Consider the following 85,800-nt stretch of genomic DNA (forward strand, 5'->3'; position numbering starts at 1 on the left):
TACGCGCCGTGCGCTACTACGAGCAGCAGGGGCTGCTCGTGCCGCGGCGCAGCCCGTCCGGCCAGCGCCTCTACCGGCAGGATGCCGTCGCCCTGGTCCGTTTCTTCCAGCAGATGTTCGCCGCCGGCCTGACCAGCCGAAGGATCGCGGAACTCCTTCCGTGCTGGGACTCCGGGCACACCGACGCCGAGCAACGAGCCATGCTGCGCGCCGAGCGGGACCGCATCCAGGCCAGGGTCGATGACTTGCAGGCCGCCCTGGACCGCCTCGACCAGGTCATCGCGATCACGGACACGCACCCGTAGGCGCGGATGCGGGCGCCGGCCCGGCCGGTGGGGCGGGCCGAGCGTCGTCCGAGCCGGCAGCCACGCGGGACCGCCGGCTAGCGACGGTGGCGATCCTCCCCCTTCGGGTGTGACACGGCCGCGTAGAGCATGGCCACCGCGAGGCACAGAGTCATGCACGTGGTGAACGAGGTGGCGCCCCAGACCCAGACCTCGGCGGTCTTTCCGCCGAGCCCTTTCCGTATGAAGCCGGCCACCAGACCGACGACCGCGGACAGCAGGAAGCAGACGACCACAGACCAGGCGAACTGAATACGAGTCACGGCACCTGACCCATTTCGGGTAGGGCAGTCTGATTCACGCGTGATGCGGCCGGAGCACACCGGACGGGGCGCCAGGGAACCAGACCGCGGGCACTCAACGGTCAGCAGAGGCCAGGGCCTCGCAAGGGCCGGGAACCTCCCTGAGCGGTCGCACGGCGACAGCTCGTGTACGCCGGCTCCGCGCCGGCGCTGTTCCGGTTGCAGCGTCCTCCGACCCGCAGGAGCGGGCTTCTTCTTCATCGGTGTCGGTGGCGGCTGACTCGGCTCGCGAGTGAAGCCTTGCCACCACCGTTACCCGCTGTCGGGAGGCGTATGCCCGGCGGCACTCTCCTTCAGGAGGATCGGCGCCGCGGCCGGCGTACGAGCCACCGCCAGGGCGGGCGGTGCCGGCGGATCTCCCGGCGCACCTGGCCGGCCTTCTCCGGCGCGCCCGTCTCCTCGTGGAACCGCGCCAGGTGTTCGAGGACGCGGATCACGGCCTTGCGGTACGAGCCGGGGTCTGCGGCCTCCGTCATCAGGTCCTCGTACACCCCGACCGCACGGCGCAACCGGTCCTCGACCCCCGAGTCCCGCCCCATCGCCCGCCGTCGGAGGGCAAGTTCGACGAGCGCCTTCGCGTAGTCGGGGAGGTCCCTGTCCCAGCCGTCGTCCTCGGCCAGCCGCTGACCGGCGGCGTCCCGAGGGCTGCCGTGTGGCTCGGCGAAGGGGGTGAAGTGTGCTGGCGCGTGGTCGATGGGCAGGTCGGGGCGCCAGGCGGTGAGGATCTGGGCGCTGCACTCGAACAGGCCCGGCGGCAGCGCGTCCAGCGGCCACCACTTCCAGTCCCCGACCCGCTCGCCCGGCTGGTCGGCGGGCTCGCCGCGCCAGCGCGTGACGAGCGCACCGAACGTGATGCGGACGACGCCGTCAGCCCGGTCCAGGAGCATGCCCAGCAGCCGCACGTCGGCCGGGTCCGCGTGCAGGCCGGTCTCCTCGGCCAGTTCGCGCACGACCGCCTCCTCCAACGACTCACCCGGCTCCACCGTGCCGCCGGGCAGTTCCACGGTTCCCCGCCGGTGGCGGCCGAGCAGGAGGCCGCGCGGTCCCACCAGCACCGCGCCGACCCCGGCCGCCGCGTGTGCGACGGGCGGCCGGGACGTACGGGGACGAGAGGTGACCCGGGCCGGCCGTTGGACCTGGAAGAGCCGGTACGAGGCGTGGTTGCCCTCCTCGGGTGCGTCCAGCGCGGTGACCTCCTCGACGCGCAACCCGTTCCGCTCGAGCAGGCCCGTCCAGAGATCCGTGGTGAGGACCCACATGTGTACGGTCAGTTCGCCGCCGCCGCCGGCCAGGCGCAGGATCTCCGGGCGGTACCGCACCTTCGAGGAAGGACCGTCCCCCGACGAGTTGGTGTGCAGCACGGTGAAACACAGCCGTCCACCGGGCCTGAGGGCAGCGGCCAGGGCGGGCAGCAGCCGGTGTGGGTCGATGAAGTGGACGGCGGACAGGGAGTAGATCACGTCGTACGGCTCCGCGGCGCGCAGATACCCGACGGCGTCGGCCTGGACCAGCCGCAGGCCCGGCAGGTCGCCGTAGCGTGCCCGTGCCCGCTCGATCTGAGTGGCGGAGAGGTCGACGGCGTCCACGACGGCGTGATGGGTACGGGCGAGGTGCGCGGCGTGCCGCCCCGGGCCGCAGCCCAGGTCGAGCACGCGCAGGCCCGCCAGGACGCCGAGGACGGCATCCCCCGGCCCCGTACCCGCCGGGCCCCAGGCGATCTCGTCCACCTCGGGCACGGGCGTGGCCCGGTCGAGGTGGTGCGCCCCGTAGGTGTGCCACATCGCGGCGTTGGCCTGCTCGGCATCGGCCGTACCAGGTGCGTCGGGTGCCGTCATCGTGTCCCCCCCCTCGGGCTCGCCGCCGAGCCGCCTCGTCACATCGTCCCGCTCGTCACCAGAGGGTGTCCCGTCCGGTTCGCGCCGGGCACCGCTGAACCCCATCGTCGAGCAGAGCGGAGCCGGGCGGCGAGTTGTCCGTGAACGCCCCCGGAATTGTCCGTGATCGGTAACGGACGCATCCCGCCGCCACCGTCTCCCGTCCTGCCATGTGGTCCCCATGGGACCGGGGAACGGCGAGGAACTACGCGAAGGCGGGGCGGACATGGCGCGGCACGGTGGCGGACGGGCCTGGTACGGCAAGGTGGTCGGGTCGGCGCTCGGGGTGACCGTGCTCGCCGTCGGCGCCTCGGTGTGGACCGCGCAGGCCGACCCCGTGGGCGGCGCGACACCGAGGGCGACCGCGACGGCCACGCCGGGCGGTGACGTCGAGCCGGTCGACGTGACCATCGCGCACGCCTCGGACAAGGGAGCGCGCGGCGTCAACATCACCATCGACGACGGTCCGGACCCCGCCTGGACCCCCCAGGTGCTCGACCTCCTGCGCGACCACGGGGTGAAGGCCACCTTCTGCGTGACGGGTACCCAGGCCCAGGCCCACCCGGACCTCGTGAAGGCCGTGGTCGCGGCCGGGCACCGGCTGTGCGACCACACGGTGTCGCACGACACCGCCATGGACAAGAAGTCCGAGGCGTACCAGACCAAGGAGATCCTCGACGCCGAGCGCATGATCACCGAGGCGTCCGGGGGAGTACGCCCGATGTACTACCGGGCCCCCGGCGGCGCCTTCACCCCCCACAGCCGCACACTGGCCGCCTCCCGGGGCATGCGACCCCTCGGCTGGAACGTGGACACCAAGGACTTCGAACGGCCGGGCGCCGACGCCATCGTCGCCACCGTCCAGCGGGAGCTGCACAACGGACCGACGATCCTCTTCCACGACGCGGGAGGCGACCGCGACCAGACCGTCGAAGCCCTGCGCCGGGTCCTGCCGTGGCTCAAGGAGCAGGGGTACTCCTTCGGCTTCCCGGTGCGCTGAGCCGCGCGACTCAGTAGTTGCGCCACTCGTCCAGGACGTAGTCGAGCACGGCGGGGTCCATCAGAGTGCTGGCCCGTACGTCGGTGCGGCGGCGGTCGACGGGGAACACGGTCGCGGCCCTGAGGACCGCGTCGTCCAGGTACCGCAACTTCGGTACGTCCGCGGCGAGTGTCAGCGGCGGGGGTTCGGCGCCCCGGCCGGCCAGGACGAACCCCCAGTTGCCGAAACTCGGCACGTCGACCTGGAACTTCGTCGTCGCGTAGCCCGCCGTCTCGATCGTCTTCGCGATCGACCAGTACGTCTTCGGGGCGAAGAACGGCGATCCGCTCTGCACCATCACCTTGCCCTGCGGCCCCAGGACCCGGCCGAGCAGATGGTAGAACTCCACCGAGTACAGCTTGGCCAGCGACGCCGAGTCCGGATCGGGGAAGTCGATGATCACCGCGTCGTACCGCTGCCCGGCCTCGCGCAGCCAGTTGAAGGCGTCGGCGTTCACCACCTCCACCCGGGGGTCGTCCAGCGCGCCCCCGTTGAGCGTGCGCAGCGGTTCGTAGGTCCGCGCCAAGCGGGTCATGGCCGGGTCCAGTTCGACCAGGGTGACGTGCCGGACGTCCTCGTAGCGGAGCACCTCCCGCAGCGCGAGCCCGTCGCCGCCCCCCATGACCAGCACGTTCGAGCGCCGGCCGGACAGCGCGGGGTGGACGAGGGACTCGTGGTAGCGGTACTCGTCGACGGAGCTGAACTGCAGATCGCCGTTGAGGAACAGCCGGATGTCGGGGTTCCCGGTGAAGGCGGTGGCCCGGGTGATCACGATGTCCTGGTAGGGGGTGGTCTCGGCGTGCACGATGGGGTCCCCGTACATGTGCTGACGCGCGGTGACCTCCAGGTCGTCGGCGAGCACGTACGTCCCCCCGAGTACCGCGAGCACGGCGGCCACCCCCGCCAGCAGGCCGGCCCGCACCGTGCGGCGGAGCTCGCGGCGGAAGATGAACACCACGACGATGACGCCGGCGACCGCGTTGACCACGCCGACCACCAGCGCGCCCTTCAACTGGCCGAAGGTCGGCAGCAGGAGCAGCGGGAAGCACAGGCCGCCGACGAGGGCACCGATGTAGTCGACGGCGAACATGTCGGCGACGGCGCTGCTGGCCTCCTGCCGGCGGATCCGCTGCAGGAGGGTCATCAGCAGCGGGATCTCGGCGCCGATCAGCAGGCCGACCACCAGGGACACCACGATCATCGCGGGCATGTAGAGCTGCAGCCAGGCGAAGGCGGCGTACAGCACCAGGACGGACAGGCCGCCGACCAGTGCCAGGACACCTTCCAGTACCGCGAACGCGACGACCGCGCGGCGGCGCAGCGGCTTGGCGGCCAGTGAGCCCAGGCCCATGGCGAACACCATCACGGAGATGACCACGGAGGTCTGCAGCACCGAGTTGCCGATGAGGTAGCTGCCCAGCGCGGTCAGCGCCAGTTCGTAGACGAGGCCGCAGGCGGCGCAGAGGAAGACGGCGAGCAGCAGAAGGAACCGCGCCCCCCGGGGTGGCCGGCTTTCCGGGGGGCGGGCGGGAGCAGCCGCGGTGTCGCGGTCGTCCAGAGTGGTGGAGCTCATGGGGGGGGTTCCTAGGAGAGGGCCGCGCCGACCATGAAGGCGGTGCCCAGGTACATGCCGGCCTGGACCCAGGCGGCGGGGTGCGGGCGGTCGCCCTCGTCCTCCAGCGCGACGGCGCCCATCTGACCCGGTGTGAGCATGCCGACCACGATGCCGACCAGCGTCATCACCAGCACGCCGGCCAGGCCGTAGAGGAGTGTGCTCAGCAGACCCTGGCCCAGGCCCCGTTCCGACTCGCTCGCCCGGATGGCCTCCATGATGACCAGGCCCACCGCGACGGACTGGCTGCCCAGCAGCACGGCCGCCCCGCGGTTGCGGTCCCGCCACACCACGTGGAAGAGCTTGCCGGGTGTGACGAGGTCGAGGGCGACGAAGCCGACGGCCATCACGGCGAGGCCCACGACTCCGTAGAGCAGTGCCTGGCCGGCCGACTCGAAGATCTCGGTCACTGGGGTGCCTTTCTGGAGAGCGTTGGGGTGGGGAGGTGGTGCCACGCTGAGCGCGCCGGTGTCACTTGCCTTCGCCGGGGCCGCCACCGCGATAGCTCTGGCTGTTCGGGTTGGGCCAGTTCACGAGGTGCTGCTGGTGCCGCCGGTACCCGTTGCGGTAGTCCTCGATCTCGATCATGCTGCCGCCCCGGTACGGCGAGACGGTCACCATGTCGTCGCCGTAGCGCAGGAAACGCTTGCCGCCGCCGGAGGACCGGTCGAGGGCCTTGCGGTGGTCGTGGATCGCGTCGGCGACCCGGGCCGGGGAGCTGTTCTTGTCGAGCCACCGGGACCCGCGGGAATCGGTGTACGTGTCGCGGATCCAGGAGCGCGGGACGCCGTCGTCCCCGTCCCCGTCGCTCGAGCAGGCCGAGAGCAGCACCGTGACCAGCGCGGCGGCCACCGCTCCGCGGACGAATCGGACACTGTTCATCGGGCCTCCAGCGTGGTGTGCGTCGATACGATCTGCCCGTCCTGCGGGTAGGTGTGCCAAGTGCGCCAGGACAGTCGGGTGGGCAAGGCTTTGCCGGACGCCTCGACGGCTTCGTCGGACGCCTCGACGACCACCGCCGTCACGGCCTCCGGCGAACCCGGGAAGACTCCGCACAGGCTGTGCTCCGCGTCGGCCGCCCGGCCGAGGACGTCCGCCACCTGTGCGCTGAACTCGAACGGGTCCAGGCGCGCCGTGGTGGCGCTGAAGTCGTAGGTGCAGTCGCCCTGTTGCCGGGTGAGCCTGGGCGGCAGGCCCCGGGCGGCACCCGGCAGGCACGCCACCGTCTCCCGCACGGGCCCGACGAAGACCTGGTGCGAGGCGCCGAGCAGCCTCATGCGTACGCGCACTCCCCCCACCAGCACCTCTCGTTCGGCGAGCGCCGGCCGTTCGGTCAGGTCCAGTGAGAAACAGAGCTGGTCCGCGGCCGTGTCCAGGTAGGGCGCTTGCAGAGAGAGCAGAGACAAAGCGTGCACGCGGCCCCCCGGTCCGATATTGCTACGAGCGGCGCTGAGTATGGCACGAGTCCCGAGGGCCTGAAGGGGCTGGGGTGCTCTCGCGGGTACGCGCCCACTTGTCGTAGGCCGCGTTCCGTGCCAATCCGGACAGGGGGGCGGGTTCGAGGGTCAGCGCCAGGCCTGTCGTTCCCTGCGACGCGGGTCGGTGACCTGTGTCCACTCGGCGTCGATGCGCATGGTGGCCCTGCGTCCGGTGTCGTACGGGTCCCAGCCGGGGCTGCCCGTCGTGGCGAAACGGACCCAGGTCGCGTGCACGTGGGCGGCGAGACCCGCGGGAGGCTCGTCCGGGCCGAGCAGGGCGGTGCGGCCGAGCAGTTGGGGGAGGTGCGCGAGATCGAACACGAAGGGCAGCTCCATCGCGTGGGTGGCGCCCAGCTCACCGTCCAGAGCCCGGGAGCGCCAGGCGAACTCGTAGGCGTAGGTGGCGGAACGGTGATGTGAGGCGTGCGCCTCGGCCAGGGCCCAGCTGCCCGCGCCGAACAGCGCGTCGCCCATGAGGGCGGAGCGCAGCTCGCCGAAGGACGCCTCGGGGCGTGCCGTGCGGTAGGTCTCGACGAGACGTGCCGGATCCGGGTGCGAGCGCGCCGCCACGTCGTCGACGTCCTCGGCGGTCGAGGTGGAGTACGCGTCCACGGGCACCAGGTAGAGGTTCCCCTCCTCGGTGTTGGTCCCGATGAGCAGGTCGACGCCGGTGCCGACGCCGAGGCCGGCGGCGACGGCTGCGGCGGGCTGGGTGTCGAGGACCAGGCTGAAGGGACTGAGGCCGATGAGCGGGTCGTGGTGGGTCTCGGTCCGCAGGTCGATGCCCGCGAGCCGGGAGGCGGCCTCGACCAGACGGTCGTCGGAGATCTCCGCGAAGGCGTCGACGTGGGGCTCGACGCCCAGCCACGCGGCCGCCGCCCGGGTGACGCGGGCGGCCTGCTCGGTGGTGAACGCGCCGAGTCCGCTGCCGCTCTGGACGATCGCCCGGCGGAAGAGGCCCGAGGCCTGCGGGGTGGCGAGGACGCCGCCGACGATGGTCGCCCCGGCCGACTGGCCGAAGAGGGTGACCTGGTGCGGGTCACCGCCGAAGGCGGCGATGTTCTCCTTCACCCAGCGCAGCGCGGCGACGACGTCGAGCAGACCGCGGTTGGCGGGCGCGCCGGGCAGGTCGAGGAAGCCGGCGACGCCCAGGCGGTAGTTGAGGGTGACCAGGACGACGCCGTCGCGGGCGAAGGCGGAGCCGTCGTAGAGGGCGGACCGCGTCGATCCGGCGACGAAGCCGCCGCCGTGCACGAACACCATGACGGGCAGGCCGCCGTCGGTGGCGGCGGGCGCGAAGACGTTGACGGTGAGGTAGTCGGCACCGGGGATCCAGCCGGTGCCGAAGTACGGAGACATGTCGATACCGCCGAGCTTGCGCTCGGACTGTGGCGCGGTGGGACCCGGCTCGGTGGCGTCCCGTACACCGTCCCACGGCTCGTGCGGCCGCGGCGGGGCGAACCGGCCGGCGCCGTGGGGTGCGGCGGCGTAGGGGATGTTCAGGAAGGCGCTGGTGCCGGCCTGGCGCAGGCCGCGGATCGCTCCCTGGGCCGTGGTCACGATGGGGTCCGGGCGGTGGTTCACGGTGATGCCTTTCGGGAGGTCTCAGGCCTGCTCGGTGTACGGGGTGAAGGGAGCCCAGCCCTTGACGGCGAACTTGTCTCCCTCCCGCACCACTTCGGCGGCACCGTGGCCGCCCAGGTGCGCGGGGATCACGAGCGCGTTGTTGTCGGCGGCCCAGCCGAGCACCTTGCGGCGGGTGGCGCGGGCGCCCGCGGGGTCCTCGCAGAAGCAGCTGTTGGCATCCGGTTCGAGGATCTGCACCGGGCTGTGCAGCATGTCGCCGACGAACACGGCGCGGTCCGTTCCGGAGGCGAGGGTCAGTACGGAGGAGCCGGGGGTGTGTCCGGGAGCGGCGTCCAGGCGCAGGCCGGCGTCGATCTGGTGGCTGTTCTCCCACAGCAGCGTCTGACCGGCCCGGTGCACCGGGGCCACGCTGTCCTCGAAGACGTTCTGGTTGCCGCGGCCGAGCCGCGGCTTGTGCCCGTTCTCCGGGTTCCAGAAGTCGAAGTCGTCCTTCGGCAGCAGATAGGTGGCGTTGGGGAACGTGGGCACCCATCGCCGGCCGTCGAGGTAGGTGTTCCAGCCGACGTGGTCGACGTGGAGATGAGTGTTGATCACGATGTCCACGTCCTCGGGCTCGACTCCGGCCCGGGCGAGCTGGGACAGGAAGTCCGTCCGGAGGTGGCTCCAGACCGGCGAGTACGGGCGCTCCTTGTGGTTGCCCACACCGGTGTCGACGAGGATGGTCCTGCCCTCGCTGCGCAGCAGCCAGGTCTGGATCGCGGAATGCACGTGGCCGGTCCCGGAATCCAGGAAATGCGGGGACAGCCAGGAGCGTTCGTCGTCCCACACATCCCGCGGGATGTCCGGGAAGAAAGTGTCGGGCGTCATGTCGACGGAGCCGAAGAATTCCCATACCCGTGTGACGCTGACGTCGCCGAGTGTGATCTGGTCCATGAGGCACCTTCGTGCGTTCGGGAGAATTTCCTGAACCGTACGAACGCCCCCGGCGGCCCGGGTATCCGTCACCTGACTGCACCTGTGCGCACAGCCCGGGCGCGGGGCGCGGGGCGCGGACGCTTGTAGCCTGGGCGGGCAAGGCAGGGCGGCTCCGTTCGTGAGCCAGGACGCGTGGAGACCCCGTGGACGAGCACAGCGGCGACCTCGCGGTCACGAGACCGGAGCCGGAGCCGGGGGAGCCGCTCGTCGGCCGGGACGCGGAGCTGGAACGCCTCTCGCGCACGGTGGAGTCGGCGTCGGCCGGTCCGGTGCTGATGCTCGTCGGCGGCATGGGCATCGGCAAGAGCGCGCTGCTGGACCGTGCGGTGCGCCGGGCCGGGGCGAGCGGTGCGCGCGTCCTGCGCGCCGAGGGCAGCGAGACGGAGTCGAAGCTGACGTTCTCCGCCCTGCACCAGTTGCTGCGGCCGCTGCGGACGGAGGTGGACGCACTGCCGCCGAGGCAGCGCACCGCGATCCAGGACGCCTTCGGCACCGGAGCGGCCACGCCCCGGCAGGCGGGCGAACCCGATCTGCTGCTGGTCGGGGTCGCCGTGCTGAGCCTGCTCTCCGCCCTGGGCGACCGACAGCCGGTACTCGTGGTGCTCGACGACGCGCAGTGGTTCGACCGTGCCTCCCTGGACACACTGTCCTTCGTCGCCAGGCGGCTGGAAGGCGAACCGGTCACGATGCTGATCGCGGCCCGTGACGGTGACCACCTCCCGGGATTCGACCGGCACGTGCCCACGCTCACCCTCGAACCGCTCGGCGACGCCGCGGCGGCCCGGCTGCTGGACCTCCAGCCCGCGACTCCCACCGGCCACACCAGGACACGCGTCCTCGACCAGGCGGGCGGCAACCCCCTGGCACTGGTGGAACTCGCCAGGGCGGCCACCGCCCACGGCGCGGCCACAAGGACGCCGTCCGCGGGGCCGCTCCCTCTTCCCGCTCGGCTGGAGCGGATCTTCGCCGCTCGCCTCGACGGCCTCCCCGCCGACACGACGCGGTCCCTGCTGCTCCTGGCCGCCATGGACAGCGTCGACGTCCCGATCGCCGTATCGGCCGGGCTGCCGAACGCCGAGGGCGACCCCTGGCTGCCGGCCGAGCGGGCCGGGCTGGTCGTACGGACCGGCCGGGACCCGCGGTTCCGGCACCCACTGGTCCGGTCGGCCGTCTATCACGCCGCGCCCACGCGAGCGCGCCGCGAGGCGCATCTCGTGCTCTCCGAGCTGCTGCGGGACGAGCCGGACCGGCGTGCCTGGCATCTGGCCGCCGCCTGCCCGGGCCCGGACGCGGCGGTGTCGGCGGAACTGCGGCGGACCGCTGACCGGGCCCGGGCAGGCGGCGGCCACGCGGCGGCGGCCATGGCCCTGCAGCGCGCGGCGGAACTCGCACCGCGGCGCGAGGACAGTGCCCGGCTGCTGGTCGACGCCGCTTCAGCGGCCGTGCTCACCGGCGACCTCCGCTGGGTCGAGGAACTGACCGCCGCCGCCCGCGCGCGCACCGACGACCCGTCGCTGCTGGCGTCCGCCGCCGTGCGGGCCGGCCGGCTGGCGACCCTGACCGTGCGCCACACCACGGTCTTCTCCCGGCTGACCGACGCCGCCGAAGCATGGGCGGCCTCGCAGCCCGCCACCGCGCTGGACCTCCTGACCGGCGCCGCCGTGGTGCGCTTCTACTCCGGAGAGCACACCCATCGCCGCCGCATCGAGAAGATCCTGGAGCGCCTTCCCGAGGACGCCACGACCGCGGGCCTGCGCACCTGGGTGAGGGCCGTGTCGGACCCCTTCGGCGACAGGGACACCTTCCTCTCCCTGCTCCCGCGGGCGGCCGCCGAGGCGAAAGCCCGGCCGGAGCGGCTCACCGCCGTCGGGATCATGGCGTGGCTGCTGGACGAAACCCCGCAGGCCGTCCGCACCTTCGACGAGGCCTTCGACCGCTGGCAGGCACAAGGGACGCTGCCGGAAGGGCTGAGCGGCGCGGTGGCCTGGGCCTACGTGGAACGCGGACGGTGGGACCTGGCCCGGGAGGCCTGCGCCCGCACCACCGCGGTCGCCCGGACGGCCGGCCTCGACCATGCCGTGGCCTGTGCGGCCACCGTGGACGCCACGGTGCTGGCCTACCAGGGTGACACGGCGGCGGCCCGCGCCCGGGCCGACGAGGCGCTCGCCCTGATCGACCCGCTGGAAAGCCGCTCGGTCGTGGTCTACGCCCGCCGGGCGCTCGGCGCCGCGGCGGCAGCGGAAGGAGAGTACGAGACCGCCTACGACCACCTTCGGGCCGTTTTCCGGGGAGACGGGGCGCCCGTGCACTACCACGCCTCCTATCCGGCCCTCGCCGATCTGGCCGCCGCCGCCGTGCGCTGCGGCCGCCGCGAGGACGCGGCCGGGATCGTCGAGCGTGCCGCACACACCCTCGCTGACCGCGCCTCACCTCGCCTGGGCGCACTCATCAGCCGGGCCCGTGGCCTGCTGGCGGATCCCGAGGACGCGGAACCGCACTTCCGGGCGGCCCTCGCCGACCCGAGGCTCGAGCACTGGCCCTTCGAACGCGCGCAGACCCTGCTCGACCTCGCCGAGTGGCTGCGGCGCCGTCGGCGCATCGCTCAGGCGCGGGCGCCACTCACCGAGGTCCTGGAGACCTTCCGCCGTCTGGGCGCGCACCCGTGGATCGAACGGGCCCGGGCCGAAGCGCGCGCCGCCGGCCTCGACGTCACGGCCACGGCCCCCGACGCGCTCGCCGAACTCTCCCCGCAACAACAGCAGATCATCAGGCTCGCCGCCCGCGGGCTGACCAACCGCGAGATCGGCGAGAAGCTCTTCCTCTCCCCGCGCACGGTCAGCTCGCACCTCTACCGCAGCTTCCCCAAGCTCGGCGTCACCGCCCGCGCCCAGCTGCGTGACCTCATCGGCAGCGCCGTCGCGTAGGCCGGCCACCGGGAACGAGGACGCCCGGAGCCCAAGTGCCAGCACAAGGGGCCGGACACGGCTGTTACAAGAGGCCACTTGTGCCAGGAATGCGCAACTTCGACACGGCTCGTTGAGGCGGTTACCGTCCCCTGCTCCGTACGCAAGCCACCGAACCGGGTCCACGCCGGGTGGCTCCGACCAGGGAGAGACGCATGCCCCATCTCGCGCTGTACACATTCGGCGTCCTGAAGTCACCTCTCGCCGATCCCGCGCCCCTCACGCGCGCGTTCTACGACGTGGGTGAGACCGTCTACCGGCAGATCGGCCGGCATCCCGGACACCTCGCGCACGCCGAAGCGGCGGACGGTGACCGGGGCGCGCTCTTCGACGCGGACTGGGGCGCCTGGGGGGAGTTCGCCGTGCCGACCTGGTACGGCAAGGGCCGGACGCCGGAAACCACCGCCCTGGCCGCGTCCCTCTCCCTGTGGACCGACCTGCGCTCCGCCTTCGACGCCGTCCACACCGGCCCGCACCGCGGGGCACTGAGCAGGCGCTACGACTGGTTCGAGAGGACAGGCCGGCCGAACCACGTGTTCTGGTGGGTCTGCGACGGCGTGACGCCCACCTGGCGGGAGGGGGTCGCCAGGCTGGAGCACCTCGACGACCACGGCTCCGCCCCGCACGCCTTCACCTTCCGCGACTCCTTCGCCCCGGAAGTTACCTGTGCGTTCCGCACGTCGGAGACATGACAGCGGTGACTGTCCCGGACGTGGTGGTGCGTGACAGCGTCTTCCTCGGCACCGACCGGCGAAGGGAGCAGTCGTGAACAAGGGCTACGCCGTCTACTGCGACGCGGACCCGCACTTCTACGACGCGCCGCATCGCACCGCCCCCGGGAGCGCGACGGCGGGCACCCGGTACGCGGCGGCCACGCTGCCCGTGCCGGAGGGCTGGCAGCGTGCCGAGAGCGGCGACTGGCTCGCCCTGCGCCCCGTGGACGCCGTCCTGCCGGCGCAGGGGTGGAAGATCCACGTCTCCGCCGGTCTGGACAACGCCGAGTCGGTCCTGGAGCGGGTGAGAGCGTACTGCCTCGCACACGGCGTCGCCTTCAAGTTCGTCCCGAGCCGTTACCTGCTGCACCAGCGCAACGCCAAGTACGCCGACCGGGCGGGCAGCGGCAAGTTCATCACCGTGTACCCGGCGGACGAGGAGCAGTTCGAGCGCCTCGCGGGTGAACTGACCGCCCTGCTGGACGGCGAACCGGGACCGCACATCCTGAGCGACCTCCGGCTCGGTGACGGACCGGTGCACGTACGCTACGGCAGCTTCACCCGCCGCAACTGCTACGACGCCGACGGCGAACTGCGGCCGGCCATCGCCGACCCCGACGGCGTCCTCGTCCCCGACTTCCGGGGCCCGGTGTTCCGGGTGCCGGAGTGGGTGAGCGTGCCGGCGTTCCTGCGGCCCCATCTCGACGCGCGGGCGACGGTCACGCTGGCCGGTATCCCGTACACCGTCGAGCAGGCGCTCCACTTCTCCAACGGCGGGGGCGTCTACCGGGCCCGCGACACCCGCAGCGGAGAGACGGTGGTCCTGAAGGAGGCCCGCCCGTACGCCGGTCTGGCGGCCGACGGGGCCGACGCGGTGACCCGGCTGCGGCGCGAACAGCGGGCTCTGGAGCGGCTGGCGGGGCTGCCCTGCACGCCCGAGGTGCGGGACGCCTTCACGGTGGGGGAGCACCACTTCCTGGTCCTGGAGCACCTCGACGGCAAGCCCCTCAACACCTTCTTCGCCCGGCGCCACCCGCTCATCGAGGCCGACCCCGGCGACCGGCGGCTCGCCGAGTACACCGAGTGGGCACTCGACGTGCACGCCCAGGTCGAGCGGGCGGTCGCCGACGTCCACGGGCGGGGTGTGGTCTTCAACGACTTGCACCTGTTCAACATCATGATCCGTGAGGACGGACGGGTGGCCCTGCTGGACTTCGAGGCCGCCCATCACGTCGACGAACCGGGCCGGCAGACCGTCGCCCACCCCGCGTTCGTGGCGCCGCCCGGCCGGCGGGGTCCGGCCGTGGACCGGTACGCGCTGGCCTGTCTGCGCCTGGCCCTCTTCCTGCCGCTGACCAGTCTGCTGGCGCTGGACCGGCGCAAGGCGGAGCACCTCGCCGACGTGGTGGCCCGGCAGTTCCCGGTCCCGCGGGCCTTCCTGGACGCGGCGGTCGCCGAGATCACCGGCGTACCGGAGACGGCCGGCGTACCGGAGACGACCGGTGGACCGGAGACGGCCGACGCGCCCGGGACGGCCGACGCGCCCCGGATCGCTGACGCACCTGCGCACGCGCCGGCCGCATCCCGCCGCGGGCACCGCTTCGTGCCCGTCGAGCCGGGCGACTGGCCGCGCAGCCGCGCGTCGATGGCCGCGGCCATCCGCGCGTCGGCGACGCCTTCCCGCGACGACCGGCTCTTCCCGGGCGACATCGCCCAGTTCGCGACCGCGGGCGGCGGCCTGACGTTCGGGCACGGCGCGGCCGGCGTGCTGTACGCCCTCGCCGAGAGCGGTGCCGGGCGGGACGAGGACGCGGAGAACTGGCTGCTGGAGCGGACGAAACAGCCGCCGTCGGGGATGCCGCTGGGCTTCCACGACGGGATCGCCGGCACCGCATGGGTCCTGGACCACCTCGGCCACCGGGCGCAGGCCCTCGACCTGACCCGGCTGCTCCTGGAGCACCCTCTGGAGGAGCTGGGCCCGGACCTGCACGGCGGCACGGCGGGCGTGGGCCTGGCACTGGACTCCCTGGCCGCCTCCACCGGCGACCCGGCCCTGCGCGCCGCCGCCCTGCGGTGTGCCGAACTGAGCGCCCGGGGCCTGTCGGCCGACACCCGCCCGGCCCGCGCCGGTCTGCTGCACGGTGCCACGGGCAGCGCCCTGCTCTTCCTGCGCCTGTACGAATCCACCGGCGACACCGGCCTCCTGGACCTGGCCGCCACCGCGCTGCGCCAGGACCTCGCACGCTGCGTCCGCGGCGCGGGCGGCGCCCTCCAGGTGGACGAGGGCTGGCGCACGATGCCGTACCTGGGAGCCGGCAGCGTCGGCATCGGCATGGTGCTCGACGACTACCTGGCGCACCGCGCCGACGAGCGGTTCGAGCAGGCGAGGGCCGAGATCGTGCGCGCGGCGCAGGCCATGTTCTACGCCCAGCCCGGCCTGTACCGGGGCGTCGCCGGCATGGTCCTGTACCTCGGCCGGACGACCACCCCGGGACCCGGCACCGGTCCCGAGGCCGTCCGGCGCCAAGTCGACGCGCTGACCTGGCACGCCATGTCCTACCGCGGCGAACTCGCCTTCCCCGGCGAGCAGATGATGCGCCTGTCGATGGACCTGTCCACCGGCACGGCCGGCTGCCTGCTGGCCCTCGCGTCCGTATGCGGCGACCGGCCCGCCGGCCTGCCGTTCCTCCCCCCGCCGCGGCCCGAGCCGCGGCCCACGAGCCGGTCCCGTCCGGGGCCGTGAGTAAAGACACCCGTTGTCGTACGAAGGGATGAGCACATGAACCTGTTCGACCTGCAGTCCATGGAGACCCCGAAGGAAGAGGCGATGGGGGACGTCGAGACGGGCAGCCGCGCCAGCCTGCTGCTCTGCGGCGACAGCAGCCTCAGCGTCACGACCTGTAACTGACGCGCGAGGAGGCCCGCCGCGGGGGACCGCGGCGGGCCGCCCCGTTTCTTCCGGTACCAGCGGCCCCGGCCCCGCCGCGGGCGGCACGCACACGAGGGGAGGCGCTGGTGGGTACGACCCCGGCCCGGCGACCGCGGCGGGAACGGGCGCGGTCCGACTCCACCCGCGCGGATCCCGGGCGCCTGCCCGAACTGCTGGTCCTGCTCTGCTCGGTGGCGGCCGCGGCGGTCACCGTCGCGCAGCCCCTGGTCCTCGGCCGCGCCCTCGATCTGCTCCTGAGCGACGGCTCCGCCGGTCCCTGGCTGACGGCGAGCGTGGCGCTGCTCGTCGGCGAGGTGCTCCTGGACGGTCTGACCGCGCTGCTCGCCGGTCGTTGCACCGCCGACTGGACGGCGTCGATCCGCTCCCGGGCCCTCACCGGCCTGCTGCGCGCCGCACCGGACCGGACCCGCTCGTACTCCCCAGGGGACGTCGCGACGCGGCTGACGCTCAACGCCTCCGACGCCGGGGGCGCCCCGGCCGCGAGGGCCTCACTGGCGGCCTCGCTGATCACCCCGGCCGGCGCGCTCGTCGCGCTGGCCTTCATCGACGTGTGGGTCGCCGGGTGTGTGCTGGCCGGTCTGCCCGCCCTGGTCCTGGTGCTGCGCACGTTCGCCCGTGACACCGGAACGTCGGTCCGCGCCTACCAGCGGGTGCAGTCGGACATCGCCGGCCGCCTGCTGGAGACCCTGCGGGGCGCGGAGACCATCGCCGCCGCCGGGACGGCCGCCCGGGAACGAGAGCGGGTGCTCCGCCCACTGACCGAACTCACCGCGCTCGGCCGCCGCATGTGGGTCCTGCACGGGCGGGCGCTGGCCATCGGCGGTGTGCTCGTCCCGCTGCTGACGGTGGCCGCCCTGGCCGTCGGCGGGCTCCGGCTCGGGGCGGGCGCGCTGAGCGTCGGCGAACTGCTGGCGGTGAGCCGGTACGCGCAGCTGACCGCGGGCTTCGGCAGCGCGGCCACACTGCTCGGAGCGCTCGTCCGGGGCCGGTCGGCCAGGGAGCGCACCGCGACACTGGAACGGCTGCCCGCCCTGCCCTACGGAACCCGGACCCTGCCCCCGGACGGGCCGGGCACCCTGGAACTGCGCGGGGTGCGCGTGCTGCGGGAGGGGACGGAGGTCCTGCGGGCGGAGGACGTCGTCGTGCCGGGCGGGACGACCGCCGCGGTCGTGGGCCGCAGCGGCGCCGGCAAGTCCGTACTGGCCGCCGTGGCGGGCCGGTTGATCGACCCGGACGAGGGGCGGGTGCTGCTGGACGGCACACCCCTGGACTCCCTGACCCGTGCGGGCCTGCGCACCGAGGTCGGCTTCGCCTTCGCGCGTCCGGTCCTGGCGGAGGGCACGGTGGCGGACGCGGTCGCGGCCGGGGCGCGCGTGGCGGCGCCGCGCCGGGTGCGGGAAGCCGTCCGCGTCGCGGGTGCCGACGCCTTCGTACGGCGCCTTCCGCAGACGTACGACACCCCGCTCGACGACGTCGCCCTCTCCGGCGGCGAACACCAGCGGCTGGGACTGGCCCGGGCCTTCGCCCACGCCGGGCGGCTGCTCGTGATGGACGACGCGACCTCCAGCCTCGACACGGCCACGGAGCACGCCGTGGACCGGGCGATGCGCCGCTCGCTCAGGAACGCCACCCGCCTCGTCGTGGCCCACCGCCCGTCGGTCGCGGCACGGGCGGATCTGGTGATCTGGCTGGAGGAGGGGCGGGTCCGAGCGGTGGGACCCCATCAGCGGCTGTGGGAACAGGAGCCGTACCGGGCGGTGTTCGCCACCGGCGCGGGATCCCGCGCCGGATCCGGGGGCGGGGCGACGAACGGCGGTACGGGGACCGGCGGCACGGAGACCGGCGGCGGCAGCGGGCGGCTCCGCGGCGGGGGCGGCGGTGACGTCCACCGCGATCGGTCGGACGGCCGTGACGGCCGTGACGGCCCTCGCGGGGATCGCGCTCCCTCCCTCCCCGGCGAGGTGCGGCCATGACCCTCCTGGCCGGCCGCGCGACACGGCCCCGGCCCGGGCCCGGGGACGGCACGCTGCGCCGGGTCGGACCGCACGCCCGGCGATTCCTCACCCGACGCAAGGCCGTCCTCGCCCGGCTCGGGGCGTGGTCGGTGGCGGAGTCGGCGCAGACCTTCCTGATCGGGTACGGCGTCGCCCAGGCCGTCGACCGGGGATTCCTCGCCGGCGACACGGCCGAAGGGCTCGGCTGGCTCACGGTGGCCGCCGTCGCCGTACTGCTCGGGGCGCCGGTGATCAAGGGTGTCTTCGCCCAACTCGCCGGGCTGACCGAGCCGTTGCGGGACAGCCTCGTACGGCGGGCGGTCGACCAGTCGATGACGGGCGCGCTGGCCCGCCCCGGCGGCCGGGACCGCGCCGCGGTCTCACGCCTGACCAACCAGGTCGAGATCGTGCGGGACAGCTTCGCCGGGCTCGTGCTCACCCTGCGCTCGTTCGTGTTCACCGCCGCCGGTGCGCTGGCGGGCCTGTTCTCGCTGGACCCGGCGTTGCTGGTGGTGGTCGGGCCCCCCCTCGCCGGGGGCCTGGCCCTGTTCCTGCTCACGCTGCGGCCCATGGCCGGGGCACAGCGGAGAGCCCTCACCGCCGACGAGGCGCTGGGCGATCACGCGGCGCGGACCCGGGAGGAACTGCGCGACATCACCGCGTGCGGCACGGAGCCGGAGACGGCCAGGCGAGGGGAACGGCTCGTCGCGGACGCCGCCGCCACCTCGCGCGCCCTCGCGCGCTGGGCGGCGGTGCGCACCCTGGCCCTCGGCGTCGCGGGGCACCTGCCGGTCCTGCTCCTGCTGGTGAGCGTGCCGTGGCTGCGCGCCGAGGGAGTGACGACGGGTGCCCTGCTGGGCGCCTTCACCTACCTCGCCCAGGCCCTGCTGCCCGCGCTGCACACCCTCATGACGGCGATCGGCGCCGCGGGGACCCGGCTGCTGGTGGTCCTGGACCGCTTCCTGGCGGCGGAGCCGTCCTCGGCCCCCCAGGCCACGTCCCCGCCCGCCCCCGCCGTCGGCGCCGGGCCGGGACCGAAGCCGCCGCCGGGTCCGCCGCCCGCCCTCGCACTTCGAGCGGTGACGCTCTCCTACGGGGCACGGGCCGAGCCGGTGCTCGACGCGCTCGACCTGCGGGTCGAGGACGGCGAGCACCTGGCCGTCGTAGGCCCCAGCGGCATCGGCAAGTCGACCCTCACCCGGCTCGTCGCCGGGACGCTGGCACCGAGCGACGGGACCGTGGAGGTGGCCGGTACCCCGGTCACCGGCCGCGGCCCGGCCGAACTGTCCGCGCTGCGCGTCCTGCTGCCGCAACAGGCGTACGTCTTCACCGGCACCGTGCGCGACAACCTCACCTACCTGCGGCCCGAGGCCTCCACGGTCCAGGTCGGGGCCGCCGTACGCGCACTTGGCGCCGACCGTCTGCTGGCGCGTCTGGGCGGGCTCGACGCGCAACTGCGGCCGGACGACCTCTCCCAGGGCGAGCGTCAGCTCATCGTGCTGGTCCGGGCCCACCTGTCGCCGGCGCCGCTGCTCCTGCTGGACGAGGCGACCTGCCATCTCGACGCGGCGGCCGAGGCGCGGGCCGAGAAGGCGCTCGCCCGGCGTCCGGGGACGCTGCTCGTCGTGGCCCACCGCATGTCGTCCGCGCTCCGCGCCGACCGGATCCTGGTGCTGGACGGGGTCGGCGCGGCGTGCGGCACCCACGCCGAACTCCTCGACCGTTCACCGCTCTACCGGGATCTGGTGGGTCACTGGGGCGAGACCCACGGGTGACCTCACATCCAGCCGGCGTTCTGGACGATGCGGATCGCGTCCACCCGGTTGCGCGCGCCGACCTTCCGGATCGCGCTGGCCATGTAGTTGCGGACGGTCCCCCGGGACAGGTGCAGCACGCCGGCGATCTCGGCGATGGACGCTCCCTGCGCCGCGTGCGAGACGACACTCAGCTCCCGGGCCGTCAGGGGCGTCCGTGAGGCGTCCATCAGAGCGACGGCGAGTCTCTCGTCCAGGAACCGCTCCCCTTTGGCGGCGGCGTGCACGGCGGCGATCAGCCGCTGGGACGGGGCGTCCTTGCCGACGAAACCGAGCGCCCCGGCCTCGAACGCCCGGCGCAGCACGCCCGGCCGGTCCGGGGCCGTGAGAACGACCAGCCGAGCGTCCCGGCAGCACTCCAGGAACGGGGCCCGGCAGACCTCTCCCGGCCCCTTGAGACAGTTCCCGTCCACCACGCACACGTCCGCCGGTAAGTCGTCCCGGTCGATGCCCTCGCCCCGGGACGACGTGGACGACACGTCGAACCCGTCGGCGGACTGCAGCAGGTGCACCAATGCCGAACGCAACAGCAGGGCATCGTGCACCACGAGAACACGGACCATGTGCAACCCCCAAGGTCTCCCGGCCGTCCTCGCGGACCACCGGGCTCGTCCCCCATTTCCCTCAGCCGTGTGCCCAAAGGACCCTGCGGAAAAGCCCGGACGGGTTCCGGCGGGGGAGGAACCGACCTCAATGCGCCGTTCTCAGCGGCACCGGAAGCCGGAACGACGACGAGCGGTCGGCCGGAACACGCCCCCGTCCGACAGGAACCGCCGGTGACGAAACGGGACGAGTAGGTGGTGCGGCGACGCGCGATCCGTCGCCGCCCAGGACGGCGCAGGCCGAAAACACCCCAAGTGAAGGTGACCCGAACAACCCGCCTCCCTGTGGGTGACTCTTGCGGCGGGCTGGACCGGTCGCGTCGCCGCCGACGAGTCCGCAGAAGGCCGGTGTGGCGAGCGCGCGGGGTCCGTCGGGGGAGGCCCGGACGACGGGTCTCCCGCCCCGCCGACGCTATCGGTGCGCTCGGAACCAGCTCGCCGCGACGATGGTGAGCCGCGGGCAAAGTCTCACCGGCCATGAGCAGCCACCCCGTGAACCACGCCGTCATCGAACGTGCCACCCAGCACATCTACGCGGTTCCTGAAGCCTCCGGCGCAGAGGGCGAGGAGAAGGACACGATCAGATCAGTTCCCCGTCCCGGGCGACCACCCGGCCGCCGTGCACGACCATGTCGCGCCGGGGCATGTCGACCACGACCTGGGGAAGGCACTCGGCACGCACCAGCACGAAGTCCGCCGGTGATCCCGGTGTCAGGTCGGCGCGGGCCAGGCCCATGACGTCGGCGCCCCCGTGCGCCCCCACCGTGTAGCAGGAGGCCAGTTCCTCGTCGAGCCGCACGTCCGTGATCCAGCCCAGCAGGTGGGCCCGGTGCAGCATGTCGGCGTTCCCGAACGGGCTCCACGCGTCGCGCACGCCGTCCGAGCCCAGCCCCACCCGGACGCCGTGCTCGCGCAGCACGGCCACCGGGAGCACCAGCGACTCGTTCGGCGCGACCGTCGTCAGGGCGATGTCCAGCTCGGCCAGCTCCCGCGCCATGGACCGCAGGGCGCCCTCGGCGAGGAACGGCAGGCAGAAGACGTGGCTGACCGTCACCCGGCCGCGCAGGGACAGGGCCCGGGTCCGCTCGATGATGCCGCGCAGCACCCGGGTGCCCTTCTCGTCACGGTCGTGCAGGTGGATGTCCACGCCGACGCCGTACCGGTCGGCCAGGTCGAAGACCAGGTCGAGCTGCTCCTCCGGCGCCCCGTCGAAGCTGATCGGGTCGATGCCGCCGATCAGGTCGACCAGGCCCTGGCGCGCCGCGGACGTCAGGAGTTCGGCCGTGCCGGGCGCGCGCACGACACCGTGCTGCGGGAAGGCCACGATCTGCACGTCCAGCGCTCCGGCGAGGCGGTCGCGCGCCTCGGCCACCCCTTCGACGCCGGCCAGACCGTAGGCGGGTGCCACGTCCGCGTGGGCGCGCATGGCGCGGGTCCCGCGGGTGACGGCGTGCCGCATCAGGCCGTACGCCCGCTCGCCCACCGGGCGCCGCTGGGTGCGGTACAGCTCGACGTCCTGCGCGCAGTAGTCGGCGATGCCGCTCGCGGGCTCGCGCGTCACCCACCGGCCGCCCCAACTGGTCTTGTCGGGGTGGATGTGCGCGTCCACCAGAGCCGGCAGCGCCATCCGGCCGTCGGCGTCCACGACGGAGGCGCCACGGGGCGCGGGCCGGTCGGAGATCCGCCCGTCCACGACGGTCAGGTCCACCGTCTGCCGGGCGTCGGGCAGCCGTACGTCGCGGAACACGACGGCCTCGCGCGGGTGAGGGCCGGCCCCGGGACCGGGTGCCGCCTGGGCCGCCGCCGGCGTGAAGGCGGCGGCGCCACCGAGCGAGGCGGCACCCGCGAGGACGTTGCGACGGGAGAGGGGTGGGGGTGTCATGCCGGGCTCCTGAGGGGTGTCGGGGGGGCGTGTGGAGCGGGGGAGCGGCGGTCAGAGGGGCACGCCCGCGCGCACCACCCGCGCGGGGGCCGAGAGCAGCGAAAGGTCGGCCAGCGGGTCGCCGTCGAGCAGGATCAGGTCGCCCGCGTGGCCCGGGGTGAGGCGGCCCGCGGTGCCCTCCAGACCGAGCAGTCGCGCGGCCCCGGTGGTGGCGGTGCGCAGGGCGTCGAGCGGGGACAGACCGGCCGCGTGCATCAACTCGACCTCGGCGCCGACAGGGTCGACCGTGCCGCCGGAGGAGTCGGTGCCGGCCGCCAGCGGCACGCCCAGGTCGTGCGCCGCCCGTACCGCCCGCTTCAGGATCGGCAGGTAGGTCCTGCCGCGTTCGGCCAGGACCGGGTCCTCGGAGGCGGCGAGTCCCGAGACGGCCGTCAGGGTCGGCGTGAACCACGTGCCCCGGCGGCGCATCTCGTGCAGGGTGCGCTCACCGACGAACACCCCGTGCTCCAGGGACCTGACGCCCGCCGTGACCGCGTCGTGGCAGCCCTTCTCGCTGTAGCTGTGGCACAGCACGCCCTTCCCTCCGCGGCGTGCGGCGGCCACCACCTCGCTGAGCTGGGCATGCGAGTAGACCTGGGCCAGCGGGTCCTGGTCGGGCAGCCCGGCCCGCTCGTTGACCCGTGTCTTGATGACGTCGGCGCCCCGCGTCAGGTTGGTCCGCACGACGTGGCGCAGGGCGTCGGCGGAGCGGACCCCGTCCTTCAGGGCGGCCAGCGAGGTCAGCTCCGGGTCGGCGAGGAGCGTGTCGCCCAGATCGGGGGTGACGAAGACGCCGGCCGCCCGCAGCCGGGGTGCCAGGCCGGGGGACCGGCGGGCCAACTCCCGTACGGCGATGTCCTGGTAGAAGTTCGTGGACCCGCTGCGGGCACTGGTGGCGCCCTTGGCGACGGCGTCACGTGCCTCGGCCGCGGTGTTGAGGTGGATGTGCGCGTCGATCAGGCCGGGCAGCACCCAGCGGCCGTGGGCGTCCAGGCGGGGGACGCCGGCCGGGACGCCGGTCCGGCTGCGGGGACCGGCGGCGCGCACCCTGCCGTCGCGGATCACGACGACGGCGTCCTCGGTGACGTCACCGGTGGCCGGGTCGAGGAGCGTGCCACCCTCGACGACCAGGTCGGCGGTGCGCGCCGGCCGCCGCCCGGCCGTCGGGATCGCCTGCGCGGGAGAGGCCGCCGTGAGGGCGGCCGCCGTGCCCGCGAGGGCGGCGGACGCGGCGAGCACACCGCGACGGGTCAGCCGGCTGGACGGAGGCTCGGAGGGCTCGACGCACATGACGGACTCCTGGGACGGGGGAACGGTGGCGGAACGGAAGACCCGCCTGGCGAGAATTTGTATACCAAAGGAGAGGCGCGCGACAAGGAGTGGCGCACACCGGGGTAATCGCCGGTGTGCCATCGCGACGAAAACCGGAATAACGGCCGGAATAGAGGGTGATGCCCCAGTTCCCGCACTCGGCATCAGGCTCCGTCGGCCGGGCTGCTAAACACCCTCGGTATACAAAGTGTCTCCCTGGGGGGTGGTGTCCCCGAACAGGGAACGCAGCGCCACCGCGCGGCTGTCGCGCACGTGCAGCAGGGTGCCGGCCGCTGCCGCCTCCTCGTCGCCCGCGGCGATGTGGCGGAAGATCTCCGCGTGCTGGTGGCGCATGTGGGCGGACTCCGCGCGCATGCCGAAGAGCAACTGCAGCTGCCAGCCGAGCTGCTCCATGGTCCGGGCCAACAGCGGATTGCCGGCCAGCGCCACGATGCGGTCGTGGAACTCCGTGTGCGCCGCCACCTCGCGGGCGCCCTCGTCCTCGCCGGCGGCCTCCTCGGCGCGGGCCAGCGAGGCGCGCAACGCCTCGAGCTCCGACAGCTCCGGCATCCCCGCCTGCGTGCCGTCCGCCGCCGCGACCCGCCGGGCCGCCAACCGCGACGCCTGGACGGCCAACGGCTCCCACACCTCGTACAGGTACCGGACGTCCGAGCGCTCCAGGCTGCGCACCCGCACCCCGCTGTGCGGCGACAGTTCGAGCAGGCCTTCCGCCACCAGCGCCCGCAGCGCCTCGCGCACCGGCACCCGGGACATGCTCAGTTCCTCGGCGACCTCCCGCTCCACCAGCCGTGACCCCATGGGGTACCGCCGGTCCACGATGCGCCGGCGCACCGCCTCCCGGGCCTGCGCGCTCAGCGACGCCCGGGGCTGCTCCCCCTGTGCCGTGCCCGCTGCCATGTCCGTCCGCCCCTCGCCCTCGTGTCCGCAGCGAGGATACGTCCCGGACCGCACGCCCACCGCGATACGCCCCCGTCCTCAGCTGTAGGGCCCCCACCGGCGTTGCAGGGTGTCGTACGTGTACCGGGGCAGGCCCTCGATGCCGCTGGTGCGGAACGGGCGGCCTTCGTCGTCGATGCGTACGGTGCCCTTTTGGCCCTGGGAGGACCAGTCCAGCTCCAGGTACCAGCGGCAGTCGCACGAGCTGGTCCCGGCCGTGACCAGCAGCACCTCGGGGTCCTTCGCCGAGACGCGGTAGGGCATGCGCACGGCCGGGATCGGCGTGCCGGAGTCGCTCCCGGCGACCGCGCGGGCGAGGGGGCGGTCCTTGTCCAGGTCCACGGCGAAGTACCGGGGCGTGATCGAGCCGCCGCAGCCCTGGTCCATGGCGTAGGCGTTGCCCTCGGCCGGTGCCGTACGCCCGACCACGCGCACGCGCAGCGCCTCCAGCACGACGGCCGTGTCGCTGCGCCCCTGCACCGACAGCTGTACGAGCGTCTCGCCGCCGTGCACCGCGCTCTGCGTCGCCGCCCAGGGCGCCGCGTCCTGCGGGGCAGGGGGAGGGGGTACCTGGCCGGGTGGCTTGGCGATGACGTAGTCGTGGCCGCACCCCAGCTTCCAGGCCTGGGAGTTGACGGACCAGGTGAGCGGCAGCCCGGCGGGCTGTTCACGGCGGGTCGGGGCGGGTGTCGCGCGGGGCGGGTGAGAGGTGCCCGGTTTCTCCTTCGGGGGCGCGGAGCCCGAGGGCCGTTCGGAGGCGGTGGAGTCGCTCGGGCCGGGCGAGGCGCTCCGTCGCTCGGGCGCCCCGGCCTCCGCCCTGCCGGAGGCCGTACCGGACGCCGTCGGACCGGTGTCCCGGGCAGCACCGTCGGCGGGCGCCCGCCGCCCGTCCGGCAGCGCGGACAGAGCCCCGAGCGTCGCGAGCACGGCACAGACGGAGGCCAGCCCGGCCACGAGACGTCTACGGCGGTACCACGCGCGGCGCGCGGGTGGAAGCGGCGGCGTCGGTGCGGGCGCGGGCGGTGGCGCGCTCCGCGCCGCCCCCGCCGTACGCGGCCGGTGGCGGGCCGCCACTGCCTGGAGCCAGCGGCGGTGGAGTTCCAGACGTTGCTCCGCGGTCGCCCCGCACAGGGCCGCGAAGCGTTCCACGGGGGCGAAGTCGAGCGGCACCGCCTCGCCCGCGCAGTAGCGGTGCAGCGTCGAGGTGTTCATGCCCAGCCGGCGGGCCAGCGAGCCGTAGCTGCGGTCCGTGCCTTCCTTCAGCGCCCGCAGCAGCGCCGCGAACCCGGCCACCTCGTCGATGCCGTCGCCGTCGTCCTGTGCCGACACGGGTCCCCCGTCCTCGTACGACCCCACCCGGCCCGGGACGGTGTCCCAGGCACCCATGTACCTGCACGTCAGACGGCCTGGGATGGTTCCACCGGGTCCGATGGGCCGTCGGCTGTTGCGCCCGGCTGCCGTGACCACGGATGCTCTTGGTGCCGCACCGACCAGGCCGGGCCGACCAGCCGGCCGCGCCGCGGCAGCCACGTCCACGCACGCATCCACGGGGGAACACCCATGCCCATGCGCCACCGCACGAGCGCACTCACCGCACTCACCGTCGCCGCCCTCGCGGCGGGCTCGGTCCTCACGGCACCGGCCGCCGGCGCCGCCCCGAAGGCCGCCGCGCCCACGTTCCTGTCGGCGTCCCAGCTGCCACCGCACCCGACGTCGTCGTGGACCGCCGGGCCGGTCACCGACGGGTTCCCGGAGTCACTCGGCCTCTGCGTGAGCACGGAGGGCGTGCCCTCCTACGCCTACCGGCACCGGGAGTTCCGGACCGACCTGGACACGAGCGCCGTCCAGTTGACCGTCGTGACGGGCACGGCCGCCCAGGCCAAGGCCCTGGCGAAGCACTACGACGACCTGATCCGCACCTGCGCCGACCGCGTCGAGGAGTCCTCGCCCGACGTCGAGGCCGAGGGCCGGGACTACGGCAGGCTGCCGGTCGAGGAGGGCGCCCGCGTCCGGGGCCTGCACACCGAGACGTCCTGGGGCGCCACCGACATCGCCCTGCTGTCCGTCGGGCGGGACGGCAGGACCGTCACCGTCGTGCGGTGGGGGCAGATGGGCGACTTCGACGACGCGCCCGTGGCCGCCTTCAGGAAGACCACGACCACGGCCGTCGACAAGCTGTACTGACCGGGCGGCCGGGCGAACCGGGCGGAAAGAGCTGGGGCCGTCCTCCCGCCTCGGGGGTCGGGAGGACGGCCCCGTATTGGCGGGAGGACGGCCCCGTATGTCGTGCGCGGCCGTCCCGGCGGCGCCGTCCGGGAACGCGGGCGTCCTACGGCAGCGCGGGCCGCTCTACGGGCCGTCGGCGATCTTTTCCGCGATGCGTCCGAGGGCCTCGAGTTCCGCGGGGTCCAGCCGGTCGACGAGGTGCCGTCGCACGGAGGCGACATGGGTCGGGGCGGCTTCCCGGAGCGCGTCCCACCCCGTCGCGGTGAGGACCAGGAAGCAGCCTCTCCCGTCGGCCGGGTCCGGTGCGCGCCGGATGAGTCCGCGCACCTCCATGCGGGTGGCATGGCGGGACAGACGGCTTCGCGACCACCCCATCTTGGCGGCCTGATCGCGCAGCGTGCTGGTGCCGTCGGTGCGCTCGGACAGGGTGCTGAGCACCTCGTAGTCCGGCTCGGACAACCCGTGTGCGGCCAGGTCCTGCGCGGTGCGGGTCTGCACCGCGGTCACCATGCGGAGGTACGCCCGCCAGGCGCGCTCCTCGTCGGCCGCGAGCCAACGGACCGGAGGGTCCGTCTCCTTGGGATCCGTCTCTTTCGTTGACATGTAATCAATCTACCGGCTACTTTCGTTTCCATGACAACGAAACGGCTTCGCATCGTCGTACTGGTCTGCAGCACACGTCCCGGCGCCCTCGGCCCCGCCGTCGGCCGGTGGCTGACCGAGACGCTCGCGACGAGCGCCGGCCTGCTCGGCGCGGACCTCGTGCCTGTGGCCGTCGGTGATCTGGGCCTGCCCTTCCTGGACGAGGAGGAGCACCCGTCGACCGGCGTCCACGAGCACGAGCACACCCGCCGCTGGAGCCGGATCGTCGACGGCGCGGACGGCTTCGTCTTCGTGACGCCCGAGTACAACTACGGAATGCCCGCGACCCTGAAGAACGCGCTCGACTACCTGGGCCCGGAATGGGCCTGGAAGCCGGCCGGCTTCGTCAGCTACGGACACACCTCGGCCGGCACCCGCGCGGTCCAGCACGCCAAGCAGGTCGTGACCACCCTGCGCCTCGTCCCCCTGGGAGCGACCGTGGCGATAGGATCGCCGACGCGATGCGGGAGGAGCGTTTCGCCCCCGCGGCGCGTCATGCCGCCGCGGCCGAAGGGCTGCTGTCGGAACTGGTATGGGTCTCACGGGCCCTGGCCCCACTGCGTGAACACGGGCACGAGGACACCGTGGCGGGCCCGCTCCCCGGCTCGTACGCGCGGCGTCTGGGCCCGGACGACGCCCCCGAGGTGACGGTGCTGCAGCGCTGCTGCTGGATGGAGGAGGCGCTCGCCAACGACACCCTGGCGATCCCGGCGCTCCACGAGTCCCTGGACGAGGTGCGCGCCTGGCTGGCCGCCTGGCATACGACGGGACTGTGGCGGGACGGGCGGCTGCTCGGAATCGTCCGCACGCGTCGCGACGGCGCCGACCTGCACGTCGGGCGGCTCGCCGTCGCCCCCGACCTGCGGGGCCGGGGTGTGGGCCGGTGGCTGCTGGACCAGGCCGAGTCCGCCGGGAGGGGCTGCCGGCGTTTCGTCCTGTCCACCGGTGCCGCGAGCCACCGCAACCTCACCCTCTACCGCCGGCAGGGCTACGCCCCGCTTCCCGACGCGTCGGGCGACGGTGTGGTGAACCTGGCGAAAGCCGTCCCCGCCTGAGCGCCGGCCGATCAGGTGCGTGGGCCGGCGCCGTGCAGCAGGGTGTCGATGATGCGGGTGGCGAGGGCGTCCGGGTCGGCGTCGTCCGCGTTGCCGTGCAGGGACTCCCCGATGAGCGCGTAGTAGACCCGGCGCACCCAGTCGAGGTCGGCCGCCTCGTCGATGAGCTTGTCGTCCTGGGCCCGCTTCAGTACGGCGAGGCAACTGCGGCCGATGTCCTGGTGGAGGAGGGCCGCCTCGCCGTCCGGGTCGGCCGGCAGCTCCAGGGCGAACGCCCAGGCGCTCTTGACCTGCAGCACGTTGGCCGTGATCCGGTGCATCGCCACCAGCGGCGGCGCGGTGTCCGGCCTGCCGTCGTCGACCGCCCGGGCGAGCTGGCGGGCGGCGGAGGACGCCAACGCCTCGATCAGCGCCTGCCGGTTGGCGAACCGCCGGTGGATGGTCGTGCGGGCCACGCCCGCGGCTGCCGCGATCTGCTCCATGGAAGCGCCGGGATCTTCGGCGAGCACCCGCTCGGCCGCTTCCAGGATGGCGCGCACGCTGCGTTCCGCGTCCGCCCGCAGTGATCGTCCCGTCGTCTCACCCATGACGCCTCCTGCTGGTCCGATTGTCCGAGGAGATCATACGTCCGTGACGCGCTGATCCATCTAAATGCATCATCACTGTTGCGATTAAGGAGGTTGTTGATACATAGTCATCCCAGTTGCTCTCGACTCAAGGAGAAGCTCGTGAACAGCACCGCCCTCATCACCGGAGCGTCGTCCGGCCTCGGCGCGGAGTTCGCCGCACAGCTCGCCGCCCAGGGGCACGACGTGATCCTGGTGGCGCGCACCGGCGACCGGCTCGCCGCCCTCGCCGAGCGCCTGATCACCGCACACGGCGTCCAGGCACACGTGCTGGTCCAGGACCTCGCCGTGCCGGACGCGGCCCGCCGCATCGCCGACCGGCTGACCGCCCGGGGTCTGAGCGTCGACCTGCTGGTCAACAACGCCGGCTTCGGCACCTGCGGCCGCTTCGAGGAGATACCCGGGGCCCGCGACCACGACCAGCTGATGGTCAACGTCGTCGCACTCGTCGACCTCACCCACGAACTCCTGCCCGGCATGCTGGAACGCGGCCGGGGCTCGGTCGTCAACGTCGCGTCCAACGCCGCCTTCCAGCCCTCCCCGTACTTCGCCGTCTACGGTGCGGCCAAGGCCTTCGTGCTGAACTTCGGCCTCGCCCTGCGCCAGGAGTACCGCCGACGTGGCATCCGCGTGCTCACTCTGTGCCCCGGCCCGGTCGAGACCGCCTTCTTCGACACCATCGGCACCCGCCGGGCGGCTGTCACCGGCTCCATGACCACCCCGGAGCCGGTGGTGCGCGCGGCGCTGCGCGCGCTGGAGCGTGACCGCGGCTACGTCGCCCCCGGACTCGGCAACGCTCTGGGCGCACACCTGACACCCCGTCGCCCCCGGACCCTGGTGGCGGCCGTCGCCGAACGCGTCACCCGCAAGGTCCTGGCCGCCTCGCCGGCCCCCTCCTCGTCGCCGGAGCACGTCGCATGAGAGCCGCAGCCCCCGTCGGCGCCGCCTCGGCGCCGACCGCGCGGGCCTCTTCGCCGGCCTCGTGCCGGTGGGCGCACTGCTCACCGCCGTGGCACTCGGTCTCGGCCGGCCGGGCCCCCGGCCGGCCGGGTCCGTCAGGCGTCGTCGGCGACCATCAAAGACCGCCGGGGCGGGGGCGTTCCGCGCTTTTTCACTCGATCGCGTAGAACAAACGACCATATGACTGCGAGGCCCCTGGCCGCTGGTTAGCGTGCGTGTTCGGTCGGCCCGCCTGGGCCGGTCCGGGGTGAGGCGGGACCAGGGGAGGTTCTCGGGGATGACGGACGAGTCTTCGGTTCAGGGCGGCGGACCGTCGCGGCGCAGGCTGCTCGCCTCGGCCGTCGCCGCGGCCGGCGGGGCCTGGCTGTTGCGCGGAGTGGTCCGGCCGGGCAGCGCCTACGCCGGCGTGCCGTCGCCGCCCGGCTTCCCGCCCGGGCTCGACGTCTACCGGCGCGTCTATGAGAACTGGTCCGGTGAGATCCGTGCCGACCAGTTGTGGACGTGCGCACCCCGCACCCCGCAGGACCTGCTCGACGTCGTGAACTGGGCCTACGGTGCCGGCTGGACGGTACGGGCGCAGGGCATGCGGCACGGCTGGGCTCCGCTCACGGTGGCCGACGACACCCCCGCCGCGACGCGGGTCGTACTGATGGACACCACCGCCCACCTCACCGGGATGTCGCTGGACCGGCGGGACGCCGACGGCTCGGCCCTGGTCCGGGTCCAGGCAGGGGCCCTGCTGGAGCGGCTCCTCGCGTTCGCCGGCACGCACGGATACGGGGTCGTCGCCGCGCCGGCACCCGGGGAACTGTCGGTCGGCGGCGCGCTGGCCATCGGCGCGCACGGCACGGCCGTCCCCGCCACCGGCGAGCACCCGTCACCCGGCCACGGGTACGGCTCGCTGAGCAACCTGGTCACCGAGCTGACCGTGGTCGTCTGGGACGACGACGCCGGGCGGTACGTCCTGCGGACGGTCGGGCGGGCCGAGCCCGACTGCGACGCGCTCCTCACCCACCTCGGCCGCTCGCTCGTCACCGAGGCCGTGCTGCGCATGGGCACCGACCACAACCTGCGCTGCCGGTCCTTCCTGCACATCCCCGCCACCGAACTGTTCGCCGCCCCCGGCGCCCCGGCCGGCACCAGGACCCTGGCCGGCTTCGTCGACAGGACCGGCCGGGCGGAGGCGATCTGGTTCGCGTTCACGGACAAGCCCTGGCTGAAGGTCTGGAGCGTCACCCCCGACCGGCCGTTCGCCTCCCGGGCGGTCGACGGGCCGTACAACTACCCGTTCTCCGACTCGCTTCCCGAGCCGGTGGCCCGGCTAGCCGGGACGCTCGTCTCGGGAGCCTGGGCGAGCGCCCCGCTCTTCGGGCAGGTCCAGTACCTGCTGGCCAAGGTCGCCCTGACCGGTGACATCACCGACGTCCTGCTGTCGGGAACCCTCGTGCGGGACGTACTGACCGGCGACGTGCTCACCCACCTGCTGGCCGGCGGGCTGCGCTCGGACCTGTGGGGAGCCTCCCGCAACCTGCTGGAGTACGTGCGGCCCACGACACTGCGCGAGACGGCCAACGGCTACGCCGTCCTCACCCGCCGGGCCGATCTGCAGTGGGTGGTCAGCCGGTTCGCCGACTTCTACCGCGAGCTGCTCGCCGAGTACGCGGCACGCGGCGAGTACCCGGTCAACGGGCAGGTGGAGATCCGGGTGACCGGACTGGAGGATCCGTCCGTGTGCGGCGTCCCCGGCGCCCGGCCACCGCTGCTGTCCGCCCTGCGGCCGCGCCCGGACCGGCCGGAGGCCGACACCGCCGTGTGGATCGACATCCTCTCCTTGCCGACGACACCCGCTCTGCACCGCTTCTACCGGGAGATCGAGCAGTTCCTCCTGGCCCTGGACGGGGACCGGGCGACCGTACGGGTGGAGTGGTCGAAGGGCTGGGGCTACACCGACACCGCCGCGTGGTCCGACCCGGACGTCCTCACGCGGGCCGTTCCCGCCGCCCTGCGCGCCGGGGGCGGACCGGGCTGGGACGAGGCGGTCGCGATCCTGGACCGGCTCGATCCCCATCACGTGGTCTCCAGCCCCTTCCTCGACGCGCTGCTGCGCTGAACAGGCGGGTGGGGCGGGAGAGAGCGCGACGACATCGCCGTCGGGCACACCGGTGCGGTGGGCAACGGACCGACACCGTCGCCCACCGCACGACATCGCCGGTTCAGCTGTACGGGATCACGACCACGGACTTGTCCGTGCTCGTCTGGAGCTGTGTGGCGCCGTTGCCGATGGCGCTCCAGACCTCGAGGCGTACGGTGCCGCCCCTGAGGTCGCCCAGGGTGCCCGTGGACGCCTTGAGGCCGCGCGCCTGCGTGTACTCCTCCCAGCCGTTGACCGGGTCGGTGGCGAAGTAGTTGTAGGTCTCGGTCCGGTCGAAGGAGCCGTCGCCGGTGAGGTCGTAGCTGATCCGGGCCTGTTGTCCGAGGCCGACCGCGGTGCCGGCGTCCACCTGGAGCCGGAAGGCGGTCCCCGCCCCCGGGGTGAGCGTGCCGCTGACGCCGCGGACCTCGTAGACGAGGGGCCGGTACGGGGTGCCGTCGTGGTTGGCGCCGCCTCCGGAGGGGATCGTGTCGCTGCCCGGCGTGCCGCCGGTCGCCGTGGTCAGGACGCCACCGCCGCGGAGCTGGAAGGTGTTCCCGGCCGGCGGGTCGGGGTCGGGATCCCCGGAACCGCTCCCGGTGCCGCTCGCGGTGGAACGAGCCGGTACGGAGAGGCTCTTGCCGTCCGAGAAGGTGACGGTTCGAGCCGACGATCCGTGGTTGTGGGCGACGTACGTGCGGGTCGTCCCCTTGGTGAAGACGGCGGAGGTGGGGATGTCACCGGTCACGGTGGCGTCCGGGGCACCGACGGCGTCGAGGGTGTTGATCCAGTGGTAGGTGTGCGCCTTGGACTCCCCCTGCTCCGGGGTGTAGCCGGCGTTGCCCGCGTCCCACTTGGCCTTGGCGGCGGCCGGGTCGGCGAAGGACTCGAACTCCCAGAGGATGTCGCGCCATTCGACGGCCGGACCGCCGTTCTCCCGTTCCATCTCGGCGATGTTGCGCCGGACGGCGGCCTTCTCGCCGCCCAGGTGGAGGGATCCGCCGGTCACGGGCAGGACGTTGATGCCGTGGATCTCCTCGGGGTTGGCGGTCCACCACGTGGCGTAGGCGGCGCCGCTTCCCCACACCATCCCGGCCGTGCCGTGACCGAAGGACGAGGGGAACACCTGCTCGTCGGCGTCGAACCAGTACTGGGCGATCGACTCCGACTCGGTGGTCAGCAGGTAGGTGCCGAGGTCACGCAGTGAGGTGTCGCCCGTGGCGGAGCCCCACAGGACGAGGGCCGCGCTGAGGTTGGTGGACTCGGAGGAGGACTCCTGGTTGTTGCCGGCGGCGAAACCCTGGTGGCCGGAGGCCCAGCTGTGGCCCGCGTAGACGTCGAAGCCGCGCAGGAAGGGGAAGGCGCCGTCGGTGCGGCTGGGGTTGGCGGCGTCCCGCACCAGGGTCTTGACCATGCCGCCCCAGGCGGAGTCGGCGGCCCATGCCTGGTCGTACTGGGCGACGATCGCCGCCGCGTAGACGTAGTAGCTGTAGTGGAAGTGGTGGTCGTTGAGTTCGGTGTCGCTGCCGTAGGAGGCCGGGTAACCCGTGAGGGTCTTCCAGTCCCTGTCGTAGCTGAACTCGTTCGCGCCGCCCGCCGTGAACCACTCCTGGAGCTTGCCCTTGAGCAGCCCGAGCAGCCGGTCGCGGGTGCCGGTCTCACCTGCCTGCTCGGCCAGCGGGACGAGTTGGGCGAGACGGCCGAGGGCCTTTCCGGTCCAGTAGGTGTCCGAGGCGCCGGAGAAGGGGTCGGCCGCGTTCACCACCTCGTTCAGGTATCCGCGCAGCCGGGCGGTGTCCACGCCGTTCGACTTGGGCAGCGCGGGCAGCACCGCGGACGCCTTCTGGCTGGTGGTGAAGGAGGCCGATTCGCGGACCTTCATGGTGCCGCGCGGTGAGACGTAGGTGTAGGAGGTCAGGGGATCCGTGGTGTTCAGCCACTGGTGGCGGTAGAGCGCCTGGAGCGTGCCGCGCTCGGTGCCTTCCTGCGCCTCGGTGGTGAGCGTGTAGGTGGCCCTGACGGTGCCGCCGGTGTAGTTCCAGGCGACCTTGGAGTCGGTGACGAAGCTGTAGGCGTACTTCCGGAAGGTCGCCAGCGCGTCGGTGGACGGCAGCACGGCCACGGAGAAGTAGTCCTTGGAGCCGAGACCGGCGGTGACGGTGGTCCCGGCGACGTTCCAGTCGCTGCCCGTCGGCGCGAAGAGGGCGTAGTGGTGCCCGGCGACGGTGATGCCGAGGACGTTGCCCTGGTCGGCGAAGACGGTGGGCGTGCCGGCGGTGGTGATCTGGGCGTTGCCGCCGGAGCCCTTGGCGTACACGAACGGGGAGCCGTGGCCGATGGTGGTGCGCAGGGTGCGGGCGCCGTCGGACCAGTAGGGGGTGACCGTCCAGTCGGACCAGTTGTCGGCCTTGGTGTCGGGAGAGTTGAGGCCGGCCAGTCCGATGGTGAGGTCGCGTTTGTGGGCGTACTCGTACTGGCGGCCGTCCCCGACGATCGCGGGGGAGGTCGGGTAGCCGACGTCGAGCCCGCCGGCCGTGGCCTGGTAGGTGAGGGGGTGCCCGTACATGGGGGTCGAGTACGGGTTGTCGCCGTAGCGCTGGAAGGCGAGGGAGGACCACCAGTCGTTGGTGGGGACGGGGCGGTTCCGGGCGGTGGCGGTCACCTTGGGGGTGACGGGTGTTCCTGTGTTGGTGGTGGGGCCCGACGTGCCGGGGGGCCGGGTGTCGGAGTAGCTGCCGGAACCGACGGGAACGGTCGCGGCGGCCGCCGGGGCGGCGGCCGGGCCCAGGCCGACGACGGCGAGGGCTGAGGTGAGCAGCAGGGCTGCTGCCGGTCTGGTGCGGGGGGATGGCATGGGGCACCTCGAGTCTTCACAGGAGAAGAGTCTGAGAGCGCTCTCAGATGGCGGGAACGTAAAGCCTCAGTAATGCACATGTCAATACTTTGAACGGGCCCGGTCGCCGACGCCCGCCCGCGGCCGTCGTGCCTTCACCTCTTGACGATGCGAGCGGGAGAGGGACAGGTCACGCGAGTGCGGGCGGGGTGCGGGGGAGCGCCCGCCGCTCAGTCGCCCGGCCGGTACCTGCGCTCGACGTGACCCGCCAGCTCGTCGGGATGGAAGTAGACCCGCCGCAGGTCGCCGCTCGCGTATCGCTCGACCTGGTCGGCGAAGTGCGGCGAGTCGGGGTGGCCGCTGACGCCGCCCGCCGTCACCGCCCAGGCGCGCACCCGGGGCCCGAACTCCACCACCGCGACGAAGCTGTTGCCGCTGGTGCCGTAGTACCGCTTCGTCCCCGGGTAGCTCCTGGCCCCGAACGAGGCCAGCGAGCCCCAGCGCGACGACGCGAAGGGGACCGGGACGCTCGGCTTGTCGTCGCTGAACTCCTGGACGATCGCGCCGTCGTTGCGCTGGTAGCGGTTGATGTCGCCCCAGGGCACCTCCTGGCTGCCGAAGTCCCGCTCCAGCCGGGCCACCGCCGTTTCCAGGGCGTCGAGGCGCTGGGTGTCGGTGGCGCGCTCGGCCATGTAGTCCCAGCCGGACAGCCCGGCGTCCGCCGCCGCCCGGGCGGTCATCGCCCACAGGTCCTCGCCCCAGAACACGGCCACCGACATGGCGGTGGACCCGGCGGACCACCGGGTGTCCCAGTCACGCAGCAGGGCGATCGGGGCGGTCAGCCGCTTCCTGCGCGCGCTGCCCCGGGGCAGCGCGTCCCAGGCGGCGACGAGGCCGGGGACCAGCCGGGCGAACGCGGTGAGGTACGGGTCGAAAGCCGCGTCGATCAAGGTCCGGGGCGTGAAGTCCCTGCGCGCGCTCAGCACCCGGATCGCCTGCGGTCCGCGCGGGTTCTCGCCGAACCGGTCGAAGTACCGCGGGTAGTCGGCCGCGTCGGGGCTGTCGTCCCCCGCCGCGGTCCAGGGCCAGTTGTTGGTGTTGAACGCCCAGCCGTTCTTCGGGTTCACGGCCTGGGGCATGCTCGCCAGGCTGTGCAGGCCGTTCCAGTCGGTCGCCGGGTCACTGCCGTCGACGGTCTTCAGGTAGTCGAAGCGGTCGTCACGCTCCGGCATGAACTGCGGCATGAGGAAGGCGATGGCGCCCTTGGAGTCGGCGAAGAGGGTGTTGTTGGAGCTGTTCGCCTTGAGTTCCGCGACGCCGATGTACTCGTCGTAGTCCCGCGTCTTGGTACGCAGGTAGCTCTGCTTCAGCGCGTCGACGGGCTTGTTCATGAGCGCGCACGCGATCCACCTGCCGTCCTCCTCGCGGACGATCGGGCCGTGGTGCGTGGCGTAGGTCGTGAACCGGCGCTTGTCCTGGCGGCCGTCCTCGGCGCGTACCGAGAGGGTGATCCGCTTGGTGGTCACGGGGCGCAGCTCGTCGCCGTACCGGTAGTAGAGCTTGCCGTCGTCGCCGGTCACGATCGTCTCGGCGAAGTTGTCGATGTTGTCGACGCCGCTGGAGGTGTGCATCCAGCCGGTGTCGGCGTTGAAGCCCTGGTAGATGAAGAACTGACCCCAGGTGGCGGCGCCGTAGGCGTCGAGTCCCTGCTCGCTCGTCACATGCTGTTCGGCGCGGAAGAAGAAGCTGGTGTGCGGGTTGATGAGGAGCAGCGCGTGGCCGTCGCGGGTGTGGCTCGGTGCGATCGCCATGCCGTTCGAGCCGGTGGGTTCCCGGAACGTCAGACCGCGTTCCTCGTCGGTCATGGGCAGGTCCCTCCCGCCGTAGAAGGCTTCGAGCCGGTTGAGCGGGATGGACTCGATGTCGCCGCCGATGCTGCCCTCGGAGAAGCTGAGCGGCATCCAGGGCTCGAAGCGGCGGATGACCCGGGGGCGCACCTCGGGATGGGTGGCGAGGTAGTGGTTCAGTCCGTCCGCCCACGCCTGGGTCAGTGCCCGCAGCCAGGCGGGGCAGCGCGCGTGCGCCTTCTTCAGCTCCGCGTGGTCGAGGTAGAGCCGCTGGCGCAGGTCCTGCCATATCGCGCTCTCGCCCTCGGCCTCGGCCAGGCGGCCGAGGGCGACCAGGTAGTTGGTCTCGACGCGGTTGAAGTCGTCCTCGGCCTGGGCGTACATCATGCCGAAGACGGCGTCGGCGTCGCTCTCGCCCCTGACGTGCGCGACGCCCCAGTCGTCCCGGGTGATCGTCACGCGCGCCGCGTGTCCGCGCCGGCGTGCGGCAGCCGGCGCGGAGTCCGCCGCGACCGCGGTCGCGGCGGACGGGGCCGCGGCGGCGACGGCGAGCCCGGCCGCCGTGCCGAGGACGCGGCGTCGGCTCACTCCGGTGAACTGTGCGTGATCCATGAGCTGCCCCATCTTCTCGCAAGCCTCAACGGACCGTGGCCCGAGGGAAGACGGAGACCTGAGGCACCCTGTGTCCGGTGACCGACACCACCGTGGCGCCGGCCGGCCTCACGGCACCGCGCCCCGCGCGCACACGGCATCGCCGAGCAGGCGACGTACGTGTACAGGTGTCACCGCCCGGTGATCAGTTACAGGGACAGTCCTATCCGGGTGACCGCTCACTGACAAGACCGCGCTCGTCGCCCCCGGCTCGGCTGCCCCGCCGGTGCCCGGTCGCAGCCAGGGGGAGTGGTTCAGGCGTTGTAGCCGCCGTGGGCGTCCAGCACCGCGCCCGTGACGTACGACGCGGCGGGGCTCGCCAGGAAGGCGATGGCCGCGGCGATCTCGTCCGGGTGCCCCACGCGCTGCAGGGACAGCGAGCTGACCAGGGTCTCGAGGACCTCGGGTGTCGGCGGTTGCATGCCGCCCTCCATCAGTCCGGCCTCCACGACGTTGGCCGTGATGTTCCGGGGCCCGAGGTCGCGTGCGACGCCCATGGTGTACCTCTCGATCCCTGACTTGGTCGCCGAGTAGTCGGCGAGGCCGAGGGTGCCGACCCGGGAGCCCAGTCCGGAACTGACCGTGATGACGCGGCCGCCCGTGCGCAGCACCCGGGAGGCGGCGCGGATGACGGCGATCACGCCGAGGTAGTTGGTGGCGTGCATCCGGTCCAGTGCGGCGGTGTCGGCGTCCGGGTCGTCCACCGTGCCGGCCACGGAGATCGCCGCGTTGTTGACGAGGATGTCCAGGCCGCCGAAGTGCGCGACCACGTCGTCGATCAGTGCCGGAGCCCGGCTGGTGTCCGCCTGGTCGGACTGGAAGGCGACGGCCTTCCCTCCCTCGCCCCGCACCTCGTCGACGACGGCCTGCGCCTGCTTCGCGGAGCTGACGTAGGTGAAGGCGACGTCTGCGCCCTGCTCGGCCAGCAGCCGTACGGTCGCGGCTCCCAGCCCGCGCGACCCTCCGGTGACCAGGGCGACCTTGCCCATGAGTGGCTTGCTCATTCTTCTCTCCTCGTTGATCGACCCTCTGATGAATACGTCCAGCAGTCGCAACAGTATTGGTTACGACAGCCTTGTCGCAACCTTTGTTGTTACGACAAGGCTGTCGTAACATGAAGCGTTGCGGCCGGGAGGAGGAGCGGAGTCCATGAGCGCCAACAGCAGACTGACCATCGCCGCCCACGCGCTGGCCTGGATCGGTCTCTACCAACGCCAGGGCCATGAGGTCGCCACCTCCGAGCAGATCGCTGCCAGCGCGAACACCAACCCCGTGGTGATCAGACGGCTGCTCGGCGAGCTGCGCAGGGCCGGGCTCGTGGAGTCCCGGCGAGGCGTGGGCGCGGGCTGGTCGCTGGCGCGCGAGCTGGACGCGATGACCCTGCTCGACGTGTACGAGGCGGTGGAACCCGGCCCGCTGTTCGCGATGCACCGCACCACCCCGGACCAGGAATGCGTGGTGGGTCACGGCATCCAGCCGGCGATGCAGTGCATCTACGAGGGCATCGAGGAGACCCTGAGGAACGAGCTGTCCCGCGTCACGCTCGAGAACGTGCTCCGGGACGTCCTCGCGGCACCCCGCCGACCCGCGTCGGTCGCCGCGGCGGGGAAGACGGGCGGGTGAGAAATGCGGTTGCGCCGGCTCCCCGGCGGCAGGCAGGGTGCGGTGGTGTCCGGAAGAGAGATCGATCGAACTCCCCGTCGTGACCCGAGGAGTCCCTGTGCACCCTTCTGAAGCCCCGGCCATCAGGGAGATCCCCGTGGCGGACAAGGATGCCGGGCCCTACGGCATCGCGACCGGACCTGACGGTGCGCTGTGGCTCACCTTCGTGCACAGCGGCCGCGTCGCGCGTCTCACCCTCGACGGCGAACTCGACGCACACCCCCTGGACTCGCCCGCATGCCGCCCTACGGTCATCGCCCCCGGGCCCGACGGAGCACTGTGGTTCGCCCGCTCCCAGGACCACCGGATCGGCCGCGTCACGACCGGCGGCGCGACGGAGTCCTTCCCCGTACCGACGCCCGACAGCGGCCCCTTCGGCATCACGGCCGGCCCCGACGGTGCGATGTGGTTCACGGAGATGAACGCCGACCGTATCGGCCGCATCACCTGCGACGGAGAGATCACCGAGTTCGCCCTTCCCCGTACGGGCGCCTTTCCCTCGATGATCACCGCGGGCCCTGACGGTGCCCTGTGGTTCACCCTCAACCAGGCGAACGCGATCGGCCGCATCACGGTCCACGGGGACATCGTCATACACCCGCTCCCCGCCCCCGGCGCCGCACCCGTGGGCATCACCAGCGACGGCACCGCCCTGTGGTTCGTCGAGATCGCGGCGGGCCAGGTCGGCAGGATCTCGGTGGACGGTGCGATCAAGGAGTTCCCGCTCCCCGACCGCACCGCCAAACCCCACGCCATCGTCGCGTCCGCCGCCGGGGAATGCTGGTTCACCGAATGGGGAGCCAACCGCGTCGGCCGCATCACCGACAGCGGCGAGATCGCCGAGTACGGCCTGCCGTCACCGTCGTCCGAGCCGCACGGCATCACCGTGGGCTCCGACGGCGCGCTGTGGGTGGCCCTGGAGACGGGCGCGGTCGCGCGGCTGGAACCGTAGCCCGGGACGGAGTACCGCGTGCCGTGCCCGGGCGGCACCGGTGGCGTGTCAGCCGTGTCGGGCGAAGGCTTCGCGGACGCCGGCCAGGTCCGCTTCCTTCTCCTTCTCGTCCGTGTACTCACCGTCTTCGTCCCGCATCGCCACGAGGGTCTCCGGGGTGAAGTCCCGGCCGAAGCCGTAGACGTCCAGGCAGTAGTCGAAGCCGGACTCGCCGAAGAGGTCGACGTCCTCGCGCCGGCAGTACTCCGCCAGACCGTCGGACACGTGCCAGCGCGTGCCGTCGTACCAGAAGACACCGCCCGCGTAGTGGATCGTCCGGCCCGTCGCGGAGTCCGTGAGGTTCAGCGACTCGTAGTTCTCGGGGCGGTCGCGGACCAGGGCGACGAGAGACGCGGGAACGCCTTCGTAGAAGGACTCCTGCAGGGCGAAGTCATCCTCCGCGTACAGGTTCAGCGCCGACTCGTGGTCGAAGGTCAGCAGGAGCACGCGGCCGTCTTCCGTGAAGTACCAGACCGCGGACTGGCCGCCGCCGTCGTTCCAGGCCAGCCGGTGGGCGCCGGTCACCGCCACCGGTTCGACGCCGGTGAGGTCGTCCACGACGGCCGCGCGGCGCCGCACTTCCGGGAGGGGTGTCGCCGCCAGGGCATCCCATATCGCGTTACTCATGGCCGCAGGGTATCCACCGCCTACGACAAGGCCGTCACGAGACCACCGCGCCGCCCCCGACGCCCCCGCACGATGACACACACCGGACACACGGCGGCCGCCGAAGCCGATGATCCGCAGGGATGAGTACGCGTACTCAAGCGGGGCGAGCGGCACGGCCGGAGACTCTCCCCATGACGCAAAACCGCTTCTCCACCCAGGTGTTCGCCCGCCACCGCCACGGCCTCGCGACCGTCTCCCTCGCCGCTCTCACCTCCCTGGCACTCACCGGCTGCGGAAGCGAGCTGAACGACGGCACCCCGCAAAGGGAGTCGGCCAAGAACCTCACCCCTCAGGAGAGACCCTCGCATCCGTCCCCCGAGCAGGAGGCGTTCGCCGCGATGCTCGCCACGTACGCGCAGACGTGCCCCGCGCCCGGCGGGAAGCCGTCGGTACCGCCCGCGGAACCGGCTGACCTGGAGCCGACGCAGAGCCTCGCCCCCGGGGAGAGGCCCCCGGCCGAACCCATCGAACCCGCCCCTCCCACCGGACCCGAGGCGGAGCTGAACGACCGCGACTGGTGCGCGAGCGTCCACCACGAGCAGCGCATCGTCGAGGCGCTGCAGAAGGTCGCGCAGCCCACTCCCGCCACGGTCCGCAAGACCCTCAACGACCTCGGCTACATCGACGAGCACATCCACGGCCTGAAGCAGGACGGCAGGACCACGCGCTTCTACCTCGACCTGCGGGAGAGCGGCGGCCGGCTGTGCGAGACGGGCCTGGCGGCGGGTGAGACGAGCGACGTCACGCCGTGCGTGGCCCTCGCCTCCGGACCGTTCACCGTCACGACGGAGAAGCGACCGTGACGCGATGACGGCGGTCCGCTCCCGACTATGGTGACCCGTTCCGCCGACGGTGACACCGTTGCGCTCCCTGACGCGCTCACACCCCGGCCGGCATCGGGCCGGGACCGCTCACAACCGCCTGAACAGGTGGTCTGTGGAGGCCGGAGGCCAAACGCGCTTCCAGCGCCGAACGGTACGACGCCAGCCGTCCGGTCCGTCCGATGGTCAGCGCTCCGACCAGTCGGCCCGCCCGGTGGTAGCTGACCTCCAGCCGGCGTGCCGTCAGGTCGTGCTCCACGACGCGCGCCTCGTCGGCGACGGAGGGAAGGCCGACCGAGCGGATCCGGGCGCCGTGCAGGTTCGACCAGAAGGACGGAACGGCCGCGAACGGTTCGGGGGTCGCGGCGGGATCCTGGGCGGTGAGGAGCGTGGCGGCGGCTGCGGCGCCCTGCGCCGCGGCGTTGGTCCAGTGGCCGAGCGCCAGCCGCTCGCCGTCGGCGAGCGGCTGCGGTACGCGGGCCACGTCGCCGGCCGCGACCACACCGGGCGCGACCGAACCGTCGGAGCGCAGGGCACGCAGACACGGATCGCAGTGGACGCCGCCGTCGTGGGCAAGGCCGGAACCGGCCAGCCAGCCGGCCGACGGCACCCCGCCCAGCGCCAGCACCGCCAGGTCGGCCGCGGCCGTACGGCCGTCGGAGAGGCGGACGCCGGTGATCCGGCCGTCGCTCCCGGCGAGGAAGCCCTCGACGGTGGTCCCGGTTCTCAGATCGATGCCCGCCGCGCGGTGGAGCGCGGCGATGTAGGCGCCCCCGGTGGTGCCGATAGCGCGTTTCAGGGGCTGGGCCGCTGCTTCGACGAGCATGACGTCGAGCCCGCGTTCCCGGGCGGCGGCGGCGATCTCGCCGCCCAGGAAGCCGGCGCCGATGACGACGAGCCGCCGTCCGGGCACCAGCCCGTCCCGCAGGGCGAGCGCGTCGTCCCAGGTGCGCAGGGTGACCACGCCTGCCGGGGGCGCGGGCCGGGCGGCCGGCCAGCCGCGGGCGGCCGCTCCGGTGGCGATGAGCAGCCCGTCGTACCGGAGCAGCGCGCCGTCGGCCAGGGCGAGGGTGCGCTCCGCAACGTCCAGGCGGACCGCCGCCCGCCCGAGCCGCCAGCGGGCGTCGAGTCCCTCGGGCAGGGGCAGTTCGACCCCGTCCGGCCGGCCCGGAGAGGTCAGTACCTGCTTGGACAGCGGCGGCCGGTCGTAGGGCGGGCGCGGTTCGCCGCCCACGATGGTCAGGGTGCCGGTGAAACCCCGCTCGCGCAGGGTCTGCGCCGCCCGCAGTCCCGCGAGCGAGGCGCCCACGATCACCAGGTGGCGGTGGTCGTCGCCGCTCACGCGGCGGCCCGCGAGAGGGTGATGGCGCGGGCCGGGCAGACGGCTGCGGCCTTCTCCGCCCGGTCGAGCAGCGCGGCGCGGGGGGCCGCCTCGTACACGAGGTAGTCGTCCTCGTCGAAGGAGAAGATCTCCGGCGCCGCGAAGACGCACTGCCCGTGGCTGTCGCACAGGTTCATGTCCACGGTGATCCGCATGGTCGCTCCGTAGGGGTCGTGGGTGAGGTGCGGCCGGGGTCAGCCGGCCGGGGGGTTGAAGCGCGAGTACGCGGGGCTGCTCCACCGGAGCGGCGAGGCCGCGGTGATCTCCCGTACGGCTTCGACGGTGAACTCGACCAGGCGCTGCGCGCCGGGCACCCTGGCGATCTCCTCGGGGTCCCACACGGTGCGCGCGGTGCCGGACAGGTGGAGGGTGGAACCCGTCTCCCAGTCCGGGACGAGGATCCCCGCCGCCGGGTTGACCAGCAGGTTGCCCAGGGTCAGGAACATGGCGTTGCCGATGTAGTCGGGCCAGCGCAGCAGGGAGGGGGAAAGCACCTGGACGAAGCCGGGGTTGCCGCCGCGGTGCGACGCGTCCGCGTCGCCCTGGTCGGAGGCGGTGGCGACGAAGAAGGTGTCCGCCTCGCGCACGGTCCGCTGCTGGGCCGGGGTGAGTTCGGTGCCGCCGACGACCGTACGGGGCAAGGCTGCGTCGTCGCCGCCCGGCCGGATCTCGACGTGGTCCCTCTTCTGCAGGTACTTGGGGCAGTTGGCGATCACCTGGTCGAGGTCGACGTGCAGAACGTCGCCCTCGCGGCGGGCCCGGCCGTTGATGCGCATCCGGCGCCGGGTGGCGGGCTCGATGGCGATCATTCCGATCCGTGGGCGGGACCCGGGGGCCAGGATGTCGGCCAGCGGGTCCTCCGGCAGGGGCAGGGCGTCGATCGTGACGGTGCGGGGGTCGGGCACCCGGATGAACCCGGGTGCCCCTGTCATCTGGGTGGCCCAGATACGGCCGGTGAGGTCGGCCCCGCCCAGCACGATCAGCGGCTGTTCGGCGAGGAACTCCCGCGCGACGGGCGGGACCGTCGCACCGATGCCGCCGAGCGCGTACCCCGCCTCCGTGGTGAGACCGGCGCGCTCCTGCACGGCGGTCTCGCCGCTGTGATAGGTGGCCACGGGAGCTCCTTTCGGGGTGGGCCGGGGAGGCTTCCTAGAAGAAGCCGCAGGTGGGCGCGCCAGGGGTGGGGGCGTCGGCCGGGTCGGCGCCGGTGGGGGCGTAGATCTCCAGGCGGATGCCGTCGGGGTCGGTGAAGTAGATGCCGCCGGAGGCACCGTTCTCACCGTGCGGCACGACGCCGTCGTAGCTGAACCCGGCGCCCAGGCCGCGCAGCACCTCTTCGGTGGCCTTGACCTCGTCGATGGTCCCCACCTGGAACGACAGGTGGTGCAGGCCGGGCCGGTCGGTGGTGAACGTGCCCGCGCTCTGCTGCCACAGCGTCACCGACATCTGGTTGTCGCGGCCGAGGAACGCCCAGCGGCGGTCGTCCTCCTTGCCCTCGGCCAGCACCTCGAAGTCGAAGACGGCGCGGTAGAAGGCGAGCGAGCGGTCGATGTCGGTGACGTTCAGCCCCACGTGGCCGGTCTGCAGGGTCTTTGCCTCGGTCATGGTCCCTCATGCCTTCACTCATCGTCACGAGACGGGATCTCGTAACCGGTGAAAGTGACTTTAAGGGTTAGGTTCGCGAGCGGTCAACCGGTGATCAGGAGATGACCGGTTACGATGGCTGTGAATTCCCGCCGTGACCGCGAAGGAAGGACGCCGCACCGTGCCGCCGACCCCGGGCGCCGACCCTCGCCCGCTGACCGATGAACCCCTCGGCATCGACCTGCTCAACACCCGCTGGATCGACGCCGCGGGCCGCCACGACCTGCTCGACTCACTCGACGGGCTGGCGGTCTGGCTCGGCAGCCCGCTGGTCCGCCAGGCCCTCGACGACGCACCGGTCCCGGTGGACGAGGAAACGCGCCGGAGGCTCCTCCAGGCCCGCGCGGCCCTCGACGCGGCCATCTCGGGACCGCGGCAGCCCGCCCCGCACGCCATCGAGGCCCTCAACGCCGTCCTCGCCCACGGGCGGACGGGCCATCTGCTGACGACCGACGGACCGGCCACGTTCACCGAGGTCGACGCCCCTTCCTGGCTGCCCGCCTGGAAGGCGGCCCAGGACTACCTGCGGCTGCTCACCGAGCGGCCCGAACGGATCCGGGCATGCGGCAACCCCGAATGCGTCCTGCACTTCTACGACGTGTCCAAGAACGGCACCCGCCGCTGGTGCTCGATGGCCGGCTGCGGCAACCGGGCGAAGGCGCAGCGCCACTACGCCCGCACGAAGGGCAGCTGACCGCTGGAGTTCATGGGCGGCGCTGCGGTGGGCTCGCCAGGGGTCGGGGCGACGGCCATGCCGCGGGAAGCGGTCTCCCTCCCCCCTCCTGATCAGGGGCCGAAGGCTCTGAGGGTCGCGTCGACGAGCGAGTCGGCGTATGCGGTGGTCAGCGGACCGCTACGGTGCAGCCACCGCTGGAAGAGGGGGGCGTAGAGCATCTCGAGGGCCAGGTCGAGGTCGGCGTCAGGGGCGAGCTGGCCTGCCTGCCGGGCGCTGCGCAGGCGGGTCTTCTTGGCCTCGTCCAGCGGCCGGGCCAGCTTCTCGCGGTACTCGGCCGCCAGGGCGGCGTCGTTGGCGATCTCCGTGTTGAGGGCGCGGATCAGCTTGTCGAAGGAGGGGTCGGCGAATTCCTCGACCGTGGCGCGCATGACGAGCTTGAGGTCGGCTTCGAGGTCGCCCGTGTCCGGCAGCGTGACCGACCGCCCGTCCGCATCCTCGCTCAGAGCCAGCAGGGCGGCGAAGACGACCGCGCTCTTCGACGGCCATCGTCGATAGATCGTCTGCTTGCCGACGCCGGCGCGGGCGGCGATGGCCTCGATCGTGACCTTCTCGTACGCCTCTTCCGTCACCAGGGCACGGGTGGCCGCGAGGATCGCCTGCCGGGACCGTTCCTTGCGCCGGGAGTGATCAGGACCGTTCTCTGGGGACATGGGTCCAGCCTACCCACGTTGTGGAACGAGACGAACCGTATTGATTTCCGTGATCGCGTGCCCTACGTTCTAGGAAAGTGATCCGAGACGATTCGTTTCGTTTACAGAGGGTGATGCATCATGGCGGATACGAGAGTATGGCTCATCACTGGTGCGTCCCGCGGTCTGGGGAGAGCGTTCACCGAGGCCGCCTTGGCGGGCGGCGATCGCGTAGTGGCCGCCGCCCGCGATGTCGAGCCCCTGGAGGAGCTGGCCGGCAAGTATCCCGACCACCTGGTCGCGCTTCCGATGGACGTCGCCGACCGCCGGACGGTGTTCGACGGGGTGGAGCGGGCGGCAGCCGCGTTCGGGAGGCTGGACGTCGTCGTCAACAACGCCGGCGCCATGCTCTACGGCATGGTGGAGGAAGCCACGGAGGAGCAGATCCGGGCGCACATGGAGGTGAACTTCTTCGGCGCCGTGTGGGTGGCCCAGGCGGTCCTGCCACACCTGCGCGCCCAAGGTGGCGGACGGCTCCTCCAAGTCACCTCGATGGGCAGCGGCGGCGGCATGGCCACCGTCGGCTTCTACGGTGCGGGCAAGGCCGCGCTGGACTCGGTGAGCGAGGCACTCGCCATGGAGGTCGAAGGGTTCGGCATCAAGGTCACCATCGTGCAGATGGGCGGCTACAACACCGGCCTGTTCACCACCGGCACCACGCACACCGAACCCCTGGCGCAGTACCAGTCCCTGCGCGCCGAGATGGAGGCGATGTGGGGTGACGCCGTCGCCCCGGAGCCGGACACCGCCGCCCCGGTCATCATGGAGCTGGCGGCACTGCCGGACCCGCCCCGACGGCTGATCGTCGGCAGCCAGTCCTTCGATCACGTCCTGGAGATGGATCAGGCCCAGGCGGAGCTGTACCGGTCCTGGGAGCGCCTCAGCCGCCTCGCTCCAGGCTGACCGGGACCGCGCCACGGGAGGTCGACGGCACCCGGGTGCTGGACTACCGAGGGACGGCGTACGAGGTGACCTGCGAGATCACCTGGGACGAACTGACCGGTGCCGGGCTCCAGTTGCGCCGGTCGGGCGACGGGACGCGTCACGTCGACGCGGGCGTGTACCAGGACTACGCCTTCGTCAACCGTCGCGCGGCGGTGAACCCGGACACCTCCGGCAAGTGGCAGGAGAGCCACAGCCCCTTCGACCCGGCCGGGCGGCGGGTGCGCCTGCGGATCTTGGTCGACCGGACGTCGGTGGAGATGTTCGTCGACGACGGCCGGTACACGCACTCCTCGGAGGTGTTCCCCTACCTGATCGACACAGGGCTGGCCCTGTTCACGGTGGGCGGCCGGGCAGTCTTCCGGAACGTCGTGATCCGGGAGTTCACGGTGTGACGACGCCACCACGCCCGCCGTGCCGGTACGTCCGCGTCGCCCTTGAGCCGGGCCGCCTCGCGGCTCGACGGTCCGTCCCCTCTCCCCGCCGCAATAATTGAACGTGTTCAGATTCTCTGACAGGATGGCATCCACCGCCTGAAGGCTGCCGGAGAGAGGGTCACCCTTGTGACGAGCTCGCTGCTCATGCCGCGAAACCGCGGTCGTACCGGCACGGCCGGGGCCGGGACGGCCCTGGGGAGCGTCGCCCCGACGCGGATCCTCGACTGGCGGCATCCGGACGTGGCCGCGCTGCTGCGGCGGATCGACGTTCCCCCGGGCTCGGAGGCCGCCGCCGGTCCCGGCCACCGGATCGCGACCCTGCGACGGGCCCATCGATGGATCGCGGCATCCGTGCGGCCGGTGTACTCGGTGCAGGACGAGCGTCCCGTGTCGGAGGTACTGCGCCGCCGGCGCGGCTCGTGCAGCCAGCGCCTCGCCGTGCTGGAGTCCGTCGCGAGGGCGGCCGGAGTGGCCACCCGCGTGCGTGGCCTGCTGGTCGACGGCAGGTTCTGGTACCCGCGCTTTCCCCGGCTCCGTTGGGCCGTTCCCGAGCAGGTGGTGCTCGCATGGCCGGAGTTCCGCATCGGGGTCCTGACACCGCCCGACCACGCCGCCGGGCCCTGGCTGGCGGCCTCGGAACTGTTCGGTGGCCTGGACGAGCTGAGCGAGAGCGGTGCCGGCTTCACCAACGCGGGCACGGAGACGCTGTTCGAGGCGTTGTCCAGGACCGCCATCGACTGGGACGGCACGACCGCCTGTCCGGCCACCGGCACCCCGTGCGACCTGTCGGCCCACGTCCTGGACGACCTCGGCCACTTCGACTCGCGCGACGGCCTCTTCGCCCGGCACGGGCAGACACTCTGCGGCACGGCGAGGCTGCTGGCCGAGCCCGTCATGGGCCGTCGTTCGGCGGGCGTCACGCATGGCCGGCCGTACGACCGGACCCGTTAGATCAGCCCGCCCCGCCGTCGAGCAGCCAGTGGTAGCGCAGGCGCAGCGCCCGTTCCGTGCTGGCCGCCACGGTGGCGAGCCCGACGACGGCGTTGCCCCAGGCCGGCAGGCCGATGGGCGAGGTGAACGTCCCGACGTACCGGGCGACCCCCTCCGGTGAACGGGTGATCTGCTCGGCGAGCTGGAGGATCAGGAGAACCAGGCCGACGGCGAGCACACCCGACGAGAGGAAACCCACGCAGCGGCTCAACGCGGGGTGAGCGCGGTCGAGACGCGCTCGGCGCCCCTCGGCGGAGGCGGGGTCCGGGACGAGTTGGCGCACGGTCCCCTCGGCGGTGACGTAGTGGCAGCGCCTGAGCCCGAAGGCGCTCGTCCTCACTTCGACGGTGCCGCCCAGGACGGGGAAGACGGCGGGGACTCTGGACTGCGCGTGATGGCTGCCGTCGAGGTACAGGTGGGCCCTGACGTGGCCCTCCGACCTATTCTGATGCCTGACGTCGACGGTGTAGAGCGTCTGCCGGCCGTCGTCGATCAACTGAAGATGGAACAGCGCGCGGGTGAGCGTCTGCCACCAGCGGAAGCGCTTCAACGGCCGCCCGTCCCCGGGCTCGACCCGCCGCACCGCCCTACGATGCCGCCACTCCTCGAACACGCCACCCACTCCTTCTACTTGACCGGCTCCGCCGCGCAGGCGACGTCCCGCGACGGGCGCTTCCCGACGGTCAGGAACATCGTCACCGCGTCCTTCGCACAGGTGTTGGGCCCGAAGGGGTAGACGCCGTGTCCGCCCTGGTCGGCCGTCACCATCGCGGCCCGGCCCCCGAACGCCCGCCGCAGCTTCCGGGCGCCGGTCAGGGGCGTTCCCGGGTCGCGCTCGTTCTGCACCATGAGCACGTTCGAAGGGCCGCGGCCGCCGATGGGCACCGGCGGCTCGACCCGCTCGTCCGGCCAGAAGGCGCAGGGTCCGATGCCGGCCGTGGCCCCGCCCAGCATCGGGTACCTCAGCCGGTCGACCGCGACGTTGCGCTGATACTCCCGGACCGTCTCCGGCCAGCGACTGTCGCCGCAGATCACGGAGAAGCGGGCGGACATGAAGTTCTCCATGCCGGGAAACGGCGACGTGACAGGCGGCGGCCGGCCCGTGTCGAGTGCCTGCCAGGTCTCGGCGACCAGGGGCATGTCCGCATCGCTGTAAAGGCGGTCGAACGTGAACCCGCGGAACGACGTCGCGTCGAAGCCCTGGAGCGGTTTCGCCTCCAGCCGTGCCGCGAGATCGAAGAACTTCGCGGTCACCTGCCTCCGCGTGGTGCCCAGACCGTACTCGGGATGCGCGGCCGCGAACGCCGCGAAGTCGGGGAACCGGTCCTCCATGCCGCGGGCGAGCAACCGCATGGCCGTGACGTCGTAGCCGCCGGGGCCCAGGCTGCTGTCGAGCACGATCCGGTCGCCGTGCCCCGGGAACATCGTCGTGTACACCGCGCCGAGGTGGCTGCCGTAGGAGGCGCCGAGGTACGAGAGCTTCGGCTCGCCCAGCGCCGCCCGGATCCGGTCCATGTCGCGCGCGGTGTTCGCGGTGGTGGTGTGCGGCAGCATCCACGCCGTCCGTGAGGTGGCGCACTGCTCGGCGACGGTCCGGGCGTTCGGCGCCTCCCGCGCGACGTCGGCCGCGGTGTGCGCGTACGGCGGGACGTTGCCGCGTGCCTGCTGCTCCGGCGTCAGATCGCAGGTCACCGGCGTACTGCGGCCGACGCCGCGCGGGTCGAAGCCGATCACGTCGTAGGAGTCGAGCACCTCCTGCGGCAGCCCGGAGCCGGCGAGAACGGCCGGGTAGCCGAGTCCCGTGATGCCGGGACCGCCCGGACTGGTGAGCAGTACGCCGCGGCGCTGGGAGGGCTCCTCGCTCGCCAGCCGGGAGACCGCGATCTCGATCTGCCGGCCGTGCGGATCCCGGTAGTCCAGCGGGACGTGGAGTGTCGCGCACTCCAGAGCGGGTGAGGCGGGCACCGCGGCATGCGCCGGGGCCGCCCTCTCCGAGCACGGGCCCCACCGCACGGAGCCGGGCGTCGCCGCCACCGGCACTCCCGGGATCGTCGTCGCCGCCACCACCGCGGTGGCGGCGAGGGCGAGGGCCAGGGCTCGGTGCATCCGATGTCCTCCTGAGGTGTGCATGAGGTGTTGGGAGCCGCGCAGGCGGGACGCTGGGGCGGGCGGGAAACCGATCGTCGTCCCGGCCGGCTCGACGAGTCTGCCCGTGCGGCGCCGGCCGGCACATCGGCCTGGCGGCTGGAGGCGTCCTCGTCCGGAGTCGGGAGCGGCATTGGACTCTGGTCGAAGGACATATCCGCCCCTGGTCGGACCCCACCGGCGGTTATTTGTCGCGACAATGGCCGGGTGAATACGGATGTGGCGCCACGGCTCGGGGGTTGGCAGCAGACGTGGCGGCTCGCGGCGGCCGCCGCGGTGGGCATTCCGACCTGGCTCTGCGTCGGTGTGCTGCTGCGGTGGCAGGAGGCCGATCCCGGCTCCTGGTTCCGCGTCGGCGATCCGCTGGTGGCTCTCTGTTGCCTGACGGCACTGCTGTGGCGGCGGCGCTTCCCGTTCGCCGTCGCGCTGGCGGTCGCGATCGCCTCGCCCGCGTCCGCCCTCGCCACCGGCGCCGCGCTCCTGGCACTGGCCTCGCTCTCCGCCCGTCGCCGGCCGGTGGAGATCGCGGTCGTCTCGTCGGCCTTCGTGGCCGCGTCGCAATTCGCCGTCGGGCTCTACCCGGGCGCTGAGCCGCCCGCCGCCCTGTGGGTGCAGCTCGCGTTCCCGGCGCTGACCGCGGGCGTCGCGGTGGCCGCGGGCCTGGCCCTCGGTGCGCGGCGGGTCGAAGTGCGGTCCCTGCGGGAGCGGGCGGAGAGCGCGGAACGGGAACAGGCCGCACGAGCGGCTCAGGCCCGCGCCCTGGAGCGCAACCGGATCGCCCGCGAGATGCACGACGTGCTCGCGCACCGGATCTCCCTGGTCGCCATGCAGGCCGGGGCGCTGGATCACCGAAGCGACCTCGCGGCGGAGGAGAATCGCGTGCTGGTCCGCGGCATCGCCGACGGCTCCCGCCAGGCACTGGAGGAACTGCGGGACGTCCTCGGTGTACTGCGGGCCGAACCGGACCGGCCGGAACCACCGCAACCCTCCCTCGACCGCGTCCCCGACCTGGTGGCCGACGCCCGCGCGTCCGGTCTGGACGTCACCCTCACGACCACCATGACGGGGACACCGTCCGACGTGACCGGACGGACCTGCTACCGGATCGTCCAGGAAGGCCTGACCAACGCCGCCAAACACGCCCCCGGCACACGGGTGCAGGTCACCCTCGAAGGAAGCGCCGGCTGCGGACTCGGCGTCAGCGTCCGCAACTCCCCGGCGACCGAGACGGGCCCTCGGCCACCGGCATCGGGATTCGGCCTGCTCGGTCTCACCGAGCGGGTCGGCCTCGCCGGCGGTGAACTCGGCCACCACCCCACACCCGACAACGGGTACGTCCTCACCGCACGACTTCCCTGGCCCGACCCCGCGCACGAGAGGAACACCTGAGTGGACGGCGAGCGGAAGCCGGTGCGCGTCGTCATCGTCGACGACGAACAGCTGGTACGCATGGCGCTGCGGCTCGTCATCGACGGCGAACCGGACCTGACCGTCATCGCGGAGGCGGCCGACGGGGACGCCGCGATCACCGTCGTGGACGAGCAGCGGCCGGACGTCGTTCTGATGGACGTGCGCATGCCCGGCCGGGACGGTCTCAGCGCGACCCGCGAACTCCTCACCCGGCCGGCACCGCCGCGGGTACTGATGCTGACCACGTTCGACTCCGACGACCTGGTGCTCGGCGCGCTGCGCGCCGGGGCCCTCGGCTTCGTGCTCAAGGACACCCAGCCGGCGCGGATCCTCGAAGCGGTACGGACCGTCGCGGGCGGCGATCCGGCGCTGTCCCCGGCGGCCACGGCACGGGTGATCGCCGCAGCCACCGGCCCGCGGTCCGCTCATGCCCGCGGCTCGTCACGCGAGGCGGCACGGGCACGACTCGCCGCACTGACCGAACGGGAACTCGACACCGCTCGGGCCATCGCCGAGGGACTGGGCAATCCGGAGATCGCCCGGCGGCTGAGCATCAGCGTTGCGACGGTCAAGGCCCACACGGGCAGCCTGTTCGCCAAACTGGCGGTCGAGAACCGGGTGCAGATCGCGCTCCTGGTCCGCGACGCGGAGGAGTGACCCGCCTGCCGGACCGAGGAGGCCCGTCCTCCACGGCACCCTGACCGTCACCGCGACGGTCAGCTGGCTCCCCGGTTGTGCGGGGACGCTCGCGGTGCGCAGCCGCCTGCCCTCGCGCTTCCCGTCGGCGGCAACGGAGAGCGGGCTATACGCAGGCGGGTTCCGGAGTGCCGTACCAGGGCGTACCTCCTAGGTTCACCGATCCGTAGTAGCAGCCGTTGGGCAGCCCGAGTTGTTCCATGCTGCCGATGCTGTGGGCGTGGAGGGTGAAGGCGTCGCCGACGCGCACGTTCGGGCCGTTGTGCTGGGTCACTCGCAGTCGGACTCCGAAGTAGGTGACGCCGCTCTTGTTGTCGACCCAGACGTGCGTGGGGATGCCCGGGCCCGTCTTGATGCAGATGCGCAGGTTCTGGTCGACCTGGGCGATGGTCGCGCAGCGGGTCTCGTCCTGCGCCGTGCTCGTACTCGCGCTCGCGGGGTTCGTCGCAACGATGGCGAGAGTTCCGGCCGTCGCGAGGGCGGTTGTGATGTTCCGTGCTGTCCGTCCGATGTTCACAGTGCCTCCTTGTCAGGGGCAGGATGCCGGGACGTGGGGTGCCGGGCTCGGGTGGTGGTTCGGCGGCTCAGCAGATGACCGCGAACCAGTGCGCCTTGTCGTTCTCGGCCCAGGAGAGATTGGTGGCGGTCCAGGGGCCCACGTAGCCGACCGGGTTCTGGTTGACATCGCGGAGCTGGACCGGGTTCCCGTGGGTTCGGACAGAGGAGATCTTCCCGGCGTACGCGCGCAGATGGAAGTTTCCGCAGGCCGTGGGGTAGTTGAAGTCCCCGGTTCCGTTCGAGTCGACGAAGTAGCAGGCCCGGCCGTGGGGGCAACGGCCGTAGCCGTCCGCCGCGGCCGTCGACCCGGCCGAAGCGAACGTCAGCCCCGCGGCAAGCGTGAGCGCTGACAGCACGGTCGCTCGGCGGCGCTGGGTGAGACCAGGCATCTGACGTCCCATTCATCCTCCAGTGTCCGGATCCTTCTTGATGCGCAAAAACGTAGTCGGCTCGGGACGGCGGAACCAAACGATTCGATCAGCTTCAAATGGTCGGGCCGGGGCGGGTACCGGCGTACTGGCCTGATCCGGACCACGGGCACGAAGCCGCTCAGTACGCTCGTTGTCGCGAGTGATGCTCGTTGCCGCGAGTGTGAGGCGACTCTTGCGAACGGGGCTGAGTTGATCGTCATCGAAATGCCCCCCGCGCGGCTGGCGGGGCTGCGCTGGGCGGTGTCGCCGCTCGGGGAACTGGCCGCCGCCCTCGTGGCGGCCGCCGAGGCGCCGGCCGGTGACCGGGCAGCACAGCGCACTCGGGCACTTCTGCACTCAGGCCGGTTTCCCGTACTCGCCGCCGTCCGTACCGCCTTCACCGTCTACCTGCCGGAACTGCTCACCCCGGCCCCGCGGTCTCCGGCGCCCGATATCACCGATCAACTGCACGAACTGGCCCGTGCCGACCTGACCCGGGTCGGTGAGCAGTTCACCGCCCTCACTCGGGGCGGATCGGCGCGGTCCCACCGCTGCCCCTGGCTGCGCCCCGGCCAACTAGGCCCCGCACGGGACCGTGCCCGTCTCCTGATCGAGACCAGCGAAAGCGAACTGCGCGAGCGACTCGCCGACGAACTGCACCGGTTGTGGACCGAACACATCGCTCCCAGCTGGCCCCGCATCGCCTCCGGTGCCGAGGAATTCGTCCAGCGACAGGCCCGCGCGGCAGCGGACACGGGACTCGGCCCGGCACTGGCCTCCCTGCACTCCTCGCTGGACTGGAAGGGGGACCGCCTGGACATGGCCTCCCCCTACCAGGGCCGAGTGGACGGAGCCGCGCCGCTGACCCTGGTGCCCTCGTTCCACCTGCGCCGCGTCGCACTCCACGCGCCACTCACCGGCGGAGGACAACTCGTGGTTCCCGTCACCGATCGGGGCAGCGCCTCGCGTCCGGCCGTCGCCCCAGTCCTCGGGGCGACCCGCCTGGCGCTGCTCCAGAGCCTCGCGCAGCGCCGCACCACCACGGACCTCGCAGTACTGCACCACCTGACCCCCGGCTCGGTCTCCTACCACCTCTCACGCCTGCTGGCCGCCGACCTGATCCGCCGCGAACGGCAGGGACGGCTCGTGTACTACCAGCGCACGGGACGCGCCCAGACCCTGCTCCGTTCCTGCTGAGGGCCGCGGCTGTGCCCGCGAAGGCGAGTAAGCGCACTGATCGGCCGCCCCTCCTCGCGAGGACTGGCCGGATACCGCCTCAGTGATCGCTGGCCCCCTCGGCCAGACTTGTTCCCCCACGCCACATGCGCGCCGTTGCTGCGGTGCTCGGTGCCCGGGAGGCCCTGATGCTGTCAGACGCCAGGTCGGACGAAGACGGGACAGCCGTCCCGCCCGGACGGCAACGTCCTCCTGGCGACCGCGTCGCGCTGCGCGGTGACCTGCGTTCCGCCCTGCCCGACGCGACTGCGGCGGTGGTGGTCACGGCGCTTGTCTTCGCGTTCCTGTACGCCCGCATGAAATCGGGTGTTTCGGACACCGTGGCGATCATGCCGTTCATGAACGATCCAGGCACCTACTGGATGTACCTGCTCAGCCAGGCGTTCGGCTGGTCGGGCCTGTTGTGGGCCTGGGGCACGGTCATGCTCGGTCTGCTGCTGTCTGGACCACGCCCCACCCGTCTGCCGGTCTCCCGGCAGGTACTGGAGCGCTGGCACCGCACCACGAGCCTGACGACGATGGCGCTGATGTTCGCGCACGCGCTGATGTTCGCCGCGGAACTCGTCCGCTACGAGACGAAGGTGGCGTGGGCGGAGCGGCTGTGGGTGGCCTTCGCGGACACCTTCGTGCCGGGCTGGTACGACTCCGGAACCGGCCAGGTCGCCATCCCGCTCGGACAGGGTGCCCTCTACCTGGCGATTCCGCTGGGGCTCCTGTTCTACGTCCGGCACCGCATCGGAGCGAACACCTGGCGACGGCTGCACCGGTTCGTGATCGTCGTCTACGTGCTGAGCGTGTGGCACACGCTGCTGTACGGAACCAACGTCTGGTACGGGGAGTGGCCGCGCACCGTCCTGTGGCTGCTCCAACTGCCCGTCGCGGTCCTGCTGTTGCTCCGCCTGCTGAGCCCGGCCCGGCGGGCCGAACGGCTGGGCACTCCCGGAGGACGTGGGGGCGCGACCCGGCCGGGGTGGTGGCTGAGGGCGGCCGGACGGGTCGCCGCCGGAGCCGTCGTCATCGGGCTGGTGATCGTGGTCGTGTCCGGCCGTGACGGTGGGCGGGACCGCCCGACCCATCCGCCCGCGACGGCCCCGCACTCCCAGGAGACGGACTGACGGCCGGAACGGACGGGGGCGGTGCGGGCGACGCAGTAGCGACTCGTGGAGGGCCACAGAGCCCGCTGCAGCCGGCCCCGCCGCCCCGTGCCGACGACGAGAACCCTGCATTGGCGTCCTTCTGACGGCCGCCCTCATGCCGTCCCTGCGCCCGGAGTATCAGCGTCCCGTCAACATCCTCGGGATCACCGTCAGCGTCCCGTCAGGGGGCGCTCCGGCCAGGGTGTTCCCCCGCATAACGTCGCTGATGTGCCCCGGGCCCGCCTCCTCGCGTCCGGGGCCGCGAACCGCCCATCCACGCCCCTGCGCGTCGCCGCAGGCTTCGGGAGGAACCCCATGGAAGAACTGCCCTACGGCGAGGACCCCGAGCCCTCCGAACGGTTCCCGGCCGGACTCCTGTACGTCCCGGTCCGGCCGGGCTCCTTCGGATGCACGACCGGATGCACGACCCGGCTCTTCCGCACGCCGCTTGGCCGGCGCACGGCCGTCGGCTTCACCTCCGAGCGCAGGCTCATCGCCACCCTCGGCGGCGGCCAGGCGTGGGTCCGCCTGGCCGAGCCCGCCCTGCGTGCGCTGACCGCACCGCTGGGCGTCACCACCATCACGGTGGACCCGCAGTTCACCGCCCCGGCGGCCATGCCCGCCGAACCGGCTCCCGCCCCCGCGCTGCGGGCCGGCTGAGAGGGGACGCGCACCATGACCACCGTCCACGTACCCGCGGTCCGGACCAGTGCCGCCGACCTGTCGGTGTGGCCCGCGTCCACGACGGAGCCCGCACCGGGCGACCTCGCCGTGAGCGGCGTGCCGCTCGCCGAGATCGCCGACCGCTTCGGCACCCCCGTCTACGTCCTCGACGAGGCCGAGGTGCGCGAACGCTGCCGCACCTACCGGCACGCCTTTCCCGACGCGGACATCCTCTACGCCGCCAAGGCGTTCCTGTGCCGGGCCATGGTTCACTGGATCGACGAGGAGGGCCTCGGCCTCGACGTCTGCTCCGCCGGCGAACTGGAACTCGCCGTCACCACCGGCTTCCCGCCCGACCGGATCGTGCTGCACGGCAACGCCAAGTCCCCGCACGACCTCGACACCGCCCTGCGCCTGGGCGTGGGGCGTGTCGTCATCGACAGTCCCTCGGAAATCGCGCGGCTGGCCGCTGCCGTGGGCCCCGACGGGCACCAGAAGGTGATGGTCCGCGTGGTGCCCGGCATCAGCGCCGGCGGACACCAGAAGGTCCGCACCGGCACGGACGACCAGAAGTTCGGCCTGTCGATCGCCGACGGGTACGCCCAGCACGCCGTCACCCGCATCCTCGACCAGCCCCAGCTGGAGCTGACCGGCCTGCACTGCCACCTGGGCTCCCAGATCACCGGCGTCGAACCGTACCTCGTCGCCGTAAGGCGCATGGTCGGCCTGATGACGAGGCTGTACGAACAACACGGCCTGGTCCTGCGCGAACTCGACCTGGGCGGCGGACACGGCATCGCCTACCGCCCTGGCGAACCGGCCCTCGACCTGACGGCACTGGCCCGCGGGATCCGCGGGGAACTGGCCGACGCGTGCGCCGCCGCCGGGCTGCCGCGCCCACGCCTGGTCATCGAGCCGGGGCGGGCCGTCGCAGGTCCGGCGGGAGTCGCCCTGTACCGCGTCCTGGCCGTCAAGCACACGGGCGATCACGTCTTCGTGGCCGTGGACGGTGGCATGAGCGACAATCCGCGCCCCGCCCTGTACGGCGTCCGCTACGCACCCCGCCTCGTCGGCCGACGCAGCGCCGCGGGCCCGGCCCGGGTGACCGTGGTGGGCCGGCACTGCGAGGCGGGCGACGTCCTGGCGTCCGACGTGGACCTCCCCGGCGACGTGCACCCCGGTGACCTGCTCGCCGTACCCGTGGCCGGCGCGTACCACCTGTCCATGGCCTCCGGCTACAACCTCGTCGGCCGTCCACCCCTGACCGCCGTACGCGACGGACACGCCCGCCTCCTGGTCCGACGGGAGACCTTGGAGGACATCGGCAGCCGCGACGTGGGCCTGTAGCTCTCGCGGGCAGCGGCGGCCGGAGACGATCAGGCAGGCGTCGCCGCAGCCCATGGTGCCGCGGCTCTCGGACCGTTGGAATGTGTGATTTCCGTCCGTAAGCTGAGCGCTTCGCGAACACCACATCGCCCGTTCCCGTTCGAGGCAGCGGGCATGCGGGGCGGCGAAAGGGCGGGAGCAGCCGATGACCGACGAACCGAGTCCGCGGCGGTACGGCATGAAGAGCGGGTTCGCTCTCGAATTCCTCGTTCCCGCGGCCACGTTGCTGATAGCGGTAGCGTTGTCGGTCGTGCTGGACATCGAGGCGCCTTTGTGGCTCACCGTCCTCGTGATCGCGGTACTCACACTTCTGGCCGTCTGGACGACCGCCGCGGTGCGGCGGGCGGTGACGATCGTCCACCAGGACCACCTCCTGATCCGCACGGCGTTCGCGACCAGACGAGTGGCCTGGAAGGACGTGCAGGGGATACGGATCGAACGCGTTCCGGGCGCGGCTCAGCACAACCTGCCGCAGAGAGTCGTGGCCCTCTACGACCGCGACGGCCGCAGGCTCTGGCTGCCCCACCTCAATGAGCGTGAAGTGCGCCTTCTCGATGCCGAGTTGGGCGCACTGCGCGAGATCTGGATGAGGCAGCGAGGTCCGAGTTGGGCACCTGTTCCGGAGGTCACCGCCAGGATGGACGCCGTCACGGCCAAGACTGAGGGCTACGCGTTGACGCCGGGCACCATCGCCACCTTCGCGGGAGGCTGCTCGGCCTTCTTCGCCCTGGGGCTGTTCCTCGTCGTGGGCCTCAACACCGACGTACTGGACGGCCTCTCGCCGGATCTCCTGGCCTACGTACTCGTCGGCATCTTTCCCGCAGTGAGTCTCATCGTCTACTTGGCCGCTGTCCTCCGCCGCAGGCGCCGCCGACTCCGAGCCGGAGCCGCCCACCGGTGACGTGGCTGACCGATGGTGCCGCCACCCTCCGCATCCGCCGTTGACCCATCCGGCGGCCGGCACAAGCGCGGGTGCCGGCTCTCCGCCATGCGGCAGAACGCGGGTCACCGGCGCTCTGCCTGGTGGCCCGCAACGGTGTCGATTCCCAGCAGTGGGAGACGCAGACCACCTGACTCCCCACAAGGCACCGCCGATCGGCCTGCCTTCCGGACCCAGGCGCCGGGGCTGATGGGCGTCCGCCGGGCCCGGCTACAGTGGTCCCACCGCCTCCGCCGCCCGGGGCACACCGGGGGAGGGGGAGCGGCGGGCGATGACGCCGGAAGGGGGCCAGCACGGTGTCTCGACGGGTGCACTACGGGGCCGGGGTGGTGGTCCTGACGGTGGTCGCGGTCCTGATCGGGTGGTTGGGACGGCCTTCGGGCGGCGACGGCGACACCGACGCGGACGCCGCGACGCCGGCCTTCTCCGTCGACCCGGGGTCCTCCGGACGGCCCGTCACGCCGACGGTCCCGGCGCCGGAGAGCCAGGCGGAGACGCGCCTCGACCTTTTCTCGTTCGCTGGCCTGTGCCAGGAGGGCGGGAGCCGTCCGGTCCCCCGGGCGGCACGTGTGTCGGCCTCGGGGCCCCGCCCTCTGGTCGTCCATGTCAACGGGTTGCTGCACCAGTTCGAGGGCAGTGGCGGCTACGACCGCGCCGACCCGTTCACGCCGCTGCCCGAGCGGGTACAACTGGTCGCCTGCGCCCGGTACGAAGGGCTGGGCAAGCTCCTCAAGGTGTGCCGGTACCACTTGCCCGCCGAAGCGAGCCGGGAGATCTCCCACTACGAGGGCCGGTACGAGGTGCGGGTTCTGGAGGCCCGTACCGGCCGTACGCTCGGCACCCACCGCATCTCCGGCCGCACCTCTGTCACGTGCACACCGTTCGTCGAACGCGGCGCGGACACCCAGGAGTTGCAACCCCCTGGCGACGCCGCGTTCCGGGGACTCCTCGGCCCGTACGCGCACGGCGAGAAGCCCTGAGCGTGTCCCGGCGTACGGAACGTCCCCCGACCGGCACAGCCGATCGTCGGAACCGAAGGCCCCTTACCCCGTGGGCGGCGTCGTGGTACCCAGGCTGCATGAGACCTGCCGTCGGGGTGTTCACCGCCTGCGCCGTCGCACTGCTGGTCGGAGGCTGCTCGGAGCCGCCGTCCGTCTGCGCCGCGGAGAACAGACCCGCCTCACCCGCCGTCGAGGGGACGCGGCTGCCGGTGGAGATCGCGCCGCGCAACGACCCCCCGGGAGACCTCACCGGCGAGCAGATCGACGCCGCCCTGCCCCCGGAGGAACCGCGCCCCTCCCTGACGGACAAGGTGATGCGCGGTCTGATGTACGACACGGTGCGCATGGCCGGGGCCGTCGGCGACGTCCGTCCCGGCAGGTGCGAGACAGCCGTCCCCGCCCGGGGCGAGGAGAGGTCCCAGCGCTGCACGGTGACGTACGAAGGGCTCGACGTGGTGTGGGAGGTCCGGTTCACCAGGATCGACGGGGGCCTGTGGACCACCGCCGAGTACCAGGTCAAGCCGGTTACCGGGGTGTTGACGGCACGCAAGGTGTACCAGTCGGCCGGATGGAACTACGACGAGCTGAGCGCCCGGCGGTGCGATCGGATGCCCGAACTCATCCCCGTCGAGGGGGTCGGGAAGCCCACCCGCTACCAGTGCCAGATGCGGGTCCACGAGTGCGTTGACGAGAAGGGCTGGCGCTTCTGGTGGGAGAACAGCTCCGTCTCGGTCGACGAGGACGGGAACGTGGATTTCGTCGTTCGCGAACCGGAGTAGCGGGAGCCCGCGCCCGGCACAGCCCTGACCTGGTGCTGTGCCGCGACGGGTTGGACTCCGCTTCCGCCGCCAGCCGGCCGCCCAGGCGGTCCGCGCCTACGCAGCTGCCCTCTCCGCCGCCCTGGCCGTGCTTTCGTCCGCCGACGCGGAACGGCCCCAGCCGTGACGACCGGCCGAGACCCAGAAGGACGACGGGACCGGCGCGACGTGTGTGACGACGCCTCCGGCCGGGACAACGGTCGGAGGCGTCGTACGTCGAGATGCGGCGTCAGCGGGTGAGTTCGATCGCGCGCTCCGCACGCTCCCCGTTCACCGTGACGGCCACGGTGACGCGACCCGGCCGGTGCGCGTCGATGCTGCCGTCCTCGGTGTCGAGGGTGGCCAGGCAGCGGCGGTCCGGCCGCTTCGACGGGCCGTCCTGCACGCACAGGCCCTTCGAACCGGACCAGTCCGCGCTCAGCGGCCAGGCGACGGGCACCGCACGGGTCTCACCCTGCCGGACGGTCGCCTTCACGTCGGCCTCGGCCCCGACGCGCAGCGAAACGGGTGCGTCGAGGGTGAGAGCGTCCACGTGCGCCCGGGTCTGGGCCGAGATCCAGTCACCGTCGCGCGGCACGCCGCGGTCCACGCCGATCAGGGTCCAGCCGGTGAAGCCGCCCCGGTCCGCATCGGCGGACGGAGTCTTTCCGGTGTTGCCGTTGATCAGGTACGGGACCCCGTCCACCCGCGAGGCGTGGAACGCCCCGACGTGGCTGTTGATCATCACGGCGCCCTTGCCGCTGTCGTGCTGGAATCCGGCGAGCCAGTCCTCCAGCAGGTCCGCCTCCAGGCGGTCGGTGAGCTGGCTGGCCTTCTGCGGTGAGGGATCACGCGGCGGCACGTGCTGCACGACGACGACCGAGCCGATCTCCGGGTCCCGCGCCGCGGCGTCGAGCTGGGTCCGCAGCTCCCGGATCTGGTCGTAGCCACCGCCGCGCAAGGTGAGCGAGGAGGTGTCCAGCGTGATGAAACGGGTGCCCTCGTGGTCGAAGGTGAGCTGGGCGGGGCCGAACTCGGCCACGAAGTTGTCGATCTTCCCGCCCATCACCTCGTGGTTGCCCGGCACGTAGTACCAGGGTGTGTCGCCGAGTTCCTCCTCCAGGACGCGGCGCGCGAAGGCCAGGTCCTGAGGCGAGCCCTCGTCGACCCAGTCGCCGGGGATCACGACGAAGTCGGGGCCGGCGGCCTCGATCTCCCTCAGTGTCCGGCGTGTCTGCCGGACCACGGCACTGTCCGGCTGCCGTGCGACGAACTGCGCGTCGGAGACGACGGCGAAACGCCAGTCGCGGCCCTGGGCGTCGGCCGCGGTGGAGATCAGCGGATCCTCGACCGTCGGCTCCGGGGGCAGGCCGACCTCCGGTGGCACCTGTGCGACCAGCTCGTCCAGCACGACATCACCGGTGTACTGGAACGGAGGCCGGGTCTCGGCCAGGTAGAAGCGGCGGACCGACAGCGGGTAGGAGATGCCCTGCGGCACCGCGAAGGTGACCTGGCGCCAGTCCCTCCAGTCGACGTGCGCGGCGCGCAGCGTGTGCGACGTACCGACGGCGTCGGTCACCTGGAGGGAGGGCCAGGCGCCGTTGCCGTCGCCCTTGATCCACATGCTGAAGCTCGACGGCTGCCCGGGCACCCGTATGTCGGCGGCGGGGGTCGCGTACGCGGCGCGGGTGGCGGTGGACAGTCCGAAGTCGTACCGCATGCGCAGCCCGGCGCCCTCCTTGCCGTCCGGGACGGGAGTGAGCGATCCCGCCGCTCGTGCGTGGGAGAACTTCCAGGTCGCGCCGTCCGTGAAGTCGGCGACCCGCTGCTGCCGCGAGCCGACGGTCACCGCGAAGCGGGTGGTGCGCCCGCCGACCGTGGCGGTGACGACGCCGGACGCGTCCGGCCGCGCGGCCCGTGCGGTGAACGCACCCGTCGTCCGGTCGGCGGTGAGCGTGAACAGCGCGCGGTCGTAGTCGAGTTCCACGTCGTCGGGGTCGATCGGCGCGCTCGTGCCGTCCGCCGTGTGACCGACGAAGCCGATCCGGCCCGTCGCGACGGCGTCGGGCAGGGCGACGCGCTCGGTGGTGGGCCGTACGCGGTCCAGCGGGCCGACGACGGTCAGCTCGAGGGAACCCTCGGCCTTGTCGTCGCGGGCGGTCACGGTGGTGGTGCCGGCGCGCCGGGCGTGGAAGACGCCGTCGCCGTCTACCTTGCCGACGCGGTTGCCGCGGCCCTCGCCTCCCTCGGCCTTCCGCACGCGGTCGTTCTCCGTGCGCCAGCGCGCCTCGCCTTCGGCCGGGCCGTACGTCTCGTCGAAGCCGGCCGCCGTCAGCCGCCGTGACAGGCCGACGAAGACGCGCTCCGGGTGGCCGCCGGGGGTGTTGTCGGCGGTGGGGGCCTGCTCGGGGTCCATGGCCGTCTCGACGTGGAAGCCGCGCAGTGCGCCGCTGCCGTCGGGGGCGGTCAGGGCCAGGCCGTTGGGCACCTGGCGCTCGGAGCCGTCGCTCGGCGCGTTCTCCAGCAGCAAGTCGTCCGACCCGGCCTCGCGGGCGAGGAGCGTGGACGAGCCGCCGCCGTCCAGGTTGAGCGCGGAGTGGGCGCCCACTTCGGCCATCATGCGGGCCAGCTCGGTCAGCGTCACGCCACCGGATGCCGCCTGGCGTCCGTCGACGCTCATCACGTGCATCGTGGAACCGTCCGCGGAGAAGCCGACGGCGGTGCGGGGTGCGGCGGCGTTGTTGCCCTGGCCCTCGAAGTTCTGCGGCCTCCCGTCGAGGACCAGCACGCCCCGGCCGCCGACGGCCGTACGCGGGACGGGACTTCCGTCGTCCGTCTTCACCCGGTACTCCACGGACACCGGGTCACCGGTCCGCAGCGCGGCGAGGGTCCGCGCGCCGGCGCCGCGGCCCACCAGGACGGTGGTGCCCTCGGCGATGGGACCCTTGCCGGCCGTGCCGGTGACGCCGACGACCTGGCCGTCCCGGACGCTGACCTCGGTGACCCGCGGGTCGCCGTCGACGGTGAGTGCCCTGTCGGCCTCGCCCCACTGGGTGTTGTACGCGCCGATGCCGTCGGCGGGGACGTTCGCCGCGTTGTAGGCGCGCAGCGGCTCGGTGCCGCCGGGGAGGGTCAGGGTGCCGTCGAAGTACAGGTCCAGGACGCGGCCGGCGGCCTGAGGACCGATGCCGACGGCATCCGTGACGCCGGGCTCGGCGGAGTGCGTCGGCCTGCCGTCCCGCACACCGGGGCCCAGCGCCGCGCCGGTGGCGTTGATGTCGAAGAAGTCCGCGTTGATCGCGGCGACGGTACGCCGTCCCGCGCCCGGATCGTGCCGCTTCGCCATCTCGCTGACGGTCTGCGGCTTGGACGTCCTGCCGCTGTCGAGGTAGTCGACCTTCGTCCCCTTGGTGAGGTCCACGCTCAGGGCGTCGGCGCGGAGCCACTTGTCCCGCTCCAGGCGGGAGAACGAGGTGAGCCGGGCGCCGGGGGCGACCGGGCGGGTCTCCCGGGTCACGTCCAGCCCGTCCGTGCCCGCCGGGGCGGCCTTCGTCGGGCCCGGGCTGGCGGCCGCCGGGGCGGGGTCGGCTCCGGCCGGCGACGGGGGCATGACACCGACGGCCAGGGCGGTGAGCGCGAGCGCCGGTAGGAGAGTTCGTCTGAGCGTCCGGCCCCGGGGCGGGGCGTTCTCGCTCTCGTACGACAGGAGTGTGTTCGTCACAAGGTCTCCGCCACTCGGGAGTTGGGCGCGCGGGCGCACGTCCAGCGGTCAGAGAGTGGCAGGATCGACCCGCCCGGACCAGTGGGAAGGGAGAACAGCCAGGGAAGGTTGCGCGAACCCCGCAGGCGACACGCCCGGGGCGGCCCCTGGGCCGAGGGGCGACGGTGTCCTGGGAGGCGAGGAGGTGCCGCCGTCAGGAGGACACGGCCAAGGCCAAGGAGGCGGCGGCGGTGGCGCAGTAGAAACCGGGAAACGCAAGGTTGTAGAGCACTCGGGCGCGCACATGGAAGGCGAGCGCGCCCAGGTAGAGCAGGACGAGACCGCAGGCCGCGGCGGCACCGACGGGGCGCAGTGCCGCGTCGCAGAGACCGAGGAGGAGGCCCGCCGCACCAGCCAGCTTGAGGGCGGCCAGCCGGGGCAGCCAGGACCGGGGCACACCCACCTGCGCCGAGTTGGCCAGCACGAAGCGCGCCCCGGCGAGGTCGGCTACGGCGACAGCGACGTTGACGGCCGCGGTGAACGAGGTGACGACGAGGAAAGCGAGCTGGGTACCGGTCATGCCTTCAGCATTCGCGGGCACCGCAGTGCCGTCCAATACCTGCTTCTATAACCTGGTGGCATGGACGTGCACACTCGCCTGCTTCGGTACTTCGCCGCCGTGGCGGAGGAGGGCAGCCTGACCGGGGCGGCGCAGAGGCTGTTCGTCTCGCAGCCCGCGCTGACCAAGCAGATCCAGCGCTTGGAGGAGGATCTCGGGATACCGCTCTTCACGCGTTCGCGGTCCGGGATGGCGCTGACCGAGGCCGGTCGAGAACTCGCCGCGCGGGTGCCCGCACTGCTGGACGGCTGGGACGAGGCCGTACGGGCAACCGGCCGGGCGGCGCGGGTGCTGCGCCTGGGCTTCCTGGACGCGGGCGCCGTGGGCGCGGTCCACGAGGCCATCGCCGGGTTCCGCCAGGTGCAGCCGGAGTGGCGGGTGGAACTGCGTCAGTTCGACTGGTCGGACCCGAGTGCCGGCCTCGCCCGGGGCGAAGTGCATGCGGCAGTGGTGCGTCTGCCGTTTCCGGGACAGGAAGCGCTGGACGTGCGGGAGTTGTTCGTCGAGGAGCGCGGAGTGCTGCTGCCGGCTCGACATCCCCTGGCGAACAGCGGGACGGTGGAGTTCCGGGAGCTGTGGGACGAGCCCTTCGTCGCGGCCGGAGCCGGGACCGGGGCCTGGAGGGAGCACTGGCTGGCGGAGGAGGAGCGGAAAGGGCACCCTGTCCGGGTCGGCGCCGTCACCAGTCGGCCAGACGAGTGGCTCGGAGCGGTGGCGGCCGGCTGCGTAGCGCTGGCCCCGGCGTCGGCGGCCCGTTTCCACTCCCACCCGGACGTGGTGTTCCGCCCGGTCCACGGCGTCTCGCCGAGCCGGGTAGGGCTGGCCCGACCGAAGAGCCGGACCCGCGAGGCGGCACTGGAAGAACTGCTGGAGGCCATCGCCAGGCGGTTCAGCGGGGGCTGACGACGGGGCCGACAGACCGCCGGGACGCTCGCGGCTCATCGGAAGGCGGCGGCATTCTCCGAAACCCACTGATGGAAGGTCCTGGCCGGGAAGCCGGTGACCTGCGAAACCGTGTCGCGCACCTTCAGCAGCTCGTCGTTGACGTCCCCGCCCGTCACATCGAGCACCGCGTCCGCGGCCTCGTCTCCCAAGAACGCGGCCAGGTGACGGTGGGCCTCCTCGCGGCTTGTGCCGGTGAGAGGCACCTCCCGCCCCAGTACTGCCGCGATGGCCGCCACCTGCTGTCGGGCCGTCACCCGTTCCGGACCGGTCAGGGCATACGTCCGGCCTTGGTGACCGGACTCGGTCAGTGCCACCCGCGCCACCGAGGCAATGTCCGCGGGGTGGATCGTGGGGAGCCCGACGTCCGCATACGGCACCCGGACCGTCCGGCGCTCGCGGATCGTATCCGCCCACCACAGGGCGTTCGAGGCGAACTGCGTAGGCCGCAAGATCGTCCATGCCATGCCGCTGTCCTTGACCAGCCGTTCGACGGCCAGGTTCTCGCCGGCGGGGCCCAGGTGCGGATGGGTCTGGACGGTGATGGACGACACCAGCACCACGTGCTCCACACCTGCCTGCCGGGCGGCATCGAGGAGGTCGGCATCTGAGCCCATCCGCGACACGAGAAACAGCGAGCGCACCCCGTCCAGCGCAGGCTTCAATGAGGCTGTCTCAGCGAAGTCGCCCTCAACGGTCTCGACTCCCTCGGGGAATGAGGCCCGTCGAGCGTCGCGGGTAAGACCCCTCAGCGGCCCGGCCCCGCATGCGTCCAGCTCCTTCAGCAGAGCGCGGCCTATGTTCCCGGTCGCTCCCGTCACGAGAATCATCAGCGCCTTCTCCCATCGTCAGATGATCAATGGACGCCACGCTAGAAGCTCGATCGCACTTCAGGTCAAGGCCTTCCGAGCCGTGGACCTGCTGACCCAGCACAGGTTCGTGGAACAGTTTCCGGCCCCGATTCGTGCCCACGACTCTGGCGTTGGCCCGGGTCGCCGCCGGCATCGCCCTTCACGCCCTTATTGACATGTTCCTGACTCGTCGCAATGCTGGAAAAGCGCTGTTTCATCGATGTAAATTCCAGCACGTGAGCCCCCGGGATCGAGGCCCGGGAAGCCCCTGCAAGTTCCCTCCTGAGCGAGGCCGGCCGAATGCCGCCCCCACCCCGGTGCGGTCGTCGGCGCGGCGACGAAACGGAGGACGACCATGGAACAGGACCATGAAGCTTGCTCGCTGTCTTTCCGGCGCCGCCGCGTGCGTACTGTCCGTCGCGCTCGCCGCCGTGATGTCACTGTCGTCCGCGGAACCCGCTCGGGCGGACCAGACCGGCCTGCGCGCCGCGGATCCGAGCGTGCTGCGCGTAGGTGGCACCTACGTGGCGGTGCAGTCGACCGGTGGGGGCATCGCCGTGCGGCAGGCCCCGTCCACGGCCGGCCTCGCCGCGGCACCGGCCCGTCAGGTCTGGTCGGACACCCGCGGCCTCGGTGAGGTGTGGGCCCCGGAGGTCGTGCGGGACGGCGGCCGCTACTACATCTACTTCGCGGCCGGCCGTGGAGCCGCCCACCGGATGTACGTCATCAGCTCGAACTCTCCGGACAGCGGCTACACCGCCGAGACGAAGCTGGCGCTGCCCGACGACAAGTGGGCCATCGACGGGACTTTGTTCACCTTCAACGGGCAGCGCTGGTTCGTCTGGTCCGGCTGGGCGGGTGACACCAACGTCGAACAGAACCTCTACATCGTCCGGATGAGCAGCCCGACCACACCGACCGGCCCCCGGCACGTCATCTCGCAGCCGCGCGAGCCGTGGGAGAGGGTGGTCGGCAACCCCTTCATCAACGAGGGACCCGAGCCCATCAAGGACCCGAACGGGCAGCTGCACATCACGTACTCCGCCAACGGCAGCTGGAGTGACCAGTACTGCATCGCCGATCTCAGGCTACGGGCCGGCGGCGATCCGACGTACGTGTGGGACTGGTACAAGTCCAACGGCTGCCTGTTCGGCTCTCACCGCGCGACGATGATGCCCGGCTGGGACCCCACGCTCCATGTCGACGGACCCGGCCACCACACCTTCGTGCTCCTGGACGGCGACATCAACACCAGCCCGCCCGCGGGCCCGTCGTTCCCCTCCATGTTCCACGCGGTGCCGAAGGGCACGCCCTACGCGTGGGAGAACCGGTACTGGTACACGGGCACGTTCGCCTGGTGGGGCAACACCACCTACAGCCGCGCCAACGTTCCCGGCGCGCCGAGCGACACGGGCTGGAGCCTCAAGTTCTTCGAGTAAGAACAAATCGTGCTGCACGCGGCCCGGGGGCGTTCCAACGCCCGTACCGCGGCCGATACTCGCCTGCACGTGGATAAGGGGCGGACATGGCGGGGCCGGTTCGCCCACGGCGGCTTGCCTGCCCTGGCCGGCCGTAAGCGCTCCGGTCGGCCCGCCCGTTTCACCCCCGTGCAGGTCGCCGAGAGGAGTCCACAGTGCGCCGCTGGTTACGGGGCAGCCAGCGCTCGGGCAGTCGGCCCATCTCACGTAGGCCGGCCCACCTCAGAACCTCGCCTCCCCTCTCCTGACTTCAGCGTTCCGCGGCGGCCGGCGGCTTGGCATGGCCGTGCGGTCCCTTGCCGCCGGTACTCTCCGTCTTCTTCGCTTGACCTGGTGGGTGGTTCGGGGCTTCATCTGTCGTGCCGTTCCGCGTTGCGGCGGGAGACTTCTCCGTGGAGCTCGGTGTGGTTCGCGCCGTCGGCGTTCCGGCGTCGTGCGTGGTCATGCCGATGCCGGAGGGACGTTCCGCGCCGTGGGCGGTGGAGGGGGCGCGTCGCCCGGTGCCATCAGCGGGGAGTGCACCGACGGAGGCGCCGCGGGCAGTGGACGGTGCTGCTTCGGCAGACGGCGCGGCCGCCTCCTTCTGCTGCGCGGTGAGAGGAGGAGCCGTCTCCTCATTGGAGGCATCGGTGACCTTGGTCGCGCTTCGGTCGTCTCTCGGTGATGCTGAATCGTCGGTGACGCTGAAGGCGGTTGCCATGACGGCGGTAAGAGTGACGGTCGCGCCCGCGAGGAGGGTGCGCTTTCGCGGGCGTGTGGCGTGGTGAGCGGGGCGAAGCCCGACCGCCGGCGGATTCGGACGCGTGTGGTCGACAGGTCGCGATGTCACGTCGCGCGGGACGAGGCTCACGACGGGCGCCGACGGGTCGAGCCCGAGTCGGGCAGTGTCGGCGTATTCCGTCAGGGTGCGGGCGCAGTCACGGGCCGTCGGGCGGTTCCGCGCCTCCAGGGCTGTCATGTCCCGAAGGAGGTCCGCACATTGCTCCGGCAGGCAGTCGGGCAGGGCCGGTGGGCGGTGGAGTCGCGCGATCGCGGCTTCGAGCGGGCCTCCGTCGTACTCGAGCCTGCCCGTGAGGCATTCGAGGAGGACGAGGCCGAGGGCGTACACGTCGGCGGCCCGGCCGACGGGACCGCCGAGAACTTGTTCGGGGGAGAGGTAGGCGGCGGTGCCGATGAGGTTCCCGGTGGCGGTGCGGGTGGTGGCGTCCAATCGGCGGGAGATACCGAAATCCGTGAGGTATGTGCCGTGCGAGGCGTCAAGGAGAATATTGGACGGTTTGACGTCTCGGTGCACGATTCCGGCTTCGTGTGCGTGGGCCAGCGCGTGCGCGACGCCGACGCCGACCGCGGCCGTCGCCGCGGGTGACAGTGGGGCCTGGGCGATGCGCTTCTTCAGCGTTTCACCCTCGATCAGTTGCATGACCAGGAAGCCACGGCCGTTGTGCTGTCCGGCGTCGTATGCGGTGACGAGACCGGGGTGATCCAGCCCTGCCAGGATCACCGCTTCGTCGTTCGAGACCTCTTCCACGTCGAAGCCGGTGTCGGGCCGGAACACCTTGACCGCCACCGGCCGCCTCAACCGCAGATCGAAACCCCGGTGGACGTCCGCGGCACCGCCCGAACCGATGAGGCCGTCGAGTCGGTAGCGGCCGCACAGTACCTCGGCGGAGCACCGGGCAGCCATGACCCGGGCCGACTCACGAAGTCCCATTCCCTCTCCCACTGCATCAAGGTGCGGATGCGGGGCCGTCACCGGCGTGCCGCCGCTCACAGGTACCCGTAGGGTCGGCATCCGACACCCGCCCGCCTCGCCGGCGACTGCGAAACCCACCCCACATCACTTCGCAGCGATGATCGTCTTCGACGATGCCCGGGGGCAGTGTTGTGACGAAGCGCGGTGCGCCTATGGTCTGGGCATGTTCGAAACGATCCGGTGGCGTTGCCACGTGCACACCCATGACCGTCGCGGGGCCGAGCGCGTGGCCGGCCGACTTGCGGACCGGCTGGACAGGGCCCTGCGGATCGAGACTTACGAGCGGTACTGGAAGTACCCCGAGCTTGCCGAGTTGCGACTCATTTCACCACTTGAGTCGGTCAGCTCGGACGCAGCACTCCTCAGCGTCCTGCAGAGCGCATGGCGGATCGCGACGCCCTGGACTCTTGGAGCCCCAGGGACAGATGGTGAGTTCAGCGGGGTCGCTTCCGTGAACACCGGTTCCCGCTTCAGCGTCGCAGGAGTCGAGTGGATGGAGTTCTACGTCACCGACCGGCGGTGAGACCTGAGACCTCGAAGTGGTGGGCGGTTGAGCACACCTGCGGCCGGCTGGTGATCCACGCCGCCCCGCCATGACCGACGAGGCGCTCATACCGGGTCAGGGAATGTACGCCGTATGCGACGGCGGAGGAGGCGGCCAGCGACCTGTTGGACGGCGACGAACACCACGACCGGCACGAAGCCGACCGCCTGGAACAACCAGGGGATCTCGTCACCCTCCCACTCCGACCTGAAGTTCAGGGCCACCCCGGCCACCAGCACCACGAGAAACGAGCCCCCGGCCAGGAGAATGGCCCACACAAGCGCGGATTCACGCGCCGAAGCGCGGTGCCGAGCCGCCAGTACGAAGGCGTCGGCCGGGGGCGTCCAGCCCTCGCCACGGGACCGCGCCCATCGGTCTTCGATGGCTCGTACCTCGTCGGGTTGTGCCCCCACGCCCCCTGGCAGTGCGAACAGTCGTCCCTCCCGATCGAGCAGCATCGTCCTGGGCGAAGCCGGATTTCCCTCGCTCTCGATGCTCAACACGTCGGACCACACCGTCCTGCGGGTCCGGAACAACTGCCGTACTGCGACGTGGTCCCGGTAGACGAAGGTGGCCGCCCGCCAGAACCAGATGATGCCGAGATACACCGTGCTCAGCAGTACGAGCATGCTCACCTTGAGAGTCACGGGCAGGTCGTCCTCCGGCACGATCAGTCGCGCCAACGGGATGCCGGGCAACCCGAGAGTGAAAGTGATGAACACCAACGGCGCCGCTCGAAGCCGGTACTTACGGATCACCCGGCCATCCGTCCCTGCCTCCACTGCGCCTCCCGTCAGTCGGAGATCGGCGTTCGGGGGCACAACGCTATCGCCGGGTCTGCGGAGTGGCACCCCCCGCCCGGCCCCCCCGCCCGGGCAGCGGACCTCACGCCGGCCGGGCGCCGGACCGGACTCCGTCCACCGGCGTGCCCCACCTTGGGCGAGCCGGTGTTGGGGTAGCGGCGAATCGCGGTGTCGTCTGTGGCCGGTCGGGTGAGCTGAGTGCCGGGTGGGTCAGCGTGTGGGGCCGGCGTCCCGGGCCAGCAGTGCGGCCTGTACTCGGTTGGTGACGTTCAGGGCGGTCAGGATGCGGCTGACGTGTGCTTTGACGGTGCTTTCGCGCATTCCGAGCGTGTGGGCGATGTCGGCGTTGGTGTCGCCCTCGGCGAGCAGGGCCAGGACCTCCCTCTCGCGGGGAGTGAGGCGTTGGACGCGCTCTCGTGCGGTGGCGGCCTCTGGGCGGCTGGTGTGGTGGTAGCGGTCGATGAGGCGGCGGGCGGCGCTGGGGTGGAGCATGGCGGAGCCTGCGGCGACGAGGTGGACGGCGCGCAGGATCTCGGTGGGTTCGGTGTCCTTGAGCAGGAACCCGTCGGCTCCAGCGGCGAGGGCGTTGTAGACGTATTCGTCGAGGTCGAACGTGGTCAGCGTGATGACCTTCGGCGGATGGGGCAGGGCGCGCAGCCGCGAGATGGCGGTGATGCCGTCCATGCGGGGCATGCGGACGTCGACCAGGGCGACGTCGACGCGGTGGGCGGTGGCCTGCTCGATCGCGGCCAGTCCGTCAGCGGCCTGGGCGACGACTTCGATCTCGTCGTCGTTGTCGAGGAGATCGGTCAGTCCGAGGCGTACGAGGGCGTCGTCGTCGACGACCATGGCGCGGATCACGTGCGGGAGCCGTTCTGTTCGGTGGCGGGGTGGGGGATGCGGGCGGCCAGTCGCCAGGTCCCGGCGCCGCCCGGGCCGGCGTTCAGGTGGCCGCCGAGTGCCTCGACGCGTTCGCGCAAGCCCACCAGGCCGAACCCGGAGAGCACCGTCGGAGCGCTGGGTACGCCGGGGGGATTGGTGACCTCGATGAGCGTGGCGGGCGGGCCGTAGTCGATACGGATCCGGACCGGCGCGTCGGGGGCGTGCTTGCGGGCGTTGGTCAGGGCTTCCTGCACCAGTCGGAAGACGGCGAGCCGGTGCGCCGCGGGAGCCTGCTCCGGATCGCCCTCGACGACGGTTTCGATGTGCTGCCCGGCGGCCCGCGCCTGGTCGATCACCTCCTCGACATCGCGCAGGACCGGGACGCGCCGGTCGACGGAGGGGCTGGGGGTGCTGCGCAGGGCGCCCAGGACGTCGCGCAGGTCGGTCAGGGCGTCGGTGGAGGCGGTGCGCAGCAGGGTGAGACGTTCGGTGACCTGGGCCGGCAAGGGATCTTTTCGCGTGGCCAGGACGCCGGTGTGCAGGGCGATCAGGCTGAGGCGGTGGGCGAGCACGTCGTGCATCTCGGCGGCGATCGTGGACCGCTCGGCGGCGCGGACCGCCTGCTCGCGCAGTTCCCGCTCGATGCGCAAGTGCTCGACCTGCCCGGCCAGGGCCTCCACCAGACGGCGGCGGCTTCCCGCCCACAGCCCAAGGGTCACCGCCAGCGCCAGCAGAAGGGCAGGTCCGTAGGAGCGGGGCGCCAGCAAGCTCAGCGCCGGATGCACCAGCGCGTTCACGACCAGCGCGATACCGGCGCCGGTGACGGCCAGCCAGGTCCGGCCACGCGAGGCGAGATGGAACAGGGCGACCAGCAGCGGCAGCACCGTGCCCCACAGCCCTGCCGCCGCCACCGTCACAGCGGTCACCGCCAAGGGCCGGCGCCGCCGCCCGGCCAGCGAACCGCCCGCGACTGCCGCGGCGGCCACCGACGCCTCACCCAGACCCTGGCCGGATGAAATGGCGGCGTCCCGCATCGACGAGGCAGTCACCAGCAGGACCAGAACCACATCGGCCCACACTGGCCACCGCATCACGCTACTTTTGTCCACTTCGCCACCCTAGGCTTCCGAGCCCTGCCCGCCAGCCGCCGATCAGCCACCAGCACCCCCTACTTTCGTAGGGGAAGGGCGGGACACAAGAGCGGATTCGCAGGGAACGGCTGCTTCATAGCGTCGAAGCCATGGACGACTGGACCACCTCACATGATCGTGTCCTCGCGCAGCGCAACGCCGAGGGCTGGACGTTCCTCCTCGAAGCAGCCCGCGACCTGCGCACCACCGGCGCCCTCGCCCCCAGCAGCAAGGCGCTGGCCCGCCTGCTCACCGACCCGGTGGACGAACACGGCGCGCACCCCTTGAACGTCCTGGAGGCCGGCGCGGGCACCGGCTCGGTCACCCGCACCCTCATCGCCCGGCTCTCCCTGGGCAGCCGGCTGGACATTGTCGAGGCCAACCCCCGCTTCGCCGCCCGACTGCGCGGCCTGGTCCGCTCCCACCCGCACCTGACCGGCGAGCGAGACCGGATCCGGGTCCACCAGGCCTTCGTCGAGGACCTCGACACCGACCGCCACTACGACGTGATCGTCTCCGGCCTGCCCTTCACCAACTTCACCCCCGCCCAGGTCGAGACGATCATGGGCCGGTACCTGGAACTGCTGCAGCCCGGCGGCACGCTCACCTACTTCGCCTACCGCGGCACCCGCTACGCCCGCACCCTGACCGCTTCCCCCGCCGAAGCCCGCCGCCACCGCGCCGTCGAAGACGTCCTTGCGGGCTACCAGCGCCGGTACGCCACCGGCTGCTGGAGCGTGTGGGGCAACCTTCCCCCGGCCAAGGTCTGGTACCTGCACCGGCCTGCCGACCCGGCCACCTCCGCGGCCCCGGCGGTTCCGGCGACCGTCACGCTCGGCGCGAGCCGGTGAACACGCTGACCACTGGGATCGGTCAGGTTCCCGAGCCCACCGCCTACGCGATTCTGGCCGCCTCGGTGCTCGCCGAGTCCGTACTGCTGATCGGCGCGTTCGTCCCCACCCTGACCCTGCTGCTGACCGCCGGTGCGCTGGCCCGCACCGGCGAGCTGGACCTCGTCCTGGTCATCGCCACCGCGTCGTGCGCGGTCATGGTCGGCGACGCCCTCGGCCACCGCACCGGGCACCTGCTGGGCAGCCGCCTGCGCACCGGCCGCATCGGCCGCCGCACTGGCGGCGTGCCGAGGCCCTCATGGCACGACGTGGCGGGCAGGCGGTCTTCCTCACCCGGTTCGTACCCGTCGTACGCACCCTGGCCCCGCACCTGGCAGGTGCCACCCGGACGCCCTACCGCCGCATAGCCCCCTACAGCCTGCTCGCCGCACCTCTGTGGGCGGGCGCCGAAGCCGGCGTCGGATACGCCGCGGCCACCTCCGTCCAGCACACCATCGCTGTTGGCGGCCCCGCACTCGCCATCACCGTCAGCGTGACTGCCGCCGCGATCCTGACCGTGGCCAGGATCCGCCGTCGCAGGCAGACCGGCAGCGCCGACCCCGAGGGGGCAGAAACGGCTGCACGAACGCCCCCTCGGCATAGGACAGTGAGCCTCAGCTGTTGGCCAGGGTGCGGTCGAGGAGGGGGAGCAGGCGGTCCCAGTGGTGCTGCAGCGCGGTGGGGTTGAAGGCGTCGGTGTCGGACATGGTGAAGCCGTGGACGGTGCCGGGGTAGATCTCGGAGGTGTAACCGACGCCCGCGGCGTCCAAGGCCTCGTTGAGCTCACCGAGTGCCTGGGGTGTCATGTCGCCTTCGGCATGGCCGAAGTGGACCTGGGCGGTGAGCTTGGAGAAGAGGTCGGGTCCGTCGACGCCCACGGGGCCGTGGAAGGCGGCGAGGGCGGCCACTCGGCCGGGGTGGGCCGCGGCGGTGCGCATCGCCAGGAGGCCGCCTATGCAGTAGCCGGTCACCGCGACCGGTCCGGCGCCGACCTCGGGCTGGGTGGCGAGGAAGCCCAGGTAGGCGTCGGCGTCGCTCAGGACATGTTCGGCGGTGTGCGCCTCGATCAATGGCATCAGCTGGGCGAAGACCGCAGGCCGGACCTCTTCTCCGATGTGCTCGGGAAGTTCGATCACCGGTGCCGGGCCGTGCCGGTAGAAGAGGTTGGGGACGAGCACGTAGTACCCGTGCCCGGCCAGTTCGCGGGCGATCTCCCGCAGCACGGGCCGAATGCCGAAGCCGTCCGCGTACATCAGCACCCCTGGGTGCCGCTCACCACCGTCGGGGTAGGCGGCGAAAGCGTCGGCCTGGCCGTCCGCGGTGGGAATGTGCAGCGTCTTGGTGAACATGTGTTCTCCTGTCGTGGTTGACGTGTCGAGCTGTGATCAACACGACAGGAGGCGGAGCCCGCGCAGCAGCGCCAGCTCTTCGATCCAGCAACGGGCCGACGCCGGCCCGTAGGGCCCGGGCGCTCAGAGGAGCGCCGGGTCACCGATCCGTGTGTGGCGCAAGGCCGTCCCGGTAGTCATCGGCGTACAAACTAGCCCACCGCGCAGGACCGAGGCCAGCCCTTCAAGAGAGCCGCCCCTCACCATGGTGGACTGGAACTGTCCCCGCCGGTTGGTGGCGGTCTACCAGAGGCGGGCCGGACGGCGGTACCGGAGTGAGGCTACGGCTCGGGCAGCCAGCCGAGCTGGACGAGCCGCGCACCGCCCTTCCGGCTGACGAAGGTCCCCCGGCCCGGGGGCAGGGGGCGCGGTTTCACGTCACCCAGCAGTCTGCCCTCGGCCGCCTCTCCCGAGAGAACGACGCCTTGAGCGCCGAGCTCGGTCATGCGCCGTGACACAGGCTCGAACTGCAGGCGGCTGGCGCCACGGGAGCGGCTGGCGACGATGAACCGGAAACCGGTGTCGCGGGCGGTGGGCAGCAGATCCAACAGTGGGGCGAGGGGATTGCCCCCTGCCGCTGCGACCAGGTCGTAGTCATCCACCAGGACGTACACGGTCGGCCCCGACCACCAGCTCCCGTTCCGCAGCTGCTCCGGGGTGACCCCGCCGTGCGGCCGGCGCTGCTCCATCAGATCCTTGAGCCAGGACGCGATGTCGGCGGCGGGACTGGCGGAGACCACGTACTCCAGCAGATGCGCCGCAGGCATCGAACCCAGCAGTGACCGGCGATAGTCCACCACCACCAGACGTGCCTGGTCGGGGGTGTAGCGCGCCGCCAGCTGATGGGCCAACAGCCGCAGCAGACTTGTCTTGCCCGACTCGCCGTCGCCGTAGACGAGGAAGAACGGGTCGGCGGCGAAGTCGACCCGTACGGGCTGGAGCCGACGCTCCTCGACGGCGAAAGCCACACCCGGCGCCGAGTCCGCCTGTGCGGAGGGCAGTTCGACGGCAGGCAGTACGGCGGGCAGCAGTCGTACGGCAGGCGCCCGCGGGCCCGTCCACGCCTCGTCGACGGCCGTGCACAGCGCGCCGGTGGCCACCGCCAGGCCGGTGGCGTCCTCGACCGCGTCGATACGTGGCACGGCGGCGTAGAAGTGCAGTCTCTCCGGGGTCAGACCACGGCCCGGCATACGTTCCGGGACATCCGCCGCCGCCTTCCGGTCGAAGGCCGAGTCGGCGGGTTCGCCGAGTCTCAGTTCCAGTCGGTTGCCGAGCTGTCCGGCCAGGGATGTGCGGACCTCGATCACGCGGGATGCGGTGAGGACGAGGTGGAAGCCGTAGCTCAGACCGCGCGTGGCGAGTTCGTGCACGTCCGGGACCAGCTCGTCGTACTCGGCGCAGAAACTGGCCCAGCCGTCGACGACGAGGAAGACGTCCCCCCACGGATGGGCCGCCGCACTGGTTTCGTCCTCGGCGCGACGCCGGCGGAAGGTGTCGATCGAGTCGATGCCCTCGCTGCGAAAGAACTCCTCACGCTCGTTCAGGGCGCTGAGCACCTCGGAGACGGTGCGGCGCACCAGGTCGGGCTGGAGACGGGATGCGATGACACCCGTGTGCGGCAGGCCCGCGAGCACCGCCATGCCTCCGCCGCCGAAGTCCAGCCCGTAGAACTGGACCTCCTGCGGTGTGTAGAGCAGCGCCAGCGACGCCATCAGCGTACGCACCAGGGTGGATTTGCCGGACTGCGGCCGACCGGTGATCAGCATATGGCCGTCGGAGCCGCCGAAGTCCTGCCAGAGCACGTCCCTGCGCTGCTCGAAGGGTTTGTCGATGACGCCGACCGGCGCAGCCAGTCGACCTCGCACCGCTGGGCGGTCGGGCGGGTAGAGTCCGCGGTCCGGCAGCGGCGTCATGCCGGCGAGCAGGGAATCGAGGGTGGGCGGCAGGTTCAGGGGAGGGAGCCACACCTGGTGCGCGGGAGGGCCGAGGCCCGTCATCCGGTGGGCGACCACCTCCAGCTCCGAATCGGAAGCGCCGTCGGACCCGGAGGCGTACGCCCCCTGGAAACGGGTCATGGTGTCGGCCCCGGTCTTGAGATAGCCGGCGCCCGGTTGCGCGGGAAGCGTGTAGGCGTCGGACACCCCGAGGACCTGCCGGGAATCCTGGGCCGTCGCGGTCCGCATCGCGATGCGGTACGACAGATGCGTGTCGATATCGCGCAGTTGATTCTCGTCCGCCCGCTGGGCGGCGAGCAGCAGATGGACCCCCAGGGACCGGCCGAGGCGGCAGATCGACAGAAGCATGTCGAGGGAATCTGGTCGCACCGACACCAGTTCGTCGAAACCGTCGACCACGACGATCAGGGTGGGGAGCGGAGCCAGTTGCGCGCCGGCCGCGCGGGCCTTCTCGTAGTCGCTCGCCCTGGCGTAGTTTCCGGCGGCACGCAGCAACTCCTGGCGGCGCAGCATCTCGCCCGTGAGCGCGTCCCGCATCCGGTCCACCAGATCCAGTTCGTCGACCAGATGCGTGACCACCGCGGACACATGCGGAAGGACGTCCAGGTTGAAGAACGTCGACCCCCCGGAGAAGTCCATCAGAACGAAGTTCAGCCGCTCGGAGGAGTGCGACATCGCCAGCCCGAGGCACAGACTGCGCAGCAGCTCGGACTTTCCGGAGTTCTCCGCGCCTACGAGCAGCCCGTGCGGCCCGGAGCCGCCCAGCCGTGACTCCTTCAAGTCGAGCAGCACGGCCTCGCCGGTCAGCGAGACCCCCAGCGCGGCGGTCAGGTCCTGGGCGGTGGACCGTGGGCGCGCCCAGTGAGCGACCGGGTCGAACGTCATCACGTCCGGTACGCCCAGCAGCTCCGCCGGCGTGGGCGACCGCCCGGTCACCCCGGAGCTGTTGTCGAGCGGTGACGCCTTCGGCCCCTGCCAGGCACCGCTGATCCCCTCCACCAGCTCGTCCAGCGCCCGTGTCTCGTCCTCGATGGCGTCCACGTGCCGGTCCGTGGCGCTCGGCGCCGACCTCGCGGCCAGCGCGATCCGGGCCAGTCGCCCGCCCCGGGTCAGCGCGATCCCCGGACTGCCCGGCGGGATCGCGCCGGCCGTGTCGGCATCGATGCGGGACTCCTGGGGGTTCGCCAGGGAGAGTTCGAGCCAGGTGCTGAGATGGAGTGCGAGCTCTTCCGGGTAGTCGCTCCAGCGGTTGGCGGAGACGACCAGATGGATACCGAAGTAGGCCCCGGACTGCGCGACCCGCTGCATCTGCCGGGCGTACTCCGGATACCTCTTGAAGAACTCCGGCCACGAGTCGATGAACAGGAAGATCTCGCCGTACTTCTCCTCCGGGATGTCGCCCCGCGTCCGGCGGGCCCGGAACAGCCGCGGTGACCGGATGCGCATCGCCCCGCAGAGCGCCTCCCGGCGGCTCAACGCGGCCGAGATCCCGTCGATCAGCTCCTGCACCTGACCGGTGTTCGCGTAGTCGGCGACCGCGCCCACATGCGGCAGCCCGCGCAGCCGGGAGAGACCGTCCGGCTCTCCGTGCACGCCGAAGATCTGCAGTTCCTGTGGGGTGTGGGTGAGGGCGAGCGCGCAGGCGATCGTGCTCAGCGTGCTGGTTTTGCCGCTCCAGGTGCCGCCGACCACGCCGATGTGCGCGGCACCGCCGGACAGGTCCAGGGTCAGGGTCTCCTGCAGCCCGTTCTGCGGGTCGTACATACGCCCGATGGGGATCTGGATGGTGCCGTTGCGGGGCCAGCCCGGTGCGCACAGCCCGCGGTCGCCGGTGGGCTGGAGCGCGGGGAGGAGGTCGCCGAGAGGCAGGCCGTCGAGCAGGAACGGGTCGGATTCGGAGCCGGGGCCGCTGTGCCACAGCGCGGCCTTGGCGATCGGGATGTTCCCCTGCACACCGGAGGTGAACTCGGTGGGGTTCTGCGGGACTCCGCTCGCCCTCACATGGGTCTGGATGTACTGGAACAGCTCGTGGGCGGTGACCACGCCGTCGTTGTCGGCGTCGGCCTGACCGGTCTGCAGACCCTCGATGACCGCATCGGTGAAGACGGATCGGAAGGACCCGTGGCGGTGCTGCATCTGTTCGCCTTCGTAGGCGAACTCCAGGGCGTCCGAGGCGGCCATCACATACGTGCCCCGGCCGGCGACCTGGGCGGTCAGCCGACCGCCGTCCTCGGCGAACGGCTCCATGCCCTGGATGAAGGCGCCGCCGTAGCAGCAGTCGAGCAGCAGCACCTTGCCGTCCGCCCGGCAGCGGCTCATCTGTTCCTCGACGAAGCGCGCCGAGACGGCGGTCGACTCGGGCAGGTCGCGGCGGGTGCGTACGGTTCCGAAGAAGAGGCGTCCGTGCCGGTCGCGAATGCCGTGACCGGAGAAGTAGAGCAAGACGGTGTCGGACTTGGAACGCCCGTGGAAGAGCCCTTCGATGTGCTCCTCGACAGACGCCTTGCTCTCGTTGACCAGAACCAGCACCTGGTCGAAGTAGCCGATCTCCTTGTTGTCCAGCAGTGCGCCGAGCCTGCGGGCGTCGTCCGACGGTGAGCGCAGCAGGCGCAGTCCGGGGTCGACGTACTCGGTGGTCGCGACCAGCAGGGCAATGCGTGTCACAGCGATCCCCGCGGTCAGGCGTCGCCCGTCTGCCGACGCCTGATCCAGGCCTCGACGAGTTCGCGCTGCTCGGCGGGCGTCAGGCCCTCCAGCGTCAGCGAGTCGTCGCCCTCAACGATGCTGACCTTCCGTGCCCCGGTGCGTCGGCGCCACTCCGCCACCAGATCGACCAGGGCGCGCAGTGCCGACCGGGAGAAGACCCCGCCGACGACAAGGGCACCGAAGGAGATCGCGGCCGCGCTCTTGGCGCCGGTCGGCAGCTCGGCAGCATCGGGCCGCTCGATCCGGGAGTCCGTGCCGAGGAGCTCAAGTTCGTCCTGGAGGCTGCGGGTCATCCAATCGAGCTCCTCACGGTCGTCGCCGTCCACAACCTCGATCGCCAGCGCAAGACGCAACTCCCGCATACAACACCTCCGTCGGTGACATGCCGCTCGTCTGAGAGCCCTCCCATCTAACAACAAGCGGTGCGACAACGTCATCTGCCCTCTTCGGGTTGGATGTGACCTGACCTGTTATCCCCTTCCTTGATCACCTTTGGTACTGATGTGCTGACGCATTGTCAGTGCCTCCTGTCAGCATGGGCTGTGGTGCGGGGAGTTGTTGCGAGGGGGAGGCTTGCATGCCTTTGGTGCGGTCGTACGTGCGTTCTGGCGGAACACGGGTTCGCGCGCATTCGCGGTGGGCGCCGGGCGCCAGACGGGAAACGATGATCTTCGGTGTGGTGGCCTCGGCCGTGGTCGGGCTGGGCAACGGCAACGGGACCGGCAACGGCAACGTCTCGGCAGGGGAGGGGGAGACGCCGCGGCCGCAGACCACGGTCTGGTACCCGATCCGGTTCGACGACGTTCCCGCTGTGCGGGTGCCCCAGCCTCGTCCCGCGGTGTCGTACCCGATCCGGTGGGAGCGGTGACCCGGCGACGGTCGCCGGCGAGGCGGCGTACGAGGCGGCCCAGTCGGCGGCAGCAGCAGCGGGACGTGCAGCTGGTCGTCTTCGCCGTGGTGGCGGCGGCCGGTGTCGGGCTGGTGGTGATGGTGGTCAACTGGCTGCTGGCGCACTGGTGGGTGCTCGTCGTCGCCCTGGTGCTTGCGGGGATGGCGGGCGTCGGCTGGTTGTACGACCGGCGGCAGCGGGCCCGTTGGGAGGCGGTGCGGGCGCAGGGTCTGCGCTACGGACTGCCGCAGCTGGACGCGCTGCACCACACGCGGTTCGAGGACGCGGTACGGGAGCTGATGCGGCGGGACGGCTGCCAGGATGCCCGGCGGGTTGGCGGACGTGGTGACCTGGGCGCGGACGTGAAGGCCACGGACCCGTTCGGGAGGCGCTGGGTGATCCAGTGCAAGCACCGCCGCAACGGTGCCCAGGGCTTGGCGGTGGGCACGCCGGATCTGCAGGTGCTCAACGGGACGGCCCGGCAGGTGCACGGCGCGGACGTCGCGGTGATCGTCACGAACGGCCGGGTGACCGGACCTGCGGTGGCGTTCGCCAGACAGCAGCGACTGCACGTCGTCGACCGTCAGACACTGGCCGTGTGGGCGTCGGGTTCGCGTCCGCTGTGGGAGCTGCTGCGAGCGGTGCCGCCTCCGCGTCGCCCGACTTCGCTGAGCTGAAGGGCCCTGGGGTGGTGCTGTGGAAGGCCGGGCGACGGTTCGGCAGGCCGGTGAGCGACACGGTTGGGGGAACATCGCCGCAATTCAGCCTCCCCCGAGGCCATATGAGATCAACTCAGCAGTTGCCTGATCGCCGTCACCACAGCCTCGCCCGTCTGCTGAACGGCCGTTCCGGCGACCAGCGCGGGAAGGGAACGGACCGCTGTACGCAGGACGGGGCGGAAGCCGTCGTTCTCCGGGTCCGCCAGGGCGCCCGCCAGCACCGTCGTCTGGTCCCGCAGCGCGTCCGGGTCTCTCAGCAGGGCCGCATTGCAGTCGATGTCCGCGCTGAAGGCGGCCAGGAGGGCGGTGAGGGATTCGAGGGCGTCGGAGGGGACGCCGCCCTGGCCGGTGCCGTTCTGCGTGACGCGGGACAGACGACGGCCGACGGCGTTCTGCACGGTGCCGGTGTTGTCGCCGCCGATGCTGATGCCGGACCCATGGGCGCCGGCAGGCTCGGGGGAGGGGTCCCTGCGCGGAAATCCCGGACTCATGAGCACTCCTTCGGTCGAGGCTGGGGCGGGCGCCGCGGGCATCGTCTGCGCCACCTGGGTCAGCGTCACGCCCCCGGCGAGCTGGATCCCCGCGTTGTTGTCGCCCAGCACTTGGATGCTGTTGATCACCGTGCGCCGGTCGGAGAACGCCTCCGTCGCGAAACCATGGCGTGCGAGCAGTGCCTCCACCGCTTTGAGGACGGCGGCCTGCATCAGTTGGACGTGGCGTTCGGCGTCGGCCTTCTGGTGCAGGTCGGAAACCTCGGGCAGGGACAAGGCGTCGCGCGGACTCAGCGGGCCGTCGCGCTCGACCGGATCCGGCTCCCGCTCCGGCGTCTTGCGGAGCTGCCGCCACAGCACCAGCCACAGCTCCGCCGCACCACGCAGGCCCTCGAGCACCGCGGGCCCGGCCGGTGCGGGCAGTGGCGGCAGAGGTGCCAGCACCTGGGGCCGCAGCGTGACCCGCAGTTCACCGGCCTGGAGCGCCGCGTGCACGAAGAGGCTCACCACCAACTGCCCCTGCCAGCTGACACACTGAGCCCGCAGATACGGCCGCTCCGGCCGGCCCAGACCGCCCGCCGTGTGCGGCGCTCCGGTCCCGCTGCGGCTGCGCTCCAGCCACAGGCCGGCCGGCAGGGCCAGCACCCGGGCCACCGAGAAACCAGGCAGCGGAGCGGTCTCCTCGGTGCTTCCGGGCCCGGACTCACCGTGGCCGGTGGCGTCCAGTGCCGCCCCGATGCTGTCCAGCACTTCAGTCTCACGCAGTGGCACCACGGGTCGCTCGGGCATCCCCGGCCGCAACGGCACGCGCATCTCCGCCGCCCCCCGGGCTTCCCTCCCCGCGCCGATGAAACGACCCGCTCCGTCGTACGGCAGCTCGGTGCCGTTCTGCCGGGTGCGGACCTGTTCCACGCGTCTGCTGGTCCGAGGCCCGACCGACGGCGACCGCTCCGGGGCACTGCCGTCCCGGCTCACCCGGCTCCGCGCAGACCGGGCAGCCATCCCGTCGACGACGTACACCAGCGCCACGGCCGAGGCCAGCACGAAAGGGAACTGGGCGCTGCGCACCCACAGTTCGTGCAAGCTGTCATGTCTCTGTGTCGCGACCAGGGCGAAGACCCAGAACCCGATCAGCGGTATCAGCGCCCAGCTCGGCCCGGAGGAGCCCAGCACCCAGGCGAGGCCGAGCGCACCCACCCATGCCAGGGCCGCGACCGGCGCCCAGACCACGACGGCGCCGAGGACCGCCACCACCGCGATCCGGCGAAGCAGCCGCCACCGACGGACGCGTACTCCGTGCATGAGCACCGGAACCAGATCGAATCCGTACGAGGGGACCGCGCGCGCCGGGTCGCGCAGCACGTCCTTGATCAGATGGGGCAGCAGCGCCACACTCCACGGCCTGGGACCCCCGACACGGGCCGGGCGCGCATAGAGGGCCGTGCAGAGCAGCCGTGTCCCGTCGGAATCCGCCGCCTGCGGCAGTGACTCGCCCGCCGGTAACTCTCTGGTCCGCATCCTTGATGGCTCCCCCGGTCCGGTGCGAACGGTGCGTGGAGGCATCTTCGCCTCACCGGCCCCGATCGCGCCATACCCGCACACCCGTCGAGAGTGCCGGTGCGGTGCGTCGCCCCGAGAAGACTTTCGTCGCGGACCTCTCCCGGTCGATCAGGCGGCGTGAGTACGACAGCCACACGAGCTACTGGATGCTCCGCGATGCGGTTGGGCGGGATCGGTGGCGCAACCGCACACGTCGAGCTCGACGGAACGGCCGCCGGTGACTTCGGTGGGGGTTGCGGACCGATAGGCCGGCGGGTCTCGGTCCTAGCGGTCGGCCGTCGGCGTGGCCGTCGGGTGCCACTCGCGGCGTAGGAGGCCGAAGACCCAGGAGTCGGAGACGTCGCCGTTGACGACGCAGTCCTCGCGGAGGGTGCCTTCGCGGACGAAGCCGAGCTTCTCCAGGACTCGGGCGGACGCTGCGTTGCGGGTGTCGGTCTCGGCCTGGACGCGGTTCAGGTCCAGGGTGTCGAACGCCCACCGCAGGATGGCGTGCGCGGTCTCCGTGGCGTAGCCCTGCCCCCAGGCGGCGGCGTCGAAGACGTAGCCCAGGGACGCGCTGCGGAAGTCCGGGTTCCAGTTGGTCAGGCCGCACCAGCCGATGAACGCGCCGTCGGAGAGGCGGTCGACGGCGACGCGCGCTCCGGTGCCTTCCTCCTCGACCGTCCGGCAGGTCGTGATGAAGCGCTGGGCGCGGGCCGGCTCGGTCCACGGCGGGGAGTCCCAGTAACGCAGCACGTGGGCGCTGCTGTGCAGCGCGTAGAGCGGCGCCGCGTCGGCGTCGGTGAACGGCCGCAGTCGCAGGCGAGCGGTGGGCAGCTCGGGGGTGGGCAAGGTCATGCGGAGCATCCTGCCGCGTCACGCTCGTCCCGACCATCCGTTTATCCAGACGGTCGAAAGATCCCGTGGGCGGGCCGACCACGGGACCGTCCCCGGTCGTTCAGGCGTCTGTTTTCGGTTCGCGGTTGGTGGTCGGGGGTGTGGTCGCCTGCCCGGTGGCCTGACTCCCCGGCCTCAGGGGCGCGGGTGCGGGGCGGTCAGTCGGTGGATGCCCGGGAGGCGTCGAGGGGGGAACGGTAGTGAGCCAGGATTCCCTCGACGATTCCCACCAGGCGTTCCCCCGCTTGTTCGATGCTTCCGTTGTGGGTGCTGACCTGCGCACCTTCTAGCACGAAGGTGATCGCGGCCGCGGCCTGCTCGGGATCGCGCAGTCCGGCTTCGGTGCACATGCCGACCAGTCTGCGGGTCTGGTGAGCCTTGTGCTTCTCGATCACTTGCCGTGCGGGGTGGGAGCGGTCGGGCAGCTCGGCGATGGAGTTGATGAACGGGCAGCCCCGGTGCGAAATCGCCGGCAGTCCCTCGGCGATGAAGCGGGCCAGGCCAAGGATCTGCTCCCTGGGTCGGCCGGGGTGCTCGGCCTCGACCCGGTCGAAGGCCGCCTGGTAGTCGGCGGCGACGATCCGCAGCCACTCCGCGACCAGCGCGTCCTTGGTCTCGAAGTGCCGGTAGATCGCCATTTTGGTGGTCTCGGCCCGCTCGGCGATCGTCTGGACACCCACCCGCCGGATCCCCTCGCTCTGGAAGAGCTCCTCCGCGGCGTCGAGGATGCGCTCACGAGGCGGCAGTTTGGCCACCCTGCCCGGTCTGCTCGCGCCTGCTGCCATGACTGCTCCGTGACTTCCGGTCCGCTGTGGGGCCACTCGATCTCTCCTGTTACGGTACCAGCCAGTCCCGCACCCAAACCACCGGTATGGTT

Annotated in this window: 74 protein-coding genes and 4 pseudogenes (1 of these 78 running past the window's edge); 37 read left to right on the top strand and 41 right to left on the bottom strand. The window is 72.1% G+C overall.

All coding sequences use genetic code 11. The features are described from left to right. Positions 1 to 305: the 3' portion of a MerR family transcriptional regulator gene (locus ACFIF2_RS08280; protein WP_395571872.1), read on the top strand. The gene continues 73 nt to the left of window position 1, outside the view; 305 of the gene's 378 nt are visible here — the last part of the coding sequence; its start codon lies off the left edge, out of view; the stop codon is at positions 303 to 305. A 77-nt stretch (positions 306 to 382) separates the two neighbouring features. Here the strand turns inward: ACFIF2_RS08280 and ACFIF2_RS08285 are convergent, their stop codons facing one another. Then, complete coding sequence (locus ACFIF2_RS08285; RefSeq protein WP_395571873.1) at positions 383 to 607, bottom strand: hypothetical protein; 225 nt, start codon at positions 605 to 607, stop codon at positions 383 to 385. A gap of 698 nt (positions 608 to 1,305) precedes the next feature. Then, positions 1,306 to 2,427, bottom strand: a pseudogene (locus ACFIF2_RS08290) (bifunctional class I SAM-dependent methyltransferase/NUDIX hydrolase); the annotation flags it as partial. Between the two features lie 319 nt (positions 2,428 to 2,746). Between ACFIF2_RS08290 and ACFIF2_RS08295 the strand changes: the two are divergent. After that, positions 2,747 to 3,520: a polysaccharide deacetylase family protein gene (locus ACFIF2_RS08295; protein WP_395571956.1), complete on the top strand. Its 774-nt coding sequence runs from the start codon at positions 2,747 to 2,749 to the stop codon at positions 3,518 to 3,520. Between the two features lie 10 nt (positions 3,521 to 3,530). Here ACFIF2_RS08295 and ACFIF2_RS08300 read toward each other — a convergent pair whose 3' ends face one another. The 6 genes from ACFIF2_RS08300 to ACFIF2_RS08325 all read right to left on the bottom strand — a co-directional run bounded on the left by ACFIF2_RS08300 (position 3,531) and on the right by ACFIF2_RS08325 (position 9,169). Continuing rightward, positions 3,531 to 5,132, bottom strand: coding sequence for a polyamine aminopropyltransferase (locus ACFIF2_RS08300; protein WP_395571874.1), 1,602 nt, complete (start codon positions 5,130 to 5,132; stop codon positions 3,531 to 3,533). 11 nt (positions 5,133 to 5,143) lie between these two features. Further along, positions 5,144 to 5,581, bottom strand: a complete 438-nt coding sequence (locus ACFIF2_RS08305) for a DUF350 domain-containing protein (protein ID WP_395571875.1) — start codon at positions 5,579 to 5,581, stop codon at positions 5,144 to 5,146. A 61-nt stretch (positions 5,582 to 5,642) separates the two neighbouring features. After that, the gene (locus ACFIF2_RS08310; RefSeq protein ID WP_395571876.1) at positions 5,643 to 6,053 is read right to left on the bottom strand and encodes a DUF4247 domain-containing protein; all 411 of its coding nucleotides are present in this window, start codon (positions 6,051 to 6,053) and stop codon (positions 5,643 to 5,645) included. Beyond that, complete coding sequence (locus tag ACFIF2_RS08315; RefSeq protein ID WP_395571877.1) at positions 6,050 to 6,586, bottom strand: DUF2617 family protein; 537 nt, start codon at positions 6,584 to 6,586, stop codon at positions 6,050 to 6,052. The genes ACFIF2_RS08310 and ACFIF2_RS08315 overlap by 4 nt, the downstream gene beginning before the upstream one ends. 150 nt (positions 6,587 to 6,736) lie before the next feature. Beyond that, positions 6,737 to 8,233 (bottom strand): carboxylesterase/lipase family protein, encoded by a 1,497-nt coding sequence (locus tag ACFIF2_RS08320; RefSeq protein WP_395571878.1) that lies wholly within the window; start codon positions 8,231 to 8,233, stop codon positions 6,737 to 6,739. 21 nt (positions 8,234 to 8,254) lie between these two features. Further along, positions 8,255 to 9,169 (bottom strand): MBL fold metallo-hydrolase, encoded by a 915-nt coding sequence (locus ACFIF2_RS08325; protein WP_395571879.1) that lies wholly within the window; start codon positions 9,167 to 9,169, stop codon positions 8,255 to 8,257. A 185-nt stretch (positions 9,170 to 9,354) separates the two neighbouring features. On the opposite strand from ACFIF2_RS08325, the gene ACFIF2_RS08330 reads away from it, so the two are divergent. The 6 genes from ACFIF2_RS08330 (at position 9,355) to ACFIF2_RS08355 (ending at position 19,606) form a co-directional block, all read left to right on the top strand. Continuing rightward, on the top strand, positions 9,355 to 12,135 hold the full coding sequence (locus tag ACFIF2_RS08330) for an AAA family ATPase (RefSeq protein WP_395571880.1): 2,781 nt from the start codon (positions 9,355 to 9,357) through the stop codon (positions 12,133 to 12,135). 194 nt (positions 12,136 to 12,329) lie between these two features. Continuing rightward, positions 12,330 to 12,866: a DUF3291 domain-containing protein gene (locus ACFIF2_RS08335; protein ID WP_395571881.1), complete on the top strand. Its 537-nt coding sequence runs from the start codon at positions 12,330 to 12,332 to the stop codon at positions 12,864 to 12,866. A gap of 73 nt (positions 12,867 to 12,939) precedes the next feature. Next, on the top strand, positions 12,940 to 15,630 hold the full coding sequence (lanKC, locus tag ACFIF2_RS08340; RefSeq protein ID WP_395571882.1) for a class III lanthionine synthetase LanKC: 2,691 nt from the start codon (positions 12,940 to 12,942) through the stop codon (positions 15,628 to 15,630). Positions 15,631 to 15,666: 36 nt separating this feature from the next. Then, positions 15,667 to 15,795 (top strand): SapB/AmfS family lanthipeptide, encoded by a 129-nt coding sequence (locus ACFIF2_RS08345; protein ID WP_006130296.1) that lies wholly within the window; start codon positions 15,667 to 15,669, stop codon positions 15,793 to 15,795. 107 nt (positions 15,796 to 15,902) lie between these two features. Next, positions 15,903 to 17,810, top strand: coding sequence for an ABC transporter ATP-binding protein (locus tag ACFIF2_RS08350; RefSeq protein ID WP_395571883.1), 1,908 nt, complete (start codon positions 15,903 to 15,905; stop codon positions 17,808 to 17,810). Beyond that, a complete protein-coding gene (locus ACFIF2_RS08355; RefSeq protein ID WP_395571884.1) occupies positions 17,807 to 19,606 on the top strand; it encodes an ATP-binding cassette domain-containing protein in 1,800 nt (599 codons plus the stop codon). Before ACFIF2_RS08350 ends, ACFIF2_RS08355 begins: the two co-directional genes overlap by 4 nt. 2 nt (positions 19,607 to 19,608) lie before the next feature. On the opposite strand, the gene ACFIF2_RS08360 is transcribed toward ACFIF2_RS08355, so the two are convergent. The 5 genes from ACFIF2_RS08360 to ACFIF2_RS08380 form a co-directional block, all read right to left on the bottom strand. Then, positions 19,609 to 20,208: a LuxR C-terminal-related transcriptional regulator gene (locus ACFIF2_RS08360; protein ID WP_395571885.1), complete on the bottom strand. Its 600-nt coding sequence runs from the start codon at positions 20,206 to 20,208 to the stop codon at positions 19,609 to 19,611. 619 nt (positions 20,209 to 20,827) lie between these two features. Further along, on the bottom strand, positions 20,828 to 22,129 hold the full coding sequence (locus ACFIF2_RS08365) for an amidohydrolase (protein WP_395571886.1): 1,302 nt from the start codon (positions 22,127 to 22,129) through the stop codon (positions 20,828 to 20,830). A gap of 51 nt (positions 22,130 to 22,180) precedes the next feature. Beyond that, a complete protein-coding gene (locus tag ACFIF2_RS08370; protein WP_395571887.1) occupies positions 22,181 to 23,458 on the bottom strand; it encodes an amidohydrolase family protein in 1,278 nt (425 codons plus the stop codon). Positions 23,459 to 23,665: 207 nt separating this feature from the next. Further along, positions 23,666 to 24,397 (bottom strand): GntR family transcriptional regulator, encoded by a 732-nt coding sequence (locus ACFIF2_RS08375; RefSeq protein ID WP_395571888.1) that lies wholly within the window; start codon positions 24,395 to 24,397, stop codon positions 23,666 to 23,668. A 78-nt stretch (positions 24,398 to 24,475) separates the two neighbouring features. Continuing rightward, positions 24,476 to 25,822 carry a helix-turn-helix domain-containing protein gene (locus ACFIF2_RS08380; RefSeq protein WP_395571889.1) on the bottom strand — a complete coding sequence of 449 codons (1,347 nt, stop codon included), beginning with the start codon at positions 25,820 to 25,822 and terminating at the stop codon, positions 24,476 to 24,478. 174 nt (positions 25,823 to 25,996) lie between these two features. Between ACFIF2_RS08380 and ACFIF2_RS08385 the strand changes: the two genes are divergently transcribed. Further along, positions 25,997 to 26,620 (top strand): hypothetical protein, encoded by a 624-nt coding sequence (locus ACFIF2_RS08385; RefSeq protein ID WP_395571890.1) that lies wholly within the window; start codon positions 25,997 to 25,999, stop codon positions 26,618 to 26,620. Positions 26,621 to 26,785: 165 nt separating this feature from the next. Here the strand turns inward: ACFIF2_RS08385 and ACFIF2_RS08390 are convergent, their stop codons facing one another. Next, a complete protein-coding gene (locus ACFIF2_RS08390; protein WP_395571891.1) occupies positions 26,786 to 27,265 on the bottom strand; it encodes a MarR family winged helix-turn-helix transcriptional regulator in 480 nt (159 codons plus the stop codon). A gap of 30 nt (positions 27,266 to 27,295) precedes the next feature. Here ACFIF2_RS08390 and ACFIF2_RS08395 point away from each other — a divergent pair. Further along, positions 27,296 to 28,359: pseudogene (locus tag ACFIF2_RS08395) on the top strand (GNAT family N-acetyltransferase). Between the two features lie 11 nt (positions 28,360 to 28,370). On the opposite strand, the gene ACFIF2_RS08400 reads toward ACFIF2_RS08395, so the two are convergent. Beyond that, positions 28,371 to 28,946, bottom strand: a complete 576-nt coding sequence (locus tag ACFIF2_RS08400) for a TetR/AcrR family transcriptional regulator (protein WP_395571892.1) — start codon at positions 28,944 to 28,946, stop codon at positions 28,371 to 28,373. A gap of 141 nt (positions 28,947 to 29,087) precedes the next feature. Between ACFIF2_RS08400 and ACFIF2_RS08405 the strand changes: the two genes are divergently transcribed. Then, on the top strand, positions 29,088 to 29,906 hold the full coding sequence (locus ACFIF2_RS08405) for an SDR family NAD(P)-dependent oxidoreductase (RefSeq protein ID WP_395571893.1): 819 nt from the start codon (positions 29,088 to 29,090) through the stop codon (positions 29,904 to 29,906). A 316-nt stretch (positions 29,907 to 30,222) separates the two neighbouring features. Then, entirely contained in the window at positions 30,223 to 32,055 is a 1,833-nt protein-coding gene (locus ACFIF2_RS08410) for a cholesterol oxidase substrate-binding domain-containing protein (protein WP_395571894.1), read from the top strand. A gap of 103 nt (positions 32,056 to 32,158) precedes the next feature. Here ACFIF2_RS08410 and ACFIF2_RS08415 read toward each other — a convergent pair whose 3' ends face one another. From ACFIF2_RS08415 to ACFIF2_RS08425, 3 genes are all read right to left on the bottom strand, one after another. Next, positions 32,159 to 34,930 (bottom strand): glycosyl hydrolase, encoded by a 2,772-nt coding sequence (locus ACFIF2_RS08415; protein ID WP_395571895.1) that lies wholly within the window; start codon positions 34,928 to 34,930, stop codon positions 32,159 to 32,161. 209 nt (positions 34,931 to 35,139) lie between these two features. Further along, the gene (locus tag ACFIF2_RS08420; protein ID WP_395571896.1) at positions 35,140 to 37,368 is read right to left on the bottom strand and encodes a penicillin acylase family protein; all 2,229 of its coding nucleotides are present in this window, start codon (positions 37,366 to 37,368) and stop codon (positions 35,140 to 35,142) included. Between the two features lie 293 nt (positions 37,369 to 37,661). Next, entirely contained in the window at positions 37,662 to 38,411 is a 750-nt protein-coding gene (locus ACFIF2_RS08425) for an SDR family NAD(P)-dependent oxidoreductase (protein WP_395571897.1), read from the bottom strand. Positions 38,412 to 38,556: 145 nt separating this feature from the next. Between ACFIF2_RS08425 and ACFIF2_RS08430 the strand changes: the two genes are divergently transcribed. Further along, positions 38,557 to 39,030 carry an Rrf2 family transcriptional regulator gene (locus ACFIF2_RS08430; protein ID WP_395571898.1) on the top strand — a complete coding sequence of 158 codons (474 nt, stop codon included), beginning with the start codon at positions 38,557 to 38,559 and terminating at the stop codon, positions 39,028 to 39,030. 97 nt (positions 39,031 to 39,127) lie between these two features. Next, entirely contained in the window at positions 39,128 to 40,021 is an 894-nt protein-coding gene (locus ACFIF2_RS08435) for a virginiamycin B lyase (protein WP_395571899.1), read from the top strand. Positions 40,022 to 40,069: 48 nt separating this feature from the next. On the opposite strand, the gene ACFIF2_RS08440 is transcribed toward ACFIF2_RS08435, so the two are convergent. Beyond that, complete coding sequence (locus tag ACFIF2_RS08440) at positions 40,070 to 40,687, bottom strand: hypothetical protein (protein ID WP_395571900.1); 618 nt, start codon at positions 40,685 to 40,687, stop codon at positions 40,070 to 40,072. 173 nt (positions 40,688 to 40,860) lie between these two features. Between ACFIF2_RS08440 and ACFIF2_RS08445 the strand changes: the two genes are divergently transcribed. Next, entirely contained in the window at positions 40,861 to 41,532 is a 672-nt protein-coding gene (locus ACFIF2_RS08445) for a hypothetical protein (protein ID WP_395571901.1), read from the top strand. A gap of 76 nt (positions 41,533 to 41,608) precedes the next feature. Here the strand turns inward: ACFIF2_RS08445 and ACFIF2_RS08450 are convergent, their stop codons facing one another. Genes ACFIF2_RS08450 through ACFIF2_RS08465 form a run of 4 tightly spaced genes read right to left on the bottom strand, consistent with a single transcriptional unit; the run spans position 41,609 to position 44,536 of the window. Next, a complete protein-coding gene (locus tag ACFIF2_RS08450; RefSeq protein ID WP_395571902.1) occupies positions 41,609 to 42,892 on the bottom strand; it encodes an NAD(P)/FAD-dependent oxidoreductase in 1,284 nt (427 codons plus the stop codon). After that, the gene (locus tag ACFIF2_RS08455) at positions 42,889 to 43,086 is read right to left on the bottom strand and encodes a ferredoxin (RefSeq protein WP_395571903.1); all 198 of its coding nucleotides are present in this window, start codon (positions 43,084 to 43,086) and stop codon (positions 42,889 to 42,891) included. Before ACFIF2_RS08455 ends, ACFIF2_RS08450 begins: the two co-directional genes overlap by 4 nt. 39 nt (positions 43,087 to 43,125) lie before the next feature. Beyond that, positions 43,126 to 44,046 (bottom strand): pyridoxamine 5'-phosphate oxidase family protein, encoded by a 921-nt coding sequence (locus ACFIF2_RS08460; RefSeq protein ID WP_395571904.1) that lies wholly within the window; start codon positions 44,044 to 44,046, stop codon positions 43,126 to 43,128. Positions 44,047 to 44,080: 34 nt separating this feature from the next. Next, positions 44,081 to 44,536 carry a VOC family protein gene (locus tag ACFIF2_RS08465; RefSeq protein ID WP_395571905.1) on the bottom strand — a complete coding sequence of 152 codons (456 nt, stop codon included), beginning with the start codon at positions 44,534 to 44,536 and terminating at the stop codon, positions 44,081 to 44,083. A 160-nt stretch (positions 44,537 to 44,696) separates the two neighbouring features. Here ACFIF2_RS08465 and ACFIF2_RS08470 point away from each other — a divergent pair, with 160 nt between their 5' ends. Beyond that, complete coding sequence (locus tag ACFIF2_RS08470; protein WP_395571957.1) at positions 44,697 to 45,269, top strand: CGNR zinc finger domain-containing protein; 573 nt, start codon at positions 44,697 to 44,699, stop codon at positions 45,267 to 45,269. A 92-nt stretch (positions 45,270 to 45,361) separates the two neighbouring features. Here the strand turns inward: ACFIF2_RS08470 and ACFIF2_RS08475 are convergent, their stop codons facing one another. Further along, on the bottom strand, positions 45,362 to 45,961 hold the full coding sequence (locus tag ACFIF2_RS08475) for a TetR/AcrR family transcriptional regulator (protein WP_395571906.1): 600 nt from the start codon (positions 45,959 to 45,961) through the stop codon (positions 45,362 to 45,364). 120 nt (positions 45,962 to 46,081) lie between these two features. Here ACFIF2_RS08475 and ACFIF2_RS08480 point away from each other — a divergent pair, with 120 nt between their 5' ends. The 3 genes and pseudogenes from ACFIF2_RS08480 to ACFIF2_RS08490 all read left to right on the top strand — a co-directional run bounded on the left by ACFIF2_RS08480 (position 46,082) and on the right by ACFIF2_RS08490 (position 48,330). Continuing rightward, positions 46,082 to 46,903 carry an SDR family NAD(P)-dependent oxidoreductase gene (locus ACFIF2_RS08480; protein WP_395571907.1) on the top strand — a complete coding sequence of 274 codons (822 nt, stop codon included), beginning with the start codon at positions 46,082 to 46,084 and terminating at the stop codon, positions 46,901 to 46,903. A gap of 17 nt (positions 46,904 to 46,920) precedes the next feature. Continuing rightward, positions 46,921 to 47,337 (top strand): annotated as a pseudogene (locus tag ACFIF2_RS08485) (GH32 C-terminal domain-containing protein); the annotation flags it as partial. A gap of 168 nt (positions 47,338 to 47,505) precedes the next feature. Further along, positions 47,506 to 48,330: a transglutaminase domain-containing protein gene (locus ACFIF2_RS08490; protein ID WP_395571908.1), complete on the top strand. Its 825-nt coding sequence runs from the start codon at positions 47,506 to 47,508 to the stop codon at positions 48,328 to 48,330. Position 48,331: 1 nt separating this feature from the next. Here the strand turns inward: ACFIF2_RS08490 and ACFIF2_RS08495 are convergent, their stop codons facing one another. Together ACFIF2_RS08495 and ACFIF2_RS08500 are read right to left on the bottom strand one after the other, a co-directional pair. Then, a complete protein-coding gene (locus ACFIF2_RS08495; protein WP_395571909.1) occupies positions 48,332 to 48,982 on the bottom strand; it encodes a hypothetical protein in 651 nt (216 codons plus the stop codon). Positions 48,983 to 48,996: 14 nt separating this feature from the next. Continuing rightward, entirely contained in the window at positions 48,997 to 50,475 is a 1,479-nt protein-coding gene (locus ACFIF2_RS08500) for an alpha/beta hydrolase (RefSeq protein ID WP_395571910.1), read from the bottom strand. A gap of 246 nt (positions 50,476 to 50,721) precedes the next feature. Here ACFIF2_RS08500 and ACFIF2_RS08505 point away from each other — a divergent pair, with 246 nt between their 5' ends. Together ACFIF2_RS08505 and ACFIF2_RS08510 are read left to right on the top strand one after the other, a co-directional pair. Beyond that, a complete protein-coding gene (locus tag ACFIF2_RS08505) occupies positions 50,722 to 51,903 on the top strand; it encodes a sensor histidine kinase (RefSeq protein ID WP_395571911.1) in 1,182 nt (393 codons plus the stop codon). Beyond that, positions 51,904 to 52,581, top strand: coding sequence for a response regulator (locus tag ACFIF2_RS08510; protein WP_395571912.1), 678 nt, complete (start codon positions 51,904 to 51,906; stop codon positions 52,579 to 52,581). A 145-nt stretch (positions 52,582 to 52,726) separates the two neighbouring features. Here the strand turns inward: ACFIF2_RS08510 and ACFIF2_RS08515 are convergent, their stop codons facing one another. Both ACFIF2_RS08515 and ACFIF2_RS08520 read right to left on the bottom strand, forming a co-directional pair. Beyond that, positions 52,727 to 53,137 carry a hypothetical protein gene (locus tag ACFIF2_RS08515; protein WP_395571913.1) on the bottom strand — a complete coding sequence of 137 codons (411 nt, stop codon included), beginning with the start codon at positions 53,135 to 53,137 and terminating at the stop codon, positions 52,727 to 52,729. A 67-nt stretch (positions 53,138 to 53,204) separates the two neighbouring features. Beyond that, the gene (locus tag ACFIF2_RS08520) at positions 53,205 to 53,579 is read right to left on the bottom strand and encodes a hypothetical protein (protein WP_395571914.1); all 375 of its coding nucleotides are present in this window, start codon (positions 53,577 to 53,579) and stop codon (positions 53,205 to 53,207) included. 234 nt (positions 53,580 to 53,813) lie between these two features. Here ACFIF2_RS08520 and ACFIF2_RS08525 point away from each other — a divergent pair, with 234 nt between their 5' ends. The 7 genes from ACFIF2_RS08525 to ACFIF2_RS08555 all read left to right on the top strand — a co-directional run bounded on the left by ACFIF2_RS08525 (position 53,814) and on the right by ACFIF2_RS08555 (position 60,729). Next, on the top strand, positions 53,814 to 54,785 hold the full coding sequence (locus ACFIF2_RS08525; protein WP_395571915.1) for an ArsR/SmtB family transcription factor: 972 nt from the start codon (positions 53,814 to 53,816) through the stop codon (positions 54,783 to 54,785). Positions 54,786 to 54,952: 167 nt separating this feature from the next. Then, positions 54,953 to 55,939, top strand: a complete 987-nt coding sequence (locus ACFIF2_RS08530; RefSeq protein WP_395571916.1) for a ferric reductase-like transmembrane domain-containing protein — start codon at positions 54,953 to 54,955, stop codon at positions 55,937 to 55,939. A gap of 336 nt (positions 55,940 to 56,275) precedes the next feature. Continuing rightward, positions 56,276 to 56,620, top strand: a complete 345-nt coding sequence (locus ACFIF2_RS08535; RefSeq protein ID WP_395571917.1) for an SAV_915 family protein — start codon at positions 56,276 to 56,278, stop codon at positions 56,618 to 56,620. A 15-nt stretch (positions 56,621 to 56,635) separates the two neighbouring features. Beyond that, positions 56,636 to 57,970, top strand: coding sequence for a diaminopimelate decarboxylase (gene lysA, locus ACFIF2_RS08540; RefSeq protein ID WP_395571918.1), 1,335 nt, complete (start codon positions 56,636 to 56,638; stop codon positions 57,968 to 57,970). Between the two features lie 184 nt (positions 57,971 to 58,154). After that, positions 58,155 to 58,910, top strand: coding sequence for a PH domain-containing protein (locus ACFIF2_RS08545; protein ID WP_395571919.1), 756 nt, complete (start codon positions 58,155 to 58,157; stop codon positions 58,908 to 58,910). Between the two features lie 335 nt (positions 58,911 to 59,245). Next, positions 59,246 to 59,929: a hypothetical protein gene (locus tag ACFIF2_RS08550; protein WP_395571920.1), complete on the top strand. Its 684-nt coding sequence runs from the start codon at positions 59,246 to 59,248 to the stop codon at positions 59,927 to 59,929. A 98-nt stretch (positions 59,930 to 60,027) separates the two neighbouring features. Further along, on the top strand, positions 60,028 to 60,729 hold the full coding sequence (locus ACFIF2_RS08555; RefSeq protein ID WP_395571921.1) for a hypothetical protein: 702 nt from the start codon (positions 60,028 to 60,030) through the stop codon (positions 60,727 to 60,729). Positions 60,730 to 60,997: 268 nt separating this feature from the next. Here the strand turns inward: ACFIF2_RS08555 and ACFIF2_RS08560 are convergent, their stop codons facing one another. Together ACFIF2_RS08560 and ACFIF2_RS08565 are read right to left on the bottom strand one after the other, a co-directional pair. Next, a complete protein-coding gene (locus ACFIF2_RS08560; protein ID WP_395571958.1) occupies positions 60,998 to 64,357 on the bottom strand; it encodes a phosphodiester glycosidase family protein in 3,360 nt (1,119 codons plus the stop codon). Between the two features lie 304 nt (positions 64,358 to 64,661). Further along, positions 64,662 to 65,027: a DoxX family protein gene (locus ACFIF2_RS08565; RefSeq protein ID WP_395571922.1), complete on the bottom strand. Its 366-nt coding sequence runs from the start codon at positions 65,025 to 65,027 to the stop codon at positions 64,662 to 64,664. A 60-nt stretch (positions 65,028 to 65,087) separates the two neighbouring features. Here ACFIF2_RS08565 and ACFIF2_RS08570 point away from each other — a divergent pair, with 60 nt between their 5' ends. Next, positions 65,088 to 65,969, top strand: coding sequence for a LysR family transcriptional regulator (locus tag ACFIF2_RS08570; RefSeq protein WP_395571923.1), 882 nt, complete (start codon positions 65,088 to 65,090; stop codon positions 65,967 to 65,969). Positions 65,970 to 66,004: 35 nt separating this feature from the next. Here the strand turns inward: ACFIF2_RS08570 and ACFIF2_RS08575 are convergent, their stop codons facing one another. Further along, a complete protein-coding gene (locus ACFIF2_RS08575; protein WP_395571924.1) occupies positions 66,005 to 66,838 on the bottom strand; it encodes an SDR family oxidoreductase in 834 nt (277 codons plus the stop codon). Between the two features lie 389 nt (positions 66,839 to 67,227). On the opposite strand from ACFIF2_RS08575, the gene ACFIF2_RS08580 reads away from it, so the two are divergent. Continuing rightward, the gene (locus tag ACFIF2_RS08580) at positions 67,228 to 68,298 is read left to right on the top strand and encodes a glycoside hydrolase family 43 protein (protein WP_395571925.1); all 1,071 of its coding nucleotides are present in this window, start codon (positions 67,228 to 67,230) and stop codon (positions 68,296 to 68,298) included. Positions 68,299 to 68,307: 9 nt separating this feature from the next. Beyond that, positions 68,308 to 68,460: pseudogene (locus ACFIF2_RS08585) on the top strand (helix-turn-helix domain-containing protein); the annotation flags it as partial. A 127-nt stretch (positions 68,461 to 68,587) separates the two neighbouring features. Here the strand turns inward: ACFIF2_RS08585 and ACFIF2_RS08590 are convergent. Next, on the bottom strand, positions 68,588 to 70,048 hold the full coding sequence (locus tag ACFIF2_RS08590) for a serine/threonine-protein kinase (RefSeq protein WP_395571926.1): 1,461 nt from the start codon (positions 70,046 to 70,048) through the stop codon (positions 68,588 to 68,590). Positions 70,049 to 70,253: 205 nt separating this feature from the next. Between ACFIF2_RS08590 and ACFIF2_RS08595 the strand changes: the two genes are divergently transcribed. After that, positions 70,254 to 70,613: a hypothetical protein gene (locus ACFIF2_RS08595; protein ID WP_395571927.1), complete on the top strand. Its 360-nt coding sequence runs from the start codon at positions 70,254 to 70,256 to the stop codon at positions 70,611 to 70,613. 86 nt (positions 70,614 to 70,699) lie between these two features. On the opposite strand, the gene ACFIF2_RS08600 is transcribed toward ACFIF2_RS08595, so the two are convergent. From ACFIF2_RS08600 to ACFIF2_RS08610, 3 genes are all read right to left on the bottom strand, one after another. Continuing rightward, entirely contained in the window at positions 70,700 to 71,392 is a 693-nt protein-coding gene (locus ACFIF2_RS08600; RefSeq protein ID WP_395571928.1) for a PH domain-containing protein, read from the bottom strand. A gap of 255 nt (positions 71,393 to 71,647) precedes the next feature. After that, a complete protein-coding gene (locus ACFIF2_RS08605; RefSeq protein ID WP_395571929.1) occupies positions 71,648 to 72,298 on the bottom strand; it encodes a response regulator in 651 nt (216 codons plus the stop codon). Then, a complete protein-coding gene (locus ACFIF2_RS08610) occupies positions 72,295 to 73,410 on the bottom strand; it encodes a sensor histidine kinase (RefSeq protein ID WP_395571930.1) in 1,116 nt (371 codons plus the stop codon). The genes ACFIF2_RS08605 and ACFIF2_RS08610 overlap by 4 nt, the downstream gene beginning before the upstream one ends. 149 nt (positions 73,411 to 73,559) lie before the next feature. Between ACFIF2_RS08610 and ACFIF2_RS08615 the strand changes: the two genes are divergently transcribed. The 3 genes from ACFIF2_RS08615 to ACFIF2_RS08625 are packed head-to-tail and all read left to right on the top strand — an operon-like array spanning position 73,560 to position 75,027. Further along, positions 73,560 to 74,300 (top strand): class I SAM-dependent methyltransferase, encoded by a 741-nt coding sequence (locus tag ACFIF2_RS08615; RefSeq protein ID WP_395571931.1) that lies wholly within the window; start codon positions 73,560 to 73,562, stop codon positions 74,298 to 74,300. Continuing rightward, on the top strand, positions 74,297 to 74,707 hold the full coding sequence (locus ACFIF2_RS08620) for a hypothetical protein (protein ID WP_395571932.1): 411 nt from the start codon (positions 74,297 to 74,299) through the stop codon (positions 74,705 to 74,707). Before ACFIF2_RS08615 ends, ACFIF2_RS08620 begins: the two co-directional genes overlap by 4 nt. Continuing rightward, positions 74,599 to 75,027 (top strand): DedA family protein, encoded by a 429-nt coding sequence (locus ACFIF2_RS08625; RefSeq protein ID WP_395571933.1) that lies wholly within the window; start codon positions 74,599 to 74,601, stop codon positions 75,025 to 75,027. Before ACFIF2_RS08620 ends, ACFIF2_RS08625 begins: the two co-directional genes overlap by 109 nt. Here ACFIF2_RS08625 and ACFIF2_RS08630 read toward each other — a convergent pair. From ACFIF2_RS08630 to ACFIF2_RS08640, 3 genes are all read right to left on the bottom strand, one after another. Then, on the bottom strand, positions 74,954 to 75,688 hold the full coding sequence (locus tag ACFIF2_RS08630; protein WP_395571934.1) for a dienelactone hydrolase family protein: 735 nt from the start codon (positions 75,686 to 75,688) through the stop codon (positions 74,954 to 74,956). The two genes, ACFIF2_RS08625 and ACFIF2_RS08630, sit on opposite strands and share 74 nt — an antisense overlap. A 320-nt stretch (positions 75,689 to 76,008) precedes the next feature. Then, positions 76,009 to 80,346: a type VII secretion protein EccCb gene (eccCb, locus tag ACFIF2_RS08635; protein ID WP_395571935.1), complete on the bottom strand. Its 4,338-nt coding sequence runs from the start codon at positions 80,344 to 80,346 to the stop codon at positions 76,009 to 76,011. Positions 80,347 to 80,360: 14 nt separating this feature from the next. Then, positions 80,361 to 80,681, bottom strand: a complete 321-nt coding sequence (locus ACFIF2_RS08640) for a hypothetical protein (protein WP_395571936.1) — start codon at positions 80,679 to 80,681, stop codon at positions 80,361 to 80,363. Positions 80,682 to 81,052: 371 nt separating this feature from the next. On the opposite strand from ACFIF2_RS08640, the gene ACFIF2_RS08645 reads away from it, so the two are divergent. Then, entirely contained in the window at positions 81,053 to 81,256 is a 204-nt protein-coding gene (locus ACFIF2_RS08645; RefSeq protein ID WP_395571937.1) for a hypothetical protein, read from the top strand. Beyond that, positions 81,253 to 81,954, top strand: a complete 702-nt coding sequence (locus ACFIF2_RS08650) for a restriction endonuclease (RefSeq protein WP_395571938.1) — start codon at positions 81,253 to 81,255, stop codon at positions 81,952 to 81,954. The genes ACFIF2_RS08645 and ACFIF2_RS08650 overlap by 4 nt, the downstream gene beginning before the upstream one ends. Before the next feature lie 110 nt (positions 81,955 to 82,064). Here the strand turns inward: ACFIF2_RS08650 and ACFIF2_RS08655 are convergent, their stop codons facing one another. From ACFIF2_RS08655 to ACFIF2_RS08665, 3 genes are all read right to left on the bottom strand, one after another. Continuing rightward, positions 82,065 to 83,879 (bottom strand): hypothetical protein, encoded by a 1,815-nt coding sequence (locus tag ACFIF2_RS08655; protein WP_395571939.1) that lies wholly within the window; start codon positions 83,877 to 83,879, stop codon positions 82,065 to 82,067. Between the two features lie 432 nt (positions 83,880 to 84,311). Beyond that, on the bottom strand, positions 84,312 to 84,884 hold the full coding sequence (locus tag ACFIF2_RS08660) for a GNAT family N-acetyltransferase (protein ID WP_395571940.1): 573 nt from the start codon (positions 84,882 to 84,884) through the stop codon (positions 84,312 to 84,314). A gap of 197 nt (positions 84,885 to 85,081) precedes the next feature. Next, positions 85,082 to 85,708 (bottom strand): TetR/AcrR family transcriptional regulator, encoded by a 627-nt coding sequence (locus tag ACFIF2_RS08665; RefSeq protein ID WP_395571941.1) that lies wholly within the window; start codon positions 85,706 to 85,708, stop codon positions 85,082 to 85,084. Between the last annotated feature and the right edge of the window lie 92 nt (positions 85,709 to 85,800).

The organism is Streptomyces sp. BK79, assembly GCF_044142145.1.
Taxonomy (GTDB): domain Bacteria; phylum Actinomycetota; class Actinomycetes; order Streptomycetales; family Streptomycetaceae; genus Streptomyces.

Excerpts from the sequence above, each read along its gene's own strand:
- ACFIF2_RS08295 (WP_395571956.1), top strand. The coding sequence starts at position 2,747 with ATGGCGCGGCACGGTGGCGGACGGGCCTGGTACGGCAAGGTGGTCGGG.
- ACFIF2_RS08300 (WP_395571874.1), bottom strand. The coding sequence starts at position 5,132 with ATGAGCTCCACCACTCTGGACGACCGCGACACCGCGGCTGCTCCCGCC.
- ACFIF2_RS08310 (WP_395571876.1), bottom strand. The coding sequence starts at position 6,053 with ATGAACAGTGTCCGATTCGTCCGCGGAGCGGTGGCCGCCGCGCTGGTC.
- ACFIF2_RS08325 (WP_395571879.1), bottom strand. The coding sequence starts at position 9,169 with ATGGACCAGATCACACTCGGCGACGTCAGCGTCACACGGGTATGGGAA.
- ACFIF2_RS08335 (WP_395571881.1), top strand. The coding sequence starts at position 12,330 with ATGCCCCATCTCGCGCTGTACACATTCGGCGTCCTGAAGTCACCTCTC.
- ACFIF2_RS08345 (WP_006130296.1), top strand. The coding sequence starts at position 15,667 with ATGAACCTGTTCGACCTGCAGTCCATGGAGACCCCGAAGGAAGAGGCG.
- ACFIF2_RS08355 (WP_395571884.1), top strand. The coding sequence starts at position 17,807 with ATGACCCTCCTGGCCGGCCGCGCGACACGGCCCCGGCCCGGGCCCGGG.
- ACFIF2_RS08360 (WP_395571885.1), bottom strand. The coding sequence starts at position 20,208 with ATGGTCCGTGTTCTCGTGGTGCACGATGCCCTGCTGTTGCGTTCGGCA.
- ACFIF2_RS08365 (WP_395571886.1), bottom strand. The coding sequence starts at position 22,129 with ATGACACCCCCACCCCTCTCCCGTCGCAACGTCCTCGCGGGTGCCGCC.
- ACFIF2_RS08370 (WP_395571887.1), bottom strand. The coding sequence starts at position 23,458 with ATGTGCGTCGAGCCCTCCGAGCCTCCGTCCAGCCGGCTGACCCGTCGC.
- ACFIF2_RS08375 (WP_395571888.1), bottom strand. The coding sequence starts at position 24,397 with ATGGCAGCGGGCACGGCACAGGGGGAGCAGCCCCGGGCGTCGCTGAGC.
- ACFIF2_RS08380 (WP_395571889.1), bottom strand. The coding sequence starts at position 25,822 with ATGGGTGCCTGGGACACCGTCCCGGGCCGGGTGGGGTCGTACGAGGAC.
- ACFIF2_RS08385 (WP_395571890.1), top strand. The coding sequence starts at position 25,997 with ATGCCCATGCGCCACCGCACGAGCGCACTCACCGCACTCACCGTCGCC.
- ACFIF2_RS08390 (WP_395571891.1), bottom strand. The coding sequence starts at position 27,265 with ATGTCAACGAAAGAGACGGATCCCAAGGAGACGGACCCTCCGGTCCGT.
- ACFIF2_RS08400 (WP_395571892.1), bottom strand. The coding sequence starts at position 28,946 with ATGGGTGAGACGACGGGACGATCACTGCGGGCGGACGCGGAACGCAGC.
- ACFIF2_RS08410 (WP_395571894.1), top strand. The coding sequence starts at position 30,223 with ATGACGGACGAGTCTTCGGTTCAGGGCGGCGGACCGTCGCGGCGCAGG.
- ACFIF2_RS08415 (WP_395571895.1), bottom strand. The coding sequence starts at position 34,930 with ATGCCATCCCCCCGCACCAGACCGGCAGCAGCCCTGCTGCTCACCTCA.
- ACFIF2_RS08420 (WP_395571896.1), bottom strand. The coding sequence starts at position 37,368 with ATGGATCACGCACAGTTCACCGGAGTGAGCCGACGCCGCGTCCTCGGC.
- ACFIF2_RS08425 (WP_395571897.1), bottom strand. The coding sequence starts at position 38,411 with ATGAGCAAGCCACTCATGGGCAAGGTCGCCCTGGTCACCGGAGGGTCG.
- ACFIF2_RS08430 (WP_395571898.1), top strand. The coding sequence starts at position 38,557 with ATGAGCGCCAACAGCAGACTGACCATCGCCGCCCACGCGCTGGCCTGG.
- ACFIF2_RS08440 (WP_395571900.1), bottom strand. The coding sequence starts at position 40,687 with ATGAGTAACGCGATATGGGATGCCCTGGCGGCGACACCCCTCCCGGAA.
- ACFIF2_RS08445 (WP_395571901.1), top strand. The coding sequence starts at position 40,861 with ATGACGCAAAACCGCTTCTCCACCCAGGTGTTCGCCCGCCACCGCCAC.
- ACFIF2_RS08455 (WP_395571903.1), bottom strand. The coding sequence starts at position 43,086 with ATGCGGATCACCGTGGACATGAACCTGTGCGACAGCCACGGGCAGTGC.
- ACFIF2_RS08465 (WP_395571905.1), bottom strand. The coding sequence starts at position 44,536 with ATGACCGAGGCAAAGACCCTGCAGACCGGCCACGTGGGGCTGAACGTC.
- ACFIF2_RS08475 (WP_395571906.1), bottom strand. The coding sequence starts at position 45,961 with ATGTCCCCAGAGAACGGTCCTGATCACTCCCGGCGCAAGGAACGGTCC.
- ACFIF2_RS08480 (WP_395571907.1), top strand. The coding sequence starts at position 46,082 with ATGGCGGATACGAGAGTATGGCTCATCACTGGTGCGTCCCGCGGTCTG.
- ACFIF2_RS08500 (WP_395571910.1), bottom strand. The coding sequence starts at position 50,475 with ATGCACCGAGCCCTGGCCCTCGCCCTCGCCGCCACCGCGGTGGTGGCG.
- ACFIF2_RS08520 (WP_395571914.1), bottom strand. The coding sequence starts at position 53,579 with ATGGGACGTCAGATGCCTGGTCTCACCCAGCGCCGCCGAGCGACCGTG.
- ACFIF2_RS08525 (WP_395571915.1), top strand. The coding sequence starts at position 53,814 with ATGCCCCCCGCGCGGCTGGCGGGGCTGCGCTGGGCGGTGTCGCCGCTC.
- ACFIF2_RS08530 (WP_395571916.1), top strand. The coding sequence starts at position 54,953 with ATGCTGTCAGACGCCAGGTCGGACGAAGACGGGACAGCCGTCCCGCCC.
- ACFIF2_RS08535 (WP_395571917.1), top strand. The coding sequence starts at position 56,276 with ATGGAAGAACTGCCCTACGGCGAGGACCCCGAGCCCTCCGAACGGTTC.
- lysA (WP_395571918.1), top strand. The coding sequence starts at position 56,636 with ATGACCACCGTCCACGTACCCGCGGTCCGGACCAGTGCCGCCGACCTG.
- ACFIF2_RS08545 (WP_395571919.1), top strand. The coding sequence starts at position 58,155 with ATGACCGACGAACCGAGTCCGCGGCGGTACGGCATGAAGAGCGGGTTC.
- ACFIF2_RS08555 (WP_395571921.1), top strand. The coding sequence starts at position 60,028 with ATGAGACCTGCCGTCGGGGTGTTCACCGCCTGCGCCGTCGCACTGCTG.
- ACFIF2_RS08560 (WP_395571958.1), bottom strand. The coding sequence starts at position 64,357 with ATGCCCCCGTCGCCGGCCGGAGCCGACCCCGCCCCGGCGGCCGCCAGC.
- ACFIF2_RS08565 (WP_395571922.1), bottom strand. The coding sequence starts at position 65,027 with ATGACCGGTACCCAGCTCGCTTTCCTCGTCGTCACCTCGTTCACCGCG.
- ACFIF2_RS08570 (WP_395571923.1), top strand. The coding sequence starts at position 65,088 with ATGGACGTGCACACTCGCCTGCTTCGGTACTTCGCCGCCGTGGCGGAG.
- ACFIF2_RS08575 (WP_395571924.1), bottom strand. The coding sequence starts at position 66,838 with ATGATTCTCGTGACGGGAGCGACCGGGAACATAGGCCGCGCTCTGCTG.
- ACFIF2_RS08580 (WP_395571925.1), top strand. The coding sequence starts at position 67,228 with ATGAAGCTTGCTCGCTGTCTTTCCGGCGCCGCCGCGTGCGTACTGTCC.
- ACFIF2_RS08590 (WP_395571926.1), bottom strand. The coding sequence starts at position 70,048 with ATGGGACTTCGTGAGTCGGCCCGGGTCATGGCTGCCCGGTGCTCCGCC.
- ACFIF2_RS08595 (WP_395571927.1), top strand. The coding sequence starts at position 70,254 with ATGTTCGAAACGATCCGGTGGCGTTGCCACGTGCACACCCATGACCGT.
- ACFIF2_RS08610 (WP_395571930.1), bottom strand. The coding sequence starts at position 73,410 with ATGCGGTGGCCAGTGTGGGCCGATGTGGTTCTGGTCCTGCTGGTGACT.
- ACFIF2_RS08615 (WP_395571931.1), top strand. The coding sequence starts at position 73,560 with ATGGACGACTGGACCACCTCACATGATCGTGTCCTCGCGCAGCGCAAC.
- ACFIF2_RS08625 (WP_395571933.1), top strand. The coding sequence starts at position 74,599 with ATGGCACGACGTGGCGGGCAGGCGGTCTTCCTCACCCGGTTCGTACCC.
- ACFIF2_RS08630 (WP_395571934.1), bottom strand. The coding sequence starts at position 75,688 with ATGTTCACCAAGACGCTGCACATTCCCACCGCGGACGGCCAGGCCGAC.
- ACFIF2_RS08640 (WP_395571936.1), bottom strand. The coding sequence starts at position 80,681 with ATGACCCGCAGCCTCCAGGACGAACTTGAGCTCCTCGGCACGGACTCC.
- ACFIF2_RS08645 (WP_395571937.1), top strand. The coding sequence starts at position 81,053 with ATGATCTTCGGTGTGGTGGCCTCGGCCGTGGTCGGGCTGGGCAACGGC.
- ACFIF2_RS08660 (WP_395571940.1), bottom strand. The coding sequence starts at position 84,884 with ATGACCTTGCCCACCCCCGAGCTGCCCACCGCTCGCCTGCGACTGCGG.
- ACFIF2_RS08665 (WP_395571941.1), bottom strand. The coding sequence starts at position 85,708 with ATGGCAGCAGGCGCGAGCAGACCGGGCAGGGTGGCCAAACTGCCGCCT.